The organism is Mannheimia glucosida (assembly GCF_046267875.1).
GTDB classification, from domain to species: domain Bacteria; phylum Pseudomonadota; class Gammaproteobacteria; order Enterobacterales; family Pasteurellaceae; genus Mannheimia; species Mannheimia glucosida.
In genome coordinates, this window is the sequence record NZ_CP176502.1 from 1,900,755 (window position 1) to 2,013,644 (window position 112,890).

A 112,890-nucleotide genomic window follows, 5' to 3' on the forward strand; every position below is an offset into this window, starting at 1 on the left:
GCCACCACGTTCGCTACTTGGCGTAATGGGGTGGCAGAGCCGTAATATTCTACTTGAATGCCGTCTAACAAAGAAGGTTGAGCTCGACCTGTACGAATTTTCGCAATATGCCCTTTTAAAGCCTCAAGGCTTTTTTCCATACGATCTTGTGTATCTTTCTTGATTTCGTTAATCATTGATTTTTTATCCTTTTATTTAGTAACTGAGAGTTAAACAGAGAAAATTAATTATTCAGAAATGGTTGTACCTTCTTCAGTACCGAATACCACGTTGCGTAACGCCCCCGGTTTGCCCATATTAAAGACACGAATTGGCATTCCGTGGTCACGAGCAAGCGTGAATGCAGCTAAGTCCATTACTTGTAATTCTTGCTCAATAACTTGTGCATATGTTAATTTATTGTACAGTTTTGCATCTGTGTGTTTGGCTGGGTCTTTATCATAAACGCCATCTACTTTAGTTGCTTTTAAAACCACATCAGCTTCAATTTCAATACCACGCAAGCAAGCGGCTGAATCGGTGGTAAAGAACGGGCTACCAGTACCGGCAGAGAAAATCACCACACGTTTTTCACGCAACATTTTAATTGCTTCAGACCAGTTGTAAGTGTCACAAATGCCGTTTAATTGAAACGCAGACATTAATTTAGCATTCACCTCTGCACGGTGTAAGGCATCACGCATAGCCAAGCCGTTCATTACAGTGGCAAGCATACCCATATGGTCGCCCACTACACGGTTCATTCCTGCTTTGGCTAATTTAGCTCCACGGAATAAGTTACCGCCGCCAAGTACCACACCAACCTCAACGCCTTCAGCAAGTAATTCTTTAATCTCTAACGCCATACGATCCAAAATAGACGGGTCGATACCAAAACCTTCACTGCCTTGTAGGGCTTCACCACTTAATTTGAGAAGAATTCGCTTATAAATAGGTTTGCTCATTTTAATTGCCTCTTAACTGTATGGACTAAACACAAAATTACGTTATTATAGAACAATCCAATATAACGATAAACTAAAAATATTCACTACAATGAAATCCAAACAACTTTTCGGCATTCTTGTCGCTATTTCGCTGGCAACTGCTGCTAGCTGTTTAATGCTAATCGGATCAGGCTTTTTTCCAAATCCGAGTATCTTTGAAGTCATTTTGGGCGTATTCCTCATCATCGCTCTCGCCAGTTCTAAATGGACTTATTATTTACTCTTGCTACCAATCAGCATCGCTTATGCAATTTATACCCCGGTTGGGATAAAATTCGGTAAACCGACTTACGAGTATATCGCCTCTATTTTTGCTACCGATATGATGGAAAGCAAAGAGTTTATTGCTCAACTGCCGATTTTAAATATTGCGGCGGGCATTGCGATTGTGCTAGCGGTCATTTTTTATCGAAAAATTACCAATCGCTATCAAATCCGTTTTTTACGCAATAAAACATTCGTGATTTCGGCTTTTGTATTAATGCTGTTTTCCCTTGCACCGTTTAAATTTTTTCAGGAGTTCTACAATTCAAGCCTAAAGGTAAAGAAAGAATTGGAAGTGCTGAACAATTTAACGCTAGATTCGCAGTGGGGTCAATCAACCCTCAGCTCAACTTCAAACTACGATGATTATGTACTAATTATGGGCGAAAGTGCGAGAAAGGATTATCACCACGCCTATGGCTATCCGGCTGCCAATACGCCTTTTATGAGTTCGGCAAAAGGAACACTGATTGACGGTTTGACCTCCGGCGGCACTAATACTATCGCCTCATTACGCTTAATGCTGACCAAGCCAGATACGGAAAAGTGGGAAGCAAATTATGGGCTGACCTTAATTGATTTAATCAAATCTGCTGGTATTAAGACCTATTGGATCTCAAATCAAGGCTATTTGGGCAATTACGATACGCCGATTTCTTCTATCGGCAATAAAAGCGATGTAAAAATCTTCACAAAATCTGGCGATTCATTAAATACCAATGTGAGCGATTTTGAATTGTTACCGCACTTTGCTAAAGTGATTGAAAAACCGGCTCAAGGTAAGCGGTTCATCTTCCTACATTTATATGGCTCGCATCCTATTACCTGCGATCGCCTCACCGATTACCCGAAAATGTTTGACGATAACAAACTGCCCAAACGCTACTTTAATGTAAATTGCTATGTTTCATCTATCAAGAAAACCGATGAGCTGCTAAAACGGGTATATGATTTGTTAGTAAAAAACCAAGAAAATCACCGGCGTACATTCTCAATGGTTTATTTATCTGATCACGGTTTATCGCACGAGGTTTCAAAAGAGAACATTGTTATCCACAATGGAAAGGATAGAAGTAAATTACACTACGATATTCCGCTGTTTAAAATTTCAAGCGATGATACTCAACGCAATGTCTATAAAGCCTTTAAATCGGGCTTAAACTTCACTAATGGTATTGCGAATTGGATTGGTATCGAAAATCCGTTATTAGATAAAGAAATTAATCTTTTTAACGAACAAAACGATAAAAGTGATTATGGGCTAAAGAAAATCATTGAAACGCTGTCTACTGTAGAAGATCCAGCTGTTCCTATTCCTGAAAGCTACTTATATAAAGCGACTAATTAGCAAAAGTAAGTAACAAAAAAGCAGGCTTTAAGCCTGCTTTTTTAGTTTTTAGTATCAGAAAAATTAAGCGTTACCGCCAGTGATTTTCGCTACTTCTGCTGCGAAATCTTCTTCTACTTTCTCAATACCTTCACCCACTTCTAAACGGATAAAGTTAGAAACTGAAGTGTTTACTGATTTTAAGTATTGACCTACAGATTGAGATGGATCCATTACAAACGGCTGACCGGTTAACGAAACTTCACCGGTGAATTTAGCCATACGACCTTCAACCATTTTTTCTGCGATTTCTTTTGGTTTACCAGAGTTCATCGCAATTTCAATTTGGATTTCACGCTCTTTAGCAACTACATCAGCAGAAACATCTTCCGGATTTACGAATTCAGGTTTGCTTGCAGCAACGTGCATTGCAACTTTCTTAAGTTCATCTTCAGAACCGTTACCTGCTACTAATACACCGATTTTCGCACCGTGTAAGTATTGAGCAATCACTTCGCCTTCTAAGTATTGAACACGGCGAATGTTCATATTCTCACCGATTTTCGCAACTAATGCCGCACGTTTTTCTTCAAATTGTGCTTGTAATGCTTCGATGGTTGTACCTTTATTTGCAACTGCGTAGTCAGCAACTTCGTTTGCTAATTCTAAGAAACCGGCATCTTTTGCAACGAAGTCAGTTTCACAGTTCATTTCAACTAATACGCCAAAACCTGAAGCTACGCGAGCAAGGATTACACCTTCAGCTGCAACACGACCTGCTTTTTTAGCCGCTTTTGCTTGACCAGATTTACGCATATTGTCGATTGCCAATTCAATATCACCGTTCGCTTCAACTAATGCTTTTTTACATTCCATCATACCTGCACCGGTACGTTCACGAAGTTCTTTAACTAATGATGCTGTGATTTCAGCCATTTTAAATTCCCCTTATTTGATATAGTAAAACAGGCTCTCACCTGCCTAGAAATTTCATTGTTTAGGGCAGGTTAAAACCTGCCCCCTAAACTGAATTATTCCGCAGAAGCTTCTTCTGCTACTTCAACAGTTTCAACACCGCGACCTTCTTTGATTGCAGCAACTGCTGAATCTAAGTAAAGTTGGATAGCACGTGTTGCATCATCGTTACCAGGAATGATGTAGTTAACGCCATCTGGAGTTGAGTTAGTATCAACAATCGCAAATACAGGAATACCTAAGTTGTTTGCTTCTTTGATTGCGATATGCTCGTGATCAGCACCGATAACAAAAATTGCATCCGGTAAACCGTTCATATCTTTGATACCGCCTAAGCTTAACTCTAATTTTTCTAACTCACGGGTACGCATTAACGCTTCTTTTTTAGTGATTTTGTCAAAAGTACCGTCTTGAGTTTGAGTTTCTAAATCTTTTAAGCGTTTGATTGATTGACGAACTGTTTTCCAGTTAGTCAGCATACCACCTAACCAACGGTGGTTTACGTAGAATTGTTGGCTCTCTACTGCCGCTGCTTTAACAGCATCACTTGCCGCACGTTTTGTACCAACGAATAATACTTTACCGTTGTTGCTGGCAATGCGGGTTAATTCTGCTAATGCTTCGTTGAATAAAGGTAAAGTTTTTTCTAAGTTGATTACGTGAACACCATTACGAGCACCAAAGATGAATGGTTTCATTTTTGGGTTCCAGTAACGTGTTTGGTGACCATAGTGAACGCCTGCGTTAAGCATATCGCGCATAGAAACTTGTGCCATAAGAATTTTCCTTCAAAGTTGTTTGTTTTGCCACTTATGAACGGCAAAACGGGGTTTAGCCTCCACATATCCTAGAAAATCAATCTGTTAAAGACACCCCAATTCCTAGCTTGTGATATGTGTGTGTTTTAGTGTTAAAAAAATAAATGTGTACGTTTTGCCTGAATAGACAAAAACGGGGCGTATTATGCCAAAAAACAAACAATTTGCCAATTATTTTATTACTCTATTCGCATTGCTCTCTTAAATCTAAATCAAGCTCAAAAATAAAAACCGTTCTCATTATTGACTAAAATCTCAACAGCGTTTAGAATTTTGCCACTTTAATAAAAAAATAAAAGGAGAACTCATGAAAAAAGCCCTTTCAACACTAGCTCTAGCTGTATCTGCTTTTACTTCAATGTCTGCATTTGCAGGAAACGAAGTAAATGTTTATTCCTATCGCCAACCTTACTTAATCGAACCGATGCTGAAAAACTTTGAAAAAGACACCGGTATTAAAGTAAACGTGATCTTTGCTGATAAAGGCTTGGTAGATCGTGTGAAACAAGAAGGCGAGTTAAGCCCTGCCGATGTGCTTTTAACCGTGGACATCGCCCGTGTGATGGAAATCGTTAACGCAGGTTTAGCACAAAAAGTGGACTCAAAAGTGTTAGAGCAAAACATTCCGGCACAATTCCGTGACTCTAACGACCAATGGTTCGGTTTAACTACCCGTGCCCGTGTAATTTACACCTCTAAAGATCGTGTAGGTAAACTGCCTGCCGGTTTTGATTACTTAGATTTAGCCAAACCGGAATACAAAGGCAAAGTGTGCGTACGTTCAGGTAAAAACTCTTACAACGCGTCACTCTTTGCGGCGATGATTGAACACTATGGCGTGGAAAAAACCAAAGCGTTCTTAGAAGGCTTAAAAGCAAACTTAGCACAAAAACCGCAAGGCGGCGACCGTGACCAAGTAAAAGCCATCAAAGAAGGCATCTGCGATTACGCACTGGGTAACAGCTACTACTACGGCAAAATGTTAGACGATGAAAGACAAAGAGCCTGGGCAGAATCAGCAATCCTCAACTTCCCAAGTGGTCAATACGGTACGCACAAAAATATCAGTGGCGTAGTGATTGCGAAATATGCACCGAACAAAGAAAATGCGGTGAAACTGATCGAATACCTCAGTGGTGAAAAAGCCCAAGGTTTATATGCAGAACTTAACCACGAATATCCGGTGAAAGAAGGGATTGAGCCGTCTAAACTGGTTAAAGGTTGGGGAACTTTCACTGCCGATACTATCAAACTGGAAGACATTGCGAAAAACTATGAAGCCGCATTGAAACTGGTTGATGAAGTGAAATTTGATGACTTCGAGCAGAAAAAATAATCGGCTGACAAGCGGTTAATTTTAGCCAAAAATTTACAAATTTTTGCTAAACTATGACCGCTTGCAAAAGGACGCTGCGGCGTCCTTTTTGTATTTTAGAAAAATATTAAACTCTGCAGATTTGGCAACAATGAAAACGGAGTCATTCAAAAAATGAAACAATATCTTAGCTGGAAAACCCTCGCTATTCTGATTACGCTGATTGTGCTTCTGCCCTTGCTTGCCATTGCCTACCACGCATTCGGCGGCGAGTCTGAGAATTTAGCACATCTTTGGCATACGATGTTGCCGACCTATATTCAAAATTCCGCTCTGTTAGTGTTGGGAACTATTATCCTTGCCCTCTTGTTTGCTCTACCGACCGCTTGGATAGTAGCAAATTACCAATTTTGCGGGCAAAAAACCTTACAATGGCTACTTTGCCTACCACTGGCAATGCCGGCGTATCTGATTGCTTACCTTTATACCGATTTGCTGGATTATTCGGGCAGTTTTCAAGAAATGCTACGCCATCTTTTCGGCTGGCAAACACCGCAAGATTACTGGTTTCCGCAAATACGCACCCTCTACGGTGCTTGCTTTGTATTGGCGTTAGTGCTTTACCCTTACATTTTCCTGCTGGTACGAGTCGCGTTATTAGAACAATCTGAAAACCTCACCCACAGTGCGAAAATGCTCGGAGCAAGCCCGATGCAGATTTTCCGCCGTATTACCTTTCCGCTGATCCGCCCTGCGATTGCCGTCGGCATTGCACTGGTGGCAATGGAAACGCTCGGCGACTTCGGTACCGTTGCTTATTTTGCCGTTCCCACACTCACCACCGCCATCTACGACTCGTGGCTTGGCTATCACGATCTTGGCACAGCAAGCCAAATTGCGATTTTTATGCTACTGATGATCTTCCTGTTTTTAAGCCTAGAACAATACAGCCGCCGCAAACAAAAAAGCTATCAGCGTGGTTATGAGAAAAAATCGGCATTTAAAACATTACACGGCTGGAAATTAGCTCTTGCTCTTGCTTGGTGCTGGGGCTTACTCGCCCTTGCTTTTTTTATTCCGTTCGGGCGTTTACTCTACTGGGCGTATGACTATTTCGAGCAGTCGTGGAATTTAGACTTTGTGCAATTTGCCCTCAATAGTCTGAAAGTGTCAATCATCGCTTCTATCATAACGGTCATTTTCGCCTTAATTTTGCATTTTGCCAATCGTCTCTCGTTTGGTAAATTTTCAGCAAAATCGACCCGCTTGTCGTTGCAACTTTCCTCGCTTGGCTATGCTATACCCGGCACAGTGCTTGCCATCGGTTTGCTCTCGCCCTTAACTTTTGCCGATCACCAACTGCACGCGTTGCTCAAAAGCCTTGAACTTTCCCCTGTCGGTTTAATTTTCTCCGGTTCGCTGTTCGCGCTTGTGCTTGCTTATACCGTTCGCTTTTTAGCAATGGCGATTGGTAGCCTTGAAACCTCGCTTGCCAAAGTCTCTCCATCACTCGATATGGCAAGCCAAACGCTAGGCAAAAGCGGCTTCACGATGTTTAGCAAAATCCATATCCCTCTGATTTATAAAGGGATTTTAACCGCTGGTTTAATGGTCTTTATCGAAAGTATGAAAGAGCTGAACGCGTCGCTCTTACTGCGTCCGTTTAACTTTGATACGCTCGCTACTCACGTTTTTACTTTCACTTCTGACGAACAATTAGAACGTGCCGCACTGCCGGCGATTGTACTGGTACTTGTTGGGTTACTGCCGGTGATTTGGCTAACGCGATCGCTTATTTCGCAATCGGAAAAGGAAAGATAAAGGAATTTTATGTCTGTTTTAACTATTAATAATCTGAATCTTAATTTTGGCAATACTGCAGTGTTACAAAATCTTCACCTTGCGGTAAACCAAAATGAAATTATCTGCCTGCTTGGAGCGAGCGGTTGCGGCAAAACCACGCTGTTAAAAGCGATAGCAGGATTGCTGCCGATTGAGCAAGGCGATATTCATTTGAACGGCAAATGCCTGAAAAGCAAGGCGGTGGAAGATCGCCAAATCGGGCTGATTTTCCAAGATTACGCTCTCTTCCCACATTTAACGGTGGCGGAAAATATTCAATTCGGTTTAGCGAAATTGCCTAAAGAAGAGCAAAAAAACGTCACTGAACAGATGCTTTCAGTGGTACATCTGCAAGGCTTTGAAGCCCGTTTTCCGCATGAACTCTCGGGCGGTCAGCAACAACGGGTAGCGATTGCCCGTGCTTTGGCGTGTAAGCCTCAACTGCTGTTGCTAGACGAACCTTTTTCCAACATCGACAGCCAAACCCGCTATGCGATGATCCAAGAGATCAAACAAATTTTGAAAAGCCAGCAAGTGCCGGCAATTTTTGTGACTCACAGCAAGGAAGAAGCCTTTGCCTTTGCGGATAAAATTGCGGTAATGGATAAAGGCAAAATCGTGCAATTCGGCAAGCCGAATGAGCTGTATCACGCCCCGGTGAATCCTTTTGTGGCGGATTTTTTAGGCGGCACAAATTATCTCAGCTGTAATATAACCGAAGACAAAGTGCTGTTCAGCCCGATCGGTGAGTTCCGCCTGTTTCCGGAAATGGAAATCAGCAAAGGACGCTACCAGTGGTTGCTCCGCCCTGAACAGCTGATTTTAAAACCAAACGAATTAGGGTTAGGAAAAGTGGTCGGCAAACTGTTTTTAGGTTTATTCTACCGCTACCAAATTGCCATCAACGGCATTGAAATTACCGCTTATCAAAATCAGGAACTGAAAATTGGAGACCAAGTTGAAGTGGGCTTCCAAGTCAGGGAATTTATCTTATTTTAAATCGGAGAAATGATGAAAATAGAAGTTTGGTCAGATTTTGCTTGCCCGTTTTGCTATATTGGCAAACGCCATTTAGAACAAGCCTTAGCCCAATTTGATGGCGAGGTTGAGGTTATTTTCCGAGCCTTCGAGCTTGATCCTCACGCCAATGGCGAACCGGAGGCTGATATTCAGCAACGCTTAATGCAGAAATATCAAAAAACTGCCGAGCAAGCAAATGAAATGATTGATTATGTGGAAGAAGCCGGAAAAAAAGCCGGAATTGATCTGCGTTACCGTACCACACAATATACTCGCACCTTTGAAGCTCATCGTCTGGCGAAATTTGCTGAAAGCAAAGGCTTGGGCGAAGCAATGACTGAGCGGCTGTTTAAAGCCTATTTTACCGATAATGTCATTTTGGCAAAACGTACCCAACTTATTGAGTTGGCGTTGGAGATCGGTTTAGATCGTGATGAAGTGGCTAAATTACTGACCGGTGATGATTTTGGGCACGAAGTACGGGAAGATGAACGAATGGCTCACCGCTATGGCATTAATAGCGTGCCGTTTTTTGTGATTGATGAAAAACTTGGAGTGTCGGGGGCTCAACCGCCGGCAGTGTTGCTTGATGCAATTAAGCAGGCATTGCAAAAATAATCCAAAAAAAGACCGCTTGTAAATAAACAAGCGGTCTCATTCTTCTTAAAATTTACCAATTACTTTTTCGTAATCGCCCCTAGAATGCCACGCATAATTTGTTTGGTTACTTGGTTACGTAGATTTCTGCCCACCGATTGAGCCACTTGGCTCACTACTTGTTCGGTAATGGATTGATCTTTTTTCTTTTTCGAGCCAAAAATCGAAGAAAGGATGCCACCAAAGAAATCGTTACTTTCTTCCTCTGCCGCCGCTTGCTCTGCTTTTACCGCTTCCGCTTTGGCATTCAGCATTTCAAAGGCTGATTCATTATCCACATATTGGCTATAGTGGTGATATAAATCATCTTGTTTAACTAAGCCCTCACGCTCAGCTGTTGCTAATGGTGTTAATTGACTTTTTGGTGGATAGATATAAGCAATCTCAACCGGTGTCGGCATACCTTTTTCATCAAGCACAGAAACCAATGCTTGCCCAACTCCAAGCTGGGTAATGGCTTCCACTACATTGACCTCTTTGTTGGCTCGGAACGTTTCCGCTGCTGCTTTTACTGCTTTTTGATCACGAGGTGTAAACGCTCGTAACGCGTGTTGAATTCGGTTACCTAGCTGCCCTAACACAGAATCCGGTAAGTCCAATGGGTTTTGGGTTACAAAATAGACCCCTACACCTTTTGAACGAATTAAGCGAACCACTTGTTCAATTTTATCGACCAACACTTTTGGTGCATCATCAAACAGTAAATGGGCTTCATCAAAGAATAATACGAACTTCGGTTTTTCAGGATCGCCTACCTCAGGCAAATTCTCAAACAACTCTGCCATAAACCAAAGTAAGAATGCCCCATACATTCTTGGTGAATTAATCAATTTTTCCGAATTTAAGATATTGATAACACCACGGCCGTTACGGGTTTGGATCCAATCGTGTAAATCTAATGCTGGCTCACCAAATAAGTTACTTGCTCCTTCATTTTCAAGGGCTAATAAAGCTCGCTGAATTGCTCCGACACTTGCGGCGGAAACATTGCCGTATTCCACTTGAAATGCTTTCGCATTGTCGGCAACAAATTTTAATAACGCACGCAAGTCTTTTAAATCAATCAGCATTAAGCCTTTATCATCTGCCACACGGAAAACAAGGTTTAATAGACCTTCTTGAGTATCGTTTAAGTTAAGTAAACGGGAAAGCAACATCGGACCCATTTCGGAAATGGTAGTGCGTAGCGGAATGCCTGACTCGCCAAACACGTCCCAAAACGAAACCGGATAACCGTTTAAGTAATCTTCTCCGCCTAAATTAAATTGTTCAATCCGTTCTGCAATTTTTCCGGAAAAACTACCCGCTTGTACTAAACCTGAAAGGTCGCCTTTTACATCCACTAAAAATACCGGCACGCCGTCATCACTGAAGGCTTCCGCTAATTTTCGTAACGTAACGGTTTTACCTGTCCCCGTCGCCCCAGCTACTAAACCGTGTCGGTTAGCCATTTTTGAGTTAAGTGAAATCACTTCACCTGATTCAGTTTGAGCAATATTATATAAACTCATATTTGATTCTCTTTTGTCTAAAATTAACTTTTAATGCCAATGCGGAAACCTCTTTCCCAGTTGTGATAATAATGGGAAGGTAGATCTTTTACATTATAGCCACAATATTGGCTACGTTGTTGCAACATTTGGTTTTTCTGTGTACGGAAAGACTTCCCGACACGGTAGCCATCTAAATACCAATCATCACTGTCTTTACAAGCGGTCGTATTTATTCGCTTATTTACAACTGTTTGATTAACGATTTTTGTTTTATTTTGTGCTGCTTCGATACTTGGTTTCATTCTTACAGCTTGTTCTTTTTTAGCCGTAATCTTAACTGATGAATGGCGATTAGCCGATTCTGCCGAAGAGAACCAATCCTCTTCAAATTGCTCTAAGCTCTTACAGCCGGTCAGTAATACCAAACAACATAGGTATTTCAAAAATTTCATTTTATTTATTAAAACCATTACGATTATTTTTCTTCGCTACAAAAGGGCTTTTCGTTCTTGGTCGGTTTACTTTAGGTAAATCAAGTAAGGACTCTTTATCATATTGACTGACCGGAATTTGGTGTCCGATATACTCTTCAATCGCTGGTAAATTGACCGCGTAACGCTCACAAGCAAAGCTGATTGAATGCCCACTCTCACCTGCTCGACCTGTTCTACCAATACGGTGAACGTAATCTTCTTTATCGTCCGGTAAATCATAATTAAACACGTGCGTGACATCCGGAATATGCAAACCACGAGCCGCAACATCTGTTACCACTAAAATATCCAAATTGCCCTTGGTGAAATTATCCAGCAAAGAAAGGCGTTTTTTCTGAGGAATATCGCCGGTTAGCATTCCAACCCGATGTCCGTCTGCCGATAAATATTGCCAAATCTCTTCACATTTATGCTTGGTATTGGCAAAAATCATACAACGCTCCGGCCACTCTTCCTCAAGCAATGTCAGCAACAATGCCATTTTGTCTTCATTAGAAGGGTAAAATAGCTCTTCTTTAATACGATGTCCGGTTTTTTGTAGCGGCTCAATTTCAATATATTCGGCATTATTCATATCTTCATAAGCAAGCTCCCGCACTTTTGCCGAAAGCGTTGCCGAAAAGAGCAAGGTCAAACGCTGTTTCGGTGAAGGGGACTTACGCATCAGATAACGAATATCTTTAATAAAACCAAGATCAAACATTCGATCTGCTTCATCTAGCACAATCACTTGAATTTTATCTAAATTGATAATGCCTTGTTTCACATAGTCGATCACTCGACCTGTTGTACCGACTAGGATATCTACCCCTTTTTCAATTTCTTGAACTTGTTTGTCGTAACCATCACCACCGTATGCCAACGCCAGTTTTAAATCAGAATGTTTTAAAAACAGCTCGGCATCAGCCCCAATTTGCACCGCCAATTCACGGGTAGGGGCAAGAATTAATGCTCTCGGCTGGTTCTTCGCCGTTTCTGTTTCATTGTTTAATAAATGGTGGAAAGTTGCCACCAAAAAAGCCAATGTTTTGCCTGTACCAGTTTGAGCTTGGCCTGCAATGTCATTTCCTTTTAAAGTAATCGGGAGGGTTTTCGCTTGAATTGGAGTACAGAACTCAAAGCCTTTGCTATCAAGAGCATTTAACACATTAGCGTGAATCGGGAAGTCAATAAAACGGTGTTCGGTAAGGTGATTAGACATAGTATTTCCTTGATAATTATTGTGTTACAAGCGGTCTTTTTTACACATTTTTTTGCAAAATAGCATATTGGGCATTTTTTCTCAAATTTAACCGCTTTTGAGTTTATTCGGCAAAATGGATTGGAAAAGCTCTCGGCTTTTCAACGGTTGTGAACCTAAATAGGGCTTTAATGCAATTCGGGTAAAACGTTTTGCCGCTTGCTGAGTCGCTTTTTCTGAAAAATCCAACTGAGCAAATGCCAACAAATCGCTGCCTAAAAAGGTCTGGTTATTCTGTAATAATGAGGCGATAAATCCTTGATTTTCCTGAAATTGATAGGTCATTTTCGGATCAACCGGCAAACCGGTTGCCGCACAGTGCGTAAAATCCACCCCATAACCTAATGCTTTTAACGTATGAAATTCAAAGGTGCGTAAAATCGGCTCAATCTGTTTTTGTGCGGCAAGCTCGGTGATGCAACGTAAATAATGCTGAAATAATTCAGGGTAAGCAGTCTGATTTTCCAATACTCTTGCAAGTACTTCGTTAATATAAAACCCACTATAAAGCGAAAGGGTTTCCATCGGCAATGTTAATGCTGCCGGTTCTGCTTTGGTTAAGGTTTTAAGCTCCCCTTTACCCGACCAACGCAACAACAACGGCGTGAACGGCTGCAACACCGCTTTCAACGGCGAACGTGGACGCTTCGCCCCTTTTGCCAGCAAGGTAATCCGCCCGTGATATTCGGTAAAAAACTCCACCAGCAAACTACTTTCGCTGTATTCTCTGCGGTGGAGTACAAAGGCTCGTTGCCATTGATCTGTGGTCATAATTAATCCCGACTATATGTCACTTTCTTTGCTTCGCCAAAGAAAGTAACCAAAGAAAGGCGACCCTACTTCACCGCTGTCTTCGCTTGGTTTGAATTTGCTTAACGAAAAAATTCCAAACTCGCCGCTTCGCTGCTCAAACAAGGAATTTTTCCTACAAATTCAAAGTCGCTCAGGCGGTTCAGAAGGGAACCCGGCAGAGCATCATTTTGCAAAATTTTTCAAAAAAATCACCGCTTGTATGGTCGGATCGGGTTCCCTTCTGAGTTGCCCGAACGACTTGAAATTTTTAGGAAAATAACCCGAGCGAGAACGAAGCGAACATCAGGGTTATTTTTCGTTAAGAAAATTTCAACCAAGTGAGGATAGCAACGAAGCAGGGTGTGCTTTCTTTTGGTTACTTTTCTTTGCACAAGTAAAGAAAAGTGACAAAAAAACTACTCATCCATATACCCTAAACTTCTCAAGGCTCTTTCGTCATCTGCCCAACCGGCTTTGACTTTCACCCAGAGTTCAAGGTGGACTTGGTTATCGAATAAACGCTCCATATCTTTACGGGCTTCAATGCCGATGGTCTTAATTTTCTGACCGCCGGCACCGATCACCATTTTTTTCTGTCCGTCTCGTTCCACTAAAATTAAGCCGTTGATTTCATAAACACCACGTTCGTTCATTTTGAATTGCTCGATTTCTACCGTCACGGAATAAGGCAATTCCTCGCCGGTGAAACGCATTAATTTTTCACGGATAATCTCCGATGCCATAAAGCGTTGAGAGCGGTCTGTTACATACTCTTCCGGGAAATGATGAACGCCTTCACGCAACGATTTACGCACAAATTTCTGTAAAATATGCACGTTTTTACCACGTTGTGCCGAAATCGGTAGGATTTCCGCAAAATCAAACTTTTGTGAAAGCTCGGTAATATGTGGCAGTAGTTCTTCCTTTTCTTTGATGTTATCGACTTTATTGATCGCCAATAAAACCGGAGCTTTTGCAGAACGGAGCTTATTTAGCACCATTTCATCATCTTCTGTCCATTTAGTACCTTCCACCACAAAGATAATTAAATCCACATCGCCAATCGCCGAGCTTGCAGCACGGTTCATTAATCGGTTAATGGCTCGCTTTTCTTCAATATGTAACCCCGGAGTGTCCACATAAATTGCTTGGTATTGATCTTCGGTGTGAATCCCCACAATACGGTGGCGGGTTGTTTGTGCTTTGCGTGAAGTAATCGAGATTTTCTGTCCTAAAATTTTATTTAAAAGGGTCGATTTACCCACATTCGGGCGACCTACAATCGCAATAAAACCACAATAGGTTTTAGCAGGAGTTTGAGTTTGTTCTGTCATTTTGTTTTCCTTTCATTCTGCGGAATGAATTTGATGGTGCAAGCGTCCACGCTTGTACCATTTAATTAAATCTTTAGCACAAGCGAGGACGCTTGCGCTATCGTTACTTTTTCGTTTTAACCACGGCTAATGCCTTTTCTGCGGCATTTTGCTCGGCTTTTCGGCGGCTGGTACCAATGCCGATAAACACATCCTCGATGTTAATCACTTTGCAGGTCACGCGGAAGGTTTGGTTATGGGCTTCGCCTTTAATATCTAACACATTATATTCAGGCAAAGGTAATTTTCTGCCTTGTAAAAATTCTTGCAGGCGTGTTTTCGGATCTTTTTGGGCATCACCCGGGCTGATTTCCGCCAGTAAATCAGCATACCAATCCGCTACTTTTTCCATTGCTTTTGCCATATCTTGGTCAAGATAAATCGCTGCAATAATGGCTTCTACACAATCGGAAAGAATCGATTCTCGGCGAAAACCGCCACTTTTTAGTTCACCGGGCCCTAATTTCAGGTAGTCACCTAAGTCAAATTGACGGGCAATAATGGCTAAGGTTTGCTCACGCACAAGGGTCGCACGCATACGGCTTAGCTCGCCTTCATTTGCTTTTGGGAATTTGTCGTATAAAGCTTTGCCGATGGTAAAATTTAAAATGGAATCACCTAAAAATTCAAGGCGTTCGTTATTTTTTGAAGCGGCACTGCGGTGCGTTAAGGCTTGTGTGAGGTAATCAAGGTTATGAAATTGATAACCTAATTTTTTCTGTAATCGTTCTAATTGCATAAATTCTTTTATTTATTAATGACTGAGGGGCGAATTACCATTCGCCCCCTACACTACATTATTCAATAGTGGTAAACATTCTGGAAAAACGCAATCCGGTTGGAAACTCGTTTGCTTTTTTATCTAAACTTAGCCAGATAAATGTCGCTTTGCCCACAATATTTTTTTCCGGCACGAAGCCCCAAAAACGGCTGTCTTCACTGTTGTCACGGTTGTCACCCATCACAAAATAGTGTCCTTGCGGGACAACCCACTCACCGTCTATTTGCCCTTCTTGTTTATAGAAGTAAGGTGCATAATTAAACGCCATTGGGTGATTTAAAATTTGGTGGGTTACATCACCTTTTTCGGTACGCTCAAGTTGCATTTCGCCGTGGTAGAAAAACTCAGGGTTTGGTTTGCTTTCGCTGTATTCAAATGTCTTGGTTTCGCCATTTGCATTAGTAACCGTTAATTGTTGGGTAGCAAAATCGTATTTCACTTTATCGCCGCCTACCGCAATCACACGTTTAATGTAATCCACGTGAGGTTGAGCCGGTGCTTTGAAAACAATAATATCTCCACGCTCCGGCTTGCCGGTTTCGATTAAAGTATTCTGCCAAATCGGATCTTTAATCCCATAACTGAATTTATTTACTATCAAAAAATCGCCAACACGCAAGGTCGGTTCCATTGAACCACTTGGAATTTGAAACGGCTCAAATAAAAACGAACGCAATACGGTAACAAAGAATAAAATTCCGAACAGGGAGGCAAAAAATTCTCCAACTGCCGATTTCGGTTGAATCTCTGCCATTTCTTCTTCGGTTAATGCTCTACCTAAGCGTTTTTGTTGCTGGGCGATTGCCAGTTTACGTCTTGGGTCGGCACTAAATTTATAGAACGCCCAAAATCCGCCACAGATGATCACTAACGCCACTAAAATAATTGAAATTGTATTTGGCAGTTGCATTGAATCCAACCATTTCCAAATACCGTAAATAATGCCTAGAAAAATAATCGGCATAAGTTGTGCCATTTAACTCTCCCTTTTATCTTTTACCGTGTGGGCGAATGATGATTCGCCCCTACATTTTTGCAAAATTTTTTCAAAATACGACCGCTTGCAAGCGGTTTAATTCCGCATTTATTTTGCAAATTATTCTTTGCCAACGTGTAAAATCGCTAAGAATGCCTCTTGCGGAACTTCTACGTTACCGAGAGATTTCATTCGTTTTTTACCCTCTTTTTGTTTTTGTAGTAGTTTTTTCTTACGACTCACGTCACCACCGTAACATTTCGCCAGTACGTTTTTGCGTAGCTGTTTTACCGTAGAACGAGCAATAACGTGGTTGCCGATAGCCGCTTGAATCGCAATATCAAATTGCTGGCGAGGAATCAGCTCACGCATTTTTTCCACTAATTCACGTCCGCGATAAGCTGCATTCGCACGGTGAACGATAATTGCCAACGCATCTACACGCTCGCCGTTGATCATAATATCAACACGCACCATATCTGCATTTTGGAAGCGTTTGAAACCATAATCTAATGAGGCATAACCACGAGAGGTTGATTTTAAGCGATCGAAGAAATCCAACACTACTTCACCCATCGGGATTTCGTAAGTTAATGCAATTTGGTTGCCGTGATACACCATATTGGTTTGCACGCCACGTTTTTCCACACATAAGGTAATCACGTTACCTAAAAACTCTTGTGGCACAAGCATATTACACTCTGCAATCGGCTCACGAATTTCTGCAATATTATTGATAGCAGGCAGTTTTGAGGGGCTGTCCACATAAATGGTTTCGCCACTGGTTTGCACCACTTCATACACTACCGTTGGGGCAGTGGTAATCAGGTCTAGATCATATTCACGCTCTAATCGCTCTTGAATGATCTCCATATGTAGCAAGCCTAAGAAACCGCAACGGAAACCAAAACCTAATGCACTCGAAGTTTCAGGTTCGTAGAATAACGAGGCATCGTTTAGGCTCAATTTACCTAAAGCATCACGGAAGGCTTCGTAATCGTCTGAACTAATCGGGAACAAACCTGCATATACCTGCGGTTTCACTTTTTTAAAGCCGGGTAGCACATTGGTTGCCGGATTGTGATGATGCGTTAAGGTATCGCCCACCGGCGCACCTAAAATATCTTTAATCGCACACACTACCCAGCCTACTTCGCCGGTTTTAAGTTCAGTAGTATCTACTTGTTTTGGTGTGAAGATACCTAAACGATCCACATTGTAAGATTGTCCGGTACTCATCACTTTAATTTTATCGCCTTTTTTCAGCACGCCGTTTTTCACTCGCACTAAAGAAACCACGCCTAAATAGTTATCGAACCAAGAGTCAATAATCAAGGCTTGTAATGGTGCTTCCGGATCACCTTCCGGTGCAGGGATTTTCTTCACGATTTCTTCTAAAACATCTTCAATCCCTAAACCGGTTTTCGCAGAACAACGCACCGCATCAATCGCATCAATACCAACAATATCTTCAATCTCTTCTGCTACACGCTCCGGTTCAGCTGCAGGCAAGTCAATTTTATTTAAAATCGGCACGACTTCTAAGTCCATTTCAATCGCGGTATAACAGTTTGCCAACGTTTGAGCCTCAACCCCCTGCCCTGCATCTACCACCAATAATGCTCCTTCACAGGCAGCCAGTGAGCGAGACACTTCATAAGAGAAATCCACGTGCCCTGGCGTGTCGATAAAGTTAAGCTGATAAGTTTCACCATCTTTCGCTTTATAATTTAAGGTAACACTTTGTGCTTTAATGGTAATACCACGCTCACGCTCCAGATCCATTGAGTCTAATACTTGGGCTTCCATTTCACGGTCTGATAAACCACCGCAAGTTTGAATTAAACGGTCTGATAAAGTCGATTTACCGTGGTCGATATGGGCGATAATCGAAAAGTTACGAATATTTTGCATTTTCATCGGGCAGTTAATGTCCTGTTTTGTTATTTGTTTATCGAAAAATTAATCGGGGAATTGTACTTGAAATACAAGGTTTTGCAAAGGAAAAGAAGAACAAACAAGCGGTTGTTTTTGCTTAAAAATTTGCAAATTTCTTTGTAAAAACACCCGCTTGTTAATAATAGGTAAGATCAAACTATTTCTGCCAGTTCTAGCACAGCCTGTTGCAGCACACGAATACCGGCTTCAATATCTGTCCATTCGGTAAATTCAAGTGGATTATGACTAATGCCTAAATGAGAAGGTACGAATAACATACCTGTCGGACAAAGCGTTGCCATATGCATTGCATCGTGTCCTGCACCGCTTGGCATAATGTCATAACTATAGCCTAATTTCTCCGTAACTTGAGTTAAATGAGTTACCATTTCTTCAGCCAATACAATCGGTTTGTCTTTTGAAATCAGCTGCAATTCAATGGTTAAACCTCGTTTTTCTGCCACTTCCTTGATTTTATCTTGTAATGCGATAAAGACAGATTCTCTCGCTTCAAAATGTGTACCTCGAATATCCACTAATAATTCCGCATAACCAGGAACTACATTCATTACACCCGGTTTGGCGGTTAAATTACCTGCGGTTGCGACAGTTGAATGCCCAGCTTGAATTGCCGCATTTTCTAGCTCTAATGCTAATTCTGCTGCCCCCAGTAAAGCGTCGTGGCGATAATGCATTGCCGTTGCCCCTGAATGGTCGGCTTGACCTTGAATTTTCACAATAGCCCGAATCGGAGCAGCAATGCCGGTCACAATCCCGATGGTTTTCTGTTCGTTTTCCAATCTTGGACCTTGCTCAATATGCAATTCTAAAAAGCATTTAAATTCTTCTGGCTGGCGTTTTGATTGATTAACACGATTGAAATCCAACCCGATTGTATCCAGTGCCTGAGCCAAGCTTAAACCTTGTTTATCGCTTAATTTACTTAATGTTTCTTGAGTTGCAATACCGCACATCACTTTGCTGCCCAGTGTGGCATAATTAAAACGGCTGGATTCTTCACAAGCAAAGATGATTAATTCAAGGGGATAACGAGTTTGTTGTTTGTTTTCACAAAGTTGGAAAAGGGTTTCCAGCCCTGCAATAGTGCCTAGTGTGCCATCAAATTTTCCGGCATTGACTACCGTATCAATATGCGAACCAAAGGCAACCGCAGGAAGGCTGTTATCAATGCCTTGTTTTCGGATAAATACGTTGCCGATTGGGTCTATTTTGACCGAAAGATCGTACTGTTTGCACAAATTGATCACATAATCTCGGGCGTTGATATCCTGTTCAGAAAAGGCAAGTCGGGTTACTTCCCCATCAACTGATGTAAATGTTGCCAAATCTGAAAAAATCTGTTGAATTCTTTGCATATTTATTGACATAGGTCACCTCTTTTCTTAACCTGAAATAGGTAAAATTATATACAATCCTAAAAGAAGTAATAGCTGTTTTGATCAAAGAATATCTTATTAAGGAGACAACTATGAAAAATATGCTGTTAATGAGTGGTTCTAAGTATAAAAATACAGAGTATTTAGCTCATACGATTAAATGGCTAAAAGAGTTCCTAGCTGATTATAAGGGTAAGAAAATCGCCTTTTTGCCTTATGCAGGAGTAAGCCGAAGCTATGATGAATATGAACAAGTCGTGCAAGATAAATTCGCAGAGCTGGAATTAGAGATTGTATCTGTTCATCGAGCGAAAAAACACACCGAAATTCTCGAGCAAGCAGATGTAATTGCAGTTGGCGGAGGCAATACGTTTTGTTTGTTAAATCAGATGTATGAAAACAAGGTGCTGGATTGTATTCGTGAAAAAGTTGAAAACGGCACACCTTATTTTGGTTGGAGTGCCGGGGCGAATGTTGCCGGTGCATCAATTATGACCACCAACGATATGCCGATTACTTACCCTCCTTCATTTAACGCCTTAAATTTATTTCCTCATCAAATTAATCCACATTTTATTGCCGGCAAAATTCAGGGGCATAATGGCGAGAGCCGAGAAGAACGCTTGAAAGAATTTCTGATTGTAAACCCTAATTCGATTGTTTACGCCTTGCCGGAAGGAACTGCATTACATATTCAAGGCAATCAAGCAAAAGTGTTAGGAGAAACGGCGGTGCTACAATTTAGCCAAGATATGCAATTAAAAACCTTTGAGCCTAATACTATATTCACTTACTGAGGAGAACGATATGGAGAATTTTAACTTAATCATTGCAATAGTGGGAATTATTGCCACCATCTATTTACTGATAAAAAAATACGAAACCAGAACGGTATTAATTGCAATCGGCTTGGGAATGGCGTTACTGACCTTACAACCAATGGCAGCCCTTGATGCTTTTGCCAAAAGTATGACGTCAAGCGGTCTGATTATGGCAATTTGTTCCAGTATGGGTTTTGCTTATGTGATGAAATCAACAGGTTGCGATAATCACTTAGTCCAACTTTTAACCAAACCGTTAAGCGGATTGAAGTTTTTCCTGATTCCGATTGCAACTATTATCACCTTCTTTATCAATATTGCGATTCCATCGGCAGCAGGTTGTGCTGCTGCGGTAGGGGCAACTTTAATTCCTGTCTTGAAATCATCGGGAGTTCGTCCGGCTATGGCTGGAGCGGCTATTCTTGCCGGCACATTTGGTTCGATGATGAGTCCGGGTTCTTCGCACTCTGCAATGATTAGTGAAATGTCTGGCTTAACTGTTACGCAGGTAAACCTGTCGCACGCTCCTTACACCATCATTGCCGGAGCGATTGGAGCTGTTACCTTAACCATTCTTGCACTTGTTTTTAAAGACTACGGCAAAGAGCATCGTGATGCCTATTTACAAACTGCGGAAAATAGACAAAGTGAAACAAGCAGTACAAATATTCTCTATGCGATTGCACCTTTAGTGCCGTTAGTGATTTTAGTTATTGGTGGAACATCATTGCAAGAAATCTCTTGGCTGAATTGGACAAAAATGGGCGTACCACAAGCTATGTTAATCGGTGCTATTTACGGATTATTGGTTACCCGCACATCGCCAGCTAAAATCACCAATGAATTCTTTAACGGAATGGGCAACGCCTATGCAAATGTGTTAGGAATTATCATTGCAGCAGGTGTATTTGTGGCAGGTTTAAAAGCAACAGGAGCGATTGATTCCGCCATTGAATTTTTAAAACACTCAAACGAATTTGTACGTTGGGGAGCAACCATCGGTCCGTTCTTAATGGGAATGGTCACAGGCTCAGGCGATGCTGCCGCCATTGCCTTTAATACTGCTGTAACCCCACACGCAGCGGAGTTAGGCTACACCCACGTTAATTTAGGTATGGCAGCCGCTATTGCAGGCGCTATCGGGCGAACAGCTTCACCTATTGCCGGTGTCGTGATTGTATGTGCCGGCATTGCCGGAGTGAATCCGGTTGAGATGATTAAACGCACTGCCCCCGGTATGGTGCTTGCCACCTTATTCTTAGCCCTCTTTATGCTATAACCCTATTGCCCTTTATCAATAAAGGGCAATTTTTTAGAAGGAGAACAGTATGACAATTTCATTACCGCAATTAATTGAATGGCGACGTGAGTTTCATCAATTCCCTGAAACAGGCTGGAGCGAATTTTGGACTACTGCAAAAATTGCCGATTACTTAGAACCACTTGGCTTTGAAATCTTGCTGGGTAAGCAAATCATTAACCCCGATTTTGTGCGTGGCAGAAACCTTGCGATTGTAGAAAAAGGGATAGCACGAGCCAAAGCCTATGGAGCAAACTCAAAATGGCTTGAAAAAATGGAAGGCTACACCGGCTGTGTAGCGGTGTTTGATTCAGGTAAACCGGGCAAAACCATTGCTCTACGCTTTGATATTGATTGTGTCGATGTAGCTGAAACTAAAGATCCTAATCATCGAGCCAATCAACTTGGTTTTGCTTCTCGAAACGAAGGCGAAATGCACGCCTGTGGTCATGATGGGCATATTACCATCGGCTTAGGTGTGGCTCATTTTCTAATGGCAAACAAAGACAAGCTCACAGGCAAAGTTAAAATCGTCTTCCAGCCTGCCGAAGAAGGTGTGCGAGGTGCGGCAGCCATCGCTGCAAGCGGTATTATTGATGATGCAGATTACTTCGCAGGCTCGCACATCAGCTTCTGTGCGAATAGTGGAACAGTATTAGCCGATCCGAAAAATTTTCTTTCCACAACCAAGATTGATATTCGCTACAAAGGCAAACCGGCACACGCAGGGGCTACACCCCATTTAGGGCATAATGCCTTACTTGCTGCTGCTCACGCAGTTACTCAGCTACACGGTATTTCTCGCCACGGCGAAGGAATGAGCCGCATTAATGTTGGTATATTTAAAGGTGGTTCAGGGCGAAATGTGATTCCATCCGATGCCGAAATTAAACTTGAGGTACGAGGTGAAAATAAAGCGATCAATCAATATATGGTTGATCAGGTAATGCAAATCGCCAAAGGGATTGCCACCGGTTTTGCAGTGGAATATGAAACCGAAATTATGGGCGAAGCGGTGGATATGGTTAATGATGCTGAATTAGTCAAATTAATTAAAGAAATTGCGATGGCCCAGCCTCAAGTTCACAGTAGCGATCAAGATTATTCTTTTAATGCTAGCGAAGATGCGACTATTCTTGGGCGACGTGTGCAAGACAACGGCGGCAAAGCAATTTACTTTATCATCGGAGCCGATCGCACCGCCGAACATCATCAAGCCGAATTTGATTTTGATGAAGCACAGTTATTAACCGGGGTAAATATCTATACTACTCTGATTGAAAAATTATTAGCTTAATACCAAAGCCCTGAATGTATTCGGGGTTTATTCCCTTTGCTTGTAAATTTTTTAAAAAATTTGACCGCTTGTCATTATTTATTACAAACAACTTCACTCAATATAAAAAGTATTGAGTATCAACAAATTTTTATTGTAGAATCGATAAGTTTTTTTAATTTAATTAAATAGGAAATGTTATGCAATTCAGAGAAATTAACCCTTCCCCACGTTTATTAATGTGTCCCGGCCCAACAGATGCCGATCCTCGAGTTTTGCGTGCAATGTCAGCACCGATTTTAGGGCAATTCGACCCAGAATTTACGTCCCTGATGAATGAAACAATGGAAATGGAGCGTCGTCTTTTCCAAACTAAAAATGAACAGACTTATGTGGTCAATTCAACGTCTCGTGGTGGTTTAGAAACAATCTTAACCGCAGCTATTTGCCCTGGCGATAAAGTGTTAATTCCTGCATTTGGTCGTTTCGGCTATTTATTAAATGAAATTCTCGCTCGTAGTGGTGCAGAGATCACTATTATTGAAAGAGAATGGGGAACAGTATTCGAGCCGGAAGAAATTGAGGCAGAATTGAAAAAAGGTGGCTATAAAGCTGTTGCCATCATTCACGGTGAAACCTCAACCTCAATGATGCAACCCTTAGAAGAAATCGGCAAAATTTGTAAACAATACGATGCGATGTTGATTGTTGATACTGTTGCTACCTTAGGTGGCGTGGATATTCGTGTTGATGAATGGGGAATTGATGCCTGTATCGGCGGCACACAAAAATGTATTTCTGCTCCTTCAGGTACAGCCTTAATTACTTACAATAAACGCATTGAAGAGATTATCGCTAAACGTAAACGTGTAGAGAAAGGCATTCGTATCGAGTCCGATATTGACGGCATACTCCCGCCTATTCCAAGTAACTATTTAGATTTAGCACAGCTGCAAGATTACTGGAGTCCCCGCCGTTTAAACCACCATACTGAAGCAACCTCTGCACAATATGGTGTTCACGAGGCATTACGTATTATTTTGCAAGAGGGATTAGAAGCTCGCTTTAAACGTCATATTTTAAATGATAAAGCTTTATGTGCTGGTTTGGAGGCAATGGGACTGAAAATTTTTGGTGATCGTAAACACAAAGCCCCTGTAGTTACTGCATTCCATATTCCGGAGGGAATTACCGGCCCGGCATTGCGTAGCGATATTCTGAATCATTTTGGTATCGAACTGGCAACGTCATTCGGCCCATTAGACGGTAAAGTTATCCGTGTTGGTAATATGGGTTTTTCTAGCCAAAAACGCAATATTTTATTGACATTAGGTGCATTAGAAGCGGTACTTTTAAGCCACAAAGTCAAAGTGCCATCAGGAGATGCGGTAGCTGCTGCACTTGCTGTCTATAAAGAAGCTGAGAAATAATTTTTCTCTTTCATAATTATCAATAAAAGCCTTATTTATCAATAAAATAAGGCTTTTATTTTTTATCACCATAAAGAAATTTTCCCACTTTTGAAAATTTTTTGTCAGAAATTACCGCTTGCTCTGTCTAATTCTCAGTTTTTAGTTTAAGGAGCATTTTATGTCATCTTGTTCAATTCAATACTCTTCCCAATGTTGTGTGAAAAAAGCGATGATGACCGGTTTCGGTCTGCTGGTATTACGTCTATTCCTTGCTTACGAATTTATCGAGGCGGGGTTGGAAAAACTGAATGGTGAAAACTGGTTTGCCTCTATTCAAGAGAGTTTCCCATTCCCGTTTAATGTATTGCCTGCCGACCTCAACTGGGTAGTCGCAACCGGTGCGGAAATCATTCTGCCGATTTTATTGGTGCTGGGCCTGTTTACCCGTTTTAGTGCCATCGGCTTAATGATTTTAACCGCTGTGGCGTGGTACGCCGTTCACGCTGGTAACGGTTACAATGTGTGTGACAATGGTTACAAAATGGCGTTGATTTATTTGGTAATGCTTGTACCGGTGCTGATGCAAGGTGCAGGTGCGTTATCTCTCGATTTTCTGTTACAGAAAAAACACCCAACCAAAACGTGGTTGAAATTCCTTTAATCTTTTAATCTTAATTCTTTGGAGAATTTTTAATGAAAAAAGCAACTTTAATGGCATTAGCCGGCGCATTAACTATGGCAACTGCAACCGTAAACGCACAAACAGAGGCTGTGAAAGCAGACGCTTGTGTAGAAATGAAAGACGGTAAATGCGTAAAAACCAAAGCCGCTGAAGGTAAATGTGGCGAAGGTAAATGTGGCGCAACCTCTGCAGCACCAAAAGCAGCAGAAGGTAAATGCGGCGAAGGCAAATGTGGCGCAACTGCACCAAAACAAAGCGCACCGAAAGCCGCTGAAGGCAAATGCGGTGAAGGTAAATGCGGCGCTTCAAAATAAGACTGGTAGGGTGCGTTTGCTAACGCACCTGATCTGAACTTGTAAAAGGTGCGTTGGCAAACGCACCCTACAAGCGGTCAATTTTCCCCAACTTTTTACATCTCATTAAAGGAACCACAAATGCTGAAATTTACAGGCGCCGGTTTAGGCTACCGCCGTGATTTAGCGGACGGATTTTTATCTCTAACAGACAACAGTATTATTAACTTTATGGAAGTTTCGCCGGAGAACTGGCTCAAAATGGGCGGTCAGGCACGTTACAATTTCGATAAAGTAGCGGAAAAAATTCCGCTGATTATTCACGGTTTATCGCTCTCACTTGGCGGTCAAGCGCCATTAGATATGGAACTGCTCAAAGGCATTAAAACCATGCAGCAGCAGTATAATTCTCACTTTTTCTCCGACCATCTTAGCTACTGCGAGTGCGAAGGGCATTTGTACGACCTACTGCCAATGCCGTTCACCGATGAGGCGGTAATGCACGTTGCCAATCGGATTAAACAGGTGCAGGATTATCTTGGAATGCAGATTTCACTCGAAAACACCTCTTACTATCTGCACTCGCCAACCAGTACAATGAACGAAGTTGAGTTCTTAAATGCGATTGCACAAGAGGCGGATTGCGGTATTCATTTAGACGTAAACAACATTTATGTAAACGGCGTGAACCACGGCTTGCTCGATCCGTTTGTGTTTGTAGATAAAGTGGATAAAGCCCGTGTGAACTACATTCATATTGCCGGCCACGATGAAGATCACGGCGCAGCGGAAGAGGTGAAAATCACTGAGGGTGAGTCGTTCAATATGGTCAAAGGCGAATTACGCCACTTGCCGACTTTACTGGTGGACACGCACGGCGAAGCGGTGCAGAAAACCGTGTGGGATCTGCTTGAATACACCTACGAACGTTTACCGCATATTCCACCAACGTTACTCGAACGTGATTTCAACTTCCCTTCGTTCCAAGAGCTGATCGAGGAAGTGCAACACATCGCAAGTTTACAGAAAAAATATGCAAAAACGGGGCTGAAAAATGCCGCTTAAACTGGTTGAAAATACAAAACCGAGCTTGAAAGAGACCCAAGCCGAGTTTGCCAATGCGATTCGCCACAACGATGTCAGCCTGATGAGCGGTAATGTATCGCCACAACGCTTAGGCGTGTATGCACGCTTAGTGCGTAACAATACGTTGGGCTTTATCGACCGCTGTTATGTGGAGCTACCGCAACATATTTCGAGCGAACAGTGGCGTGAGGTGAAAGAAAAATTTGTGCGGGAAGGCAAGGCACATTCGCCGTTTTTCCAAGACATCGCTGGCGAGTTTTTAACTTTCTGCCAACAAAACGCCTGTTTTGAACCGTACTTACTTGCCCTGATGGACTTTGAAAACGCACAACTGCTGGCAGAAGTCTCAATGGCAAATGTGCCGGCAGAATTTGAGTGGGATAACGACACCGTAATGCAACTTTCAGGGGCTGCCGAACTGCGTCAATATGCGGTAAACTTTATCCGTAGCGAGTTCAAACAGTTTGAGGATGAACCAACCAACGTGCTGATTTGGCGAGATGCCGAATTTGGGATTTATTACAACCGTTTGGAAGAGCTGGACTTCTTGCTGCTTAGCTCGTTGCAAGAGGGGGCAAATTCCCTCAACGGATTGCTGGCGGAACTCAGCGAGTTTACCGAGCAAAATCCGGATCTAAAAGCCGTGTTACGCCAACTCTGGGAAAAATGGGTTGAGGCTGAGGTGCTTTATCCACTCTAAACGTTACTTTTCTTTGCTTCGCCAAAGACAACGCTTGCGTTGAATGTTGCCGAAGGCAACAACCCGAAGGGCGAACGCAGAGAGTAAAAGTAACCAAAAGAAAGGCGACCCAAACTTCGCTTTGTTGCGATTTCCTTTACGGAAAATTTGTAAACTCGCTACGCTCAAACAGTACAAATTTTCCTAGAAATCGCAAGTCGCTCAGACGGGATAAGAGATGCATTATTTAAGATTTTTCGCAAAATTTTAGTTTTAACTCCCTGCTTGTTGAATCACAAGAGGCAATTTTTATAGAAAAATCAATTACAAGCGGTCAGTTTCGCTAAATTTTTTACCAAAGGATCATTCAATGAGCCAACCGGCTTTACGGCAAATTTCCCCCTCGCAGTTGGAAGATATTCGCCTGCAAATGGTGAAATTTGCCTTTTTACAGTTAAAAAATAACGAACTTGCCGAAGATGTGGTGCAAGAGGCGTTTGTCAGCGCTTATAAATATGCCGACAGCTTCAAAGGTGAGAGTGCGTTAAAAACGTGGATTTTTGCAATTTTAAAAAACAAGATCGTAGATTTGGTGAAAGCCAAAGGCAAATTGGTGGCAGTATCTGAGCTGATGGAAGAAGACGATCACGATCTTGCCGATAAATTGTTTAATGAAAATGGCGGTTGGGATAAAGACGCTTATCAATCCAATGAGTGGAAGAACACCGAAAGCCATACCTATTCCGCTCAATTCTGGCAAGTATTTGAATTTTGCCTAAATAATCTGCCGGCAAATCAAGCAAGGGTGTTTATGATGCGTTCCCATTTGGAAATGGAAACCGAAGAAATTTGCGCAGAATGTGAAATTTCACCGGCAAATGTGCATACCTTACTGTATCGGGCAAGATTGCAGTTACAGGTCTGTTTAAGTCAAAAATGGTTTGGAGGTTAAATGTTAAAATGTAAGCAAATTACCGAATTAGTTTCTCTGTCCCAAGAACAAAAACTGACATTAAAACAACGTGTTAATGTGCAAGTTCATTTAATGCTTTGTTCTCGTTGCCGAGCCTTTAGCCAAAACTGCAAAACCGTAGATAAGCTAATGAAAGAATTTAATTCTTAGCGTAAAAGCAAGCGGTAAAATTTTTAATAAATTTTACCGCTTGTCATCTTATTGATGTTCCAACACCGTCCCTTTGCGGAAAGATTCCGCACTTTTTAGCACTTTCATCAAAATATAGTAGCTCAAGCCTGATGGAATTAAGCTGACATACCAAGAGAGATCCACCACAATCAGTGAGCAAAGCGAACCGATAGCAATCGCAATAATTGCTGCCCAGTTAACGCCCTTGAAAATCCCCTCTTTGCTATAAAGGTCATTCACGTTTAAAGTTTGCTGTCTTAAGATGTAGTAATCAACCACCATTACCGCAAAAATCGGGCCTAAGAAAGCGGAATAAATCTTGATAAATAGAGAAAGCCCTTCTGCTGACTCTGCCGTGACAAGTTTCCAAGGCATCACACACATCGAAAGAATACCGACTAAAATCGTGGCGTGTGACCATTTCATTTTAAAGGAATCCATTAAAATATAGGCAGGAGGCACAATATTATTTAGCACGTTAGTCGTAATCTGTGCAAAGGCAATAAATAATAATGTAATGACTGTAAGCACTTTATTATCCATTGCCGTGGCGAATACTTCGATAGGGTCACTATTTCCCGTAGCCGCAGTCACCAATAAGCCGATTAGCCCCATAAATAAGGTGACAGGTAGAATGGATAATACATAAATCACACCTGTTGTGGTTGCACCTGTGCCTGTTTTAACGTGGCGTGAATAGTCTGAGGCATTGAGAATCATCGTTGAATAGATCCCCAAGAAGGCTGTAGTCGCTGCCCAAAACGGCATTCCCCAAGAGCCTTCAATATTAGAGAAACGATCGCCTATCTGCACCGAGAATTTAGTGTTCACGACATACAGCATATAAGCCAAAATACCGATTAAGAACACCACCGATACATTTTCCAACCATTTAATGCCTTTAAAGCCATTAATGGATAGCCCAACTTGTAAGGCGGTAAATAGCACATAGACTATTGGTAGATTATCAAAGCCAAACAGGAGCTTTAAACACATATTAATCGCTCCTGCGCCCACCCAACTTTGGAAACCGAACCAAACAATCGCCGGCACACCACGCAAAATTCCCGGAATTTTCACACCCGTTGTACCAAAAGAACTACGCAGTTGGATTGGGAACGGAATGCCATATTTATGGCCGCCATTACCGATTAGCACTAAACCGATGGCAATGACAATACAACCGATTGACATTGCCAAAATAGCTTGTGTGACAGTCAATGCACCAATCAAGCTTGCTCCCATTGAGAATGTACCAATAGAGACACAACCACCTAAAAAGCTAGCCCAGTAGGAAAAATTATCCATAATCCGTTCTTTGGTCGGCTGAAGATCAACATTAACATTTTTAGCTAACTCAGGGCTGAGTTCTTTGTTATCCAACATAGCTATGCTCCTTCTGTTTTACGAATGAATTTACCAAAACCTTTGCTATCAGTCAGCTTTCCATCTTGTGCGATTACTTTACCTCGCACAATGGTACAAACCGGTAAACCTTTACCTTTCTTGCCGACATAGGCAGACAGTTTATTTACATATTGCAGAGCTTCGGCTTTAATTTCCCACTCTTTATTTGGGTCAATAATGGTAAAATCGGCATCAAAGCCAACTTGAATATCGCCTTTTTGCCCGTAAATACCAAAGGCTTTTGCCGGTAATTTTGCCATTGCATTCGCCAGCACTCTCGGAGAGATCCCCCGTTTTACACAGCCCTCATAGAAAGCAACCTGTACACAGCTTTGAATACCACTAATACCGCCCCAGACATCAAATACCGTTTCAATTTTTTGACCTAAAATTTGATTGTGCTTTTCATCATAGGAGCAAGGTGAATGGTCACTGGCAATGCCACTAAATGTGCCATCAACTACATAATCCCATAAGCGATCTACATCGGCTTTTGAACGTAGTGGTGGCGCGCATTTAAAGAGCGCACCTTTTTCGATTACATCATCTTCACTAAAGCAGAGATAATGCGCACAGGTTTCAGCGGTTATATCGTAACCTTCTTGTTGAGCTTCTTTGATTTTTTGGGCAACATCAGGGTGGCTAACGTGGCAGATGTGGGCTTTACAGCCGGTGGATTTGGCAATTTCGATAATATTAATGGTTGCGAGCATTTCTGCAATCAGCGGGCGGGAGTCTAAAAAGGCTTTCCAGTCTAAACGACCTTCATTTTTCATTCGTTGTTCTTGCCATTTGATGGTGGAAAAATCTTCGCAGTGGAAACCGGCTCGTCCGCCAAATTTTTGGATAATTTGCATTGCCTCAAAGGTTTGCCCATAATTCAGCGAGGCATAATCAGGCGAAACCGGCCCAATAAAGGATTTTAACGCAACACAACCTTTATCATTTAATTCGCTTAAATGGTCAAAGTTAGTTGGAACTAATCCGCCCCAGAAACAATAATCCACATAAGCATTTGGCGATACTTTCGCTATTTTGGCATCAAAAATCTTAGCGTCCGTTAATGCCGGCTCATTTTGCAACGGCATATCAATAATAGTGGTATAACCGCCTACTGCCGCTGCTGCTGTCCCGTGAGCATAATCTTCACGCCATTCATACCCCGGATCATTTAAGTGAGCGTGGGTATCTATCGCCCCCGGGAAAACGTAATTGCCTTTTACATCAATCACTTCCCTTGCTTCAGGCTCCAAGCCCTCTGCTAAAACAGCGGCAATTTTTCCTGCATTCACGGCAATATTACCGTTGAAAATGGCATCGGATAAGACTATCTTCCCATTTTTAATGACGAGATCATACATAGCCAAATACTCCTTATGTTATGTTTGTAGTTAATTTTTGTTAATGGAGGAATGTGCAAGCGGTCAAATTTTTCTAACAATTTGCAAATTCCCCGATTGCAATTTATTCGTCTAATAATTGTTCTGCCAACTCCTGTTGTAACACCGCCGCTTTTGCGAAATAGTGATATTCCGTAAATTCGACCGGTGTGTGGCTTCTGCCGTCTTTACTTGGCACAAAAATCATTACCGTTGGAATTTTCTGCCCGATTTCTAATGAATCGTGTCCTGCTCCGCTCGGTAAGCGTTTATAGCTAAACTGATGTTTTTGGGCTGAATTTTCCAAAATATCGAGCATTTTTTCGGATAACGCCACCGGTTGAATAATCAACTTTGTTTCTTTTTCAAAAGTTGAACCGATTTTTGCCGTTTCTTCTGCAAGAGCTTGCTCAATTTTAGCGGTAATTTCTTCCACATTTGCCATATTTAGTGAGCGGATATCAACACTAAACACGACTTTTTCCGCCACAATATTAATCCCACCCGGTAGCACATTCATATAGCCAACCGTTGCCACCGTGCCGTCATTTTTCTCTCTTGCCCAGTCTGCAATTTGAGCAATCACTTTGGTTGCAACATCTACGGCATCTAAACGCATATCCATTGGGGTCGTACCTGCGTGATCGGCTCGCCCATGAACAGTGAACATATGGCGATGCAAACCAACAATACCTGTTACCAAACCAATTTCAATACCTTGAGTATCTAACACCGGCCCTTGTTCAATATGGGTTTCGATAAAATGCCCAATCGCCCCCTCAGCCCATTTTGCATTTTCAATTTTTTCAGGATCTAATCCGTAGCCTTGCATCGCCTCATAATAAGAAATTCCGTCTTTGTCTTTATATTGGCGACAATAGTCTGGAGTACGCAAACCGAGCATTGCCCCTGAGCCAAAATACCCTGTGCCAAAACGCATTCCTTCTTCATCATTAAAGCCTACAACCACAAAATTACGCTTAAATTTTTTACCGCTTGCTTTTAATAAACGGGCGGTTTCTAATGCGGTAATCACTCCTGCGATACCATCATAATTTCCGCCGTGAAGTACACTGTCATAGTGAGAACCGGACATCACACAAGGTAATTCAGGTTGTTCACCTGCTAAAATACCGAAAATATTGCCCGCTTCGTCTTCCTTCACTTGCAGCCCGGCATAGATCATTAAATCTCTTAAATAATTAACCGCACTTCTCGCCTCTTGAGAAAAAGGTAAACGGGTACAACCATTGCCCGGTGTGGCAGTGAATTGTTTTAGATGTTCTAAATTTTGCGTAATACGCTGGGTAATCTGTTCCATTTTGTGTCCTATTTCTTTCTATTTAAGATAAATACATCAATCGGTGAATATAACATTGCGCCAACCATCAACCCAAAGCCGATATGGATAGCTGTATTATTAGCTTGTGCAATGCCTAGCATAATTAGCGCAAAGGCTAGCATAATCACGATAAAAGCTAAGGTCATTTTGCCTGCTTTAGTTTTAAAAAAGTCCATTCATCTTATCCTCTGGTTCTTAGCCTATAGTTAAAGCGAGGCAAAATATGCCACAACGCCGATGAATAACGTAGGTAATAACGTAATCCAAATGATAGTTTTCATTACATCACCTTCTTTACCGAGAATATTGGCGGTGGTGGTGCCTAAAATAATTTTACTTGGGCTGATTGCACTACCTATCGCTCCACCGGTAGTTTGCGCCCCTAAAATTGCCGCAGAATTTGCATTTAACAGTTTCGCGGTGGTCATTTGGAAATCTCCAAATAGAATATTAGAACTCATATTGCTACCGGTCATAAAGGTGCCTAATAAGCCGATAAATGGCGATAAAATAACATAAGATTTCCCTAATACAGCTGCCATTCCCTGCGCTAGAACTGCCGTTTGCCCGGTTCCACCCATAATTTTTGACATAATCACCAAACCAACTACGGCAATACCTGATGGCATCGTCATTGAAACCGATTTTGCAAAAATGGTTTTCGTGCCACCTTTACCAATCCAGCCTTTATGTTGATAATAAATTAAGCCGATAATAGAAGATACAAACAGGAACATACTGGCGTGCGTAAAAATCGCAATCGGCGAATAAGCAGTATAAGCCTTATTCACAAAGCCATAACCTGTGACGGTTTCTGGGAAAGCAAAACCAAACTTAAATTGGGATAAAAACTGATTAACCGGCGTAATAACCAAAATTGCCAATGTCATCACAGAAAGGACAATATAGGGAATAAAAGCCTGTAATAAATTCATATTTGGCAAGGCTTCTTCATTTTCTGTGGTTTTACTCCTATCCATAATCGGGCTCTCTTCCACACGCCAAACTGCTTTATACATCGGTATTTTGCTGATAAGCACAATCGCTAAAATGGATAAACAGGCAGGAATAAAAGCAGAAATGGTGGTATTGACTTGGCTCAGTAACAATTCACCACCGCCTTGAATAGTTGCGATAATTAAGGTGGCGACTAACCCTTTTTTCAGTGCTTTACCTCTGCCGTAAAACCACGAAATTGCCAAGCCTGTAATCACAATCCAAAACCATAAAAATGCAGCAGACCAAAGTGCGGTGAGGAAATAGTCATCACTGCCGATATCCAGCCCTGCAGAAACAGCTAATGCGTCCCACGCAGCAGCCAGAGTACCAAAAGTATTCCCCCACGCTTGCCCTAATAGCGGTAGCACCACTGCCCATAACGGGCGAACACCAATTCCAATTAAAAGAGGGGCGCCAACCGCCACAGGTACGCCAAAGCCGGTAATGCCTTGTAAGAAACTTTCAAAGATCCAACCCATTGTCATGACCAGCAAGAGTTCATTCGGGAACAACTTACTCATTCCGACTCGAATCACTAAAAAGGCTTTTGCGCCATCACTGACTTGGTACATCAACACTGCCGTCCACACAATCAGCAAAATCACTAAGGCATTCCAAATACCTTTGGCGGACTCAATCGCAATTAATGAAACATCTGCTTGATAGAGAAAAACCCCTGTAAAAATCGTAATCAAAAGCCCAATAGGTGCAGCTTCTGTTGCGCCCCATTGGAATTTCACCATTAAAATAACTAATGTGATAATCGGCAATAACGCCATAAACCACATAAAAAAATTCACCGGAATATCCATTTGTTATTGAAACCTAATTGTAAAAAAATGTAGAAAAATGACCGCTTGTTGTGTTCACCATACGAGCCGTATGGTGCTAAATTAACTGAGCCACGCTGTGGCTCAACGCTCATACAAGTCACAAAGCGACTTGGCTTACCTATCCTAGCACGGCTCGTGCTAGGATAGAAAAGTACGGTCAATTTTACGAATAAATCACCGTTCCTGTTTCGCCTGCAATACCCTGTGCAGCCTTATCCAGTAAGGTAATTAACGCTCTGCGGCCTGTGCCACTTTCGGCAAATTGTAAAGCAGCTTCCACTTTGGGTAGCATTGAACCTTTGGCAAATTGTTCTTCCGCAATATATTGGCGTGCTTGTGCTGTGCTTAATTCAGAAAGCCATTCCTGATTTGGCTTGCCCCAGTTAATCGCCACTTTTTCCACCGCCGTTAGAATAACCAAATAATCGGCATTCAGCTTTTGTGCTAACAACGAGCTGGCGTTATCTTTATCAATCACCGCGTTCACGCCCACTAAACGCCCTTGTTCATCGCTCACCACCGGAATACCACCACCGCCACAGGTGATGACAATATGTCCGGCATTCAGTAGGGTTTTAATGGTTTCTAACTCACGAATGCGTTGTGGTTTCGGTGAAGGCACAACAATGCGATAACCTCGCCCGGCATCTTCCATTGTACGAATGCCTTTTGCCTCTAGCTCATCAGCTTCCTCTTTGGTTAAGAATCTGCCAATCGGTTTATCCGGATTTTGGAATGCAGGGTCTGTCGGGTTCACCTCAATTTGAGACAAAATCGTACTGACTTTCTGCTCAATACCACGGTTAAGTAGCTCATATTTAATCGCATTTTGTAAATCGATCCCGATATAACCTTGGCTCATTGCGACACTGGTCGGTAGCGGAATTTCATCTCCGGAATGCTTGGCAAAATCGTCCATTGCCCGCTGAATCATTCCCACTTGAGGGCCGTTACCGTGCGTAATCACAATATTTTTACCTTGCTGTAATATATCAACAATTACTTTTGCGGTTTTTGCCACTGCTTCACGCTGTTCTTTCAAATTGTTCCCTAACGCATTACCGCCTAGGGCTAACACGATGGTTTGTTTTGACATTCTCTTTCCTTTTAAATCGTAGATACAATGGGCGAATTATAATTCGCCCCTACAGAATTATTCTGTAAACCCTAATTTTCTTGCATAGGCTAACACTGCTTTTTCAAAGCAAGCCAATGGAGGGCGAACCGTACCTGCACCAATTTGCCCAAAGCCTGCAACTTTGTGGGCGATGCCTGTGTTGATCACAGGCGTAATGCCTTTTTCCACGACTAATCTGGCATCAATACCTAAACAAGCCCCTTGGAAATTCCAGTTCGGCACAATGTAATTTGGGTTGCGGTCAATACAAATTTCCATCATATCGTTACTGGTACGAAGTGCATCTTCATAGCCTCCTGCACCAACAAATCGGGTAACTGCTGGAGCCGCAATCATCGCCATACCACCTACACCAAGGGTTTCAGTAATAGCCGAATCGCCAATATCTGGGCAAGCATCTTCACCGTCATAACCGGTGAAATATAAGCCTTGTGGCGTATTCACTGGCCCAACGAACCATTCATCACCCATACCGGCAATACGGATACCAAAATGCACGCCATTGCGACACATGGCTGTCACCACCGTGCCTTCAGTGAGTGTTCTCGCCCCATCCATAACCGCTTTACAGGTTGCCATCATAATATTGAGGAAGAATTGATCCGTATCCGCTAAGAATTTAATGACGTCATATTTATCCTGTTCGGCAAGATCGCTCATCGCAGTAATACGAGGAGCTACTTCCTTGAAGAAAGACATTGAGGCAGCAATATTGCGTTGGTGGAACTCATCGCCCATCGCAATCGCTTTTGCCACGAGAGGATTTACCGCCAAGCCGTTTTCCATTGAACGAATAGCTTTACCGAGCGTAGGGCCTAATACATCACGCATCCACTCTAAGCGTTTTACTACTTCCTCTGAATAAGCACCAAAACGCAACACTTTGCCAATACCCTCGTTCATTGTGCAATAGGCAACATTGCCATCGGTTGCATTTTCCACCACCCACACCGGCATATTGGCAGTGGTAATGCCGCCCATCGGTCCAACTGCATTCACGTGGTGGCACGGCATAAATTTAATTTCACCACTTTCCAATAAAGCACGGGCTGAAGTCTCGTCCGTTGCCCATTTTTCAAATAATACAGCCCCCACACAAGAGCCTTGCACGGTATTTGGCATATCTTGATATTGAATTGGCGGACCGGCGTGTAAAATCACTTTACCGTCGTTTAATTCTTTGATGACAGTTTTCGCTAATACGTTATCCCGAATAATGGGAGCAGCCGCAACCACTTTGGCAATCACTTTGCGGTTTGCCTCATCAATATCCACCGTCTGAGATTCGTTTAAGAAATTCAAGGCTTTAATTAATTGAATGTTGCCACCTGCCGGTGGTTGCCAGTTAAATTGCACCACTTGGCAGCCAAATTTTTCCGCCACATCGGCAAAACTTTTCAGCCCGATGTTAATAATTTTCGGTTTTTCCGATAATAATCGTAATAACGATTCAGAGGCAGGAGTATTTTCACCTTGCACCACAGTTTTAGCTTGGATCGGTTTTACCGGCTCATCAAAATGCAAGCCTAATAAAGCGAGAGATTTTTCCACCGCACTTTTATTGGTTTCACAAACTTCAACGCCCGCTTCAACCAATTTACGCACTGTTTCATCATAACCTTGATAGTCACTACGAGTGCCACATACCGTCGCGACAAATGCCACCTCTCGATGTTGAGCTTTAGCTTTTTGTTGGAGTTCTTGAATGGTTGGAATCAATGCCGTTGCCATATCTTCGTGTGAGCCATAGCCTAACACGATGTCAAATAAAATCACGCCTGTGGTCGCATCATCGACGGCTTCACGCATCGATTCAATCCGTTTGGCAGGGTCGATCATCGGGTGTGGTTTGCCTTGGGTGTAAACATCATCGCCTAAATCCACCACAATATGCCCGTCTTGCTTAAACATAAAGCCATCGGCTTTTGCCCCACTGCCCTCAATATTTAACGCATCTTTGAGCAACATTGCCGCCTCACCGGCAAGCGTACCGCCTGAATAATAGGCTTTTAGGGTTTTACCGCAAGCGGTCGAATTTGCCTGATTTTTTGCAAATGTCGGTATCGGCTCCTTACGCACAAGTGCAACCGCTAAACGAGCTGCTTCATCTAGCGTATAAGCGTGGTAGAAATTCTCTTCGTGGAAAGTCGGTTTTTCGCCAAGGAACAACGTAATCACAGGCTTGGTGTAACGGCTTAAGCGAGCAGAAATTTTCTCACGCACCGCTTTTGCCGGAGGTTTTGAGATCACAATCAGCACTTTGACTTTTTCGTTTTGCTCCATTACCTCAATCGCATCGAGCATCGTAATACCGCCAATCTCTTCATACAGATCACGCCCGCCTGTACCGATAGCATTTTCAACCCCTTCACCTAAACGGTCGATAATGGTAGTCAGCTCTTGAATCCCCGTGCCTGATGCGCCGATAATCCCGATAGAACCCGGTGTAACACTGTTAGTAAAGGCAATCGGCACACCTTGAATAATACCCGTGCCGCAGTCCGGCCCCATGACCACCAAGCCTTTGTTGTGTGCTTTTTGTTTTAATGCTTTTTCATCTTCCACACTCACGTTATCGCTGAACATAAAGACATTCAAACCTTCATCTAAGGCTCGATTTGCCTCTAAAGCTGCATAAGCACCCGGAATAGAAATAACGGCAAGATTAGCATCAGGCAATTTAGCCGTTGCTTTATCCCAAGACTTCACAATTTCAGTGCCACTTTGTACCGCACTTGCTTGGGATTTTTGTTTTAAAAATTCCTCTACTTTCTCCATCACGATATGGATTATCTCTTCACGCTCCACATCTGCTACCACCACCATATCATTCGGGGTCGCCTCTTGTAATTCCGGAGTATCTAACCCACTTTGGGCGAAAATATCTTTATTTGCCGGCGTTGCCATCATTACCGATACTTTGTTTACGCCTTCCAAACCGGAAATGGCATTTGTCAGCAACATTAACACCACCGAATCGTGGTAACTACCTTTCTTTACAACGGTTTTTAACATCTTTTATCCTTCCTGTCAGCCACCCCATACGCGCCGTATGGGGTTCTATTATCTTAGCCGCTCTGCGGCTCTAGAAGTCCCAGAGGGACTTGGATTATTTAGCCTAGCACGGCTCGTGCTAGGTCATCAAATCAATCCGCAAAACGGTTTTTATGATCGTAGCGGTCAAAATGAATATCATCGCTGATTAAATATTCATAGACTTTATCTACAATTTCAATACCACCATTTGCGTAATACTTATCACGACGCATTTCGGCACGTTGCCCCGGATAATAGACTTTATCATTGCCCGGTGCCGGTGGCATTTCGTTAAGCTCATTGATAGATTGTGCCATATTCTCACGGAATTGTTCTGCACCACAGAAACGAGCCGGATCAATCACAATGTGCATTTGTCCTAAACGGCGACCTTCGGATAAATCGTGATACATTGAAGAAACGTGTTTACCAAACGGCACACCTAATAAAATACCCGAGAAAATATCCACCATCATCATTAACCCGTAGCCTTTTGCGCCTGAGATCGGCACTAAAGCGTTCACTTTGTTAGGATCTGTCACCGGGTTGCCATCAACATCTACTGCCCAATCCGGTGGGATAGATTCTCCACGAGAACGCTTATCTAAAATTTTCCCCCAAGCCTGCACGGTGGTTGCCATATCAAACACCACATTTCTGCCTTCATCAGCCGGTGCGGCAAAAGAAATCGGGTTTGTGCCGTAGTAAGGCTCTGAACCACCATAAGGCACTGCCATTGGGTCTGATTGACAGAATGAAATAGAGAGTAATCCTTCTTTCGCAGCCATTTCAGTATAGTAGCCAATCGCACCGCTATGGGAAATATTACGGATACCCACAATCGCAATGCCCGATTTTTTTGCCATTTCAATCGCTTTTTCCATTGCAAAGGTAGCTGCTACATAGCCACAGCCATTATCCCCTTCAAAAATCGCCGACGCCGGGCCGGTTTCTTTCCATTCAAATTTTGGATCGTGGGTAATACCACCTTTAAAGATACGCTCACAGTAATATTCCATTCGTACTGCACCGTGAGAGTGATAACCTCGTTCGTCTGACCAAGTTAGGATTTCAGCGGTAATATCTGCGTGCTGATCATTTAAACCGGCTTTCATTAACTTCGCTTTCATTAAGCCTTTTAATTCTTCTCTAGATAATTTCATAGTCAATTCCTCAAGGTTAAATTACAGTTCTACATCACGGTTGCACTCTTTTGAGTAAATATAGACGAAATCTTCGTCCCCCACCGCATAACAGGCTTGCGGACAATAGGAATCCATAAAGACATAGTCATCTTTTTTCACCGGAATCCATTCATCGTCTAAACGGTACATTCCTTTGCCTGAAAGGAATAACATTCCGTGTTCTTGGAAATGAGTTTCGATATAACCGTGCGATGCCCCCGGCTTGAATAATAAAATGTGCATATTCATATCAAAGCCAAAATCGGTAGCAGATGGCAATAAGTCCTTAATCAGGCAGGTTTTCATTCCTTCATATTCGGTGTATTCGATTTGGTTCACATTGCCAACATAGGTTTTGGCTTGATGCCCCTCTAACAGCGTATAACGGCGGCGGTGAATATAAATTTTGGTAGGATTTTCTGATGGATTGATAAAACTCAATACTTGGTCGGCAGGCGAGAAAACATAGCCTCCGGTTTCAAGGATGGCTTGGGTGTCGCTATTTTTTACCGATAATTGACCGCTTACACAGTACACAAACACCTCTATCCCGTTTCCGCCTAGCTGAGTGCAGCCGCCGTTTGGGTGAACCGTGGCAATGTAATCGGCAAAAGAGGCTCCTAATGCGGGGGAAGATAAAATACTAATATCGCAATGATGATAGTTTGGAATACTGTTTTTTACCAAACCATCAGTTTCCAAAATCACAAAGTTATTCTTGCGAATGACTGAACGTGTTTCAAGCAACCCTTGGCGATAACCTGTTTGACCATTCAAATATCCCATAGCATTCTCCTTTACTTTAAGTGAATTTGATAACGTAACTTTATCTTGTACTATAATGCGGTACAAAACTGTTGAGGATCATTATGCTAAAAACGACACAAATCTCCCTAAATTCGATTGAAATTCAACACAGCCTGTTGCCTATTCAAGCAACGCTTTACCAAGATGATGAAATTACACCGAAAGCAACGCTAATTTACCTACACGGTGGGGGCTTACTTTACGGCTCTAAAGCGGACTTGCCCAACTTTCATCTTGACCAATTTACCCAAGCCGGTTTGCAAATTTTTGCGATAAATTACCCGCTTGCACCTTATGCTCAAATTGAGGAAATTCTGCGTTCTGTACTTTCCTCAATAAAAGCATTACAAAACCAACCGCACTTTTCTGCAATGCCCTATTTTTTATTCGGGCGTTCTGCCGGCGCTTATTTGGCATTACTCGCTGCAAGCAAACTCAGCCAACAAACCGATATTCCTCAGCCCAAAGGGATCATTTCATATTATGGCTACGGTTTTCTCACCGATGGTTGGTTTGATAGCCCAAGCGAGTATTATTTAAAATTGCCATTAGTCAGTGAAAGCACCTTTCAATCACTAATCACAATGCCGTTAGTAGAGGCAGAATTAAACACCCATTTCAGTGCCTATATTTATGCCCGCCAAAGCGGTAAGTGGAAATCATTGATTTATCAAGGCAGAGATAAATTTTTCTATCTTGATTACAGCTTACGCCTAGCAGAATTTAAGTCCCCTGTTTTTGCTGCACACGCCACCGGTGATCCTGATGTCCCTTTTAGCGAGTTTCTGGCACTTTGTGAAAAATGTAATCCGACTCGTTTTGTGATTTCTGCCGATTTACACGATTTTGATCGTGATACTGAATCGAAACATACACAGGAACTCATTCAGGCAACCATTCAATTTATCCAAAATACCCAGCACGAGCCGTGCTAGGTTAAATAACCCAAGTCCCTCCGGGACTTTTATAGAGCCACAACGTGGCTCAGATTATCTAACCCCATACGGCTCGTATGGGGTTATTACCCATTATTTCTCTAAAATCGTTCCCTTTCTGAAACGGGCGCTTGATGCCATATATTTCATACCGAAGTAATAAACTAAGGCAGTTGGAATAGTTGCGGTTAAGAATGAAATATCTGCATTGAATAAGCCAATCACTGCTCCCACAGAAATTGCCAAAATCGCTGCCCAGTTCACACCTTTACGGCTACCGTTTTCATCATAGAGTTCGGCAATGTCAATTTTGCGTTTATGGAGAATATAGTAATCAACCAATAGCACAGAGAAAATCGGGCCGAAGAATACAGTGTAAGTTAAAACGAAAATATCCACTCCTTTTGATGACGCATCGGAGGTAATTAACCAAGGGCAAGTTGCAATCGCTAATAAACCGATAAGCACCACTGAGGTTTTATGTTTAATTTTAAAGGCATCCATTAACGCATAGGCAGGTGGCACAACATTACTTGCTAGGTTGGTGGTCATTTGAGCAAATAAAATAAAGACTAAGGTAATAATCACTAAGAATTTATTATCTGCCGCTTGAGCAAACGCATTGATTGGGTTAGCAATACCGGTTGCAGAGGAAATCATTAAACCAATTACGCCCATAAATACGGTAGTTGGCACCATTGCTAAGAAATACACCACACCACGTTTTGCCGTTGAATACCCCGGTTTTAGTTCACGCACATAGTCACCTACATTCAGCATAACCAATACATTCACGCCAAAGAAAGCCACAATAGCACTGACAAAAGGTAAGCCCCAAGTGCCTTCTTTATTAATCAAATTCTCTTCAATACGTCCACCGAATTTAGTCATACAGATATAGAACATATAGGTAAGCGAGGCGATAATTACAACCGCACCAATATTTTCTAACCATTTCAAGCCGTGGAAACCGGTGGTAGAAATCCAAATTTGTAAGGCTTGGAATAAGAGGAAATAAAGCACTAGATTATCATAACCAAATAATAAAATTGAAATTTGGTTAATTGCCGAACCGCCTAACCAGCTTTGTACGCCATACCACACGATGGCAGGCACACCCCGCAACATTGCAGGTAAAATCCCACCTTTAGTCCCAAATGCACTTTTTAATTGAACCGCATAAGGAACACCACTTTTATAGCTCATTTGGTCATTTAAACATAAACAGACAATCAGCAATAACGAGCCAATTAACATTGCCACAAAAGCTTGGGTTAAATTTAACCCTTTCTCTAATTGCCCGGAGCCGAGTGCGAATGTACCGATAGATACACAGCCGCCAAGCCATAAGAAAAGGTAAGACAGTAAATCCATAATCCGTTTATTTTCCGGAATCGGTTGTAAGTTGGTTTTTTCAGACATGTTGTCTCTCCTGTAATCGCATTTTTAATGTATTATTTTTATATAATAAAAAGTGCGGTCATTTCCCAAAAGTTTTGAAAAATCAACCGCACTTCGCATTAGCTTTTCACCGGGCGAATAAATTCGCCATAACCCATAGCATCTTGTTTATACATACCGTTTTCCGCCACTAAACGACCACGAATAAAGGTATGGGTTGCTGCACCTTTGCCTTCTAAACCATCAAAACAAGTAACATGTCCTTTGGTAAACAGTTTCTCTTGTTCTACTTTCCACGGTTTTTCCGGATCTACAATCACAATATCCGCATCAAACCCAAGTTCAAACGCCCCTTTACGCCCATATAAACCAAACAATTTTGCCGGATTGACGCCCATCACTTTCGCAATCAGGCTCGGGCTTAGTTTACGTTGATGAACCACCATATCGAACATCATCGGCAAAAAGAACTGGATACCATTTAAGCCTCCCCAAGCCTCCCAAATATCGTGAGTGTCATTATTTTTCTCTTCATCGGCAGCCGGAGAATGATCACTTCCCACACAAGACAATGTGCCATCAATCACATAATCCCAAAGTTTTTCCATATCCTCTTTTTTACGCAAAGGAGGAGTACATTTTGCCGGTCCGCCTTTTTCAAAGACGAAATCTTCGGTAAATCCTAAATAGTGGGGGCAAGTCTCGCCTGAAACAGGTAAACCTTCATAAACTGCATCTTTAACCAGTTGAGCGACCATTGGGTGTGTAACATGGCAAATATGCACCCTGCCGCCGGTGGCCCGAGACATATCAATAATATTTTTAGTCGCTACATATTCCACCCAAACATCGTGAGCATCTAAAAACTCACGAATTTTTTCTTGATTTGTTAAACCTGTTTTCGCTTTTGCCTCTTTCACTCGCTCTTTAACTTGCCCAAACTCTTCACAATGGAATCCGGACAACGCATTAAAAGGTTTTAAGATTTCCAAGGCTTTACGCACATTGCCTAAGTTTACGGTTGGGAATAAATCCCCGTTCGGGCAAGTGAAACCTTTAAAGGCAGCAACGCCACAGGCCTCTAGTTCAACAAGATCGGCAGAATTGCTTTTTATGGAATTTGGAGTGTCGTCATAATCACCGACAATCCCACCCCAAAGGGCGAAGTCGATAAAGGAATGTTTACTTACGTTGGCGTGTTTTAATTTAAAGACATCTTTATTGATGAGAGAAGGATCATTATTGAGAGGCATATCAATGAGCGTGGTACAACCGGCAGCTACCGCGGCACGGGATCCGGTTTCAAAATCCTCACGATAATCAAAGCCCGGTTCATTTAAATGGGCGTGGCAGTCAATTATCCCCGGATAAACCAAATTGCCTTTTGCATCGACAATTTCTTTCGCATCAACCTCAATATCAGGGGCAAGAAAACCGGCAAATTTCCCGTCTTTTACCGCAATAGTGGCAGGATAAATTCTATCCGGCGTGACTAATTGTCCGTTTTTAACGATTAAATCATACATAATGAACCTTCTTTTTATTGACTTTTAATGGTTTGAAAGGAAAATAAAAAATATGAAATCGTATTTCAACTTTGCAAGTATACTAATCAATAAAGTTACTACAAATCAATAGGTATTTTACAGAATGACAATAAAAGAGCAAATAATAAACATCCCTATTTTAAAAACCACTCTGTACGCTCAAAATGCAATAGAAGCTGCACCTATTGTAATGCTTCACTCTCGTTACAATAAAACTATTAATTTATTGATTAATAATCAGATTTTTACATTACAGCCGAAAGAAAGTGAGCTTTCACCGATCAGTCTAATCACAGATTTCTCAATAACAAAATTTCAACAACTCTCATTCCAACCTAACCAACCTTATCGGCTCAATTTACATTATTCAAATGATGCAATTTTTTCTTCAAAATTAACCGCTTGCACTTCTTTTTCACCAAACAATGTGGTTTGGTATGCAAATCTTGCGCAAAAAATCTTGCAAAAGTCGAATGCCAAAGGACTGAATTTATTATTACAAAATAGTATTAACGATATACTACTCCGTGCATTCAAGCAATATTTAGTTCAAGCTGAGGATCTTTATCAACTAGGCGAATTAGAAAAATCAGCGGAATATTTCACAAAACTTATTGGGCTTGGTATTGGTCTCACGCCAAGTGGCGATGATTTTCTATGCGGTTTTATTGCCACATTTCAGTATTTTACTCAAACTCAGACAGCATTTTACCAAACACTAACCCAAAAACTCCGACAACATTTAGATAATACTAATACGATCAGTCGCCGTTTTTTAGATTGTGCATTGCAACAACAATTTTCCGCCCCTATTTTGAGCTTCTTTAATCACACACAACAACGTCAAGAGGATTTCTGCCTATTAGCACAACGTTTTGAAAATATAGGGCATTCTTCTGGAATGGATACACTTTTCGGTATATACCATGCTTGTCAATGGCTATTAAAAAAAAATCCATCATCACCTGAATGTGTTTGGCTTTTTGACGTAATAAAGCAGTTGAATTTAAAAATGTGACGAGTAAATTAGCGTTATTTAGGCAGAAAAATACCGCTTGTGGTAATATGCAAGCGGTTGAATTTAGGGAAAAATTTGCAAAATACTTTTTCTATATAGGTTTTCCTGAGTTTAAGGATTAATTCTAAGTAGTTCTATCCGATATAATGCAGCTTTCTTAGCTCTACTACCCTCTTCTTGATAACCTAGGTGAGCCGGAATATTAAACTCATATACAGAGCCTACCGGCATAAGCAATAATCCTTGCTGTAAGCCGGAAAACATTTCTCTGATAGGCAAAATTACTGGCACTTGATTAAACGTCCCTTCAAACACTTCCCCTTTATCATTATAAGAAGTAAAACGCACCTCCACTTCATCATTTAGTGTTGGTTTTTTGCCGCTGCCTGCTTTAAGCTCCTTATATTGCAAGCCTTGCTTAGTAGTTTGATACGCTTGATTTGCCTGTACTTTAGTAGATAATAAACTTACACTAGCGACAATGAATGCCAAACCTAAAGCATAAATCTGCTTCATTCTATTTCCCCCATTTTCTATAAAAGATTTCATATTATCCCTACCATAGACAGCTATTTTTTGCGTTTTATCATTTAATTCAAAAATTAAATTAAATCTATTTGCTATTTTCAGCGATTTTCGGCATATTTAGACCTAATTTAATTTATGTTTACCATAGGAATTTTTTATGAACCAGCAATATTCAACAATTCAGCATAATATCCATATGTTAGGTGAATTTTTGGGAGAAACGATTCGTGATGCGCAAGGAGATTACATTCTAGAACTCATCGAAAGCATTCGTGTGTTATCTCGCAATTCTCGTGCCGGCGATGAAAACGCCCGTGAACAGCTATTAGATAAATTAGCCAATATTTCTAACGATGATGTCTTACCCGTTGCACGTGCATTTAGCCATTTTCTAAATCTAACAAATATTGCTGAACAACATCAAACTGTTTCTCGCCATCATATTGATGAATCACTTGGTAGTCGCTCATTAGACTCTCTGTTCCTTCGTCTAAAATCACAAAATATCCCCGTTGAAAAAGTGATTAAAACCGTGGAAAGCCTAATGATTGATTTAGTGCTAACCGCTCACCCAACGGAAGTAACCCGCCGTTCGCTGGGACATAAACACGTTGAAATAAATAAATGTTTGAATTTGTTGGAACATGATGATTTAACTGAGGCAGAAAGCTATAAAATCAAACGCCGTTTAATGCAACTGATTGCTCTTGCTTGGCATACTAATGAAATCAGAACCCAACGCCCAACCCCTGTTGATGAAGCCAAAGGCGGTATGGCAGTCATTGAAAATAGTTTATGGAAAGCTGTGCCGGAATTTTGTCGTCAGCTTAACTTCTATTTAGAAAAACACTTTGGTGTGCAATATCCGGTAAATTTAGCCCCTGTCCGTTTTTCTTCTTGGATGGGCGGAGACCGTGACGGTAACCCGTTCGTCACGGCAGAAACAACTCGCCGTGTATTAAGAATGAACCGTTGGAAAGCCGCGGAATTGTTCTTACAAGATATTAAAAATCTTGCTGAAGAATTATCGATTACACAGTGTACCCCTGCATTTCGTGCTAAATATGGTGACTATTTAGAGCCATATCGCGTATTACTAAAAGTATTACGCCAGAAATTAATTAATACCGGAATTTACTATGCGGAATTATTGGAAGGCAAAATTTCAACTATTGATGAAAGTGACATTTTAACTTCAGATCAGCAATTGTGGGAACCGCTTTTTGATTGCTATGAGTCATTACAAGCCTGTGGTATGCGAATTATTGCAAATGGTGCATTACTAGATTGCTTACGTCGTATAAACTGTTTTGGTTTAGGGTTATCACGCCTTGATATTCGCCAAGAAAGTACCCGCCACGAAATGGCGATTGCAGAAATTACCCGCTATATCGGCTTAGGCGATTATGCTCATTGGACAGAAGATGATAAACAGGCGTTCTTAGTGCGTGAACTTAGTTCTCGCCGCCCATTGATTCCAACCAACTGGACTCCAAGCCCTGAAACTAAAGAAGTGTTAGACACTTGTAAAATTGTTGCCGAGCAACCTGAAGGCGTCATTTCAGCCTATGTCATTTCAATGGCAAGAGAGGCCTCTGATGTACTTGCGGTTCACCTTTTACTCAAAGAGGCAGGGTGCAAATTTACTATTCCGGTCGCCCCATTATTTGAAACGCTAGGCGATTTAGACCACAGTGAAAAAGTGATGACCGATTTATTTAATATCGGCTGGTATCGTGGCGTCATCAACAATTACCAAATGATTATGATCGGCTACTCTGATTCCGCCAAAGATGCCGGAATGCTTGCTGCCGGCTGGGCGCAATATCGGGCGCAAGAAGCTCTGGTCAATTTATGTGAAAAATATAATATTGAATTAACCTTATTCCACGGTCGTGGCGGCACTATCGGGCGTGGTGGTGCACCGGCTCATGCAGCCTTACTCTCTCAACCCCCTCGTTCACTCAAAAACGGCTTACGAGTGACAGAGCAAGGAGAGATGATCCGCTTTAAATTAGGCTTACCTGCCGTGGCAGTTGAAAGTTTAGAACTCTATGCCAGTGCGATTTTAGAAGCGAATATTTTCCCACCACCGGAGCCAAAGCAGCAATGGCGAGATGTGCTAGCGAAAGCCTCCGATATTTCTTGCCAAATTTACCGTGATATGGTGCGTGGCGAGCCAGACTTCGTACCGTATTTCCGCTCTGCTACACCAGAGCAAGAACTTTCCCGTCTGCCGCTTGGCTCACGCCCTGCAAAACGTAATCCAAAAGGCGGAGTGGAGAGTTTGCGTGCAATTCCTTGGATTTTCGCTTGGATGCAAAACCGCTTAATGCTACCTGCTTGGTTAGGTGCAGGGCAAGCATTACAACAGTTGATTGATGAAGGTAATGAAACCTTACTAAAAGAAATGTGTAACGAATGGCCGTTTTTCTCGACCCGTATCGGAATGCTGGAAATGGTATTTAGTAAAGCTGATATTTGGCTGGCTGAATATTACGACCAACGCCTAGTCGAGCCAAAACTACACCGTTTAGGCAATATGCTGCGTACGCAATTACAGGCTGATCTTAAAACCGTACTTGCACTGGCTCACGATGGACAATTAATGGCCGATTTACCTTGGATCGCAGAATCGATTGCACTACGCAATATTTATACCGATCCGCTCAATCTACTTCAGGTAGAATTGTTAGATCGGATTCGCAAACAAGGTGAAAATGCCGATCCTGTACTGGAGCAAGCATTGATGATCACCATCACAGGTATTGCCGCAGGTATGCGAAATACAGGTTAAGTTTCGATGGCAAGCGGTTGAATTTAGCGGAAGATTTGCAAAATTCCAACAGAATTTAACCGCTTATCAGCCAAATATAAAAAAATCGGGGCAAATATTTTTCGCCCCGATTTTTATTTTTACTTATTTGTTTTTACTTTGTTAATTAATGCCATACGGCTCGGTGTAAGGAATAATACCTCGTTTTAGCATACGGGTTACACCATTGCTGTAGTTTGTGCCAAAGCGTAGCTCAAAGTTAATGCCGAATTTATTGTCATAGTAGAAATCATTGATCGTATCAGATGAACCTACCGGCGTTGAAACTAAACGGCGAGCCACATACACATTTGCCGCCCAACAGCAAGTGTTGTAGTTAAGCGAAATTTGCCCTTCCACCGGTTTTTTCAATGCAAGGTCGTGGTAATAACTGGTCATTACCGATACTTTATCGGTTAATTCCCAACCTAGTACACCGCCCACTTGTTTAATTGATTGCCCGTATTTATTCGTATTCAAGTTTTGATTGATATAATCTTTACTTGCATAACGGTAATTGAGCTGAATCAATTTGTCTGACTGTGGCTTGTATTGTAATGACATATTCGCTAACGCTGTTTGGTTTAAACGAGTATCATATTGATAGCTGCCGTGCCAGTTCCATTTTTTATGGAATTTCCAGTTAGATTCCGCCGCCCATGAAGTCGTATGACCTTTAGTGCTGTTATCTGAGGTATCATCAATTTTAGACGGGCTTATATAATAAGTTTGTCCTAAGCTGAAATTAAACACCTCTTCACCGGTTGCCTCTTTAAAGAAACGGGTTGTGCCACCTGCGGTGACTAAATTTGCTGACGAAATACGATCTAAACCGCTATAGCGTCTGTCGTTAAACAGCGAGAAATAGTCGTTTTGCAATAATGCAGAGTCATAGCCTAAGCTCACACTTCGATGTGCTTTCGAGCCAATATCGCTTTGATCCTTATATGGGCGATAAATATATTGCACCCGAGGCTCAAGCGTTTGAGTATAGCCAGAGAAAAGCTGTTTATCGGATTCCAACACGGTTTTAAAATCGAGCTTAATCTGTGGCAGTACACGACTTACACTTTTCTTAATTTCTTCCGTACTCTCACTACCTTTCGTTTGTTGATAGTGGGTTGCATAGAGCTTGGTTTCTAAATTTAAGCTACCATAGCGATTCGCTAATGGGAAATTCAGTGTTGGCTCAGCGTGGAAACGCCACGCTTTTGGCATTAATTTACTATCATTTTCAAAACGGGCTGCTTGGGCAAAGAATTTGAAATCTCCGCCTTTAATTAGATCGTTTTTATAATAGTTAAAATCAATTTGTGGCAGAACGCGATAAGGCCCGATATCCAACTCATCGAAGGTTTGGAATTTTTTACCTGAAATTGAGATATTATAATTCGGCTGATAGTAGCCTAATTTAAAATTCTGCGTCGCATAGCCATCAGTACTGCTACCATAATCCGAATCAAAATCAGAGAAATAACGTCTGTCACTCACTTTGGTGTAATCGACCGAGAAACGCCAATCGGTTAAAAAACTCATTGCGTGACGCCAGTGGAATAAATAGCGTTTACGATCATCATTTTCCGGTTGGTATTCGCTTAAACGATCTTTCGCCATATATTCGGTTGCCACTAAGCCTTGCCCAATTTTCGTTAAATAACGAAATTCTGGGCTGATTTGCCAACCACGGCGTGAGTAGTAGGTTGGGGTGATGGTCGCGTCCATATTCGGTGCGATATTCCAATAAAACGGTTGGGAGTATGTCCAGCCGTTTTTGCTTGAACGCTCAAAACTTGGAATTAATAACCCGCTACGGCGACGGTCGCCAATCGGAAATTGTAAGTAAGGCGAATAAAATACCGGCATTCCCAGCACCTTAAAACGGGCGTGCCACATTTCAGCATATTCCTCATCAACGTGCTGAATCATTTCATTCGCTTCAATTTGCCACGAATTATCATTCGGTAGGCACGAAGTGAAACTGGCATTTTTCAGCGTACGTTTGCTGTTGCCAAACTCGCCAGATTCTGCAGTGCCACGCCCTTGTCTGCCAATTAATTGGTAATTAGCATTAGCTAAGTTCGCATCTTTGGAAAGCAGATTGATGGTCGCATCTGAACCGGTTGCCTGAATCAAATTATCTTGGTAGTTAAAATTACCCTGCAAATACGCCATACGGGCATTTTCGCCATCTTGCTCAACCCGCACCTGCTCCGCCCAAATCGAACGGTTACCTTGTTTGATCGTTACATCACCGGTGTAGGTGGCATCACGAGGCTGGTTAATGACCGCTCTGTCAGACTCAATGGTAACAGGCATTCTAAGTTGATCGCCCTCTACCACTTCGCCCTGAAAATGCGGCACGCCAAGTAAACATTGTTGCTTTAAATCGGCTGCGGCACTGTTGCTATAACAAGCTGCCATCACAGCAAGAGAAAGTAAGCTATAACGCTGTTTCATCATTTTTCCTTTATAAGCCGGGAACAAGCGGTCTGTTTTTGCAAAATTTTTACCAAAATCGACCGCTTACTCATTAAATAATACGGGAAAACTGCTGTCTTCTCGCTAATTGTCTTGAATAGACATCAAAACATAAGCAAATATTACGGATCAATAAACGCCCTCGTGGGGAAACCACAATGCTGTCGTCATTCATCGTTAATAATTCATCTTCCGCCAACGGAGCCAATAAAGCTAAATCTTCGGCAAAATAGCGTTTAAAATCAATACCATATTGCTTTTCAATGGTGGCAAAATCTAATTTGAAATTACAAATCAAGGCTTTTATCACATCACGGCGAATGCAATCATCTTGGGTTAACGCAATGCCTTTATGCAACGCAATACCGTTGGTTTCAACATCAGCATAGTATTGTTGTAATTCTTTGCGGTTTTGGGCGTAAGTATCGCCGAGTAGGCTGATTGCTGACACACCCATTCCCAATAAATCGCACTCTTCTTGAGTGGTATAGCCTTGGAAGTTACGGTGTAAAATGCCTTTTTCTTGTGCAATGGCTAACTCGTCATCAGGTTTGGCAAAGTGATCCATACCAATAAACTTATAGCCATTTTTGCCTAAAAATTCGATGGAATTTTGCAAAATGGTCAATTTAGTTTCCGGAGCCGGCAACAATTCTTCTTTAATTTTCACTTGTGCGGCAAAACGGCTTGGCAAGTGGGCATAGTTGAATACGCTCATACGATCAGGGTTTAGCTCTACCACACGTTGTAAAGTGTACATAAAGCTTTCCACATTCTGTTTTGGCAAGCCGTAAATCAAATCCACGTTGGTTGAAACAAAGCCAAGTTCTTTTGCCCGTTTCATCAAGGCAAAAATAAAGTCCTCATCTTGCTCACGATTCACCAGACGTTGCACTTCTTTGTCAAAATCTTGAATCCCCATACTCAGACGGTTAAAACCGATAGCTCGCAGGTGATCCAACATACTTAGTTCGATTTCACGCGGATCCATTTCAATGCTGATTTCCGCATCATCACTCACATCAAAATTGGCTCGTAGCATTTGCATTAAACGTGCCGATTGATCTTCGTCTAAATAGGTCGGGGTACCGCCACCCCAGTGGATTTGGGTCACTAAACGATTTTGAAACAGAGGTGCACGAGTTTTAATTTCACGCTCTAAATAATCCAAATAAATTTCAACTTTATGGCGATGACGGGTAATCACTTTATTACAGCCACAAAAGTAGCAAAGCTTGTGACAAAACGGAATATGCACATAAAGAGAAAGCGGACGCTCAGGGTAACGAGCGGCAGCACGAATAAAATCTTCATTGGTGTAATTTTCGTTAAACTCCAACGCTGTTGGGTAAGAGGTATAACGAGGCCCTGAATGGTTATATTTTTGAATAAGGGCTAAATCCCAAATAATTTCTGACATTAGATTGCCTTTCTCATTTCTTCAATATCTTTTAATAATTGGTAACACTCATTTTTGATGTCTGATTCAAGCTCTGCTTCTTTGGCTTCACGCTCTAAATCCAACTTCATTCTTTCGTTACGTTTTAAATTTTTTCGTTCATCTAAAATCGGCATATTTTCCACCACGCCATACAACGCCCACATCGCCGTATAGTCGCTTAATTTTCTGCCGAGAACATCTAATAGCGGTTTTAAACGTAAAACACCTTCCGACAAATCGCACTGTTCGGAAATCATTGCCCGAGCAATAACATCAATGCTGTCTAAAATCCGAATATAGCGATCTTTTTGAGCTTGTTTTGCCTGTTCAATCAGTGCTTGCTCGTGCTTTTTTTGAGCTCGCACTTTCAACATTAAGTGCAGTGCATAACCGCCCAGCGAAATTAAAATCAGAGCGGCAAGCACCATCAGGAACATTTTTAGCATCATCATCGGCTACCTAGCGGAATTTATTAATATCCATCGTCTCGAATTGGCGTAATAACGCATCACCATTATCGCCCTCTTCATCTTCATATTCGATGCCAAGCTCAGTCATTAATTCATCAATGCGATCTAAACACTCATTCATAAATTTCTGATCTTCTGCGGATAAGGTTTTGCCCGCTTCCAAATCATCTAACAACTGATTTAAACATTCGTTATTTTCTAACTGCTCCAGCTCTTGTTCCGGTGAAATCGTTGGTTTGATTGGCTCAACCGGCACAGGCTTAATCGTCCGCCCTTTTTCCGGCTGGTTCACAAATTCCACCATTAACGGCACTTTTTTACGGCTACCGATACGCGGATCTTTCACCTCTTTCACCACTGCTTTTTTCTGCTCTGCCGGATCAGCATTGCGTGAACCTGTCGGCAAACCTTTATGTTTACGCTTACGTTTTTCCTCACGGGCTTGAGCATCTAACTCATAACGGGTGGGTTTGCGATTTTTCCCCCCACCTAATTTAGGCGTGGGCTGTTTAGGTTTATCGGTTTTTCTTGCCGGCATAATGTCGGTAATACGACGTGTTTTTTTAGTACGACTCATAAATTTAATATCTTAAAATTGCTATAAACGGCTATTCTACAAGGAATTAGTATCCCTTAATAGCTTTGGTTTCAATTAATCATTTCAATCAATGATAAGTTTGCACAAAATGTTGGTAGGCTTTCAAAAATTTCTCAAAATCATCTAAACCACAAAATGCGATGCTCTCTTCATTATAAAATTGAAAGCCTTCTTCCATTTCCTCATCATCAAAAGCAGCATCTAAATTATTTGCCTTTGCCATTACTTCATCATAATCAAAATAGAGACTGTACTCCCGCCCTTCAAACACACATTCATAATGATTCGGAAATGCAGCTCGACACTTCTCTATTTCAGCAAAAATAGGGGCTAACTGGCTAGGATTTTCCGTTATTTCGGCATTCAACCAACGAGCAAACGCCTCGTGATCCATCGAACATTTTGCCACCACCCCGTGAATACTATGGGTAAATTGATATTCCATACACCTTCTCCTCTATTACGGCTATTATAGCCTAACAAGCGGTCTTTTTTTGGAAAATTTTGCGATTTAGTTTAATAAACTCTGCCACATTTCCTTCACAAATGCTCGCTCAGTGGTAAATTCAGTTGCCTCCACTACGCTATCTTTGCGTAATAAGTTTAGGTGGTGGATTTTGTTACGCAATGCGGTGTAGCAGTGTTGTAGCTGTTCGCTTTGTTCGGAACTTAAAATACCACATTCTACCGCACTGTCGAAAATGCGGACATTATCCGACCATACTGCCATTTTCGGGTGTTGGTGGCTGTGGGCTAATACCAAATATTGGGCGATAAATTCAATATCGGTGATGCCACCTTGATCTTGTTTAATATGAAATTGCTCGGCTGAATGCGAGCTTAAGTGTTGGTACATTTTCTGTCGCATTTCGCAAATTTCTTGGCGTAATTGACCGCTTGCACGCGGCTGAGCAAGCGTGCTTTGGCGGATTTGTTCAAAGGCTTGTTTGAGGTTTTCAGCCCCAAACACACATCTTGCCCTCACTAGTGCTTGGCTTTCCCACGTCCACGCCTCGTTTTTTTGGTAATAGTCGTATGCTTTAAAGGTGCTAACCAAAAGCCCTGCCTCACCGGAAGGGCGAAGTCGCATATCAACTTCATACAATACACCGGCACTGGTGTTTAGATTAAAAATCGAATTAATTTTTTGGGCGAGCTTGAGGTAAAATTGGTGGCTGGAAATCGTTTTTTTTCCCCCAACCGTTTCACCATCATCTGGAGCATTGTGCAAAAATACCAGATCTAAATCCGAGTTATAACCAAGTTCGATACCACCTAATTTGCCATAACCAATCACCGCAAAGCCTTGCTCACTGGCTTCTAAATGTGCAGGAACGCCAAAACGCTGAGTGAGCGGTTTCCAAGCCATATTCACCACTGCATTAATAATCGCTTCTGCTAAATAAGTGAGGTGATCACTGATTTTCATTACCGGCAGCACGCCTAAAATATCCGCCGCAGCAATGCGTAAAATGTGGGTTTGCTTGAATTGGCGTAATCCATCAATTAAGGCTTCTTCATCTTCTTCCGGAATGCGGATTAAATAATCTTGCAACGCCGATTGATATTGCTCAAAAGGCAGCACATCGGTTAATCCTCGATTGCCAATCAGTTCATCAAGCAACATTGGGTAACGGGCAATTTGCTCCGCAATCATCACCGACTTACTACACAATGCTAAAAGTTGAGGCAGAATCTGCTCTTTTTCGAGCATTAATTCCAAATAGGTAGTTCGGGTGGTGATTTTATCCACAATATTCAACACACGAGGCAATAACAATAAATGATCTTCACCTTTAAAAATGCTGTCGGCAATTCTAGGCATTAAATTGCGTAATACCTCTCGCCCTCTTACCCCGATCGGGCGTTTTATCCAATCTTGAAAGGTGGTGGAAAAGTGACGGAAAATTTCCGCATAATCATTTTCTGCAACCTTTGGGTAACCTTTTAGCACTGCGGATAAATCTTCAACGCTAATGTTATAGTGCAGAATATCTTTCCATTCGGCTAATTTTTCATTAACCGGATTGCTGTCGGCTTGTGTTTCCTCTTCACCGATAATTTCATTAAAAATCTGCCGTACCGCTTGTTGATATTGGCTCAATACTGCCATAAATTGTTGCCAATCGTTAAAGGAATGCTCCACCCAATGCGTGTTTTCGCTATATAAATCTTGCTGGTAATAGCTTTGGCAAGCAAACACAAGGCGGGCTTGAGAGGCTTCATCGCTGGGTAGGGTTTGAGTTTGTTTATCGTCAATCGCTTGCAATACATTTTCAATTTGACGGTAAAAAATATAGGCATTGTGGAGCGTTTCCACCTGCGTTCGGGTTAATAAATTTAATTCTGCCAAGCGTGGTAGCACTTTTAACAGGCTACGTTCTTGTAAAATTTTATCTCGCCCGCCACGGATCATTTGGAAAGTTTGGGCGATAAACTCCACCTCCCGAATTCCACCTGCTCCAAGTTTGATATTGTCAGTTAAATTACGGCGAACCACTTCACGGCTGATTTTTTCTTTCATTTCACGCAACGATTGGATTGCACTGAAATCCAGATAACGGCGGTAAACAAAAGGGCGGAGCATTTGCTTTAAATAGCGATGATTTAAATTTTGGCTATCCTCGCCTAAAATTTTTGTCTTAATCATCGCATAGCGTTCCCAATCACGTCCTTGCTCTTGGTAATAATCTTCCATTGCGGTAAAACTCAGCACCAAGGCTCCGCTATCGCCAAAGGGGCGAAGTCGCATATCGGTACGATACACAAAACCATCAGCGGTGATCTCATCTAATACTTTAATTAACCGCTGCCCCATTCGGGTGAAAAATTTGCTGTTTTCAATCGGCTTGCGTCCTCCTTCAGTTTCACCCGCATCAGGATAGGTAAAAATTAAGTCAATATCGGAAGAAAAATTAAGCTCTCGCCCGCCCAATTTACCCATACCTAAAATCAGCAGTTCTTGTGTTTCGCCAAGAGTGTTCTTGGGCGTGCCATATTCGGCACAGCAACGCTGAAACAACCAATCTCGAGCGGCTAGAATCAGACTCTCGGCTAAATCTGACAAACGCTGAAACACAAACTCCACCGTCGCTAATTTATTTGACTGAATAAAACTCAGACGAGCCAATTCACGGTGGCGAAATTGCCGCAAAACCTGCCCCAATGTGTCTTCATTTTCCACACTTTCCAATGCTTTCGCTAAACGCTCGGCATAATTATTGCAATCATCAGGCGTAGGAAACTTGACAAGCCATTCTGCCAGTAGTTCCGGCTGTTTTTGCAAGGTTTGGTTAACAAAGGTAGAAACCGAAATTGCAGTAATAAGCGGTTGAATTTGCTCAGAATTTTGCAAATCGGGCGGTAAATTGAGTTGGGGTTGGGAGGTTAGGGTAATAAGCATAAATTTGGGCTCAAAATTGGGAATGAATAGGTATTTTACGCTTGATCCAATTCCCCTCTTTAGCAAAGAGGGGTTAGGGGAGATTTGGCAGAGGTAATTTTACACTCATAGGAAATTTTAACATCGTAATCAAATCTCCCCCTACCCATCTTTTCTAAAGAGGGGAGAAAAAATTAAAATACACGTTTAAACGGTTTAATAATCACATCGCCATACACACCGGCTTCAACATAAGGATCTTGGCTTGCCCATTGTTGGGCTTCTTCAAGTGAATTGAACTCGGCAATGACGCTTGAACCGGTCACACTTGAGCCATCTTCGGTCGGGTTAGGTCCTGCGATTAATAATCGCCCTTCCGCTTGTAATTTTTCCAAACGGGCCAAATGGGCCGGACGAACTTCTAAACGTTTCTCCAGCATATTTGGGTTATCTTGGGCAAAGATCACATAATACATACTATTCTCCTTGTTTTTCAGGGGTTAAATCAATTAGCGATAATGCTTCCTCTAATTCGGGGTTATTTTCTCTCGGCACGGCACGAGGTTTGCCTTCTTTATCAATCGCCACATAGGTAAATAATGCTTCGGTTACCAGATAACGTTCCCGATTTCCCTCATAAACTTGTTTAATAAACACTTCGACTTTCACTTGCATTGAAGAGCGTCCTAGGTGCATTAGTTTGCCGTAACAGCAGACAACATCACCGACTGAAATCGGGCGGTGGAAAATCATTTTATCCACCGTTACCGTCACCACTCTGCCTTTTGCCAGCTCTTTGGCTAAAATTGCACCACCTAAATCCATCTGCGACATAATCCAACCGCCGAAAATATCGCCGTTAGCGTTGGTGTCTGATGGCATTGCCAAAGTTCTTAAAATCAGTTTCCCTTCCGGGGCTTTTCCATAAGGTTTATCTTTCATTTTGTTGTTCCTGCTTTTCAGCCTCTTTTAAATGGGGGTAAAGGACGAAACCGGTAATAACCGTTGCGACTAAGGTTAAGCCAATAATGCCGAAAGATTTGAAATCAACCCAAATCTCTTCCGATAAATATTGACTGATATAAATATTCAGCAACATACAAATCAGAAAGAATGCTGCCCAACCGAGGTTTATTTTATTCCACACCGCTTCAGGCAACTGAATTTCTTTGCCTAATAATTTTTTGATTAATGGTGTTTTGAACACAAATTGGCTCACTAATAGCACCAATGCAAACAGAGCGTAAACAATAGTTACTTTCCATTGTAAATATTTGATTTCATTAAAATAGGCACTCAGTAAGCCGAAAAAGACCACCGAACCGCCCATAATAATTTGCTGTTTTTCAATTTTGCCGTAGAGCATTTTTAAGGCGATCATTTGCACGATTGTAGCGATAACCAATGCGATAGACGCCATCTGAATACCGCTCATTTTATACACGACAAAAAACAGAATCAGCGGAATAAATTCAAGTAATTGTTTCATTGATACTCCTAACGCACTGCCGGCATTTGGCGGTAAACTTGGTAAAAGCGGAAGCTGAAAATCGCCATAAAGACGTTAATTGCCGCACTTAAAACAATGGTAATGAATATGCCAATAAAGTCATTACCAAACACCGTGAACAAACGAGATAACATCCCCGGTAATAAATAAGAAATCACACAAAATAAAATCAGCGGTAGCATTTTTCCACGTGATAATTGAAGCGTGAATTTAATACTTTCCGATAAACCTTTCTGTGGTTTTTCTAACAAATAAGCATAAATCACTAACGATAATTTGATAAAAAAATAAAAACCGACTACCAACACCGGCAATGCAATAATCACTGTTTCAGGCGATGCCATTGCAAAAGATGCACCGAGAGAAAGCGGTAACACCATCACAAATTGTAACAACAGCACAGGTAGGAAGTGCTTTAATGCGTTTCCTGAATTTTGGAAAAATTGACGATAATTGCCATCGTTAATCGATTGAATATTGAAAATCATTAAGACATTGATCAAAAGATTGACAACACCTAATAAAATAGTTGGCAATAGTATAGACACCATTTTAGAGGCATCAATTTGAAGTTGCTGCGGTTGCGACTCCGCCATTAGCTCAGGCGAATTTGGCGACACTAAAATAAAAACCAACTGCACAACCACAATGGTGATAATGGCAAACAGTGAAAATGCTTGTTGATTACGCATAAAGTTCCAGCTTTGTTGCAGTAAATCCGGAAATTTAATTGACATAAAATACCCTTCAATAGATTGTAAATATTTTGTTGTGAAGTATAGCAAGGCTTGAGCCAAACTGCATTAACCTATTGTAGATTTTAATCAGTTAGCTAAAATAAAAGAAAAATTTGAAAGAGATAATCCTATGTTAAGCTTATTTGATGCAGGACAGCGTTACCTCAACACTCTGCCGAATCAGAAAAAATTAGCCAATTTTATGCCAGATTACCACATTATTCGCTTGGTAAAATTTTCCTCTAAAGTAATGCCTGCTTTTGCTTGCTTTGCATTAGTTTGGCAATATTGCTTTACCGATCCGACTCAATCTATTTTAGCCAATTCCGTGCTGACTGCGGTATTTGCTGTCTCTATACCGTTTCAAGGGCTTTATTGGCTTGGGAAACGTGCAAAATCGCCACTGTCACTTTCCTTACTGGAATGGTACGAGTCGCTAAAGCAAAAACTCATTACGGCACAGGTAAAAATTGAGGAAGAACAAGCGGTGCCTTCTTTTCAAGATTTTGCAAATTTGCTGAAATTAGCGCAAGATACTTGGGGAGATAACTATTTCGATGAACTTTAATCAGATTCAAAATAAAAAAAGCCCCACTTTTGAGTGGGGCAAAAACTTTTGTTCTAATTCTGGAGGTATGAATTACTGTTTTATAAAAGGAGACAAATAAAACAAGAACAAAAGAAAAATATTGGCTCCTCCTGCGGGACTCGAACCTGCGACATATGGATTAACAGTCCACCGTTCTACCGACTGAACTAAGGAGGAATTATCGGAGAAAATGATAAGCTAAAACGTTTTAGCCGTCAAACAAAATAGGCAACCCTTGCTCTTCATTTACATTTCTTGAAACTTTTTTACTTTTCTATTTTCAGTTGTACTCACAATGAGGTACAAACAGAGCAATTTATTTGCTTAGGTAATATCATTTCTCTTACTGAAAAATGCAAACCATCAATCATCAATAATTTTCCGGAGAGTGTTGTACCAATATTAAGCAACACTTTAATCACTTCCAAGGCTTGAATGCTGCCCACAATGCCGACAATCGGGGCAATCACACCCGCTTCAACACAGCTTAATGTGCCATCGCCAAACAATCTGCTTAAACATTCATAGCAAGGTTCCTGCTCTTGATAGCAAAATACGCTCACCTGCCCTTCAAACCGAATTGCCGAACCGGATACAAGCGGTCGTTTTTGCTTAAAACATTGCAAATTTAACTGATTACGAACGGCGACATTATCGGTGCAATCCAGCACTAAATCTGTATTGGCAATCAGTTCTGCTAACTGCTCATCGGAACATTGCCGATGGATAGCTTCAATCTGAATATTCGGATTAATCGCCGCTAATCGTGCTTTGGCAGATTCCACCTTTGGCTGCCCGATAGTAGCATCGGTATGTAAAATTTGGCGTTGTAGGTTAGAAAGCGAGACCAGATCAAAATCCACCAAAGTCAAATGCCCAACGCCGGCAGAGGCTAAATATTGCGATGCCGCACAGCCCAAACCGCCTAAGCCGACAATCAACACTCGGCTGGCTTTTAACTTTTCCTGCCCGTCAAAATCCACGCTTTTTAGGATAATCTGGCGATTATAACGTAGCATTTCGTGATCGGTAAGTTCCATTTTTACACCTAAATAGTAAACGATGGCTCAAGCGTCCACGCTTGTGCCTATATTTTTATTGCTAGCACAAGCGTGGACGCTTGCGCTATCTTAATTCATCAATGTAGCAGCGAATTAAACGGCTGAATGATGACCTTTTCCCCTGCTTCAACATTACCACGTTCAGCTTCCAACACAATAAAACAGTTGCTTTCATTGAAAGCACTGAAAATATGTGAGCCTTGTGTACCAACTGCACGCACCTCTAATTCCCCTTTTTCATTGGCATAGTAATAGCCCCGTTGGAAATCTTGGCGACCGACCGCTTTTTTCAATTTTCCGGCACTGCAAGCGGTAAAATTTTGGGTTAATTTTGCAATTTTATCTGTCGATAAGCCCGAAAGTTTGGCCAACGCCGGTTGCACTAATTGGTAGAAAGTCACTAATGCCGAAACCGGATTGCCCGGCAGCCCGAAAAACCAAGCCTGTTCTAATTCACCGAATGCAAAAGGCTTGCCTGGCTTCATCGCAATTTTCCAGAAGCCGATTTCGCCCAATTTTTCCAGCACCTCTTTGGTAAAATCAGCCTCGCCCACAGATACACCGCCACTGGTAATCAGCACATCAGCTTGCTGTTGGGCTTGTCTGAAAGTTTGCTCAAACAGAATTGGGTCATCAGGTAAAATTCCAAAATCCAAAATCTCACAATTTAATTTTTCTAGCATCAACCGCACGGCAAAACGGTTAGTATCGTAAATTTTGCCGTCTGTCAAAGGCTCACCGACACTGGTTAATTCATCGCCGGTAGAAAGAATCGCTACCTTTAATTTGGCAAAAACAGGTACTGATGCAACACCAAGTGACGCTAACAACGGCAAAGTTGCAACATTCAATAATGAGCCTTTTTCCAGCACCAAAGCCCCTTGTTGTACATCTTCTCCAACACGGCGGATATTGCTGCCTAATTTTGGTACGCTGTTAAAAGTTACACTACCATCATCATTGAGCATCGTTTCTTCTTGCATTACAACGGCATCAACGCCTTGTGGCACTAATGCTCCCGTCATAATCCGCACACATTCACCTGCCTTTATTTCACCGTTAAACGGATTACCGGCAAAGGCTTTACCTGCCACTTTCAAGGTTAAATTTTGTGCTAAATCTGAAATACGAACCGCATAGCCGTCCATTGCCGAATTATCAAAATTCGGCACATTGATCGGGGAAAAAATATCCTCTGCCAATACTCGATTCGCACATTCATTTAATGGAAGTCGTTCCACCATTTTAGGTGCAGGTAAACGAGCAAGCATATTGTCTAACGCATCACTCAAGGCTAAAAGTGCCATAAATTGTCCTACCTATTCAACGTTTAGCTAATTTGTACAAAGAAATCCCGTACACCAATTAATAAATTATTCACCGCAATCGCCGCGAGAATTAAACCCATCACTCGGCTGATAATCGCAGCACCTGCATTACCAATAAGGTGCTGAATGCGATTTGCCACTAAAAAGAGCAAATAGGTAATAAACAGCACCAAAAGCATAATGCCGGCGGTAATAACTTGATCGCCAATATTAAAACGGTGATTGTCAGTTAATAGTACGATTGCCATCATCGCCCCCGGTGAAGCAATTGAGGGCACTGCTAGCGGATAAACCGCCAATTCACTGAGGTTGCTACTGATCCGCATTTCTTGCTCCGGCTTGCTTTCACCAAAAATCATCGTTAAAGCAAATAACAACAGCACTAAGCCACCTGCCGCTTGGAATGCAGGTAACGGAATCTGCATTGATTCTAACAGCACTTGTCCACCGATAAGGAAGAAAATCAAAATACCGGCGGCAATCAAGACCGCATTTAGTGCAATTTTACGCCGTGCTTCAATCGGCAAACCAATGGTTTTTGCCAAATAAACAGGAACAGAACCAATCGGGTCGATCACCGCCCATAAAACCACAAATTGTACCGCTAATGAATCAAACATATTCTCTCCTGTTATTTTAAATTTTTAACTTGTCATATTTTAACATAAAGTCACCGCTTATAGAGATGTCATATAGTGTAAATATTTACACAATATCATAGCTAAATGAGAAATAAACATTACCGATTTTAAATCACCCTAAAAAATCAATAACAAGACTATTTTTAATACGTTTTTCATCAAAATTAAGTTTAATTCAATATGGTATGTTGAATTAAACTTAATTTTGACCTTAAACATTATGCTAGCTTAAAAACTTCCTATGCTAAAATACGCAAAATTTTTAACAAAATAGACCGCTTGCAATGATCTTTTTTACAGACTTAATTTTAAAACGAGGGCATTCCGTCCTGATTGAGAACAGTTCCGCCACTATTCATACTGGGCAGAAAGTCGGTTTGGTGGGCAAAAATGGCTGTGGTAAATCCTCTCTTTTTGCCTTACTGAAAAATGAATTACAACCTGAAGGCGGGGACGTGTCGTTGCCGAAAAACTGGGCGATTTCGTGGGTGAATCAAGAAACGCCTGCGTTAGCTATTTCAGCGTTAAACTATGTGATTCAAGGGGATCGGGAATATACTCATTTAATGGCTGAACTGGATACCGCAAATGAGAAAAATGATGGTAACCGCATTGCGATTATCCATACTCAACTTGATACCATTGATGCTTGGACAATTCAATCCCGTGCCGCTACCCTGCTTAACGGCTTGGGGTTTAGCACTGAACAACTGCAACTGCCGGTGAAATCCTTCTCCGGTGGCTGGCGTATGCGGTTAAATTTGGCCCAAGCCCTGATTTGCCGTTCCGATCTATTGTTGCTTGACGAACCAACCAACCACTTAGACTTAGATGCCGTCATTTGGCTCGAGCGTTGGCTAAGCAACTATCGTGGCACTTTATTGCTGATTTCGCACGACCGTGATTTTCTCGACCCAATTATCGATCGTGTCATTCATATTGAACATCAAAAGCTTAATGAATACACCGGCAATTACACCTCATTTGAGATTCAACGTGCGACCAAAATCGCCCAACAGAATGCCGCTTATCAGCAACAGCAACGTAAAGTTGCTCATTTGCAGAGTTTTATTGATCGCTTTAAAGCCAAAGCGACTAAAGCAAAACAGGCACAAAGCCGAATTAAAGCGTTAGAAAAAATGGAGCTTATTGCCCCAGCCTATGCTGATTCGCCGTTTGAATTTGAATTTCGCCCACCACTTGCCCTGCCTAGCCCGTTATTAATGATGGAAAAAGTCAGTGCCGGCTATGCAGAAAAAACAGTATTGGAATCGGTCAAACTGAATTTGGTTCCCGGTTCTCGCATTGGTTTACTCGGGCGAAACGGTGCAGGGAAATCCACGCTGATTAAATTATTGGCAGGTGAACTTCCACCCCAAAACGGCTCAATTCAACTGGCAAAAGGCGTACAGCTAGGCTACTTCGCTCAACATCAGGTGGATACCCTACGTTTTGATGAAAGCCCACTTTGGCATTTGCAGAAACTCGCACCGGAAAAAACCGAGCAGGAATTACGCAATTATTTAGGCGGTTTTGATTTTAAAGGCGATAAAGTAGTACAAGCGGTACAATCATTCTCCGGCGGAGAAAAAGCCCGTTTAGTGCTTGCCTTAATTGTATGGCAACGCCCGAATTTACTGCTATTGGACGAACCGACCAACCATTTAGATTTGGAAATGCGACAAGCCTTGGTTGATGCTCTTACCTACTATGAAGGCTCGCTAGTGGTGGTTTCGCACGACCGCCATTTATTGCGTAGTACCGTGAATGAATTTTATTTGGTACACGACCGCAAAGTAGAAGAATTTAAAGGTGATTTAGACGATTACCAAAAATGGCTCAATGAGCAAAATGCCTTAGCTAACGAGCCAAAATCCGTACTTGCAAAAGATTCGGCAAATTCGACCGCTTGCTCAACCACCAACGAAAATAGTGCAGCTCAACGCAAAGAGCAAAAACGCTTAGAAGCAGAACGCCGCCAACAAACCGCCCCATTGCGGAAGAAAATTACTCAACTGGAAAAAGAGTTAGAAAAAGCAACCGAAACATTGAATAAACTCGAGGCAATGCTTGCCGAAAGTGATATTTACGAAGCCGAAAATAAAGCAAAACTAACTGACACACTTGCAAAACAGTTAGAGGCTAAAAGGCTGGTTGAAGACATTGAAATGCAGTGGTTGGAGGCTCAGGAGGAGTTTGAGACCATGTTACGCTAGGGTTCTACAAGATAGCGCAAGCGTCCACGCTTGTGCCATTTAAGGGAACTATACACCTCAAAAAAACAATGATCATTAAGCTAGCTTTTTTATAAATTTAAAAACCTATAGATTAAATAAATAATGATATTAATAGTAAAATCACGAGTGCAACTACACTGACGATAATAAAATCAGGCATACTTATTCTCCCTATAAAATGTGGTAATGTAACTACAAATTAATTATATAATGAACCTAAAAAAGGTTCAACATTATTTGTACCTAATATAGGTGCAATGAAAAATCTTAGATTATCAATACATTCCAGCGAGCATATTTGGTTAAGAGAACTATTCTTAAAACGTCGTTTGGAACTAGGGCTAACACAACGCACATTAGGAGAAAAAATGGGCGTTCTTTACTCATTTATCGGAAAAGTAGAAACAGGAGATCGCAGATTAGATATTTTTGAATTTATCGCTTATTGCAAAGGGTTAGATTTAGATCCTTTATCTGTATTGCAAGAAATTGAACAACAATTTCCTCATAAATAAAGGCATTGAGTTATAACTCAATGCCTTTATTTTCTATGTCAAATCTCTACATGCTCGGCTTAGTCTCTGCCAAAATGGCGTATTTATTATTCATTTCCTCTGCCCAAGCGGTTAAATTCGGGTGATGTTTTGCAAGATCGTAGCCAAGCTTATCTAAGCGGAATGCCCACCAGTCAATTAATGCTACTGCGGTTAATGTGCCTAAATTCAGCTCTGTGCCAAACTCTTGCAATGCGTCTTCTAATTGTCTGAACGAACGGATATTGCGTTCCATTAATTGCTCGTGGCGGCTGATCCACCATTCATTCTCAGGGCGAGCCATACGTTCTTGTAATAAAGTTGGCATCGTATTTTCCATAATGCCATCCGCTAAATTATGTAACGCCAACACCGCCCAACGAGGTTTACCCTCTTTAGGTAACAAAGGCGTGTTGTTGCCTTTTTGGTCAAGATATTCGCTGATCAACAAACTGCCGAAAAGCCAGCGGCCACAGTTGCGTTGTAGTGCCGGAATACGTCCTAACGGGTTATCTTGATTATGTGGCGAATTTGGATCCATTGCTTTTGTCACCCGCAACATTTCGACTTTATCGTCTAATTGGTGGTGTTTAATCACCGCAAGGGCTTTGCGGGCGAAAGGGCTGGTGGTTGAGTACCAAAGTTTCATACTATTCTCCGTGTTTGATGTGATTGGATTTGCAAATTTTTTGCCAAAAATGACCGCTTGTCGGCAAGGCTTGTACTGAGATTTTCTCATTTTCGTATTCAAAATCAAGCTGATAAGCGTGCAAATAAACACGATCAGCTTGGCTACCTGAATAGAGTTTATCACCTAAAATCGGGCTGCCCAAACTTTTCATTGCCACTCTTAATTGGTGAGTTTTGCCGGTTTTGGGTTGCAAAATAAAATGCCTGAGCGAGTCTTCAACAGAATGAGAAATAAATTGCGTTACTGCTGGGTTTTCTTTGCTGTGGCATAATTTCCACGTTCCATTTCTGCTTTTTTGCATATCGCCAACAATTCTACCCTGCTTTTTCTTCGGCTTTTTATCGCTTAACGCCCAATAGGTTTTGTGGATTTTATGTTGTTCAAATAAATGATAAAACCTTGCTGCCGCCTCTTTATTTAACGCTAAAATCAGTAAGCCTGATGTAATTTTATCCAAACGGTGAACCAACCAAACCTGTTTAACATTCAGTTGGCGAGCCACTAATTCCGTTAAGCCGATATCAGCCTCATCTTTATGCACACTCAAGCCTTCCGGCTTATTGATAATAATAAAATCACGATGTTGATAACAAATAGGCAATGTTAAGGTCATTTTGCTATAATCCTTCCAATTTTTGACTATTTTAGCAAGGAAATTACAATGGCTGTTACCATTTATTTAGTACGACACGGCAGAACCGTGTGGAATTTGGAAGGCAGATTACAAGGCTCGGGCGATTCCGCTTTAGTAGAAGAAGGTATTATCGGAGCGAAGAAAACCGGCATTGCGTTAAAACATATTCCGTTTACCGCCGCCTATTCCAGTATGCAGAAACGGGCTCAAGATACCGCCAGCTATATTTTAGCGGAAAATGAACGCAGTAATATTCCGCATTTTCATCATAAAGGCTTGAATGAATTTGATTTTGGCAGCTGGGAAGGAATGAAATCTGTCGATTTGCAAGAAAATGATGAATATTGGGTGATGAAACGTACACCGGCAGAATATCTGGCAAAAGCAAACGGCGGCGAGCGATTTGAGCAACTTTATCAACGGGTGACTCAGGCGTTCCATCAAATCGCCGAGCTACACAAAAATGACGGCAAAGTGCTGATTGTTTCACATGGTATGACCTTAACCTTACTCACGGCTGTGTTAAAAGGCATTGCGTGGCAAGATTTTCGTAACGAAGAAAAACACAGTTTTGTGTTCAATACTGCGATTACCCAAGTGGAAGTGGAAAATGGAGAGGTGAAAGTGATCGATTTTAACAATGTCGAACACTTAAATCATTAGCACATTGATAAAGCCCCAAACGGGGCTTTATTGATTTTGGAATGCTTTTTCCTTGCTCTCCGTTTTAAAAAATACCGTGTCTTTCACTGAGGTTAACAGCTCTTGGCGAATAGCGGAAATTTTTGGGCGTTCGTTAGCTTGGAACGCAATCGGGCGGCAAAATTCCATCGCTTTAATGCCAAGGCGAGCAGTGAGTAAACCCACACCAATACCTTGTGCGGCGCGGAGCGATAATTTCGCCGTAAGGTTTTGCGAGAAGAAATCCATTCCGACATCAGTAGCGATTTCGGTTGCACCGGCGAACACCATATTTTTCAGCACCATTTTGAACAGTTTTAAGCGGCTGATATAACCCAATTCCATTCCATAGGCTTTAGTGATTTTATTCACTAACGCAATATTTCTGGCTGCCATTAACAGCACATCAACCACCGCAAGTGGGCTAACTGCCACAATCACCGCATTTTCTGCCGCATTTTTGGAGATCATTTGCTTCACTTGTTTATCAATCGGCTTCAGTACGTTCTCGCTGAATAGATATAGCACCTCTTTGGCATTGTAAGCCTCATTTAATTGATTTTTCCAACGCTGTTCGGCTTGAGCAATGCTCGGCAAATGATTCAGCTGATTTGCAATATTTTCGCAAAATTTGACCGCTTGTTCGCCATCATTGGAAGGCAGCTGTTCCAGCAATAATTGATTACTCATGTGCTGATTTTTCTGATGATTTCGCAAATACACCAATTTTTGCCATTCGGAAATAATCGCCCCAACGCCTAACAAGCTGACAATAAAAAAGACTATCGAGAACGCAAAATAAATCCATTCTCTTTGTTGGAAAGTATCTATCAGCCATTGCACACTTTGGGCAATCACCGCTACGCCAAACAAAGCAAGTGTGGCAAGTAGTACTCGAATCCAAAAACGAGACGGTTTGAGGCTTTCTTCAATAATCAGTTCTGCTTCCACCGCTTTAGCCTCTTCTTCAATAATCGCATTTTCAAGATCAAACTCTTGTTTAGGCTCAAAATGCTCGGTTGTTTTTATCTCTTCTTCATTAAAAATTTGCTTAGTCATTATTGCTCCACTGCCTTTTCAATATGTGCTTTTAGACCATCATAACCGTGTTCGGTTTTCAAGATATCAAATAATTCTACCGCTTGAGGATATTCTTTATCCAAATAACGTAGCCATTGTTTGATGCGAGCAACGTGGTAAAAACCGGTATCAAACTGATTTTCCATCTGAACGTACTTAAACAATAGCTGTAGCACTTCATTCCACGCCATTTTCGGAACATTATATTTCACTACCTTGCTTAAATTCGGTGTGTTTAACGCCCCACGCCCAATCATTAATGCCTTGCAAGCGGTTATTTTTTGGCAATTTTTTGCCGATTCAAAATCCCAAATTTCGCCGTTGGCGATAACAGGAATAGACAGCCGTTGTTGAATTTCGCCAATCGCCTGCCAATTAATTCTTTCTGCTCGATAACCATCTACTTTGGTTCGCCCGTGAACGGTAATTTCATTCGCTCCACCCTGTTCTACCGCATCGGCAATTTCAAAACATTGGCTAACGGAATCCCAACCTAATCGCACTTTTACGGAAACGATTTTATCGCTTGGCACAGCTTCACGCATCGCTTTGGTTGCACGATAAATCAGTTCCGGATCTTTTAATAACGAAGCCCCACCATTGCTGCCATTTACCGTTTTAGAGGGGCAGCCACAGTTGAGATCTACCCCGTGTGAACCAAGCTCAATGGCAAGAGCTGCATTTTCTGCCAGCCACTGTGGGTGTTGCCCTAAAAGCTGTACCCGCACTGGTGTGCCGGAATCGGTTAATCCGCCTTGATATAGCTCAGGGGCTAGGCGATAAAAGGTTTTCTTCGGTAAACGTTGATCGACCACACGCACAAATTCGGAAATGCAGAGATCGTAGTCATTCACTGAAGTTAAAAGGTTGCGGACAAAAGGGTCTAGAACCCCTTGCATCGGGGCAAGAATAACGTTAGGAATTGGATTCATTGGTAAACTAAAAAATACAAGCGGTTATTTTTTCTCAACATTTTGCAAAAAATTGGCAAGAAACAACCGCTTGAAGGTTAAAAATGTCTATCGTGAATGCGTAAATCGGGGCGAGCAATCAGGTAAATCATCAGTGCGGTTAATGCCCCAAGAGTATCCGCAAGCATATCTTTTTGAGCGTCCCAAATATCCCCTTGCGAGCCTAGAAATTCCACGCCGGCATTGCCACCTTCAATCACGGCATACTGCCATTCAATAATTTCGTAAGCTGCTGCTACCGACATAATGAAAAACAGTGAGAAGAAGAATGCCACGCCCATTCCACATTTGCGTTTACGCAGTAACCATTCTGCCATCGGGAAGCTGTAAAAACCGATAATGTAATGTGCTACTCGGTCAAAATGGTTACGCTCTTCACCTAAAATCGGGGTTAGAAATTGATTTGCCCAATCAAACGGCACATTAGCAAACGTATATTTTGCTCCGATTAAGTGCATAATCAGCCAAAGTGACATCAAAAAATAGGCTAAACCGCTAAACTGAAATTTAGGGTATGTCACAATTAAAAGGGCAAAAACGATAAAAATCGGTATTACTTCCGCATACCAAACCGCTCGGTCTGCCGGGTTTAACCCCGACCAAACCGCAATCACGGTAATCACAATCGCTAAAAATAGAGGAATGATATGCGAACGTGAATCCATTATTTCCACCCTTTTACTTTACAAATTAAATCGTATGCCGCTTGGATTTGTTGGGCTTTCTCTTTTGCTAACTCCATCATCTCATCAGGCAAGCCTTTAGCAGCCAATTTATCTGGGTGATGCTCGTTCATTAACTTACGATAGGCCCGTTTCACCGTATTTTGATCGTCTTGTGCAGTTACACCTAATACGGTATAGGCTGCCTCAATACTTGGTTGTGCTGGCTGTTGATAACTGCCTTGATAGCTACCTTGAGATTGCTGATGATAACTACCGCTTTGCTGATAATAACCACCATTTCGAAATTGTTGAGCTGCCATAATCATTGCGATCATCTGCTCAAATTGGAAGCGAGACATTCCCATTGTCTCCGCAATCGTAAACAGAATTTGTTGCTCATTCACATCAAGTTGCCCATCTTGCAAGGCTGCTTGCATTTGCACTTCCACAAAGAAGCGTAATAAGTCAGTTCTTGCCCCACAGGCTTCTCTGAACTCTTGAATGACTTGGCGTAACGGGAAGTCAGGCTCTTTACCTAAGGTAAAAGCATTTTGCGCTAATTGCTGGGCTGCACTATCTAATTTTAAGCGAGCCATTAACGCTCGGGCTAATTCAATATCCGCTTCAGTAACACGCCCTTTTGCTTTCGCAATATGTCCCAACACCGCAAAAGTGGTTTGGGTGAAAAGCGATTGGCGAGTTAAATTTTTGCCGAAAAGACTTGAACGAACTGAGCCTAATTCATAGAGTTTTTTATCGGCTAAATGCCCGATAAAAGCGCCAAGTATCCCACCAAATAAACCGTGAAAAAGCTGATAACCCAAGAAAAAACCTACTATTTTTCCGATAAATTGCATTTTTTATCCTTTTATAGAAATGAATAAACGTTATTCTAACAAAATTTTACTTTGATTGCTTTTTAGTTAACACAAACATAAACCAGCTTGAGACAAAAATAATCGCGTAACCTACCCAACTCCAGATATCCGGATATTGTTCAAAGAAGAACAGCCCTAAAATTGCACTAAATAATACAGAGGCATAACTATAAATTGAGATGTCTTTTGCCGCGGCATATTTATAGGCGGTAGTAACACAAAACTGCCCAATCGCAGAGGTTATTCCTGCTAACACTAAATAAACAACTTGTAAATTCGTTAGCACAACATAATCAATGGCGACAAAGGGTAATAATATCAAGGTTGAAAAGGCAGAAAAAAAGAAAACAATAGTATTTGGCGATTCTACTTTTTCGGTTTTTGACAATAATCTTAGGCATAAATAGGCAATAGCAGCAAAAACAGAGCCGACAATACCAATTAAATAAGGGATAAATCGAACATCAAGTGCAGGCTTAATAATAAAAAGAGCACCAATGAAAGCAACAATACATAAGAGCCATTGTGTTATAGAAGCTTTTTCTTTTAAAAAGATAGCGGACAGAATAATCAAAATAAAAGAAGTGAGCTTACCTATCATATCTACATCACTTAAAACAAGATGATCAATGATGTAAACCCCAACTAAAATACCAATTAACCCACTAATCGAACGGCAAAGCAACAAAAGATGATTTTCTTTATGACCAAAGAACAATTGGTGATTTTTCCAAACAATATAACCGCTTATTAATGCCGTAATGCCATTACGAAAGATGGCTTTTTCCGCCACAGGTAAATCACCTGATAAGAGAAGAAATACAGCCATAGTAGCAAAACTTAATGCCGACAAAAGCACACAAAAAATGGCTTTAAATAACGGTGAAAGCGAATTCCAAAAATCCATAGTATAAAGCTTTTAATAAAAATAAAGCCCTGATCATTCAGGGCTTTCATTTAGAATAAACTAAGAATTAGTATTCTAATACTGCACGACGGTTTTTCGCGTAGTCAGCTTCAGTGTGACCTAACACAGCTGGTTTTTCTTCACCGTAAGAAACAGTTGAAGTGTTGTTAGCACCTTTAGCTGATAAGTAGCTTTTCACTGCATCTGCACGACGTTGACCTAATGCGATGTTGTACTCTGGAGTACCACGCTCATCAGCGTGACCAGCGATAGTTACGTTACCTTCAGTTTTTGCTAATAATTGAGCGTGAGCGTCTAATAATTGACGGTATTCACCTTCAACTGCATAGCTGTCAAAGCCGAAGTAAACTGTGTTGTATTGTGCTTTTAATTGTTCAGCAGTTAAACCACCGAATTCGCCTGCTGCATTTGCTGCTGCGTTTGCTGCTGCATTTGCCGCTGCGTCATCTGATGAGCTGCTACATGCTGCTAATGCGAAAGCTGGTACTGCTACCATTAATACTTTAGCAAATTTTTTCATTTGTTGCTCCTAATAGAGAAATATTATTATTTAGTTAAGTATGGTGACCATGCAGGGAATTTATAATGTCCACCTGCGCCAGGCAAATTAGCTTTAAAACGCCCATCTGCAGACACCAATTGTAGCACTTTACTCGTACCTTTGGTAGAGCTATAAATAACCATAATGCCATTCGGTGAAATACTTGGACTTTCGTCTAAGAAAGTTGAACTCAGTACTTCTGTGCCACCTGAAGCGAGATCGCGTTTCACAACTCTATCACCGGCAATCATGATTAAATTCTTACCATCAGATGATACTTTCGCATTGTAGCTACCGCTACCGCCCATTGGGCTAGCACCACCACCTGATGAACTCATTCTATAAACTTGTGGCGAACCTGCACGGTCAGAAGTGAAGTAGATTGTACTTCCGTCCGGAGACCAGCTCGGCTCTGTATTATTACCTGCATTTGCAGTTAATTTACTTGGTGTACCGCCACCGCTACCAACAACATAAATATTTAACTCACCATCTTGGTTTGAGGCAAACGCAATGCGAGAACCGTCTGGAGAGAATGCAGGCGCACCATTATGGCCTTTTAATGCTGCCACGACACGACGAGCGCCTGAACGAATATCGTGTACAACAACCTGCGCTTTTTTATTTTCAAATGTCACATAAGCTAATCTACTGCCATCTGGAGCCCATTCCGGCGACATTAATGGCTCTTTACTGGTTGTAATAGTAAAAGCATTAAAACCATCATAATCAGATACTCGTAATTCATACGATGATACGCCACGTTGAACCACATACGCAATTTTAGTTCTAAATGCACCGCGAATTTGGGTTAATTTTTCAAATACCTCATCACTTACTGTATGCGCACCTTGACGAATTTGGGCTGCTGGCACAATAAATGAACCTTGGGCAATGACACCACCCACTGTACCCGATGTACCAAGAGTATCAATTAATTGATAAGCGACATTATAACCGCCACCTGTGCTACTCACTTGGCCAACTACAATATTATCAATACCGATAGCACTCCATTGATCTGCCACCACTTCCGCTGCTGATCCCGGTTGAGCAGGCATTTGAGAGCGTTCAAGCGGTGTAAATTTACCACTATTTCGCAAATCATCAGAAATAATTTGTGCAACATCTGCCGGCACACCGCTGGCTTTAAATGGCACAACCGCAATCGGCTGAGCTATACTTACACCTTCATCAATAGAAATTCGCACATCAGAATCAGCAACCACCTGAGTTGTCAATAATGCTGAAAAGATGCCTATTACACCCGATATACGAGAGAATAATTTCATTTGTAGTCCTCTAAATTATTTAACTTTTAAACTAAAATCAAGTGTTGGTGATTTAAACATATTATATACCGCATCTGATGGTGCAGGTGGTACTTTTCTAGTTGCCACTATTGCACTTACCGCTGCATCACATACTGCTTTATCGCCACTGATAACTTGATAGTTAGTAATTGTGCCATCTCGACTTAAGAATATCTTAACATCACATTGTTTTCCGGCAAAACTTGGATCAACCCGATATCGAGATTGAATTAATTTCTTAATTCGTTGACCATATGCATTACCATCTACATTAGTACCTTGCCCTAAGCCACTTGTACCACCAGAACCTTGTGATCCTGCTGAATTTTTGTTACCACCTTTACTTGAACCACCACCGATGTCTCCACTATTGAGGAAATCATCAAGTGCTTTATTGTTTTTCGCTTGGGCGGCTTTTGCCTCAGCAGCTGCCTTCGCTTTAGCTTCTTTTTCAGCCTTTTCTTTAGCAGCTTTCTCAGCTTTCGCTTTAGCTTCTTTCTCGGCTTTCTCTTTGGCTTCTTTTTCTGCTTTTGCTTTGGCTTCTTTCTCAGCCTTTTCTTTTGCTTCTTTTGCTTCTTTTTCTGCCTTGGCTTTAGCTTCTTTTTCTGCTTTTTCCTTCGCTTCTTTTGCCTGCTGTTCCTTCAGTTCTTTTTGCTCTTTTAACTTTTTCTCGGCTTCCGCTTTCTTCTGCTGTTCAAGTTTCTTTTCAAGAGCTTCTTTAGCTTTTTTCTCTTCTTCAGCTTGTTTAGCAGCAGCCTCTAAACGCTTAGCTTCTGCATCTGCTTTCAGTTTTGCTGCTTCAGCTGCTTTTTTACGAGTTGCTTCTTCTGCTTGCTGCTTTTTAAGCTCTTCTTGCTTAGCTTGTTCTTGCTTTTGCTGTTCTTGTAGTTTTTGCTGACGCTCAATTTCTTGCTGACGCTGTTTCTCTTGAATCGCCGCTAACTCAGCTTGTTTCTGTTTTTGGATCTCTTCCGGAATCGGTTTATCTTCCACATCTTCTTCAACAGCTTCCTCTTTAGGCTCTACCTTTGGCTTCGATGCTTTTGAGCCTTTTTTCTCTGCCAATAACTGCCCATATTCAGCAGCCACTTGCCCGGTATCTACCATCACAGCTTCAAAGCTATCGCTATCGCCACCACTGCCACCAGCCGCAGCGAGTTCCGTCTTAGTGAAAAGAGACCCGAGCAATAACAACCCGATTAACAATATATGCAATAAGATCGAAACAATAACCGCTAGCTCTAGTCTATCTTGTTGAGATTTCACACGTTATCCTTGGCTATTTACCTTCTGTCATTAAACCTACCGATTTCACTCCGGCATCTTTAAGTAGTGTAATACCTTTCATAATTTCTTCATAAGGTACTACTTTATCACCGGCAACTAAAAATAAGGTATTGTTATCTTTTTGAAATTGTTCCCCTGCATAGGCAACAACTTCTGATTCATTAATATTCTCTTGCCCATTACTTTGCACATAGTTACCGTCAATTTTCAATTTATATTCACCAACACCTGCCACCTCCAAAATCACTGGAGTTTTATCTTCATTAGAAACTGATTGGCTATGCGTATCTTCCGGTAAATTCACTTCTACACTTTGACTGATAATTGGGGCCGTTGCCATAAAAATCAGCAATAATACCAACAATACATCAAGAAATGGAACAATGTTGATTTCTGATTTAATGTCATTACGTTTTAAACGACGAGACATATATTCCTCTTTACAGGTGCTTAGCACCTTAATTGATCTGAAATAACCGGCACAGTGTCCCGGTCTCGAATAATGCGGTTACAAGCGGTCTTTTTTACGCAAAACTTTACAAATTTTCATTAAAAATCAACCGCTTGTAGATTATCTTTTTGAAAAAGCCTGACGGTGTAATAAGGTCGTGAACTCATCAATGAAATTCACATACCCTTGCTCAACTTTACCTAAACGTAAATTCAAACGGTTATATGCCATTACTGCAGGAATCGCCGCAAATAAACCGATAGCCGTTGCAATTAATGCTTCTGCAATACCCGGTGCGACTGATTGTAAAGTTGCTTGCTTAACTGCACTTAATCCCATAAAGGAGTGCATAATTCCCCAAACCGTTCCGAATAAACCAATATATGGGCTGATTGAACCCACTGTGCCTAAAAACGGAATGTAGTTTTCTAAACTTTCCATTTCACGGTTTAATGCTAAGTTCATCGCTCGGGTAGAACCTTGAATAATCGATTCTGGCGCATCTGGGTTCGCTTGTTGTAAACGGGTAAATTCTTTAAACCCAACATAAAAGATTTGCTCTGAACCATTTAATGCATCACGACGATTCTCTAAACCTTGGTGTAAACGGTTTAGATCTTCCCCTGACCAGAATCGATCTTCAAAAGCAAGGGAATCTTTTTTGGCTTTAGTTAAAATTTTGCTGCGCTGAATAATCACCGCCCAAGACAAAATTGAGAATACAATAAGGATCAGCATCACGATCTTTACCACAATACTTGCTTCTAAAAATAACGAAAGAAGACTAAATTCAGTTTGCATTAATAAAACTCCGAATAGTTTTTAAATAGAAAAATAACTTTTTTGTAATGCTTGACGAATATCATCAGGAATTGCAACCGGCTTCATTTTGATTAAATCAACACAAGCGACCGTAACATTTGCCTCACTCAGACAATCGCCATCTTTCCACAATCGTTGTTTAAAGATAAGGGTTGCTTTCTTCAATTCTGAGAGTGTTGTTTCCACATTTAATAAATCATCTAAACGAGCAGGGAGCTTATAATCTATTTCAATCCTCTTAACCACAAAAGCAAGGGATTGGCTAAAAAGTTCCTGCTGTGAGAAATGCTGCTGTCTCAAAAATTCCGTTCTTGCCCGCTCAAAAAAATTCAGATAGTTGGAATGATAAACTACTCCGCCGGCATCAGTATCTTCATAATAAACACGAATCGGGAAATCCATAAGCATTATTTCTCTCATTCAAAATGAAAAAACGCCCAAAATTTAGGCGCAAATTGTGAGATATTTTAGAATCAGAAATATTGTTATGCAAGTATATTTTTTGGTAAATTGCAAAAATATTTTTTATCTATCAAAAATAAAAATAGAGACATAAAAATGCCTCTATTTAACAAGTAAAATCCATAATGCCGAAATAACAATAAGGTAACCTAGAAGTGGTAAAAAAATCACTTTCCAAAGAGCAGCTCGGATTTCAAATCCAATTCCATGTACCCATAAAATAGCCATACCATAAAATACCAACATTGCTAAATACGGCGTTTTTCCACCAAAAGAAAGAGCGAAAGCGGTCGAATTTACCCAAATAGTTGCAAATAATACAGTCGCTAAAATAAAAGAAAGGGCTTTTAACAAGCCCTTTGCTGTTAAGTTATAGAGTTTATGAATCATTACTCGTCAAACTTACCTGTTTTTTCAATGCTGATCGTGATGACTGTTGCAAAGAAGATTGCAAGCAATACACCTAAGACCCAAGTTACATAAAACATATTGTGTCTCCTTATTAGTAAGCTGCTTTATTTTCTTCTAAATAACTAGCATCTAAACGACCATACATTTTGATATATGACCAAATAGTATATGCTAATACTAACGGTACAAAGATACCAGCAACAAATAACATTACAGTTAATGTTGTGTGGCTAGCAGTAGCGTCCCAAACCGTTAAACTCATTTCTGGGTGAGTAATTGACGGCATAATGAATGGGAACATTGATACTGCGGCAGTTAAAATGACCCCAACAATCATCAATGATGATGAGAAGAATGCTAAACCTGAACGATTTGCTTTAGAGGCAATAATAGTCAGTAATGCACCTACTACAACTAATGCAGGAACAACCCATAATACAGGCATTTCAGCATAATTTCTAAACCATGCACCAGCTTGAACCGCTACAGTTTTATTCGTCAATAGAGATTGCGCATTATGATCTAACTCGCTTGTGATCACAAAACCATCTTTAAAATATAACCATACACCTGCAAGAATAAATGCCACTAATACAATAGAAGCTGTCACTTGTGCCACTTTTCTTGAGTTGTTATGTAGCTCATCAGTAGTTTTCATTTGTAACCAAGTTGCACCCTGTGTGGTTAACATCATTAAGCTGATAATACCGCACACTAATGCAAATGGATTTAATAAACCAAAGAATGAACCCGTATATTGTGATTGGTTAATATTATTAAATTCAAATGGTACACCTTGTAATAAGTTACCAAATGCAACACCGAATACTAATGATGGAACGAAACCACCAATAAATAATCCCCAATCCCAAGCACTACGCCATTTCGGATTATCAATTTTTGCACGATACTCAAAACCTACAGGGCGGAAAAATAATGCCGCAAGAACAAGTACCATTGCAATATAGAAACCCGAGAACGAAGTTGCATAGACTGTTGGCCATGCAGCGAAGATCGCACCGCCAGCAGTCAATAACCATACTTGGTTACCATCCCAGTGAGGCGCAATTGTGTTGATCATAATACGACGTTCAACATTACTTTTACCAATGATAGGTAAAAGGTTTAATACGCCCATATCAAAGCCATCGGTGATCGCAAAGCCAATTAACAATACCGCAATTAAGATCCACCAAATAAAGCGGAGAATTTCATAATCGATCATTTCTAACTCCTATTATTTAGTTGATTGCTCAAAGTAATAACGACCTGTTTTTAATGCACTTGGGCCAAGACGACCATATTTAAACATTAAATACATTTCTACAACTAAGAATAGTGTATATAAACCACACAGTAAGCCGATTGTGAACCATAAATCACCTGTTGTTAATGCCGAGTTTGACACTCCAACAGGCAACATTTCATAGATAGCCCAAGGCTGGCGACCATATTCGGCAAGGAACCAACCAGATTCAATCGCAATCCAAGGTAATGGAAGACCTAATAATAATCCTCTTAGTAAGAAGCGACTACTTTCTACCTTACCGCGCATATTTTGAATAAACGCTGTTGTAATTAAGATAAGCATCAAGAAGCCAGATAACATCATTACACGGAATGCCCAGAATGTAGGGCCTACATTTGGAATTGTATTATCTGCTGCTTTTTGAATTTGCTCTTCAGTTGCATCGACAACATTAGGCGTATATTGCTTTAATAATAATCCGAAACCTAAATCTTTTTGTACGGCTTTAAATGCTTCTTTATCTGCTTCTGTATAATTGCCAGAACGTAATTTTTCTAATAACCCGTAGGCTACCATACCGGTACGAACACGTTGTTCATTAATCACGCGAATATCTTTTAAGCCTTTAATTTCAGTATCTAAAGAACGGGTTGCAATAATACCTGCTGCATAAGGAATATGGATTGAGAATTCATTTTTCATTTCTGCAGTATTTGGAATCACAAAAGCATTCCAAGCAGCTGGAGCAGGTTGAGTTTCAAATTCACCTTCCATTGCCGCTAATTTAGTTGGCTGAGCTTTACCAATTTCATAACCGGATTCATCACCCATAATAAGTACAGAAATAATCGCAATTAAACCAAAACTTGCGCCTACCGAGAATGAACGTTTTGCAAAGCCTAAGTCACGACCTTTTAAGATATAGTATGAACTAATACCTAATACAAAAATAGCACCACAAACATAGCCTGCGGTTACAGTATGTAAGAATTTAGATTGTGTAACTGGGTTTAATACAAGTTCAGAGAAGCTTGAAAGCTCCATTCGCATGGTTTCAAAGTTGAATTCAGAAGCAATCGGGTTTTGCATCCAACCATTAGCAACTAAAATCCATAGTGCAGAGAAGTTAGAACCAAACGCAACACAGTAAGTTGCTAATAAATGTTTCGCTTTCGATAAACGTTCCCAGCCAAAGAAGAACAAGCCCACAAAGGTAGATTCTAAGAAGAACGCCATTAAACCTTCAATCGCTAATGGAGCGCCAAAAATATCACCTACATAATGAGAATAATATGACCAGTTCATACCAAACTGGAATTCCATTGTAATACCAGTTGTTACCCCTAGGGCAAAGTTAATACCGAATAATTTACCCCAGAATTTAGTCATATCTTTATATACTTCTTTACCCGTAGTTACATACAGGGTTTCCATCACCACAAGGACGAAAGAAAGACCTAATGTAAGCGGTACGAATAAGAAGTGATAGAGTGCAGTTAGAGCAAACTGCAAACGTGAGAGTTCAACTACATCTAACATCTCAAACCTCTTATATTAATATACTAATTTGACAATTAGATTACTGTAAAAGTAATCACCCACAAATTCACTCAATTCTAATAAATAACCCAAATTGGTTAATTTTATAATAAAGTGTCGGCGAGTATTCTACCTGTAAATAGCTAATTAAAAAATAGTAATTTTGTTATATTCGTCACAAAATTGGTTTATTTATGTAATAATTGCTATTTAACCTACTAAATAACACGGTTATACTTAACAAATAAGTAACAATTTATTTACTATTTTTTATACTAACGATCTTGAAAATTTATTCTTGGCAAAAAGATCTTAGTTTTAGATGACTTTAAATTAAAGTTCTGATAACATCAGAAAGCTTTATTAATTAACATATTAGATTTTTAATTTTAAACACTTAATGTGTGGAGAACGCATGCTAAAAAGAATTTTAGGAATAACACTTTGTACCATATTGGTTTCCAGTAATGCTATAGCAAGTGTTAAAACCTCATCACTTACAGTTGCAAAACCTACTTTAAGTAAAAATTTGCCAACTGAATGTGAGAAAATGTTTAACACGGCAAATAAATTGGTCTCTGATGCAGAAAGACAGCCTGGTACTCATACTCAAGTGCTAAAAATGAAAAATAAACTTTCTTTAACAAAGCAACAAATCCTAAAAATGGATTCTGAATTACAACAAAAAAGTTGCGAGAAAGGTTTAACAGCACTAAACAGCCTTAAACAAAAACATCAATAAACGCTAAAACCAAGCTTACTTGCTTGGTTTTTTATTTGCAAAAAATAGCATAAATTTAACCACTTGTTACCAACAAAAAAGCTACTGAATTAATTTCAGTAGCTTTTGTTCACTCAATGGGCAATTACATCATTCCGCCCATTCCACCCATACCGCCCATTGCAGCCGGATCTAATTTTTCTTCTTTTGGCAGATCAGTAATCATACATTCTGTTGTGATCATTAAACCTGCAATAGAAGCCGCGAATTGAAGTGCTGAACGAGTCACTTTAGTTGGGTCTAAAATCCCCATTTCAAGCATATCACCGTACTGCTCTGTACCGGCATTGTAACCATAGTTACCAGAACCTTCTTTCACGTTGCGAGCCACTACTGAGGCTTCTTCACCGGCATTGGCAACGATTTGACGTAAAGGTGCTTCCATTGCACGTAATGCAAGTTTGATACCCACATTTTGCTCTTCGTTATCGCCTTTTAACGTACCAGCCACTTTGTTAGCTGCACGCACTAAAGCCACACCGCCTCCTGGAACAATACCTTCTTCCACCGCAGCACGGGTTGCGTGAAGAGCATCATCAACACGGTCTTTTTTCTCTTTCATTGCGACTTCGGTTGCCGCACCTACTTTAATAACTGCAACACCGCCGGCTAATTTTGCCACACGCTCTTGGAGTTTTTCTTTATCGTAATCTGAGGTTGAATCTTCGATCTGTTGGCGAATTTGTGCTACACGACCTTTAATTTGAGTTTCATCGCCAATACCATCAATAATCGTGGTGTTATCTTTACTGATAACCACACGTTTTGCTTGGCCAAGCTCCTCTAACGTTGCTTTTTCAAGCTCCATACCGATCTCTTCAGAAATCACAGTACCTGCAGTTAAGATCGCAATATCTTGTAACATTTCTTTACGGCGATCACCAAAGCCAGGTGCTTTCACTGCCGCCACTTTCACGATACCACGCATAGTGTTCACCACTAAGGTAGCTAACGCCTCGCCTTCAATATCTTCGGCAATAATTAATAATGGTTTACCTGCTTTTGCAACACCTTCTAACACTGGTAATAATTCACGAATGTTAGACACTTTTTTATCCACTAAAAGAATATATGGGTTTTCTAACTCAACCGTACCGGCTTCCGGTTTATTGATAAAGTATGGCGATAAGTAACCACGCTCAAATTGCATACCCTCAACCACGTCTAATGCATCTTCTAAACCTGTACCGTCTTCAACAGTAATCACGCCCTCTTTGCCCACTTTTTCCATTGCTTGAGCAATTAATTGACCGACTGTTGAATCTGAGTTTGCAGAAATCGTCCCTACTTGCTCAATTTCTTTTGAGGTTTCGCACGGTTTTGAAATCGCTTTTAACTCTTCAACCACTGCTGCAACCGCTTTATCGATACCACGTTTTAAATCCATTGGGTTCATACCCGCAGCCACTGCTTTTAAGCCCTCGTTTACAATCGCTTGAGCTAATACAGTTGCGGTAGTTGTACCGTCACCGGCGGCATCATTGGCTTTAGAGGCAACCTCTTTCACCATTTGAGCCCCCATATTTTCAAATTTATCTTCTAATTCGATTTCACGGGCAACCGACACACCGTCTTTTGTAATCGTTGGTGCACCATAAGCACGATCTAACACCACATTACGACCTTTAGGGCCTAAAGTTACTTTTACCGCATCGGCTAAAATATTCACGCCTTTTAACATTTTTACGCGTGCATCGTTACCAAATTTCACGTCTTTTGCTGCCATTTTCTAAATCCTTTGTTTTGAAATGTGTAAAAAATTTTGCTTTTTTAACCGCTTGTATAGAATAAAATTATTCTACAATCGCTAAAATATCGTGTTCTGCTAAAATCAGCACTTCTTCGCCGTCAATTTTTTCGGTTTTTACGCCGTAGCCTTCGTTAAAAATCACTACATCGCCCACTTTAACTGCTAAAGGCTGAACAGAACCATTGTCTAAAATGCGACCTGTTCCCACTGCAATCACTTTGCCACAGGTTGATTTTGTTGCTGCCGAACCGGTTAAAACAATACCGCCTGCCGATTTTGTTTCAACTTCTTCACGTTTTAAAATAACTTTATCGTGTAATGGACGAAGTGCCATAATATGTTCCTTTTCTTAAAAATGAATAAATAAAACTTCACGCAAAATGCGTAACGCCTAACAATATAAAGGCAGATTTTAGAGTTTCAAGTGCAAGCGGTCAAATTTGTAAAATTTTTTACAAATTTGACCATTTTTGATAAAACTATATACCTAAGAAATCTGTTTCTGCTTAGAAAAACTCCAATTCTCTTATACCATTTAAACTATTAATTTCAAGATAGGATAATAAAATGAAAAAATACTTAATGCTCTGCTCACTATGGTTTCTCTCCGCATGCTTTAACGAAAGTTATGATTTTAGAGGAAAAGAATTTGAAGAACCTGTACAAGCAATTTTGCTTGAATCAGATAAAATTTATTTCATTGGTTCCACAATTGATGCGATATTTGATAAAACGCTGACAGATAATACAAAAGCTTCAGATGTTATTTATTTTTTGAATAAACTTCTTCAAAGTCCGTATGGAAGGAAGATCAGTAATCACCGAATTACTTTAGCTATTTATGATGAAAATATTCAAATTCAGTACAGTCCGCAATTTATTGCAAAAAATCTCACCATGAGCGATATTCAAGCTCTACAAAAGTTAGGTTTTGAATTTAGCCATTCAAAAGAATATCTATGGAAAAGCTATGCAGGTCTTGGTGGTAAAATCACACAGTTTAAAAATCGCAAGGAAATACTAGAAAAGTATAAATTTAAGCAACCTATAATCGCTAAAGCGAAAAGTTATCAGAAAAGCATAGAATTTAGCTTTGATGACACCATTTCGGTCATTGCAGCACCAATTACGATTCCCGCATCTATTATTTTATTACCATTTTTTAATGACGCTCCTCAATAATATAAGTTGTGCTAAATCCGATACAATCATTATTTATTAGGTATACCAAACGGTCATTTTTACTAAAACTCTGCAAAAAAGAAAGGGCGAATAGTAATTCGCCCCCACATCAGCTTTATAAATGTCTCAATAGCGTATCCAATAAAAAACCGCAGCTAAATTACTTTAGATACAGTTCTCAATACAAATTATGCGTGTTCTTTTAAGCGTTTAATTAATTGGGCATTTGCCGGTGGGAAAGCTCCCTCATCTAAATCCGATTGTGCGATCCAAAAACCTTCTTGCCCTTCTCTTCCGTAAGGTTCATTTACCCACTCTTCCACCAAATAAAAGAAAAATTCAATGATTTTGGTTGGATATTCAAAGCAAAAATTTTCATACGGAAAAGCACTTAACACTTGAATACCAATTTCTTCTTCTAATTCTCGTTTTAGTGCTTCTTCAGGGGTTTCATTAGGATCGACTTTCCCCCCGGGAAATTCAAGAGACTGAGCAAAATCTTGCCCCTCTAAACGTTGGGTTAAGTAAATTTGCCCAAATTCGTTACGAATAATCCCTGCTGAGACTTGAATAATCGGTTTTGACATAGTTTCCTTCTCTCTTCTATAAACTCAAGCGGTCATATTAAGCAGAAAATTTGCAAATTCCTGACTGAATATGACCGCTTGTTAATTACGAATATCTCGCTTTGTTACCGTGGCAATGCTTATATTTTTTGCCTGAACCACAAGGGCAAGGGTCGTTTCGACCGATATTTAAGTTCGCCAACTCTTCTTCAGTTAGGCTCTCAGCACTATTTTCTTCGCTACTTTCAGCAACAGAATCGCTAGCTTGTGTAGCTGGCTTACTTGCAACTTCCATTTCAGCTTGCTGGCGTTGAGCCTCTTCTATCTCTTCTTGGCTACGCACTTGAATACGGCTTAAGATGCTAATTACATTCAATTTTAAGGTATCAAGCATATTGGTAAACATCGCAAAAGATTCCTTTTTATATTCTTGCTTAGGATCTTTTTGCGCATAACCACGCAAGTGAATACCTTTGCGTAAATAATCCATTGCACCTAAATGCTCTTTCCAAAGCTCATCTAAGTTTTGGAGCATCACGCCTTTTTCAAAATTACGCATTACCTCTGAGCCTACTTTTTCTTCCTTCGCTTTGTAATCTGCAATCGCAATATTTAAAATACGTTCACGCAAAGTCTCTTCATGCAAGTCTTTTTCAGTTTCAAGCCAGTGAGCAATCGGTAAATCTAAACCAAATTCACGGCGTAAACGCTCTTCCAAGCCCGGTACATTCCACATTTCCTCGATAGATTGAGGCGGAATGTATTCGCTAATAGTATTGTCAAATACATCTTGGCGAATAGTTTCAATCATTGATGAAATATCATCGGTATCCAATAAATGATTACGTTGTTCATAAATCACTTTACGTTGTTCATTAGCAACATCGTCATACTGTAACAAGCTCTTACGACCATCAAAGTTATGGGCTTCTACTTTCGCCTGAGCAGAGGCAATCACTTTGGTTAATAGTTTAGACTCCATCGCCTCACCGTGTTCGGTAAAGGCTTTACGCATCATATTTAATTTACCTTCGTTGAGGTAAATTCGCATTAAGGCATCATCTAAAGAGAGATAGAAACGTGACGAACCCGGGTCACCTTGACGACCGGAACGACCACGCAACTGGTTATCGATACGGCGGGATTCGTGACGTTCCGTACCGATAATATGTAAACCACCGGCTTTCATCACCGTTTCATAACGCTCTTGCCACTCAGCTTTAATCGCATCAATTTGTTCCTGTGTCGGGTTCTCAAGCTTAGCAACTTCCATTTTCCAGTTACCGCCAAGCACAATATCAGTACCACGACCAGCCATATTGGTGGCAATAGTAACCGCCCCCGGTGCACCGGCTTCTGCTACAATTTCCGCTTCTTGAGCGTGGAATTTGGCATTTAATACGTTGTGAGCAATACCGGCTTTAGTAAGTTCCGCCGATAATAACTCCGATTTTTCCACCGATGCCGTTCCCACTAATACCGGCTGTTTGCGTTCGATACAATCTCTAATTTCAGTAATGATCGCTGCAAATTTCTCTGCTTCGCTTTTAAACATTAGGTCAGTACGGTCATCACGAATTACCGGTTTATTGGTTGGAATTACCACTGTGTTTAAGCCATAAATTTGTTGGAATTCAAAGGCTTCAGTATCTGCTGTACCAGTCATACCGGCTAATTTTTCGTATAAACGGAAATAGTTTTGGTAAGTAATTGAGGCAACAGTTTGGTTTTCGCCTTGAATAGTTACACGCTCTTTGGCTTCAATCGCTTGGTGTAAGCCATCAGACCAACGACGTCCAGCCATTGTACGCCCTGTGTGTTCATCAATAATCACAATTTCACCATCTTTAACGATATAATCCACATTGCGTTCAAATAATTTGTGGGCACGCAATGCTGCACTTACATGGTGTAAAAGCGAAATACGAGCTGGGTGATATAAACTTTCGCCCTCTTCCATTAGCCCCATTTGAGTTAAGAAATCTTCCACTTTCACCATACCACGCTCGGTTAAGTGAGCCTGCTTGTTTTTCAGATCTAAGGTGAAATCCCCCTCACCTGTGTACTCTTCACTGTCTTCTTTATCTTGAGCAATCAAATGCGGAATGATTTGATCTACCGCTTGATAAATTTGGGTCGCATCTTCCGCAGGCCCTGAAATAATTAACGGCGTACGAGCTTCATCAATTAAAATAGAGTCCACTTCATCAACTAATGCGTAGTGTAACTCACGTTGGAAACGTTCGTTTTTATCGTGAGCTAAGTTATCACGCAAGTAATCAAAACCTAATTCGCTGTTAGTTGAATAGGTAATATCTGCCTGATAAGCAGCACGTTTCATTTCCGGCGGTAAACCTGGAATATTCACTCCAACGGTTAAGCCTAAAAACTCAAATAACGGGCGGTTGGTTTCCGCATCACGGCGAGCGAGGTAGTCATTCACCGTAACAACGTGAACACCTTTACCGGTTAAAGCATTCAAATAACAAGATAAAGTTGCAGTTAGGGTTTTACCTTCTCCAGTACGCATTTCTGCAATATTACGCCCAGTTAGCACCATACCGCCAATCAGTTGTACATCAAATGGTCGCATACCTAATACTCGTTTGCTTGCTTCTCTCACTGTCGCAAAAGCTTCAGGTAACAGGCTATCTAGCGATGCACCATCTGCAAGGCGTTGTTTAAACTCCGCTGTTTTATCCTTTAACGCTTCATCAGATAATTGTTCGAAGGTTGGTTCAAGCTTATTAATTTGTGCCACTCGCTTTCTTAAACGTTTTAAAGTGCGATCGTTGCTTGAGCCAAAAATAGAAGTCAGTAATTTTGAAATCATTGTGTTATTCCTAAATATAAAAATGGGTTAATCAATTAATGGTAAAATTAAATTATATTTAGGTTTGTGGCCCGGCTCGAATGGGGTAAGCATTTTGTCTATCCAAGCGGTAGGAGTTTGCAAAAAATTCGCAAAAATGCACCGTTTGTGGTTTAATTTCCACAATTTTATGGATTAACTCTGCAATAAAAAGCGATTGTTGCTCAATATCATTAGCCGATTGAGCATATTGAAGAAAAGATTGATTAAGAACGGTTTCCTGTTCACTTTCATTAGCGTACGCAACCTGAATTTCAGGTAAGGCAAGTATCGCAACCATTCCCAAAAAGAGTTGCGACCAAAAAGGCGTTCGATGAAAGTGTTTTAAAAATAAGCTCATTAAATTAAGATAAACGAAAAAATTGGGCTAATTATACGCTAAATTCAAGCCGAATGAGTAAATTATTGGGTCAAGTATCGTAAAATCAAGCCTAAAATAAGACGAAATGTAAAGAAACAGATGAAAAATTCAGCACCTAAAAAGATTAATGACATTTTACAGAACTCAAGCTTAAGCCGTATTGTCGAAAAAGCAAACTTCATTAACGATTTAAACCAAAAAATTCAGAAAAGATGGCCAGAATCTTATCGTGGGCTTTACCGAGTAGTGAATTTAGTTGATAATCAGCTTATTGTGAGCGTTAAGAATGCAACCGTACGGCAAGGTTTAATCTTGCAACAAAATATGTTACTAAAACAGATACAAACCGATTTACCTGAAATAACCCAACTTGAATTTAGAGTAAATCCGAGTGTTATATAATTTAATTTTAAAGAGGAAAATAGTATGAAAAAAATCGCACTAATTGGATTTACCACTGCAATGCTAGGGGCTTGTTCATTACTACCACAAAAAAGCGTTACCGGTACTTATGCAGGCGAATTACCTTGTGCTGATTGTGAGAAAATCCAAGCCCAGCTAACCTTAAATGCAGATAAAACCTACCAATATGATACGGTATATTTTAAAGATAAAAAAGAATACGCTTACCGAGACAAAGGCATATATAGCTTTGAACCCAATAAGCCAAATGTGATTCGTTTGGAAAAAGCATCAGGCAATCTTGCCTTCCAAGTGTCTGAACAACACGTTGAACTTTGCGACCCAAATGGCAATACGGTGAAAAACAGCAATAACTATAAACTAGGTAAAGTTCGTTAAAAGGGCATAACAAAGGATTCTTCGGAATCCTTTTTATTTGCAATCAATTAAAACTAGCATAAAAAAATCCCCAAGCAATGTTTGCTCGGGGATAACCTAAAAATGAAAAAGTATTATCTACTTTAACTTAACCAAGGAAATATCTATGAAAACAGTAAGGAATCTTTCAGTATGAATGGCGGTGAGAGGGGGATTCGAACCCCCGATACAGTTTCCCATATACACGCTTTCCAGGCGTGCTCCTTCAACCACTCGGACATCTCACCGAATCAACAAAAAGATGGCGTAAATATAGCAATTTTACACGGCTCTTTCAAGTATTTTCTTCACAAAATAAAATAAATCATTTTTGACCAGATTATTGTCCAACACCTAAACAATTTGGCGATTTAGGTACAAGTCCGCCAGTCGCATCCCATTCACCTTGGGTATATAGGTGCAAAGCAAGTGCGTGAACGCCATTAGCTAATTCCTCAGCTAAGCACGCATAAACAGCACGATGACGAGCAACCGTTCTCTGCCCTTCAAATTTATCTGACACCAAGGTTAATTTAAAATGCGATTCTGCTCCTCTACCTGAGCTGTGCATATAACTTTCGTTTTCGACATTAAAGAAAATCGGCTGAAATTCTGCCTTAATTTTTTGAATAATTGTCTGTTCTACCCACATTTTTTGCTCTCTTTCATTGAAAATCAAAACAAAATAATACTATACTAAGCAGAAATTTTCTCGAAATTTATTCAATATAGAAGGATTTACTATGAAACTCTCTAAAAAGACATTAGTGTTAGCCACTACTTTTGCTGCGGCATTACTGGCAGGCTGCCAAAGCCAATCCAACACATTAACATTCTCTACCCCAACGCCAACTGCCGTATTTAACACAAACAATCAAACGGCTGCGGTGAATGTAATGACACAAGATTTACGCACCTCGCGTGAAATCGCAAGCTACACTAAAAACGGAGAAGTGATTCGTTTAACCGCAGTGCCTGAAGTTGCTGCAATGTTCCAACAAGCCGTCCAACAAGACCTGAATGCAAAAGGTTTCCAAATTGTACAAGGTGCAGCGAATGCCAATGTGGTAGTGAATATTCGTAAATTCTTTGCCACAGTAGAACAAGGAAACTTACGCTACAAAGCTGATGCACAAGTGAGCGTGGAAGTGGCGGTTCAAGGTTCTAAAGGCAACTTTAGCAAAAACTTCAACGCCACCCGTGGTTACGAAGGTGCATTTGGTGCAAGCAATGATGAAATCAAGAAAGTGTTAGACCAAGCCTATTCTGATGTGGTGAAAGCAATTTACAACGATAATGAAATCGCCAATGCAATTCACCAGTTCAAATAATTGATTTTCTCTGACAAGCGGTCACCTTTCTTCGATTTTTTGCAAAAAAGTGTGGAAAAATGACCGCTTGTTGTTTTCTCGTTTTGTGATGTAGCTCGAAAAATAGAGCAAATTAACTTGATAAAATGATCAGTAAAGCTCACAATGTAAAAATAGAAAGAGGAGAAAAATATGAATAATCCTTATCATAATGTCAGCCAAGAGTATCTTGATTATCTTGCTAAAAAAGTAAAGCAAGGAAAGGAAGATATTAAAAACGGTCGGATTTATTCACCCGAAGAGGTCAGAAAAAGAGTTATTGCTGCCGCTTTTAGAGGTGCTGAAAATGCCAAAAAAGTTGCATAATATTTATTATACTGAAGAGCCTTAATAGATTTAGAGAATATTGCCATTTCTGTTAGCGAATTTACCGGTTATGCTAGTAGCGGAATTAGGATACTAGAAGAATTGGAAAATAGTATTAATAATTTAGCCATTTTTCCTACAATGGGTGTAAAAGGTGCAATTATTAATACGAGAGAACTATATCATAACGGCTATAAATAGTGTATAAAGTTAAAGAGAATGAAATTTCAATTATTACTATTTTGCATTGTTCAAGACTTTATCCTTAACCTATTTTAACTTACCTATGGCAGACAATCGTCTGCCTTTAATTTATAACTAGATAATTATGAGAATCCCAAGAATTTACCACCCACAGCCGTTAGCCAATTTACAAAGTTGCGTGTTAAGTGAAGATGCCGCTAACCACGTTGGGCGAGTGCTAAGAATGAAACAAGGAGAGCAAATCATTTTATTTGATGGCTCAAACCACGTTTTCCACGCTACGTTACAAGCGGTCGAAAAAAAGCAAATTATTGCAAAAATTGATTCAAGTGAATTAGATGACCGAGAATCCAACCTGCCGATCCATTTAGGGCAAGTGATTTCCCGAGGTGATCGAATGGAATTTACTATTCAAAAATCGGTGGAGCTCGGGGTGAAAACCATTACTCCACTTTGGTCGGAGCGTTGTGGCGTAAAGCTCAATGATGAACGGCAAGATAAAAAATTACAGCAATGGCAGAAAATTGCGATTGCCGCCTGTGAACAATGTGGTCGGAATGAAATCCCTGAAATTCGCCCGATTATGAAACTCACCGACTGGTGCAAAGAGCAAGACGATATGTTGAAACTAAATTTGCACCCAAGAGCCAAATATACCATTCGTGAGCTACCGAATGTGCCGAAAGCCGGAGTTCGTTTACTGATTGGCTCAGAGGGAGGATTATCCGCAGAAGAGATCGCAATGACTGAGAATGAAGGATTTACTGAGGTCTTACTGGGTAAACGTGTATTACGCACAGAAACCGCCTCACTTGCGGCAATTACTGCGTTACAAGTTTGTTTTGGAGATATTTAATGTTAGAGAATTTACAAGGTAAATTTTTAATTGCCACGCCGGAAATGGACGATGACTATTTCGAGCGGACGGTGGTCTATATTTGCGAACATAATCCGCAAGGTGCAATGGGAGTAGTAATTAACACTCCTACCGATCTGTCGGTTCTAGAGCTGATTACCCGAATGGATTTCCAAATGGCGAACCAGCGTGATTACAAAAAAGACCAAATGGTGTTAAGCGGTGGGCCGGTAAATCAAGATCGTGGCTTTATTATTCACACCAAAACCGCCAATGATTTTATTCACACTTATCCGATCACCGATAAAATTACGCTCACTACCTCCGGTGATGTGTTAGACTCCTTTGGCACACTGGCTTCACCTGAAAAATTTATTGTGTGTTTAGGTTGTTCCACTTGGCGTGGCAGCCAGCTTGAGCAAGAAATTGCTCAAAATTATTGGATTGTGTCTGATGCGAATGAAAAAACGCTGTTTGAAACCGGTTATTTAGAGCGTTGGGCAGAAGCCTATGAAATGATGGGGCTTTCAAGCATACCGTCAAGAGCTGGGAGAGCTTAATGACAGAAACCACAACAAAAACCGTGATTGCCTTTGATTTTGGCACAAATAGCATCGGCTGTGCAGTTGGACAAAGTATTACCGGCACAGCTCAAGGTTTAACTACATTTAAAGCCCAAGACGGTATTCCAAACTGGGAAGAGATCGGAAAACTCTTGCAAGATTGGAAACCTGATATGCTGGTTGTTGGGCTACCCTTGAATATGGACGGCACAGGGCAGCCTTTAACTCAGCGTGCCAGAAAATTTGCCAATCGCTTAAACGGACGTTTTAATCTGCCGGTTGAGCTACAAGATGAACGCCTCACTACTGTTGAAGCAAAAGCGGAAATTTTTTCTCGTGGTGGTTACAAAGCATTAAAAAAGGATAAAGTGGATTCCATTTCCGCTTGTTTAATTTTAGAAAGTTGGTTTGAGAATCACTAATTTGTAAAAATTTGCCGATTCTTAACCGCTTGTAAAAGGAAAAATTATGACACATTCCACCAAAACTCTCGTGGCGATAGCCTCCATTATCATTATTCTGGCAGGGATTAAATTATCCAATGAAATTGTTGTGCCATTTTTACTTTCGCTATTTATTGCCATTATTTGTTCACCAATGATCAAATTTATGACTAAGCGTAAAGTGCCATTATGGTTAGCTATTACCATCTTACTGATTGTCTTTATTTTGGGTTTTACCTTCTTGGCCGGCATTATCAATAGTACCTTGCAAGAATTTACTAATGCTATTCCGCAATACAAAATCCAACTTTCGTCTAGAATCCAGGTGATTCTAGAACTCGCTCATAGATGGCATATTCCACTTACCCTCTCACAAGAAGAGATTATGAGCAAATTTGACCCAAGCTCAATAATGAATTTGGTCAGCAAACTGCTAATGGGGCTATCCGGTGCATTATCGAATATTTTTGTGATTTTCTTAGTCGTCATTTTTATGCTATTGGAAATGCCGGTTGCCAAATATAAATTAGCCCTCGCACTTAGCCCAGATGATGATTTAAGCAACGAAAAAGAGTATATCAACCAAGTGCTTGAAGGCGTGATTGGCTACCTTGGGGTAAAAACCTTTGTGAGCCTACTCACCGGTGGATTAGTCTGGACTTTGCTTGAAATCCTAGGCGTAGAATATGCAATATTATGGGCAATTCTGACCTTCCTGCTTAACTACGTCCCGAATATCGGCTCTATTTTGGCGGGAATTCCAATTGTGATTCAAGCCTTGGTACTAAATGGCTTTTCTATAGGATTAGGCACTTTAATCGGCATTGTCGTGATTAATATGGTCGTAGGTAATGCACTCGAGCCTAAATTAATGGGCAAGAAACTTGGGCTTTCTACCCTTGTAGTGTTCCTCTCACTTCTATTTTGGGGTTGGTTACTCGGCACAGTAGGAATGTTACTTTCCGTTCCACTCACGATGGCGTGTAAAGTGGCATTAGAATCCAATAAAGCCACCCAAAAATATGCCGTATTATTTAGCGATTTAGAAGAAGTACCGAAAGAACAAAAATATCGTTAAATTCACTTGACGGAAGCAAAAGAGTTGCTAGAATTTGGCAACTCTTTTTTATTTTACATTATAAAATAAATTAGATTGTTCGGATGAAGGTAGCTGGAGAGAAATGAATTAACATTTCACCGACGAGGTAAACTCTTTCAGGTGCAGTGCAAACTGCGGGGACTGTTACTGGACGAACCCTTGGAGAGAGCGGATAAAAATCCGCCGCCGAAGGCGAAAATGCAGCAATGCGTGAAACGCTCAGGCAAAAGGACAGGGGAGAAAAGTTATACGATACAAGCGGTGATTTTTTGCTAATTCTTTGCAAAAAATCTCCGTTTTTTAACCGCTTGTCTCTTGCATTCCTTTTCTTTCCTTGTAAGCAATTTTTACGAGGAACACCAAATGTCTATCGACACTATTCTTAATCAAATCAACAATTTTGTTTGGGGTCCCCCACTCCTGCTTTTAATTTCAGGTGTAGGGTTATATTTAACCTTTTCACTCAAAGGTATTCAATTAAGCCAACTCGGACGAGCCTTTCGCTATATGTTCAAGCCGGAAAAAGGCAAAGGGCAATCGGGCGATATTTCGGCTTTTGCCGCCCTTTCCACTGCCCTAGCAGCTACTATCGGCACGGGGAATATTGTCGGCGTGGCAACCGCCATTCATTCGGGCGGACCGGGAGCATTATTTTGGATGTGGCTCATTGCCCTATTTGGTATGGCAACAAAATATGCCGAAGGCTTATTGGCAATTAAATATCGTACTAAAGATAGAGCCGGATTTGTGGCTGGCGGTCCGATGTACTATATCGAACTGGGAATGGGCAAAAAATGGCGTTGGCTCGCTAAAGCTTTTGCGTTTTTTGGCGTATTGGTTGCATTGTTTGGCATCGGCACATTCCCCCAAGTGAATGGCATTACCCACGCCCTAGAAAGCACCTTTGATGTACCGATTATCTTCAGTGCGATTATTTTAACCCTCGTTGTCACTGCAATTATTTTAGGGGGAGTCAGACGAATTTCTAAAATTGCAACCGTTGTTGTACCATTTATGGCTATTGGGTATGTCATCGCAGCTTTATCCGTCATTCTACTGAATATGGAAAAAGTCCCACAAGCAATTGTTACCATTGTACATGCAGCTTTTAACCCACAAGCGGCATTAGGCGGGGCGGTTGGTTTCACCGTCATGCAAGCGATTCAATTAGGGGTTGCACGTGGTATTTTCTCAAATGAATCAGGATTAGGCTCTGCCCCCATCGCCGCCGCTGCCGCTCAAACCAAAGAGCCGGTACGCCAAGGCTTAATTTCAATGACCGGTACGTTCTTAGACACCATTATCGTCTGCACTATGACCGGCTTAGTGATTGTTATTTCTGGAGCTTGGGCAGGTGATGTCAAAGGAGCAGAACTCACCACTACCGCCTTTACTCAAGGTTTAAACAGCTCATTCGGTGCGGTGATTGTTACAGTTGGTTTAGTCTTCTTCGCCTTTACCACCATTTTAGGCTGGTGCTACTATGGCGAACGCTGTTTTGTCTATCTCACTCGAGGTCGCACCCAATACATTAAATTGTACCGCTTGCTGTTTATTGCACTCATCGCCTCTGCTCCATTTTTACAACTCGATACAATTTGGACGCTGGCAGACATCGTGAACGGCTTAATGGCATTCCCGAATTTAATCGCATTGATTGCCTTACGCAAAGTGATTATTAGGGAAACAAAAGATTTCTTCGCCCGCCTTAAAACAGGCGAAACCGAATAAAAAATGATAGAATGAGGGCTAATTAGCCCTCTCTTTTTTGATAAATGAAATACCTTTATACCTTAATTTTTAGCTTATTTTTCTCATCGGTATATGCCGCCGAACGCCAGTTACAATGCAAAGTCGTTGGCATTAGCGATGGCGACACCCTCACTTGTTTGGTCAATAAAACACCACTAAAAATAAGGCTACAACATATTGATGCCCCCGAACAAGCGCAGCCTTACGGCAACAAAGCCAAACAAGCTCTGGCTCAATTCGTGTTTCAACAAAACATTACTGCCATAGTTTCAGGCTATGATCGTTACCAGCGACTACTTGCCACCCTCTATTTAAACGGCAAAAACATCAACTTAGCCTTAGTGGAAAACGGTATGGCATGGGCTTACACCACAAAGCGGGAATATATCGAAGCACAAGATCAAGCACAGCAAGCTAAAATCGGCTTATGGCAGGACAAATTCCCGATTAACCCGAGCCAATGGCGAAAAACACACGCCTCAACCTTACCACAAGCGGTCAAAAAATCGGAAAATATTACAATTCCGCCACCAACGATTGATTGCCAAGTTAAATTAAGTTGTAACCAAATCAGCAATTACGCACAGGCAAAACACTACTTTCAACAATGTGGCTGGAAAGAGCTAGACGGCAACAACGACGGCATTCCGTGCAATAAACTTTATCGGCAAGAACAGAAAAATAGGAATTAATTTATGCCTAACACCCAATTTCGCACCCATTTCCCTTTTTTTGAAAAATCTGACGGCTGGACGTATTTAGATTCTGCCGCTACAACGCTGAAACCTGATGTGCTGATTCAAACAACAAACGAATTTTATGCCTCTGCCGGTTCGGTGCATCGCAGTCAGTATGATTTACCACAAACCGAGCAATATGAATTAGCTCGTGATTTGGTCATGAAACGCTTTAATGTGGAAACTCGTGAGGCGGTAATTTGGACCAGCGGCACAACCCAAAGCATTAACACCGTGGCTTATGGCTTGGAGCATCAAATTGCAGAAGGTGATGAAATTGTGATTTCAGTAGCGGAACATCACGCTAATTTTATTCCTTGGCAGCAGTTGGCACAGCGTACAGGAGCGAAACTCGTGGTGTTGCCACTTAATGATAAGTATGAAATTGAGCTGGAAACCCTTAAAAATGCGTTATCGGAAAAAACCAAAATTGTTGCATTTAATTTAGTTTCTAACGTAACAGGAGTTCGCCAGCCAGCGGAACAAATAATCCCGCTTATCCGCCAATCTTGCTCTGCTAAAATTGTGTTAGATATTGCTCAAGCAGTTTGCTCAGAGCAAGTGGATGTTCAGAAATTAGATGCAGATTTCTACGCTTTCTCCGCCCATAAAATGTATGGTCCAAACGGTGTGGGTGTGCTAACCGGCAAATTGCAAAGTTTGGAGCAAATTCGACCGCTTGTATTTGGCGGTAAAATGCTGAAAAACATTACGGAAAGTGAATTAACTGTGGCAGAGTTACCTTATCGCTTGGAAGCCGGCACGCCGAATATCGCCGGCATTATCGGCTTTGGGCAAGTGCTAGCTTGGCTCGAAAAATGGGATTTTGTAGATCTTAATCGTCAGCTTTATGACTTGGCTGAATACACCCGCAAGCGGTTAAATTCTTATCAAAATTTGCAAATTATCGGGCAACAAAATGCACCGACTATTAGCTTTGTGGTGAAAAATCAGCACCCTGCCGATATTGCCGCTTTCTTAACCCAAAGTAAAATTGCGATCCGCCAAGGGGAGCATTGTGCCAAGCCTTATTTACGCCATTTAGAAGAGGTCGGAACAGTCCGACTTTCACTTGCCCATTACAATAATCAACAAGATGTTGAGCATTTTTTCAACGCTCTAGATTTTACCCTTGAAATTTTGCAAGAAAGCTAAGCTAAATCAAAAAAATACGTATTTTTTAGTAGAACGAAAAGGCTGAATATTGTAACCTTGCACCAGTTTCCAATTTAACTTTAATTTATCAACAAGGTGTTTTTAAATGAGTAAAAAAATCAAAAAAATTGCAGTATTAACCAGTGGTGGTGATGCACCAGGAATGAACGCGGCAATCCGTGGTGTGGTTCGTACCGCACTTAATGAAGGTTTAGAGGTTTGTGGTATTCAAGACGGCTACTATGGGCTTTACCACGATAAAGTGATCCCACTTGACCGCCGTTCCGTGTCTGAAACCATCAACCGAGGCGGTACATTCTTAGGTTCTGCCCGCTTCCCTGATTTTAAAAGACCAGAAGTTCGCAAACATTGTGTTGAAACCTTAAAAAAATACAGCATTGATGCATTAGTGGTTATTGGTGGCGATGGTTCTTATATGGGGGCTAAATTATTAACCGAAGAATTTGGCTACCCTTGTATCGGTATTCCGGGTACGATTGACAATGATATTGTGGGAACAGACTACACCATCGGCTATCAAACTGCCCTTGAAACCGCATTAGATGCGATTGACCGCCTGCGTGATACTTCAAGTTCACACCAACGTATTTCGATTGTGGAAATTATGGGTCGCCACTGTGGTGATTTAACCCTAAGTGCTGCCCTCGCCGGTGGTTGCGAATATGTGATCGTACCGGAAAAAGGCCTAGATAAAGATGCATTAATGCGAAGCATTGAAGAAGGTTTCCACAAAGGTAAACGCCATTCAATTATTGCAATTACAGAATTGATGACCGATGTTCACGCATTAGCGAAAGAAATTGAAGCCCGTTTTGGCAATGAAACCCGTGCAACCGTATTAGGTCATATTCAACGTGGTGGTTCGCCTTGTGCCTTCGACCGTATTTTGGCCTCCCGTATGGGCGTCTATGCGGTGGAATTATTACTGCAAGGCTTTGGCGGTCACTGTGTCGGTATTCAAAACGAGCAGCTGGTTCACCACGATATTATTGATGCGATCAATAATATGCGTCGTCCATTCAAAGAAGAATTATTTGAAGCCTCTAGAAAATTATTCTAACTTTTCTTACAATTTAAAGGCGGCTGTTTAGTCGCCTTTTTATTTGCCACATTAAGAGGGAAATTGAATGTTCAAAGAAAAACCCGTTATATCCAACCAACACGGTGCATTAGCAATGGCAATGTTGCCGTTTCTCTACGCCGTTATTGAAAGTGGTTTTACCGCTTTGCATATTTTCTTTGGGCTGTCGTGGCTATTTCTCTACTTCTTTTCCTACCCTTTTCTCTCGCTTTTTAGTAAAAAGCCAACTGAACGCAATAAAAAATGGGCGAAAATCTACTTTAGCTTAAGCCTGCTGTTTGCCTTACCGGTGATCTACGCTCAGCCTTCGATTTTGCAATTTTTACCGATAATTCTACCGCTTGGGTTAGTACAAGTTCACTACGCCAAACAAAAGGATGAACGCAATTTATGGAATGATATTGCCGGCATTCTAACCTTTGGCATAATGGGAATGGCAGCTTATTATCTGGTGACAACACAATATCAGTTTGAGATTCTGCTCCACCCAACCCTATTTTTTATTGCCACCACTTTCTATATAAAGAGTATAGTGCGAGAGCGAAGAAACCCAATTTATATGGAAATCAGCATTGCAATACACTTGGTTTTGGCAATGTTTTACATTCTCTGCTCTCTACAAGCGGTCTTTTTTGCTTATTTAATTGCAACTGTTCGAGCCATTATTGTGCCAAGCTTTGGCTGGAATGTTAAACAAGTTGGCATGCTTGAATTTCCTGTTATCCTACTCTTTTTAGCAAGCCTCATTTGGTAACAAATTGCACCTTAATCAATCATTAAGGTGCAATCAAAACCATTATTTCACTCGAAACACTTTTACATTGCTGTAGCCATTCTCTTTCAAATAAAGAGCCTGTAGTTTACTCATTACCCCACGTTGGCAATAGAGCAAGTAGGTTTTGCTTTGGTCAAGTGTGCTAAACTGGCTGGAAAGTTTATAAAACGGGAGTTCTTTCACTTGTACTCCCTCCAAACGGAATGGAGCTTCATCCACTTCTTCAGGGCTGCGAATATCCAGCACAACATCGTTTTCGCTCAATTCTGTTGTGGTTTCAACCGAAACAACCTCTTTTTCTGTTTGTTGAGCAATCTCACGAATATCTAAATAACTTGCTGTTTGAACTGCTTGTTCCAGTACCTCAAAATTAAAGTTGCCTTCTTCTTCCAAGATTTTTGCTTCGATCGCTTTAACCGTTGGATTTTTAGAAATTACTCCACAGAACTCCGGCATTGATTTAGCAATATCGTCAGTGCCAATCGCTTTTGCCATTGCAATAATCTGCTCTTTATCGTGAGTGATGAGCGGACGTAATACCAGCGTATCTGATGCCTTATCAATTAAACGTAAATTAGTCAGTGTTTGACTCGAGACCTGTCCTAACGCCTCACCGGTCACAATCGCTTGAATATCAAAACGCTCGGCAATACGGCTTGCCGCCCGTACCATCATACGTTTTAATACCACGCCCATTTGTCCGTTATCGACTTTTTCTAAAATCTCACCCACTACATTTTCAAAATTAATGGCGACAAAACGGACTTTATGTGAGGTACTATAACGGCTCCAAATATGATATGCCATCTGTTTCACGCCAATTTCGTGTGCAGCTCCGCCTAAATTGAAGAAACAGTAATGCACACGAGAACCACGACGGATTAACATATAGCTCGATACACCCGAATCAAAACCACCCGAAATCAATGACAACACATCTTCTTGTGTGCCGATTGGATACCCACCTAACCCTTCGTGGCGAGCTTTAATCAGCAACATTTTATCGTGTTCAATATCAATTCTGACCGTCACATCAGGGTTGGTTAATTTCACTTTCGCTGTTTCAATCCGCTGATTCAACCCACCACCGACATAACGTTCTACATCAAGCGAACGGAAATCGTGCTTTCCTTTACGGCGAACACGCACGCTAAACGTTTTACCTTCAAGATCGGCTTTAACCGCAGCATAAGTCTGCTCAAAAATATCGTGCATATCCGTAAAAGGGGTTTCCTCCACTTCTAAAATATGGTGAATACCCGGCGTGCGTTTAAGCAAATCCAACACTAAGGCTGTTTCTTCCTCCACTTTCGCCCGTACTTCAATAAAGTCCCAATGGCGAACCACAGACACATTTTCGGTCTCTTTTAATAATACGTTGCGAATATTTGAGGTTAAAATTTTGATAAAGCGTTTTCGAACAGAATCGCTTTTAATCATAATTTCAGGGAAAAGTTTGATGATAAATTTCATATTTAAATAAGAATAGTGTGACAAAAATGGCGAGTATTTTAGCCTTTTCTGCTGAAAAAGCCCAGAAAAAGAAATCCTCGACTAATGCCGAGGATTTGCAAAATACCTGTCAAATTAGACCGCTTGTAAATGGTTTTCATACGCCAGCAAGGTATTTTGCATTAACATTGCCACCGTCATCGGGCCGACTCCACCGGGAACAGGGGTAATAAATGCCGCTTTTTGTGAGGCAACTGAATACTCTACATCACCTTTTAGTTTGCCGTCTGCTCCACGGTTAATCCCTACATCAATCACGATAGCACCGTCTTTAACCCACTCCCCGGGAATAAATTCAGGCTTGCCGACTGCCACAACTAAAATATCTGCTTGGCGAACGTGATGCTCTAAATCTTTGGTAAAGCGATGAGTAACTGTGACTGTACAACCACCAAGCAACAGTTCTAACGCCATCGGGCGACCAACAATATTAGACGCACCTACAATCACTGCGTGTTGACCATATAAATCTACCCCAGTTGTTTCAAGCAACTTCATCACACCGTATGGAGTGCAAGGGCGTAAAGTGGGAATACGCTGAGATAAACGCCCAACATTATAAGGGTGGAATCCATCAACATCTTTATGTGGTAAGATGGCTTCAATCACTTTAGTCGAATCGATCTGTTTAGGTAACGGTAATTGGACTAAAATCCCATCGACCGAATCATCTTGATTCAACTTTTCAATCAGTGCTAATAATTCAGCCTCTGTGGTTTCTTCGGGTAAATCATAAGATTTCGACGCAATCCCAATTTCGGCACAGCTTTTGCGTTTACTCCCCACATACACTTGAGAGGCTGGGTCATTCCCCACTAAAATGACCGCAAGACCAGGGTTACGTTTACCCTGTTCAAGATAATGAGCGATTTTCTCACTCACCTTTTTTTTAATTTGTGAAGAAACCTCACTCCCCGAAATAATTTGTGCAGTCATTACTACCTCCCGAAATATCACTTGGCAAAACATTCGTCATTCTCTCAAAAAATAGCCTTTTTGATAAGCTAATTTTGAATAACGGATAAACTTCAATCATTTAAGCCGACATTCACAAAAAAAGATTGACTGTTGTGCAAAGAAATCTATAATCAACAACATCTTATGTCGGCGAGTAGCGCAGCTTGGTAGCGCAACTGGTTTGGGACCAGTGGGTCGTAGGTTCAAATCCTATCTCGCCGACCACTTCTTTTTATATTATCTTCATCTGCGCCCTTAGCTCAGCTGGATAGAGCAACGCCCTTCTAAGGCGTGGGTCAAAGGTTCGAATCCTTTAGGGCGTGCCATTAATTACCCTTATATTTCAAATAGTTACATTTAAATATCAGTTATTAATTTTCTATGTCAAAAATACTTTGTGACTAATTTGTGACTAGAATTTAACTGAGTTAGCGTGGTTGAGTAAATGGTCTGCATTAAGATGGGCATATTTCTTTACCATCTCTAATGTTTCCCAGCCACCCAATTCTTTTAAGGTAAATAATGGTGTGCCGGCCTGAACGTGCCAACTGGCCCAAGTATGCCTTAAATCATGGAAATGGAAATCAACCAATAAACATTTTTCAGTCGCTTTGTTAAATATTTTGCGGTTAATATCTTGTAATGCCTGCCCTTTGCTTCCTACAAAAACATATTTAGGATTTTTCCCTCTCTGCTTTTGTAATAATTCAATTGCATCATCATTAAGTAAAAGCGATCTCGCTTTTTCAGATTTGGCAATATCATTCGAAACAATCGCTACTTTACGGATAAAATCTATTTTATCCCAAGTCATAGAAAGTATTTCTGTTCGCCTTGCTCCTGTTAATAAAGCAAAAGAGCAGATAGTTTTCATCCAATCAGTACTAATATTATTAATAAACTGCTTGGCTTGTTCTTTGGTAATCCAACGAACCCGGATAGGTGGCTCTTTCTTTTTAGGGATAAACGGCATTTTATCAATATATCCTGCCTGATAAGCTAATTTTAAAATTCGCATTATAGAGGTTCTATATTTATTCTTAGTAGAATTTGTCAATGGCGTGTCTTTTAACATATGCTTTTCTGGAATCGCCCCCAGTATTTCATCGCTTGTTAAAGAACTTAATATTCGACCAGCAAAAATATTTCGATAATAAATTGCGTGCCGTTTTTTGGTTGCTGTATCCTCTTTTCCTTCCGCATCTTTTAGAAATAAAACCAATGCATTTTCAAAGAGATAATCAGGTTTTTGATCTAGCTTATCAATTTGCCACAACTGAGCTTTTAATTTATCGTGGTATTGCTGAGCTTCTTTTTTTACAGTTGTTTTAATAGTGCGTCTAATTCTTTCTCCACTAGGGGTGTAGAGGTCAATGTAATAGACGTCACCTCTTTTTCTGATCGGCATAATTTTTCCTCTCCGACCGATAGAGCAAGCCCACGGTCATTATTAGATCGTTTTTTCAACAAATCAAGATTTGATTTATCAACTCGCCATAACCGGGAGCCATCCATTTGGTAAAATCCCCATCGATGTCGATTATTGAACACAGTCCAATAGGATACATTAAGAATATTTGCCACCTGTTTAATGCTTAATGTTTCCACATTATTCTCCAATAAAAATCCCTCGTTTAGAGGGATTGAATTAAATAATTATTTAGCCGTAGCCCTATCCAACGCATACAAAGTACAGCCATACTATTGCCAATGGCTTTATAGCGTGGACTATCAGGGCATTCATCGGCGGATTTGTTGCGGTAGGGGATTTTCGTCCAATCATCAGGAAACCCTTGTAACCGTTCGCATTCTCTTGGGGTTAGTTTTCGTATAGCCGTACCTGTAGATACAGCGTGAACATCAGTTCGGGTCAAGGTGTAGCTTACGCCACTTTCGTCAAAGCCGTTGCCATTCCCACCGTTCTCGGGTTGTCTGCCGATTGTATTGCACTTGCCGGCAATACAAGGCACATTTCCACCACCAGTTCCCATTCTTGCTTTCAATGTTGGCGTTTTGTCCTGAATTTCGCTAATTCGTACAGCTTCAGCACCTTTTACTTCAAATAAGACATTCTCTTGCCCGTTGTTTCGACCTAAACAATGAGCTTTGTTTTGGCTGATAATTGGATCTTGCGTACCGTGAACAACTAGCGTCTCACTCCCGCCACTCAAAGCCCTCCCCTGATGCTTTAACTGTGCCGCCTTTGTCGGATTGGCGATACGTTCCAAAGCTGCTTTCAATAAAGCCGGTAACACTTTGCCCCTTGTTTCTGCTCGCCTCAATATCCCCTCGCACGCTTTTTGGCTCAATGAGTATTTGGGCGATACTTCGTTTTCTAGCACTTGCCACAAGGAACACTCTTTTACGGCGTTGGGCGACACCGAAGTATTGAGCATCGAGGACTCGCCAAGCGATAGTTCGGGCTGAATGCACATAACCAGCGTTTGTCCATTTTTCCCCTGCCGGTTGTAATGGCTCACGCTCTTGAACCAGTCCAGCCAAAAAGTGTCCGAATGCGTTGTCCTTGGTGGATAGCACACCGGGTACGTTTTCCCACACGAGGACGCAGGGTGGTTGTCCGTTTTGTTGTCTGACATAATCAATAGCCTCTAAAATATGGATTAAAGTAAGGGTTAAATTCCCTCTGTCATCATCTAAACTCTCACGCTTGCCCGCTATGCTGAATGCTTGGCAAGGGGTTCCCCCAACCAATACATCAGGAACAGGGATTTCGCCGTTTACGATTTTTTCGGGTAGAGCGGTCATATCGCCTAGATTTGGCACATTGGGGAAACGGTGAGCTAATACCGCACAGGGGAATGGCTCAATTTCGGAGAACCATAAAGGCTCGCCTAAACCGTGCCACGCTACGCTTGCGGCTTCGATACCGCTACAAATTGAGCCGTAGGTGAATTGCATTTTTTCTCCAAAAAATAACCGCTTGCGGAACAAGCGGTTATCCATCATAATCATTGTAGATAACGTGAGCTTTTGGTTTGATATGTTTGGCAGTATGAGCTAATAACCCACTACCACCAAATACATCTATGATTGTCCAACCTTGGCCGTCATCAGGAATATTCTCATTTAAAATTTGAGAAACCTGAGCTAGAAACATTCGTTTCTGACCTACAAACGGAAGTGGGGCTTGTTTAAAGATTTGCTTTGCCATAGTTCTCCTATGGCGTTCAGGCGTTCTTAACGCTAAGACACTCAATTCAGTTAAATTTATTGATTGATTTACAACGTACACATTTAATTTCTAAATGTTGTACATCTTTCGCTTTTGCCAATAATTTTTGGCAATACTTACAGCGGAACTCAATTAATCTTAATGATTGCATATAAATACACTTTTACTTCATTTTTTGATAAAATTCCGCCTACCTAGCTAGGTGGCGGCGTATGGCTATATGCAAGCGTGCTTTGCGTAGCTGGCATCATAAGTGTTGCTGCACTTATAATGTCGCCGTTTTTTAAAAAGATGTTCGCCATTCACCTTTTGGCATTTCGTCCGTTACATCAGATTTTGCCCACTTGAGAAACTGAGCAACGCTCACCTTAGGATAATGACTACCTGCTCTAACAGTTGGGCTGTCATATTGAATAACCTCTTGATATTCATTCTTATAAAATTCTTTTCCAATCCATAATATTTGGCGGTCGTTAATTTCTCGGCAAAAATTTGTTTGCTTTTTCTTTGCTTCATAAACGTGACCGACAATTAAATCTTGGCGGGTTAATTCAAACTCTTGTCTTGTTCCCATTATTTATTTTCCTCATACATCAAAAATCCATTTTGGATTTTTGTCAAAGGTAATCGATATGCTCCCCATTCATCTTCAATGATATATTCATCATTTCGGAATGCTGATTGACCAACGATTCGTCTTGGGTCTTCCGTGTGTTTAACTTTCACTAATGCACCATTCAATGCTTTAGTGAGATCAAAAGGTTTACTCATAGAACACCTCTTTAACTAATTTTTTGTAGCCATTGAATGTAATCTCCATTGGCGGTAGATAATTTCAATGGCGAGTTTTTTCATACATTCTGGCAGATAAAAATATTCCTACCATCGATATAAGGATTCCCATTCTATCTACCTGTTCGATGTTGATCACCAAAAAAGCCGTATTCATCATAAGCAAAGACAGCCAAAGAGTAGATGAATTTATAATTTTCTCAAACATATTCACCTCAAGTATTACCTTTCAAGGCCTCCAACACAGCAACCGCCTCTTCTTTGGTATTAAACTCCAAGTCAAGCCGCCAAATAGAGCCTTTATCAAGGTGGGATTCAGGATAAATGCTATCAGTTAATGGCTTAGGCAAACCTTTGGCATTGTCCGATGATTGAGGTGTGTAAATTCCACCACCTAAAAGGGCATATCCTGCAATATCTTGCCAGCTATCTTGGTGATTCTGTCCGCCATTGAGTATTCGTGCGATTTTAACTGCAATCATTTCAAGGGCTTCTTTTTGAGTTAAGTGTAAACCTTTGTCGTAATACTTAATAAGGCGTTTGATTTCTTGAGACGCTTCAGCACAGGTTGTAAAACTACCGTGGGTTGATTGGCGTTCATCTAAAATATCTTGGGTTGTTTTCATGGTTAATTTTCCTTAAAAAATAACCGCCTATCATTGACAGGCGGAGGTGGGGTGTAAAGATTATTTCATTCCTAAATTTAACCCGTGTTCGGCTAATGCACTCTCAACATCCATCAGCGTTTTTTTACCTGATAATGGCAATTTAATAACATCTACAACGGTCATCTTAACTAAATCACCGACATAAAAAATGCTTGCACCAATTAGGATGTTACGCGTTCTGGATTTAAGGTTTAAAAAACCTATTGGCTTAGATAGTATCTCTGGGCTTTTTTTATCTCCATCTTGTGGAATATCGGGGTATTTATGCCAACCGTCTTTGAGACTGTACAGATGCCACAATGTCCCGTCATCACATAGAGCGGATATGTTGAACATGTCGCCCAAACTATCGCAAGCCATTGAGCTTTCGCAGATTTGAATAATTTTTCTCATATTTTTTTACCTACTAAAAAGCCCCTTGCGGGGCCGTATCTCAGAACGGAATATCATCATCAAAATCTCGTGATTCTGAATCTGTCATTACGTGGTTATATGGATTGGTTGGCGGTGGGTTTCCTGCCGGTTCGGTTGCCCAATTATTATTGCTGTTTCCGTTATTTGAGCTACCGAGCATTTGTAACTGGTCGGCGATGATTTCGGTTGTCCAGCGGTCTGTGCCGTCTTGGGCTTGCCATTTGCGAGTGCGTAGTTTGCCCTCAACATAGACTTGTGAGCCTTTTTTCAGGTATTTGCCAATAATGTCAGCTAAATTCCGAAAGGCGATAATGCTATGCCATTCTGTGGCTTGTTTTTTATCGCCTGATACTTTATCCGTCCATTCGGTCGAAGTTGCCACACTGATTTTGGCGACCGGGTCGCCGTTTGGCATTGTTCGTAATTCCGGGTCGTTACCTAGGCGACCGACAATAATCACTTTGTTAATTCCTGCCATTGTTATGTCCTTTTATCGTTTTACTAATCTAATATGTTCGGTTATCTTGAACTCGCACTTTTCCGGCTTGCAGTTGCCGGTTGGTATGATTTCTTCGTTCTCACTGCATTGCATTAGTAGGCTAATAGCAATTAAAACAAGCAACGCAGCTAATCCGTATCGGATATGCTTAATCATTTAACACTCCATTCTTTTTTGCTTTTGAGTAAACATCAACTTGTTAAACTCAACAAAAGCAGATGGCGGTAACTCGCTCTTTTGGCGGTATTCTGCTTTCAAAGCTTCATATTGATGTTCAGAAAGTAGGTAATAAGGCTTTTCTTTCGCCTCCTTGATAAACTTCAAAACTGCTTTTTTGTCCCATTGATGGATTAATCTCCTGTCACCGCAGGTAGCACGCCTCACCATTTGAGACTTAGGAAAAAATGGTCTCCGTTTCCGGCGGTCATCACTGCCCCAACCGTAGAGATGCGGAAGTGACACACCTAATAACTTTGCTACTTCCGCCGAGCCGATAAATTCTGTTTTAGCCATTTTTACCTCCGCAGTATTGGTTGCCGTTGCTTTCCACTTGCCAAACTCCTTGATTTCGTTCGCATTTGTAACGTTGCATTTTTATGTGGTCGTCATAATCCATTCGCCCGACAATGCCTAGTAGCAAAATTAGCAAGGCAAATGGGGCAAGTTGTTTCATTTTGTTCATAGGATTGTCCTTTCGGGTAAAAAAGCCCACGTTTTACGGTGGGCAAATGGAGCGACTTGCGTCTAGTTGTGGGTATTCCGAAACACACTTGGTGAAATATGCTTTGGAATAAATGCGTGTCTGCCCACGCCGTCGCCCGTCCGGCTTTCGCCATTCCGTCGGGTGCTGCTTGTATCCGTACTTACTCAAACTTGAGATAAGCGTGATTGCTTAGGACAGATACCAGTGTTGCCTTTTCAGCTCTCCACACCTTGCGAGTGTGTTGCCTAAACCTTGCCACCTCTGTTTGGCAAGTCGTTCAAATTTGTATGTCAGGGTCTAACCAACCTTGCCGAACTATCAACTTTAAATTGACAGTTGCTCGAGGTTGTTAATATCGTCCGCACAAGCATCTAATTGTTAAAGAGCGTTGAGCCGTAGCTCGTTTGATGGAAATATTTTAAGAAAACTTAAATTTTAAGTCAATACAAACTTAAGTTTGTTTAATAAAAATTTTAAGACTTCTTAAAAAATCAATTGGTTACGAGTTTTTACTTGATTGTTTTTTAAACTAAAAAATCTGATTATTGAGATTGTGATATTGCTCACAGACTAGAAAATCAGTTTTTGGGAGAATAGGGACATTGATTATGGAGGTTGTATGAAAAAACTACTGATGACTTTATGTTGCTTACCTGCTTTTTCTTTTGCCAATGAAACTGGGGAAAATTGTTCTAAGGTTGAAGATAATTCAAAACGCTTGGAATGTTACGATAGTGTCTTTATAAAAAAAGATGCCGGCAAAGATGAGGCTACCGTTGAAAAATCTAAGTGGGAATATGAGCAAGAGAAAGATGAACTGCGTAATGCCACAACTTATCTTGCTAGAGTGAGATCGACTAATACAATAGATTTTGGTTTTCCTTATGATTCATCCGGACTGAATTTAATGCTACGCAAAGACCCTAAATATGGCAATGATGTCATTTTCAGTATTCATGGGCAGTTTAATGGCTGTATGATTGATAGTTGTAAAATTACGGTGAAGTTTGATGATGGTAAATTGGAAAGTTATCGAATGGTAGGGGCAGATGGCGGCAGCAATGATACGCTTTTCATCGAAAATGCAAAAGCAATGAAAACTTTTGTAGATAAGCTGAAAAAGTCGAAAAAATTAATTGTAGAAGCGAGCTTTTATAATTATGGCAAAGGGCAATTTACCTTTGATACACAAGGTTTAGAATGGAAACATTTTTAATCGGGAAAAAGCTACGTAGATGCGTAGCTTTTTTGATTAGATATGTTGGGGCAAAATAACTATTTCAGCCTCAAAAATTTGTTGGTCGAAGAAAATTTGGCGTTGCCAAATAAGTGCTTGTGAAAGCTGACGAAACACAAATCGTTCAGGTGCTATTTTTTGTAGTGCTAACTCAAATTGCTTGTAAGTTTTTTCTAAATTCTCTAGTGCGTGCGTTGGTTTCTTAGCAATTCGCTTATTCCAAACCACTTCTTGATGATACAGCCGATTTCTAAAACGCATAATTTGCTTTAATGTATTGTATAAATCCTTAAAATTACTAAATCTATGTCCAAAAATAGGCTTTAATACACTTTGCCAGTAGGCAACATGTTGATTACGCTTTATATCATAATTAAACAGATTTACCCAAAATCCAAAAGAAATGTGAGAAATGATGTCATTTTCATTGTAGTTACGCCCACATTCACTAATGGCTTTTTGTAGCTGGCGTTTAGATTCTGCATTAAGAGGAGCATTACTATCATTCGCTAGAAAATGAAAGAATTCGTATAAATTATGATTAGGTGCAGCAAGGCGTAACAACTGACTGACTTCATTTCTTAGTGCCACCTCTATTTCTTGAATCAATGAAAAATAAATTCCTGTTCGATGTTGCAAGGCAGTATAAATTGCAATCGCTTCTTTCTGTTTTGTGGGATCATTTCGGAAAAAGCAAAATAAATATGTACTCAGCCGACTTTCTGAAATGCTTATCACTTGTTTGGACAACATATTTTCCTTTACTCAAGTTTAGTTTAATGTAATAATGCTTGTACTGGCAACGGACCCGAAGCCCCAGACGTAGGAGCTGGATCGCTTTGTAAAGTGTGAGAATCGCTTGTTTGCGGTTCAGAAAAGGTAGGTTTTTTAAACCTACCTTTTCTTTATCTACACTGTTCTTCCAACCATTTCTTAAATGTTTCTTTTTTCCAACGAGCTTTCCCCAAAATATATAAATCAGGTTTAGGAAATGAAATATTCTTTTCTAATTCTTGATGGACTAACTCAATATGAGTCTCATACATTCTTCTTGTATTATACACAGTAGCACCTAGCCCTCCATTTATACGCAAATGATGGTTAGGCAAATTAACCAACTCTTGAAACTCATCTGCCCCAATACCTAACCTTTGGATAATATCATTTGCGGAAAGTAATTCGGCAGAACCTTTCATTATACTGTTGATCATTTTATCCTTTGGTGTTGATGCAAGTTGTGCCTCAACGATAGCCTGTTTTACATCTTTAAATTCTGTCATATTTATTTCCCCTTATCTCTTTCTACGATAAATACGATGCTCTACCATTGTGCCGATAATTCGGATTTCTTGCTTTAGCGTTGATAATTTATGGTAATCGGGATTAAGAGCGATCAGCTCGAAATGTTGTCTTCCGTGTTCGTCTAAGTCTTCTAACGGGCGGTATTTTTTGAAAGTAGCCTCATAATCACCATTAATAGCTGCCACAAACTCACCGGCGTGAGGTTGTTCTGTTGGGTCAATAATAACAACATCACCTTCAATAAAATCAGGGTTCATTGAATCGCCTTTGATTTCTAAAGCAAACGCATTTTCAGATACATCAAGATCAGTAAGGATATATTCATAATCCCCACAGGTTTCACGAAAATCTTCAATTCCCGTCCATTGTCCGGCTTGAATATAGCTAATTAATGGGACTTTAGTCATACCGAGGCTAGCAGGTAGAACATTAGACTCTCCATTACCACGCAAGAGCCAACTAATATCGCATTGCAATACTGTAGATAAATCCAAAATATTCTCTGAATTTGGCTTAGTCGTACTACTTTCCCATTGAGATACTGCAACGTGTGAGACCCCTTTTAACGCAGTAGCAAGATCTTTCTGTGTCAATTTTAATTCTTTTCTACGGCTTTTAATTCTATCGCCCAAGGTCTGAGTATTCATAGTATCCCCTTAAAGGTAAAAACAAAGTTGCTGTTAAGTTATCTTAACATTTATTGACTTAAGTTTCCTTTAATTGTATATTTAAGAGGTCTTAAATAAAATTCAAGAAAGGAATTAAGAAAATATGAAAAAAGATGATGTGCTCGAACATTTCGGAACTCTAGAAAAAGTGGCGGCAACTTTAGGGATTAGTGTATCTGCTGTTTCTCAATGGGGCGAGATTATTCCTGAGAAAAATGCGTACAGATTACAAGAGATCACTGCCGGCAAGTTAAAGGTCAAACACTCACTTTATAGAAATAGAAGCAAATAAAAAACCACCGCTGTAACGGTGGCTTTCATACATAATTAAACACGAAAGGTATTTTCGATGAATCAATTATTAAACATTTCGGCACCAAAAGCAAGCATTACGATGAGTAGTCGTGAGATTGCTGAGTTGTGCGAAAAAGAACATCGACACGTTACTCGTGATATAGAAGCGATGTTTAGTCAATTAGATATTCCTGCCGAGGGGTATGCCCATTTTTGGACACACCCTCAAAATGGGCAAACATACCGGGAATTTCGATTGCCTTACGATTTAACCCTTACCCTAATTTCCGGCTATAGCGTGATACTTCGCAAGAAAATTATCGACCGTTGGCAAGAGCTAGAAAGCAGACAAGGTATTCCACAATCTTTCTCTCAAGCTCTACGGTTGGCGGCAGAACAGCAAGAAGTGATTGAGCAGCAGAATCATCAATTAGCCATTCAAGCCCCGAAAGTCGCATTTGTGGAGCATTATGTTGAGGTGGGAACGACTAAATCATTGCGAGAAACCGCCAAAATCCTCAATTTTCCAGAAAAGCGGTTGATTGAGTGCTTAGAACGGGATCGGGTGCTATACCGCCAATCCGGCAACTTACTCCCCTACCAAGACAAACAGGCTAAACAGCTTTTTGCAGTAAAAACCGGCACGGCAGAACACGGTCATAATTTTACCCAAACGAGAGTAACCGCCAAAGGGATTGAATGGATCGCTCAACGTTACGCATCGGAGTTAGGACAATGAGATTTACATCAACCATAAACAACGTCCGCTTAGTAGAGTGGGAAATCAACATCACTCAGGGGGCATTGGTCGATTTAATCAATCAAGCCTCCAGTTGGGCAAAAGCGGTGGTTATTGACGGCATAACCTATTACTGGATGTCATTTAGCAAAGTATGCGAAGAGTTGCCTGCTGTATTTAGCAAAGAAGATACTGTTTACCGCCAATATAAGGTGTTGAAAGAAAAAGGCATTATCGACCACTTCAAAATGGACGGTAAAGATTATGTCCGTTTAACTGAAAAAGGATGTGAATGGAATAAATTCGAGCCGATCCGAGAGTCGGAAAAAAATCCGAGTGTCGGAAATCAATCCGAACAAACTCGGAAAAATTTCCGAGAAAGCTCGGAAAAAAATCCGACAGATAATAATACTAATTATAAAAACAATAATGATCATACTACCCCCCTTAATCCCCCAACGGGGGAGCCTGCCCCGGCTGAAGTTGTGTTGAATTATCTCAATTCGGCTTTGGTAACCTTGGCGGTACAGCTTGGCGAGCGTAAGCCAGTAGGTTATTCACTCAAGCCGTGGGAGAAAAACATCGCAGCACGGATTCGGGAAAGTTCGGTGGCGGACTGTTGCCAAGTGGTGGACTACCTTGTTGCCAAGTGGGGGCGAGACGGCAAAATGCGTGAATACCTCTGCCCGAAAACGATTTTCCGCCAATCCAATTTTGCGGATTATTTGCCAAAATCGACCGCTTGGGCGAGCAATGGCAAGCCGGTTTGTGTAAATGGCAAGTGGGTTGCACCAGCAGAGCTAGAAAAACGCTTGATTATGCCAACGGTAGAGGAAGTAAAAGCCTTGTTTCAGAAATCAC

General features: G+C 40.9%; 116 protein-coding genes, 4 tRNA genes, 2 pseudogenes and 1 riboswitch (2 of these 123 running past the window's edge). Of the genes and pseudogenes, 43 read left to right on the forward strand and 79 right to left on the reverse strand.

Going from position 1 to position 112,890, the window contains the following annotated elements; translation table 11 throughout:
- Both frr and pyrH read right to left on the reverse strand, forming a co-directional pair.
- On the reverse strand, positions 1 to 176 hold the 5' end (the start) of the coding sequence (gene frr, locus ACJ7Z2_RS09060) for a ribosome recycling factor (protein ID WP_006248085.1). Its footprint begins 382 nt before the window's first position; the window shows 176 of its 558 coding nt (coding positions 1-176); it begins with the start codon at positions 174 to 176; its stop codon lies off the left edge, out of view.
- Positions 177 to 227: 51 nt separating this feature from the next.
- Entirely contained in the window at positions 228 to 944 is a 717-nt protein-coding gene (pyrH, locus tag ACJ7Z2_RS09065) for a UMP kinase (protein WP_409500077.1), read from the reverse strand.
- Positions 945 to 1,035: 91 nt separating this feature from the next.
- Between pyrH and ACJ7Z2_RS09070 the strand changes: the two genes are divergently transcribed.
- Entirely contained in the window at positions 1,036 to 2,598 is a 1,563-nt protein-coding gene (locus tag ACJ7Z2_RS09070) for a phosphoethanolamine transferase (protein ID WP_409500078.1), read from the forward strand.
- A 63-nt stretch (positions 2,599 to 2,661) separates the two neighbouring features.
- Here the strand turns inward: ACJ7Z2_RS09070 and tsf are convergent, their stop codons facing one another.
- A complete protein-coding gene (gene tsf, locus ACJ7Z2_RS09075; protein ID WP_154704458.1) occupies positions 2,662 to 3,513 on the reverse strand; it encodes a translation elongation factor Ts in 852 nt (283 codons plus the stop codon).
- Between the two features lie 95 nt (positions 3,514 to 3,608).
- On the reverse strand, positions 3,609 to 4,328 hold the full coding sequence (rpsB, locus tag ACJ7Z2_RS09080; protein WP_006253501.1) for a 30S ribosomal protein S2: 720 nt from the start codon (positions 4,326 to 4,328) through the stop codon (positions 3,609 to 3,611).
- A gap of 349 nt (positions 4,329 to 4,677) precedes the next feature.
- Here rpsB and ACJ7Z2_RS09085 point away from each other — a divergent pair, with 349 nt between their 5' ends.
- The 4 genes from ACJ7Z2_RS09085 to ACJ7Z2_RS09100 all read left to right on the forward strand — a co-directional run bounded on the left by ACJ7Z2_RS09085 (position 4,678) and on the right by ACJ7Z2_RS09100 (position 9,165).
- The gene (locus ACJ7Z2_RS09085; RefSeq protein WP_409500079.1) at positions 4,678 to 5,706 is read left to right on the forward strand and encodes a Fe(3+) ABC transporter substrate-binding protein; all 1,029 of its coding nucleotides are present in this window, start codon (positions 4,678 to 4,680) and stop codon (positions 5,704 to 5,706) included.
- Between the two features lie 153 nt (positions 5,707 to 5,859).
- Positions 5,860 to 7,506: an ABC transporter permease gene (locus ACJ7Z2_RS09090; RefSeq protein WP_409500080.1), complete on the forward strand. Its 1,647-nt coding sequence runs from the start codon at positions 5,860 to 5,862 to the stop codon at positions 7,504 to 7,506.
- Between the two features lie 9 nt (positions 7,507 to 7,515).
- Positions 7,516 to 8,526, forward strand: coding sequence for an ABC transporter ATP-binding protein (locus tag ACJ7Z2_RS09095; protein ID WP_409500081.1), 1,011 nt, complete (start codon positions 7,516 to 7,518; stop codon positions 8,524 to 8,526).
- A 9-nt stretch (positions 8,527 to 8,535) separates the two neighbouring features.
- Positions 8,536 to 9,165 carry a DsbA family protein gene (locus ACJ7Z2_RS09100; protein WP_409500082.1) on the forward strand — a complete coding sequence of 210 codons (630 nt, stop codon included), beginning with the start codon at positions 8,536 to 8,538 and terminating at the stop codon, positions 9,163 to 9,165.
- A 59-nt stretch (positions 9,166 to 9,224) separates the two neighbouring features.
- Here ACJ7Z2_RS09100 and ACJ7Z2_RS09105 read toward each other — a convergent pair whose 3' ends face one another.
- The 9 genes from ACJ7Z2_RS09105 to ACJ7Z2_RS09145 all read right to left on the reverse strand — a co-directional run bounded on the left by ACJ7Z2_RS09105 (position 9,225) and on the right by ACJ7Z2_RS09145 (position 19,679).
- On the reverse strand, positions 9,225 to 10,715 hold the full coding sequence (locus ACJ7Z2_RS09105) for a helicase HerA-like C-terminal domain-containing protein (protein WP_409500083.1): 1,491 nt from the start codon (positions 10,713 to 10,715) through the stop codon (positions 9,225 to 9,227).
- A 23-nt stretch (positions 10,716 to 10,738) separates the two neighbouring features.
- Positions 10,739 to 11,149: a hypothetical protein gene (locus ACJ7Z2_RS09110; RefSeq protein ID WP_230311445.1), complete on the reverse strand. Its 411-nt coding sequence runs from the start codon at positions 11,147 to 11,149 to the stop codon at positions 10,739 to 10,741.
- A gap of 1 nt (position 11,150) precedes the next feature.
- Positions 11,151 to 12,392 (reverse strand): ATP-dependent RNA helicase RhlB, encoded by a 1,242-nt coding sequence (gene rhlB, locus ACJ7Z2_RS09115; protein WP_409500084.1) that lies wholly within the window; start codon positions 12,390 to 12,392, stop codon positions 11,151 to 11,153.
- Between the two features lie 87 nt (positions 12,393 to 12,479).
- Complete coding sequence (recO, locus tag ACJ7Z2_RS09120; protein WP_409500085.1) at positions 12,480 to 13,202, reverse strand: DNA repair protein RecO; 723 nt, start codon at positions 13,200 to 13,202, stop codon at positions 12,480 to 12,482.
- Positions 13,203 to 13,639: 437 nt separating this feature from the next.
- Positions 13,640 to 14,557, reverse strand: coding sequence for a GTPase Era (era, locus tag ACJ7Z2_RS09125; RefSeq protein ID WP_154704465.1), 918 nt, complete (start codon positions 14,555 to 14,557; stop codon positions 13,640 to 13,642).
- A gap of 103 nt (positions 14,558 to 14,660) precedes the next feature.
- Positions 14,661 to 15,335 (reverse strand): ribonuclease III, encoded by a 675-nt coding sequence (rnc, locus tag ACJ7Z2_RS09130; RefSeq protein WP_154704466.1) that lies wholly within the window; start codon positions 15,333 to 15,335, stop codon positions 14,661 to 14,663.
- Positions 15,336 to 15,393: 58 nt separating this feature from the next.
- Positions 15,394 to 16,353 carry a signal peptidase I gene (lepB, locus tag ACJ7Z2_RS09135; RefSeq protein WP_409500086.1) on the reverse strand — a complete coding sequence of 320 codons (960 nt, stop codon included), beginning with the start codon at positions 16,351 to 16,353 and terminating at the stop codon, positions 15,394 to 15,396.
- A gap of 120 nt (positions 16,354 to 16,473) precedes the next feature.
- Positions 16,474 to 18,267: a translation elongation factor 4 gene (gene lepA, locus ACJ7Z2_RS09140; RefSeq protein WP_126302723.1), complete on the reverse strand. Its 1,794-nt coding sequence runs from the start codon at positions 18,265 to 18,267 to the stop codon at positions 16,474 to 16,476.
- Between the two features lie 176 nt (positions 18,268 to 18,443).
- Positions 18,444 to 19,679: a Zn-dependent hydrolase gene (locus ACJ7Z2_RS09145; RefSeq protein ID WP_409500087.1), complete on the reverse strand. Its 1,236-nt coding sequence runs from the start codon at positions 19,677 to 19,679 to the stop codon at positions 18,444 to 18,446.
- A gap of 101 nt (positions 19,680 to 19,780) precedes the next feature.
- On the opposite strand from ACJ7Z2_RS09145, the gene pepE reads away from it, so the two are divergent.
- The 10 genes from pepE (at position 19,781) to ACJ7Z2_RS09195 (ending at position 28,360) form a co-directional block, all read left to right on the forward strand.
- A complete protein-coding gene (gene pepE, locus ACJ7Z2_RS09150; protein WP_409500088.1) occupies positions 19,781 to 20,485 on the forward strand; it encodes a dipeptidase PepE in 705 nt (234 codons plus the stop codon).
- Positions 20,486 to 20,495: 10 nt separating this feature from the next.
- Positions 20,496 to 21,788, forward strand: a complete 1,293-nt coding sequence (gene dcuC / locus ACJ7Z2_RS09155) for a C4-dicarboxylate transporter DcuC (RefSeq protein ID WP_409500089.1) — start codon at positions 20,496 to 20,498, stop codon at positions 21,786 to 21,788.
- Positions 21,789 to 21,837: 49 nt separating this feature from the next.
- Positions 21,838 to 23,106: an amidohydrolase gene (locus ACJ7Z2_RS09160; RefSeq protein WP_409500090.1), complete on the forward strand. Its 1,269-nt coding sequence runs from the start codon at positions 21,838 to 21,840 to the stop codon at positions 23,104 to 23,106.
- A gap of 179 nt (positions 23,107 to 23,285) precedes the next feature.
- On the forward strand, positions 23,286 to 24,515 hold the full coding sequence (locus tag ACJ7Z2_RS09165) for a pyridoxal-phosphate-dependent aminotransferase family protein (protein ID WP_409500091.1): 1,230 nt from the start codon (positions 23,286 to 23,288) through the stop codon (positions 24,513 to 24,515).
- A gap of 160 nt (positions 24,516 to 24,675) precedes the next feature.
- Positions 24,676 to 25,158, forward strand: a complete 483-nt coding sequence (locus ACJ7Z2_RS09170) for a DoxX family protein (protein ID WP_409500092.1) — start codon at positions 24,676 to 24,678, stop codon at positions 25,156 to 25,158.
- 32 nt (positions 25,159 to 25,190) lie between these two features.
- On the forward strand, positions 25,191 to 25,493 hold the full coding sequence (locus tag ACJ7Z2_RS09175) for a hypothetical protein (protein ID WP_409500093.1): 303 nt from the start codon (positions 25,191 to 25,193) through the stop codon (positions 25,491 to 25,493).
- Positions 25,494 to 25,613: 120 nt separating this feature from the next.
- Entirely contained in the window at positions 25,614 to 26,537 is a 924-nt protein-coding gene (locus ACJ7Z2_RS09180) for a DUF692 domain-containing protein (RefSeq protein ID WP_409500094.1), read from the forward strand.
- Positions 26,527 to 27,258 (forward strand): DUF2063 domain-containing protein, encoded by a 732-nt coding sequence (locus ACJ7Z2_RS09185; RefSeq protein WP_409500095.1) that lies wholly within the window; start codon positions 26,527 to 26,529, stop codon positions 27,256 to 27,258. The genes ACJ7Z2_RS09180 and ACJ7Z2_RS09185 overlap by 11 nt, the downstream gene beginning before the upstream one ends.
- Positions 27,259 to 27,607: 349 nt before the next feature.
- A complete protein-coding gene (locus tag ACJ7Z2_RS09190; RefSeq protein WP_006252416.1) occupies positions 27,608 to 28,189 on the forward strand; it encodes a sigma-70 family RNA polymerase sigma factor in 582 nt (193 codons plus the stop codon).
- On the forward strand, positions 28,190 to 28,360 hold the full coding sequence (locus ACJ7Z2_RS09195; protein WP_006248062.1) for a zf-HC2 domain-containing protein: 171 nt from the start codon (positions 28,190 to 28,192) through the stop codon (positions 28,358 to 28,360).
- Between the two features lie 48 nt (positions 28,361 to 28,408).
- Here the strand turns inward: ACJ7Z2_RS09195 and ACJ7Z2_RS09200 are convergent, their stop codons facing one another.
- The 9 genes from ACJ7Z2_RS09200 to allE form a co-directional block, all read right to left on the reverse strand.
- On the reverse strand, positions 28,409 to 29,767 hold the full coding sequence (locus ACJ7Z2_RS09200; protein ID WP_409500096.1) for an NCS1 family transporter: 1,359 nt from the start codon (positions 29,765 to 29,767) through the stop codon (positions 28,409 to 28,411).
- 2 nt (positions 29,768 to 29,769) lie between these two features.
- The gene (gene allB, locus ACJ7Z2_RS09205) at positions 29,770 to 31,149 is read right to left on the reverse strand and encodes an allantoinase AllB (protein WP_409500097.1); all 1,380 of its coding nucleotides are present in this window, start codon (positions 31,147 to 31,149) and stop codon (positions 29,770 to 29,772) included.
- A gap of 103 nt (positions 31,150 to 31,252) precedes the next feature.
- Complete coding sequence (locus ACJ7Z2_RS09210) at positions 31,253 to 32,488, reverse strand: M20 family metallo-hydrolase (RefSeq protein ID WP_409500098.1); 1,236 nt, start codon at positions 32,486 to 32,488, stop codon at positions 31,253 to 31,255.
- Between the two features lie 8 nt (positions 32,489 to 32,496).
- On the reverse strand, positions 32,497 to 32,685 hold the full coding sequence (locus ACJ7Z2_RS09215) for a hypothetical protein (RefSeq protein WP_409500099.1): 189 nt from the start codon (positions 32,683 to 32,685) through the stop codon (positions 32,497 to 32,499).
- A 30-nt stretch (positions 32,686 to 32,715) separates the two neighbouring features.
- The gene (locus ACJ7Z2_RS09220; RefSeq protein WP_409500100.1) at positions 32,716 to 34,320 is read right to left on the reverse strand and encodes an L-lactate permease; all 1,605 of its coding nucleotides are present in this window, start codon (positions 34,318 to 34,320) and stop codon (positions 32,716 to 32,718) included.
- Between the two features lie 184 nt (positions 34,321 to 34,504).
- Complete coding sequence (gene arcC / locus ACJ7Z2_RS09225) at positions 34,505 to 35,437, reverse strand: carbamate kinase (RefSeq protein ID WP_409500101.1); 933 nt, start codon at positions 35,435 to 35,437, stop codon at positions 34,505 to 34,507.
- Positions 35,438 to 35,494: 57 nt separating this feature from the next.
- Positions 35,495 to 38,494: an acyl-CoA synthetase FdrA gene (gene fdrA / locus ACJ7Z2_RS09230; RefSeq protein ID WP_409500102.1), complete on the reverse strand. Its 3,000-nt coding sequence runs from the start codon at positions 38,492 to 38,494 to the stop codon at positions 35,495 to 35,497.
- A 131-nt stretch (positions 38,495 to 38,625) separates the two neighbouring features.
- On the reverse strand, positions 38,626 to 39,678 hold the full coding sequence (allD, locus tag ACJ7Z2_RS09235; RefSeq protein WP_409500103.1) for an ureidoglycolate dehydrogenase: 1,053 nt from the start codon (positions 39,676 to 39,678) through the stop codon (positions 38,626 to 38,628).
- A gap of 21 nt (positions 39,679 to 39,699) precedes the next feature.
- Entirely contained in the window at positions 39,700 to 40,485 is a 786-nt protein-coding gene (allE, locus tag ACJ7Z2_RS09240; RefSeq protein ID WP_409500104.1) for a (S)-ureidoglycine aminohydrolase, read from the reverse strand.
- A gap of 83 nt (positions 40,486 to 40,568) precedes the next feature.
- Between allE and ACJ7Z2_RS09245 the strand changes: the two genes are divergently transcribed.
- Complete coding sequence (locus ACJ7Z2_RS09245) at positions 40,569 to 41,441, forward strand: alpha/beta hydrolase fold domain-containing protein (RefSeq protein ID WP_409500105.1); 873 nt, start codon at positions 40,569 to 40,571, stop codon at positions 41,439 to 41,441.
- Positions 41,442 to 41,534: 93 nt separating this feature from the next.
- Here the strand turns inward: ACJ7Z2_RS09245 and ACJ7Z2_RS09250 are convergent, their stop codons facing one another.
- Positions 41,535 to 42,863 (reverse strand): NCS1 family transporter, encoded by a 1,329-nt coding sequence (locus tag ACJ7Z2_RS09250; RefSeq protein WP_409500106.1) that lies wholly within the window; start codon positions 42,861 to 42,863, stop codon positions 41,535 to 41,537.
- A gap of 98 nt (positions 42,864 to 42,961) precedes the next feature.
- Positions 42,962 to 44,368 (reverse strand): allantoinase AllB, encoded by a 1,407-nt coding sequence (gene allB, locus ACJ7Z2_RS09255; RefSeq protein ID WP_409500107.1) that lies wholly within the window; start codon positions 44,366 to 44,368, stop codon positions 42,962 to 42,964.
- Between the two features lie 124 nt (positions 44,369 to 44,492).
- Between allB (ACJ7Z2_RS09255) and ACJ7Z2_RS09260 the strand changes: the two genes are divergently transcribed.
- Positions 44,493 to 45,407 (forward strand): DUF2877 domain-containing protein, encoded by a 915-nt coding sequence (locus ACJ7Z2_RS09260; protein ID WP_409500108.1) that lies wholly within the window; start codon positions 44,493 to 44,495, stop codon positions 45,405 to 45,407.
- Positions 45,408 to 45,518: 111 nt separating this feature from the next.
- Here the strand turns inward: ACJ7Z2_RS09260 and ACJ7Z2_RS09265 are convergent, their stop codons facing one another.
- Complete coding sequence (locus ACJ7Z2_RS09265) at positions 45,519 to 45,923, reverse strand: FKBP-type peptidyl-prolyl cis-trans isomerase (RefSeq protein ID WP_020824148.1); 405 nt, start codon at positions 45,921 to 45,923, stop codon at positions 45,519 to 45,521.
- A gap of 169 nt (positions 45,924 to 46,092) precedes the next feature.
- Between ACJ7Z2_RS09265 and ppc the strand changes: the two genes are divergently transcribed.
- Positions 46,093 to 48,732 (forward strand): phosphoenolpyruvate carboxylase, encoded by a 2,640-nt coding sequence (gene ppc / locus ACJ7Z2_RS09270; RefSeq protein ID WP_409500109.1) that lies wholly within the window; start codon positions 46,093 to 46,095, stop codon positions 48,730 to 48,732.
- A 141-nt stretch (positions 48,733 to 48,873) separates the two neighbouring features.
- On the opposite strand, the gene lptD is transcribed toward ppc, so the two are convergent.
- The 10 genes from lptD to ACJ7Z2_RS09320 form a co-directional block, all read right to left on the reverse strand.
- Positions 48,874 to 51,207, reverse strand: coding sequence for an LPS assembly protein LptD (gene lptD, locus ACJ7Z2_RS09275; protein ID WP_409501133.1), 2,334 nt, complete (start codon positions 51,205 to 51,207; stop codon positions 48,874 to 48,876).
- Positions 51,208 to 51,280: 73 nt separating this feature from the next.
- Positions 51,281 to 52,648, reverse strand: coding sequence for an oxygen-independent coproporphyrinogen III oxidase (gene hemN, locus ACJ7Z2_RS09280; RefSeq protein WP_409500110.1), 1,368 nt, complete (start codon positions 52,646 to 52,648; stop codon positions 51,281 to 51,283).
- Positions 52,648 to 53,115, reverse strand: a complete 468-nt coding sequence (locus ACJ7Z2_RS09285) for a DUF2489 domain-containing protein (RefSeq protein WP_409501134.1) — start codon at positions 53,113 to 53,115, stop codon at positions 52,648 to 52,650. Before ACJ7Z2_RS09285 ends, hemN begins: the two co-directional genes overlap by 1 nt.
- Positions 53,116 to 53,128: 13 nt before the next feature.
- Positions 53,129 to 53,716 carry a Der GTPase-activating protein YihI gene (gene yihI, locus ACJ7Z2_RS09290; protein ID WP_409500111.1) on the reverse strand — a complete coding sequence of 196 codons (588 nt, stop codon included), beginning with the start codon at positions 53,714 to 53,716 and terminating at the stop codon, positions 53,129 to 53,131.
- 88 nt (positions 53,717 to 53,804) lie between these two features.
- Positions 53,805 to 54,182 (reverse strand): YacL family protein, encoded by a 378-nt coding sequence (locus ACJ7Z2_RS09295; RefSeq protein WP_006248055.1) that lies wholly within the window; start codon positions 54,180 to 54,182, stop codon positions 53,805 to 53,807.
- Between the two features lie 66 nt (positions 54,183 to 54,248).
- Positions 54,249 to 57,140 carry a bifunctional [glutamate--ammonia ligase]-adenylyl-L-tyrosine phosphorylase/[glutamate--ammonia-ligase] adenylyltransferase gene (gene glnE / locus ACJ7Z2_RS09300; RefSeq protein ID WP_409500112.1) on the reverse strand — a complete coding sequence of 964 codons (2,892 nt, stop codon included), beginning with the start codon at positions 57,138 to 57,140 and terminating at the stop codon, positions 54,249 to 54,251.
- Between the two features lie 173 nt (positions 57,141 to 57,313).
- Complete coding sequence (locus tag ACJ7Z2_RS09305; protein WP_409500113.1) at positions 57,314 to 57,595, reverse strand: YciI family protein; 282 nt, start codon at positions 57,593 to 57,595, stop codon at positions 57,314 to 57,316.
- 1 nt (position 57,596) lies between these two features.
- On the reverse strand, positions 57,597 to 58,061 hold the full coding sequence (gene yciA, locus ACJ7Z2_RS09310; protein WP_126301856.1) for an acyl-CoA thioester hydrolase YciA: 465 nt from the start codon (positions 58,059 to 58,061) through the stop codon (positions 57,597 to 57,599).
- Positions 58,051 to 58,608: a septation protein A gene (locus ACJ7Z2_RS09315; protein WP_154704496.1), complete on the reverse strand. Its 558-nt coding sequence runs from the start codon at positions 58,606 to 58,608 to the stop codon at positions 58,051 to 58,053. Before ACJ7Z2_RS09315 ends, yciA begins: the two co-directional genes overlap by 11 nt.
- 8 nt (positions 58,609 to 58,616) lie before the next feature.
- Positions 58,617 to 59,366 (reverse strand): ABC transporter permease, encoded by a 750-nt coding sequence (locus ACJ7Z2_RS09320; protein ID WP_230311449.1) that lies wholly within the window; start codon positions 59,364 to 59,366, stop codon positions 58,617 to 58,619.
- A gap of 130 nt (positions 59,367 to 59,496) precedes the next feature.
- Between ACJ7Z2_RS09320 and yfbV the strand changes: the two genes are divergently transcribed.
- The gene (gene yfbV, locus ACJ7Z2_RS09325) at positions 59,497 to 59,934 is read left to right on the forward strand and encodes a terminus macrodomain insulation protein YfbV (protein ID WP_154704498.1); all 438 of its coding nucleotides are present in this window, start codon (positions 59,497 to 59,499) and stop codon (positions 59,932 to 59,934) included.
- A gap of 122 nt (positions 59,935 to 60,056) precedes the next feature.
- Here the strand turns inward: yfbV and ACJ7Z2_RS09330 are convergent.
- The 4 genes from ACJ7Z2_RS09330 to ACJ7Z2_RS09345 all read right to left on the reverse strand — a co-directional run bounded on the left by ACJ7Z2_RS09330 (position 60,057) and on the right by ACJ7Z2_RS09345 (position 62,964).
- Positions 60,057 to 60,132 (reverse strand) — tRNA-Asn (locus ACJ7Z2_RS09330).
- Between the two features lie 113 nt (positions 60,133 to 60,245).
- Entirely contained in the window at positions 60,246 to 60,995 is a 750-nt protein-coding gene (gene moeB, locus ACJ7Z2_RS09335; protein WP_409500114.1) for a molybdopterin-synthase adenylyltransferase MoeB, read from the reverse strand.
- Between the two features lie 98 nt (positions 60,996 to 61,093).
- On the reverse strand, positions 61,094 to 62,323 hold the full coding sequence (moeA, locus tag ACJ7Z2_RS09340; RefSeq protein ID WP_409500115.1) for a molybdopterin molybdotransferase MoeA: 1,230 nt from the start codon (positions 62,321 to 62,323) through the stop codon (positions 61,094 to 61,096).
- 23 nt (positions 62,324 to 62,346) lie between these two features.
- On the reverse strand, positions 62,347 to 62,964 hold the full coding sequence (locus ACJ7Z2_RS09345) for a MarC family protein (protein ID WP_409500116.1): 618 nt from the start codon (positions 62,962 to 62,964) through the stop codon (positions 62,347 to 62,349).
- A 305-nt stretch (positions 62,965 to 63,269) separates the two neighbouring features.
- Between ACJ7Z2_RS09345 and ACJ7Z2_RS09350 the strand changes: the two genes are divergently transcribed.
- Both ACJ7Z2_RS09350 and ACJ7Z2_RS09355 read left to right on the forward strand, forming a co-directional pair.
- Positions 63,270 to 65,201 carry an ABC transporter ATP-binding protein gene (locus ACJ7Z2_RS09350; RefSeq protein WP_409500117.1) on the forward strand — a complete coding sequence of 644 codons (1,932 nt, stop codon included), beginning with the start codon at positions 63,270 to 63,272 and terminating at the stop codon, positions 65,199 to 65,201.
- Positions 65,202 to 65,479: 278 nt separating this feature from the next.
- A complete protein-coding gene (locus ACJ7Z2_RS09355; RefSeq protein WP_006248040.1) occupies positions 65,480 to 65,737 on the forward strand; it encodes a helix-turn-helix domain-containing protein in 258 nt (85 codons plus the stop codon).
- 46 nt (positions 65,738 to 65,783) lie between these two features.
- Here the strand turns inward: ACJ7Z2_RS09355 and ACJ7Z2_RS09360 are convergent, their stop codons facing one another.
- A complete protein-coding gene (locus tag ACJ7Z2_RS09360; protein ID WP_409500118.1) occupies positions 65,784 to 66,404 on the reverse strand; it encodes a glutathione S-transferase in 621 nt (206 codons plus the stop codon).
- A 1-nt stretch (position 66,405) separates the two neighbouring features.
- Positions 66,406 to 67,059: a TIGR01621 family pseudouridine synthase gene (locus ACJ7Z2_RS09365; RefSeq protein ID WP_409500119.1), complete on the reverse strand. Its 654-nt coding sequence runs from the start codon at positions 67,057 to 67,059 to the stop codon at positions 66,406 to 66,408.
- Positions 67,060 to 67,107: 48 nt separating this feature from the next.
- On the opposite strand from ACJ7Z2_RS09365, the gene ACJ7Z2_RS09370 reads away from it, so the two are divergent.
- Positions 67,108 to 67,743, forward strand: a complete 636-nt coding sequence (locus ACJ7Z2_RS09370; protein ID WP_409500120.1) for a histidine phosphatase family protein — start codon at positions 67,108 to 67,110, stop codon at positions 67,741 to 67,743.
- 27 nt (positions 67,744 to 67,770) lie between these two features.
- Here the strand turns inward: ACJ7Z2_RS09370 and ACJ7Z2_RS09375 are convergent, their stop codons facing one another.
- From ACJ7Z2_RS09375 to ACJ7Z2_RS09445, 15 genes are all read right to left on the reverse strand, one after another.
- Positions 67,771 to 68,820 (reverse strand): YcjF family protein, encoded by a 1,050-nt coding sequence (locus ACJ7Z2_RS09375; protein ID WP_409500121.1) that lies wholly within the window; start codon positions 68,818 to 68,820, stop codon positions 67,771 to 67,773.
- A complete protein-coding gene (gene dusC / locus ACJ7Z2_RS09380) occupies positions 68,820 to 69,773 on the reverse strand; it encodes a tRNA dihydrouridine(16) synthase DusC (RefSeq protein WP_409500122.1) in 954 nt (317 codons plus the stop codon). Before dusC ends, ACJ7Z2_RS09375 begins: the two co-directional genes overlap by 1 nt.
- Before the next feature lie 77 nt (positions 69,774 to 69,850).
- Complete coding sequence (locus ACJ7Z2_RS09385; protein ID WP_409500123.1) at positions 69,851 to 70,477, reverse strand: DUF2238 domain-containing protein; 627 nt, start codon at positions 70,475 to 70,477, stop codon at positions 69,851 to 69,853.
- A complete protein-coding gene (gene djlA, locus ACJ7Z2_RS09390; protein ID WP_409500124.1) occupies positions 70,477 to 71,334 on the reverse strand; it encodes a co-chaperone DjlA in 858 nt (285 codons plus the stop codon). Before djlA ends, ACJ7Z2_RS09385 begins: the two co-directional genes overlap by 1 nt.
- Before the next feature lie 46 nt (positions 71,335 to 71,380).
- Entirely contained in the window at positions 71,381 to 72,262 is an 882-nt protein-coding gene (locus ACJ7Z2_RS09395; RefSeq protein WP_154704510.1) for a DMT family transporter, read from the reverse strand.
- A 67-nt stretch (positions 72,263 to 72,329) separates the two neighbouring features.
- The gene (gene pal, locus ACJ7Z2_RS09400) at positions 72,330 to 72,803 is read right to left on the reverse strand and encodes a peptidoglycan-associated lipoprotein Pal (protein ID WP_154704511.1); all 474 of its coding nucleotides are present in this window, start codon (positions 72,801 to 72,803) and stop codon (positions 72,330 to 72,332) included.
- A gap of 26 nt (positions 72,804 to 72,829) precedes the next feature.
- Positions 72,830 to 74,116, reverse strand: coding sequence for a Tol-Pal system beta propeller repeat protein TolB (gene tolB / locus ACJ7Z2_RS09405; protein ID WP_409500125.1), 1,287 nt, complete (start codon positions 74,114 to 74,116; stop codon positions 72,830 to 72,832).
- Between the two features lie 15 nt (positions 74,117 to 74,131).
- The gene (gene tolA, locus ACJ7Z2_RS09410) at positions 74,132 to 75,403 is read right to left on the reverse strand and encodes a cell envelope integrity protein TolA (protein WP_154704513.1); all 1,272 of its coding nucleotides are present in this window, start codon (positions 75,401 to 75,403) and stop codon (positions 74,132 to 74,134) included.
- Between the two features lie 13 nt (positions 75,404 to 75,416).
- The gene (gene tolR, locus ACJ7Z2_RS09415; RefSeq protein WP_006249842.1) at positions 75,417 to 75,854 is read right to left on the reverse strand and encodes a colicin uptake protein TolR; all 438 of its coding nucleotides are present in this window, start codon (positions 75,852 to 75,854) and stop codon (positions 75,417 to 75,419) included.
- A gap of 141 nt (positions 75,855 to 75,995) precedes the next feature.
- Positions 75,996 to 76,676, reverse strand: coding sequence for a protein TolQ (gene tolQ / locus ACJ7Z2_RS09420; protein WP_006249841.1), 681 nt, complete (start codon positions 76,674 to 76,676; stop codon positions 75,996 to 75,998).
- Between the two features lie 21 nt (positions 76,677 to 76,697).
- Entirely contained in the window at positions 76,698 to 77,099 is a 402-nt protein-coding gene (ybgC, locus tag ACJ7Z2_RS09425; protein ID WP_015484150.1) for a tol-pal system-associated acyl-CoA thioesterase, read from the reverse strand.
- Between the two features lie 162 nt (positions 77,100 to 77,261).
- The gene (ybgE, locus tag ACJ7Z2_RS09430) at positions 77,262 to 77,549 is read right to left on the reverse strand and encodes a cyd operon protein YbgE (RefSeq protein ID WP_154704514.1); all 288 of its coding nucleotides are present in this window, start codon (positions 77,547 to 77,549) and stop codon (positions 77,262 to 77,264) included.
- Positions 77,549 to 77,647 carry a CydX/CbdX family cytochrome bd oxidase small subunit gene (locus ACJ7Z2_RS09435; RefSeq protein WP_006249838.1) on the reverse strand — a complete coding sequence of 33 codons (99 nt, stop codon included), beginning with the start codon at positions 77,645 to 77,647 and terminating at the stop codon, positions 77,549 to 77,551. The genes ybgE and ACJ7Z2_RS09435 overlap by 1 nt, the downstream gene beginning before the upstream one ends.
- Positions 77,648 to 77,661: 14 nt before the next feature.
- Positions 77,662 to 78,795, reverse strand: coding sequence for a cytochrome d ubiquinol oxidase subunit II (gene cydB / locus ACJ7Z2_RS09440; protein ID WP_006249837.1), 1,134 nt, complete (start codon positions 78,793 to 78,795; stop codon positions 77,662 to 77,664).
- A gap of 12 nt (positions 78,796 to 78,807) precedes the next feature.
- The gene (locus ACJ7Z2_RS09445) at positions 78,808 to 80,358 is read right to left on the reverse strand and encodes a cytochrome ubiquinol oxidase subunit I (protein WP_409500126.1); all 1,551 of its coding nucleotides are present in this window, start codon (positions 80,356 to 80,358) and stop codon (positions 78,808 to 78,810) included.
- Between the two features lie 415 nt (positions 80,359 to 80,773).
- Here ACJ7Z2_RS09445 and ACJ7Z2_RS09450 point away from each other — a divergent pair, with 415 nt between their 5' ends.
- The gene (locus ACJ7Z2_RS09450) at positions 80,774 to 81,100 is read left to right on the forward strand and encodes a DUF5339 domain-containing protein (RefSeq protein WP_006249310.1); all 327 of its coding nucleotides are present in this window, start codon (positions 80,774 to 80,776) and stop codon (positions 81,098 to 81,100) included.
- Between the two features lie 124 nt (positions 81,101 to 81,224).
- On the opposite strand, the gene groL is transcribed toward ACJ7Z2_RS09450, so the two are convergent.
- On the reverse strand, positions 81,225 to 82,865 hold the full coding sequence (gene groL, locus ACJ7Z2_RS09455; protein WP_126301836.1) for a chaperonin GroEL: 1,641 nt from the start codon (positions 82,863 to 82,865) through the stop codon (positions 81,225 to 81,227).
- A gap of 67 nt (positions 82,866 to 82,932) precedes the next feature.
- Positions 82,933 to 83,223: a co-chaperone GroES gene (locus tag ACJ7Z2_RS09460; protein WP_409500127.1), complete on the reverse strand. Its 291-nt coding sequence runs from the start codon at positions 83,221 to 83,223 to the stop codon at positions 82,933 to 82,935.
- A 233-nt stretch (positions 83,224 to 83,456) separates the two neighbouring features.
- On the opposite strand from ACJ7Z2_RS09460, the gene ACJ7Z2_RS09465 reads away from it, so the two are divergent.
- Positions 83,457 to 84,071, forward strand: coding sequence for a hypothetical protein (locus tag ACJ7Z2_RS09465; protein WP_126301835.1), 615 nt, complete (start codon positions 83,457 to 83,459; stop codon positions 84,069 to 84,071).
- A gap of 188 nt (positions 84,072 to 84,259) precedes the next feature.
- Here the strand turns inward: ACJ7Z2_RS09465 and mutT are convergent, their stop codons facing one another.
- From mutT to secM, 3 genes are all read right to left on the reverse strand, one after another.
- The gene (gene mutT, locus ACJ7Z2_RS09470; protein ID WP_006250724.1) at positions 84,260 to 84,658 is read right to left on the reverse strand and encodes an 8-oxo-dGTP diphosphatase MutT; all 399 of its coding nucleotides are present in this window, start codon (positions 84,656 to 84,658) and stop codon (positions 84,260 to 84,262) included.
- Between the two features lie 85 nt (positions 84,659 to 84,743).
- A complete protein-coding gene (gene secA, locus ACJ7Z2_RS09475) occupies positions 84,744 to 87,470 on the reverse strand; it encodes a preprotein translocase subunit SecA (RefSeq protein WP_409500128.1) in 2,727 nt (908 codons plus the stop codon).
- 58 nt (positions 87,471 to 87,528) lie between these two features.
- Complete coding sequence (secM, locus tag ACJ7Z2_RS09480) at positions 87,529 to 87,849, reverse strand: secA translation cis-regulator SecM (RefSeq protein WP_409500129.1); 321 nt, start codon at positions 87,847 to 87,849, stop codon at positions 87,529 to 87,531.
- Between the two features lie 120 nt (positions 87,850 to 87,969).
- Here secM and ACJ7Z2_RS09485 point away from each other — a divergent pair, with 120 nt between their 5' ends.
- Together ACJ7Z2_RS09485 and ACJ7Z2_RS09490 are read left to right on the forward strand one after the other, a co-directional pair.
- Positions 87,970 to 88,272: a DciA family protein gene (locus ACJ7Z2_RS09485; RefSeq protein WP_154704518.1), complete on the forward strand. Its 303-nt coding sequence runs from the start codon at positions 87,970 to 87,972 to the stop codon at positions 88,270 to 88,272.
- 24 nt (positions 88,273 to 88,296) lie between these two features.
- The gene (locus tag ACJ7Z2_RS09490) at positions 88,297 to 88,671 is read left to right on the forward strand and encodes a copper resistance protein NlpE (protein WP_409500130.1); all 375 of its coding nucleotides are present in this window, start codon (positions 88,297 to 88,299) and stop codon (positions 88,669 to 88,671) included.
- Between the two features lie 176 nt (positions 88,672 to 88,847).
- On the opposite strand, the gene ACJ7Z2_RS09495 is transcribed toward ACJ7Z2_RS09490, so the two are convergent.
- Both ACJ7Z2_RS09495 and ACJ7Z2_RS09500 read right to left on the reverse strand, forming a co-directional pair.
- A tRNA-Ser gene (locus ACJ7Z2_RS09495) sits at positions 88,848 to 88,937 on the reverse strand.
- Positions 88,938 to 89,029: 92 nt separating this feature from the next.
- Positions 89,030 to 89,341, reverse strand: a complete 312-nt coding sequence (locus tag ACJ7Z2_RS09500; protein ID WP_409500131.1) for a BolA family protein — start codon at positions 89,339 to 89,341, stop codon at positions 89,030 to 89,032.
- 91 nt (positions 89,342 to 89,432) lie between these two features.
- Between ACJ7Z2_RS09500 and ACJ7Z2_RS09505 the strand changes: the two genes are divergently transcribed.
- The 11 genes from ACJ7Z2_RS09505 (at position 89,433) to ACJ7Z2_RS09555 (ending at position 99,030) form a co-directional block, all read left to right on the forward strand.
- Complete coding sequence (locus tag ACJ7Z2_RS09505) at positions 89,433 to 90,020, forward strand: YajG family lipoprotein (protein WP_409500132.1); 588 nt, start codon at positions 89,433 to 89,435, stop codon at positions 90,018 to 90,020.
- Positions 90,021 to 90,191: 171 nt separating this feature from the next.
- Positions 90,192 to 90,365 carry a hypothetical protein gene (locus ACJ7Z2_RS09510; RefSeq protein ID WP_006247903.1) on the forward strand — a complete coding sequence of 58 codons (174 nt, stop codon included), beginning with the start codon at positions 90,192 to 90,194 and terminating at the stop codon, positions 90,363 to 90,365.
- A gap of 328 nt (positions 90,366 to 90,693) precedes the next feature.
- Positions 90,694 to 91,425, forward strand: coding sequence for a 16S rRNA (uracil(1498)-N(3))-methyltransferase (gene rsmE / locus ACJ7Z2_RS09515; protein WP_409500133.1), 732 nt, complete (start codon positions 90,694 to 90,696; stop codon positions 91,423 to 91,425).
- On the forward strand, positions 91,425 to 91,985 hold the full coding sequence (locus ACJ7Z2_RS09520; protein WP_006247900.1) for a YqgE/AlgH family protein: 561 nt from the start codon (positions 91,425 to 91,427) through the stop codon (positions 91,983 to 91,985). The genes rsmE and ACJ7Z2_RS09520 overlap by 1 nt, the downstream gene beginning before the upstream one ends.
- Positions 91,985 to 92,410, forward strand: coding sequence for a Holliday junction resolvase RuvX (gene ruvX, locus ACJ7Z2_RS09525; RefSeq protein ID WP_409500134.1), 426 nt, complete (start codon positions 91,985 to 91,987; stop codon positions 92,408 to 92,410). The genes ACJ7Z2_RS09520 and ruvX overlap by 1 nt, the downstream gene beginning before the upstream one ends.
- Before the next feature lie 46 nt (positions 92,411 to 92,456).
- A complete protein-coding gene (locus ACJ7Z2_RS09530) occupies positions 92,457 to 93,509 on the forward strand; it encodes an AI-2E family transporter (RefSeq protein WP_126301832.1) in 1,053 nt (350 codons plus the stop codon).
- Between the two features lie 170 nt (positions 93,510 to 93,679).
- A riboswitch (glycine riboswitch) is annotated at positions 93,680 to 93,775 on the forward strand.
- Positions 93,776 to 93,893: 118 nt separating this feature from the next.
- The gene (locus ACJ7Z2_RS09535) at positions 93,894 to 95,261 is read left to right on the forward strand and encodes an alanine/glycine:cation symporter family protein (RefSeq protein WP_154704524.1); all 1,368 of its coding nucleotides are present in this window, start codon (positions 93,894 to 93,896) and stop codon (positions 95,259 to 95,261) included.
- 44 nt (positions 95,262 to 95,305) lie between these two features.
- Positions 95,306 to 95,974 (forward strand): thermonuclease family protein, encoded by a 669-nt coding sequence (locus tag ACJ7Z2_RS09540; protein WP_409500135.1) that lies wholly within the window; start codon positions 95,306 to 95,308, stop codon positions 95,972 to 95,974.
- A gap of 3 nt (positions 95,975 to 95,977) precedes the next feature.
- Complete coding sequence (locus ACJ7Z2_RS09545) at positions 95,978 to 97,174, forward strand: aminotransferase class V-fold PLP-dependent enzyme (RefSeq protein WP_409500136.1); 1,197 nt, start codon at positions 95,978 to 95,980, stop codon at positions 97,172 to 97,174.
- A 106-nt stretch (positions 97,175 to 97,280) separates the two neighbouring features.
- On the forward strand, positions 97,281 to 98,255 hold the full coding sequence (gene pfkA, locus ACJ7Z2_RS09550) for a 6-phosphofructokinase (RefSeq protein ID WP_006251855.1): 975 nt from the start codon (positions 97,281 to 97,283) through the stop codon (positions 98,253 to 98,255).
- Between the two features lie 67 nt (positions 98,256 to 98,322).
- Entirely contained in the window at positions 98,323 to 99,030 is a 708-nt protein-coding gene (locus tag ACJ7Z2_RS09555; protein ID WP_409500137.1) for a YwiC-like family protein, read from the forward strand.
- 42 nt (positions 99,031 to 99,072) lie between these two features.
- Here the strand turns inward: ACJ7Z2_RS09555 and thiI are convergent, their stop codons facing one another.
- Complete coding sequence (gene thiI / locus ACJ7Z2_RS09560) at positions 99,073 to 100,524, reverse strand: tRNA uracil 4-sulfurtransferase ThiI (protein ID WP_409500138.1); 1,452 nt, start codon at positions 100,522 to 100,524, stop codon at positions 99,073 to 99,075.
- Positions 100,525 to 100,638: 114 nt separating this feature from the next.
- Complete coding sequence (gene folD / locus ACJ7Z2_RS09565) at positions 100,639 to 101,499, reverse strand: bifunctional methylenetetrahydrofolate dehydrogenase/methenyltetrahydrofolate cyclohydrolase FolD (RefSeq protein ID WP_409500139.1); 861 nt, start codon at positions 101,497 to 101,499, stop codon at positions 100,639 to 100,641.
- 169 nt (positions 101,500 to 101,668) lie between these two features.
- On the opposite strand from folD, the gene ACJ7Z2_RS09570 reads away from it, so the two are divergent.
- Both ACJ7Z2_RS09570 and ACJ7Z2_RS09575 read left to right on the forward strand, forming a co-directional pair.
- Positions 101,669 to 101,745 (forward strand) — tRNA-Pro (locus ACJ7Z2_RS09570).
- Positions 101,746 to 101,769: 24 nt separating this feature from the next.
- A tRNA-Arg gene (locus tag ACJ7Z2_RS09575) sits at positions 101,770 to 101,846 on the forward strand.
- A gap of 86 nt (positions 101,847 to 101,932) precedes the next feature.
- Here ACJ7Z2_RS09575 and ACJ7Z2_RS09580 read toward each other — a convergent pair.
- The 11 genes and pseudogenes from ACJ7Z2_RS09580 to ACJ7Z2_RS09630 form a co-directional block, all read right to left on the reverse strand.
- On the reverse strand, positions 101,933 to 102,928 hold the full coding sequence (locus tag ACJ7Z2_RS09580; RefSeq protein ID WP_134916721.1) for a site-specific integrase: 996 nt from the start codon (positions 102,926 to 102,928) through the stop codon (positions 101,933 to 101,935).
- A gap of 226 nt (positions 102,929 to 103,154) precedes the next feature.
- Positions 103,155 to 104,439: pseudogene (locus tag ACJ7Z2_RS09585) on the reverse strand (DNA cytosine methyltransferase).
- A gap of 40 nt (positions 104,440 to 104,479) precedes the next feature.
- A pseudogene (locus ACJ7Z2_RS09590) lies at positions 104,480 to 104,692 on the reverse strand (hypothetical protein); the annotation flags it as partial.
- A gap of 46 nt (positions 104,693 to 104,738) precedes the next feature.
- A complete protein-coding gene (locus ACJ7Z2_RS09595) occupies positions 104,739 to 104,864 on the reverse strand; it encodes a Com family DNA-binding transcriptional regulator (RefSeq protein ID WP_409500140.1) in 126 nt (41 codons plus the stop codon).
- Positions 104,865 to 104,996: 132 nt separating this feature from the next.
- Complete coding sequence (locus ACJ7Z2_RS09600; protein ID WP_409500141.1) at positions 104,997 to 105,287, reverse strand: hypothetical protein; 291 nt, start codon at positions 105,285 to 105,287, stop codon at positions 104,997 to 104,999.
- Complete coding sequence (locus ACJ7Z2_RS09605) at positions 105,287 to 105,484, reverse strand: hypothetical protein (protein ID WP_409500142.1); 198 nt, start codon at positions 105,482 to 105,484, stop codon at positions 105,287 to 105,289. The genes ACJ7Z2_RS09600 and ACJ7Z2_RS09605 overlap by 1 nt, the downstream gene beginning before the upstream one ends.
- A 236-nt stretch (positions 105,485 to 105,720) precedes the next feature.
- On the reverse strand, positions 105,721 to 106,131 hold the full coding sequence (locus tag ACJ7Z2_RS09610; protein ID WP_409500143.1) for a DUF6378 domain-containing protein: 411 nt from the start codon (positions 106,129 to 106,131) through the stop codon (positions 105,721 to 105,723).
- A 60-nt stretch (positions 106,132 to 106,191) separates the two neighbouring features.
- Complete coding sequence (locus tag ACJ7Z2_RS09615; protein WP_409500144.1) at positions 106,192 to 106,566, reverse strand: DNA-directed RNA polymerase subunit alpha C-terminal domain-containing protein; 375 nt, start codon at positions 106,564 to 106,566, stop codon at positions 106,192 to 106,194.
- Between the two features lie 40 nt (positions 106,567 to 106,606).
- Positions 106,607 to 107,065 carry a single-stranded DNA-binding protein gene (ssb, locus tag ACJ7Z2_RS09620; protein ID WP_409500145.1) on the reverse strand — a complete coding sequence of 153 codons (459 nt, stop codon included), beginning with the start codon at positions 107,063 to 107,065 and terminating at the stop codon, positions 106,607 to 106,609.
- Between the two features lie 177 nt (positions 107,066 to 107,242).
- Positions 107,243 to 107,599, reverse strand: a complete 357-nt coding sequence (locus ACJ7Z2_RS09625; protein WP_409500146.1) for a hypothetical protein — start codon at positions 107,597 to 107,599, stop codon at positions 107,243 to 107,245.
- Positions 107,592 to 107,768 carry a hypothetical protein gene (locus tag ACJ7Z2_RS09630; protein WP_409500147.1) on the reverse strand — a complete coding sequence of 59 codons (177 nt, stop codon included), beginning with the start codon at positions 107,766 to 107,768 and terminating at the stop codon, positions 107,592 to 107,594. Before ACJ7Z2_RS09630 ends, ACJ7Z2_RS09625 begins: the two co-directional genes overlap by 8 nt.
- A gap of 640 nt (positions 107,769 to 108,408) precedes the next feature.
- On the opposite strand from ACJ7Z2_RS09630, the gene ACJ7Z2_RS09635 reads away from it, so the two are divergent.
- Positions 108,409 to 109,005 carry a hypothetical protein gene (locus ACJ7Z2_RS09635; RefSeq protein ID WP_409500148.1) on the forward strand — a complete coding sequence of 199 codons (597 nt, stop codon included), beginning with the start codon at positions 108,409 to 108,411 and terminating at the stop codon, positions 109,003 to 109,005.
- Between the two features lie 36 nt (positions 109,006 to 109,041).
- Here the strand turns inward: ACJ7Z2_RS09635 and ACJ7Z2_RS09640 are convergent, their stop codons facing one another.
- The 3 genes from ACJ7Z2_RS09640 to ACJ7Z2_RS09650 form a co-directional block, all read right to left on the reverse strand.
- Positions 109,042 to 109,779: an Abi family protein gene (locus ACJ7Z2_RS09640; protein ID WP_094945954.1), complete on the reverse strand. Its 738-nt coding sequence runs from the start codon at positions 109,777 to 109,779 to the stop codon at positions 109,042 to 109,044.
- Positions 109,780 to 109,931: 152 nt separating this feature from the next.
- On the reverse strand, positions 109,932 to 110,306 hold the full coding sequence (locus ACJ7Z2_RS09645; RefSeq protein ID WP_094945953.1) for a hypothetical protein: 375 nt from the start codon (positions 110,304 to 110,306) through the stop codon (positions 109,932 to 109,934).
- A gap of 12 nt (positions 110,307 to 110,318) precedes the next feature.
- Entirely contained in the window at positions 110,319 to 110,975 is a 657-nt protein-coding gene (locus tag ACJ7Z2_RS09650) for a LexA family protein (RefSeq protein WP_409500149.1), read from the reverse strand.
- 124 nt (positions 110,976 to 111,099) lie between these two features.
- Here ACJ7Z2_RS09650 and ACJ7Z2_RS09655 point away from each other — a divergent pair, with 124 nt between their 5' ends.
- The 3 genes in view from ACJ7Z2_RS09655 to ACJ7Z2_RS09665 are tightly spaced (at most 57 nt apart) and all read left to right on the forward strand, a layout consistent with a single transcriptional unit that may run on beyond the window.
- Positions 111,100 to 111,288, forward strand: coding sequence for a Cro/CI family transcriptional regulator (locus ACJ7Z2_RS09655; protein WP_006247792.1), 189 nt, complete (start codon positions 111,100 to 111,102; stop codon positions 111,286 to 111,288).
- A gap of 57 nt (positions 111,289 to 111,345) precedes the next feature.
- The gene (locus ACJ7Z2_RS09660; protein WP_226318296.1) at positions 111,346 to 112,029 is read left to right on the forward strand and encodes a phage regulatory protein/antirepressor Ant; all 684 of its coding nucleotides are present in this window, start codon (positions 111,346 to 111,348) and stop codon (positions 112,027 to 112,029) included.
- Positions 112,026 to 112,890, forward strand: the 5' portion of a protein-coding gene (locus tag ACJ7Z2_RS09665) for a conserved phage C-terminal domain-containing protein (protein ID WP_409500150.1). The gene runs 182 nt beyond the window's last position; only the first 865 of its 1,047 coding nucleotides appear in the window; the start codon lies at positions 112,026 to 112,028; its stop codon lies off the right edge, out of view. Before ACJ7Z2_RS09660 ends, ACJ7Z2_RS09665 begins: the two co-directional genes overlap by 4 nt.

Excerpts from the sequence above, each read along its gene's own strand:
- pyrH (WP_409500077.1), bottom strand. The coding sequence starts at position 944 with ATGAGCAAACCTATTTATAAGCGAATTCTTCTCAAATTAAGTGGTGAA.
- ACJ7Z2_RS09070 (WP_409500078.1), top strand. The coding sequence starts at position 1,036 with ATGAAATCCAAACAACTTTTCGGCATTCTTGTCGCTATTTCGCTGGCA.
- tsf (WP_154704458.1), bottom strand. The coding sequence starts at position 3,513 with ATGGCTGAAATCACAGCATCATTAGTTAAAGAACTTCGTGAACGTACC.
- rpsB (WP_006253501.1), bottom strand. The coding sequence starts at position 4,328 with ATGGCACAAGTTTCTATGCGCGATATGCTTAACGCAGGCGTTCACTAT.
- ACJ7Z2_RS09085 (WP_409500079.1), top strand. The coding sequence starts at position 4,678 with ATGAAAAAAGCCCTTTCAACACTAGCTCTAGCTGTATCTGCTTTTACT.
- ACJ7Z2_RS09090 (WP_409500080.1), top strand. The coding sequence starts at position 5,860 with ATGAAACAATATCTTAGCTGGAAAACCCTCGCTATTCTGATTACGCTG.
- ACJ7Z2_RS09095 (WP_409500081.1), top strand. The coding sequence starts at position 7,516 with ATGTCTGTTTTAACTATTAATAATCTGAATCTTAATTTTGGCAATACT.
- ACJ7Z2_RS09100 (WP_409500082.1), top strand. The coding sequence starts at position 8,536 with ATGATGAAAATAGAAGTTTGGTCAGATTTTGCTTGCCCGTTTTGCTAT.
- ACJ7Z2_RS09105 (WP_409500083.1), bottom strand. The coding sequence starts at position 10,715 with ATGAGTTTATATAATATTGCTCAAACTGAATCAGGTGAAGTGATTTCA.
- ACJ7Z2_RS09110 (WP_230311445.1), bottom strand. The coding sequence starts at position 11,149 with ATGAAATTTTTGAAATACCTATGTTGTTTGGTATTACTGACCGGCTGT.
- rhlB (WP_409500084.1), bottom strand. The coding sequence starts at position 12,392 with ATGTCTAATCACCTTACCGAACACCGTTTTATTGACTTCCCGATTCAC.
- recO (WP_409500085.1), bottom strand. The coding sequence starts at position 13,202 with ATGACCACAGATCAATGGCAACGAGCCTTTGTACTCCACCGCAGAGAA.
- era (WP_154704465.1), bottom strand. The coding sequence starts at position 14,557 with ATGACAGAACAAACTCAAACTCCTGCTAAAACCTATTGTGGTTTTATT.
- rnc (WP_154704466.1), bottom strand. The coding sequence starts at position 15,335 with ATGCAATTAGAACGATTACAGAAAAAATTAGGTTATCAATTTCATAAC.
- lepB (WP_409500086.1), bottom strand. The coding sequence starts at position 16,353 with ATGGCACAACTTATGCCGATTATTTTTCTAGGCATTATTTACGGTATT.
- lepA (WP_126302723.1), bottom strand. The coding sequence starts at position 18,267 with ATGCAAAATATTCGTAACTTTTCGATTATCGCCCATATCGACCACGGT.
- ACJ7Z2_RS09145 (WP_409500087.1), bottom strand. The coding sequence starts at position 19,679 with ATGTCAATAAATATGCAAAGAATTCAACAGATTTTTTCAGATTTGGCA.
- pepE (WP_409500088.1), top strand. The coding sequence starts at position 19,781 with ATGAAAAATATGCTGTTAATGAGTGGTTCTAAGTATAAAAATACAGAG.
- dcuC (WP_409500089.1), top strand. The coding sequence starts at position 20,496 with ATGGAGAATTTTAACTTAATCATTGCAATAGTGGGAATTATTGCCACC.
- ACJ7Z2_RS09160 (WP_409500090.1), top strand. The coding sequence starts at position 21,838 with ATGACAATTTCATTACCGCAATTAATTGAATGGCGACGTGAGTTTCAT.
- ACJ7Z2_RS09165 (WP_409500091.1), top strand. The coding sequence starts at position 23,286 with ATGCAATTCAGAGAAATTAACCCTTCCCCACGTTTATTAATGTGTCCC.
- ACJ7Z2_RS09170 (WP_409500092.1), top strand. The coding sequence starts at position 24,676 with ATGTCATCTTGTTCAATTCAATACTCTTCCCAATGTTGTGTGAAAAAA.
- ACJ7Z2_RS09175 (WP_409500093.1), top strand. The coding sequence starts at position 25,191 with ATGAAAAAAGCAACTTTAATGGCATTAGCCGGCGCATTAACTATGGCA.
- ACJ7Z2_RS09180 (WP_409500094.1), top strand. The coding sequence starts at position 25,614 with ATGCTGAAATTTACAGGCGCCGGTTTAGGCTACCGCCGTGATTTAGCG.
- ACJ7Z2_RS09185 (WP_409500095.1), top strand. The coding sequence starts at position 26,527 with ATGCCGCTTAAACTGGTTGAAAATACAAAACCGAGCTTGAAAGAGACC.
- ACJ7Z2_RS09190 (WP_006252416.1), top strand. The coding sequence starts at position 27,608 with ATGAGCCAACCGGCTTTACGGCAAATTTCCCCCTCGCAGTTGGAAGAT.
- ACJ7Z2_RS09195 (WP_006248062.1), top strand. The coding sequence starts at position 28,190 with ATGTTAAAATGTAAGCAAATTACCGAATTAGTTTCTCTGTCCCAAGAA.
- ACJ7Z2_RS09200 (WP_409500096.1), bottom strand. The coding sequence starts at position 29,767 with ATGTTGGATAACAAAGAACTCAGCCCTGAGTTAGCTAAAAATGTTAAT.
- allB (WP_409500097.1), bottom strand. The coding sequence starts at position 31,149 with ATGTATGATCTCGTCATTAAAAATGGGAAGATAGTCTTATCCGATGCC.
- ACJ7Z2_RS09210 (WP_409500098.1), bottom strand. The coding sequence starts at position 32,488 with ATGGAACAGATTACCCAGCGTATTACGCAAAATTTAGAACATCTAAAA.
- ACJ7Z2_RS09215 (WP_409500099.1), bottom strand. The coding sequence starts at position 32,685 with ATGGACTTTTTTAAAACTAAAGCAGGCAAAATGACCTTAGCTTTTATC.
- ACJ7Z2_RS09220 (WP_409500100.1), bottom strand. The coding sequence starts at position 34,320 with ATGGATATTCCGGTGAATTTTTTTATGTGGTTTATGGCGTTATTGCCG.
- arcC (WP_409500101.1), bottom strand. The coding sequence starts at position 35,437 with ATGTCAAAACAAACCATCGTGTTAGCCCTAGGCGGTAATGCGTTAGGG.
- fdrA (WP_409500102.1), bottom strand. The coding sequence starts at position 38,494 with ATGTTAAAAACCGTTGTAAAGAAAGGTAGTTACCACGATTCGGTGGTG.
- allD (WP_409500103.1), bottom strand. The coding sequence starts at position 39,678 with ATGAAATTATCTAGAGAAGAATTAAAAGGCTTAATGAAAGCGAAGTTA.
- allE (WP_409500104.1), bottom strand. The coding sequence starts at position 40,485 with ATGGGATATTTGAATGGTCAAACAGGTTATCGCCAAGGGTTGCTTGAA.
- ACJ7Z2_RS09245 (WP_409500105.1), top strand. The coding sequence starts at position 40,569 with ATGCTAAAAACGACACAAATCTCCCTAAATTCGATTGAAATTCAACAC.
- ACJ7Z2_RS09250 (WP_409500106.1), bottom strand. The coding sequence starts at position 42,863 with ATGTCTGAAAAAACCAACTTACAACCGATTCCGGAAAATAAACGGATT.
- allB (WP_409500107.1), bottom strand. The coding sequence starts at position 44,368 with ATGTATGATTTAATCGTTAAAAACGGACAATTAGTCACGCCGGATAGA.
- ACJ7Z2_RS09260 (WP_409500108.1), top strand. The coding sequence starts at position 44,493 with ATGACAATAAAAGAGCAAATAATAAACATCCCTATTTTAAAAACCACT.
- ACJ7Z2_RS09265 (WP_020824148.1), bottom strand. The coding sequence starts at position 45,923 with ATGAAGCAGATTTATGCTTTAGGTTTGGCATTCATTGTCGCTAGTGTA.
- ppc (WP_409500109.1), top strand. The coding sequence starts at position 46,093 with ATGAACCAGCAATATTCAACAATTCAGCATAATATCCATATGTTAGGT.
- lptD (WP_409501133.1), bottom strand. The coding sequence starts at position 51,207 with ATGAAACAGCGTTATAGCTTACTTTCTCTTGCTGTGATGGCAGCTTGT.
- hemN (WP_409500110.1), bottom strand. The coding sequence starts at position 52,648 with ATGTCAGAAATTATTTGGGATTTAGCCCTTATTCAAAAATATAACCAT.
- ACJ7Z2_RS09285 (WP_409501134.1), bottom strand. The coding sequence starts at position 53,115 with ATGCTAAAAATGTTCCTGATGGTGCTTGCCGCTCTGATTTTAATTTCG.
- yihI (WP_409500111.1), bottom strand. The coding sequence starts at position 53,716 with ATGAGTCGTACTAAAAAAACACGTCGTATTACCGACATTATGCCGGCA.
- ACJ7Z2_RS09295 (WP_006248055.1), bottom strand. The coding sequence starts at position 54,182 with ATGGAATATCAATTTACCCATAGTATTCACGGGGTGGTGGCAAAATGT.
- glnE (WP_409500112.1), bottom strand. The coding sequence starts at position 57,140 with ATGCTTATTACCCTAACCTCCCAACCCCAACTCAATTTACCGCCCGAT.
- ACJ7Z2_RS09305 (WP_409500113.1), bottom strand. The coding sequence starts at position 57,595 with ATGTATTATGTGATCTTTGCCCAAGATAACCCAAATATGCTGGAGAAA.
- yciA (WP_126301856.1), bottom strand. The coding sequence starts at position 58,061 with ATGAAAGATAAACCTTATGGAAAAGCCCCGGAAGGGAAACTGATTTTA.
- ACJ7Z2_RS09315 (WP_154704496.1), bottom strand. The coding sequence starts at position 58,608 with ATGAAACAATTACTTGAATTTATTCCGCTGATTCTGTTTTTTGTCGTG.
- ACJ7Z2_RS09320 (WP_230311449.1), bottom strand. The coding sequence starts at position 59,366 with ATGTCAATTAAATTTCCGGATTTACTGCAACAAAGCTGGAACTTTATG.
- yfbV (WP_154704498.1), top strand. The coding sequence starts at position 59,497 with ATGTTAAGCTTATTTGATGCAGGACAGCGTTACCTCAACACTCTGCCG.
- moeB (WP_409500114.1), bottom strand. The coding sequence starts at position 60,995 with ATGGAACTTACCGATCACGAAATGCTACGTTATAATCGCCAGATTATC.
- moeA (WP_409500115.1), bottom strand. The coding sequence starts at position 62,323 with ATGGCACTTTTAGCCTTGAGTGATGCGTTAGACAATATGCTTGCTCGT.
- ACJ7Z2_RS09345 (WP_409500116.1), bottom strand. The coding sequence starts at position 62,964 with ATGTTTGATTCATTAGCGGTACAATTTGTGGTTTTATGGGCGGTGATC.
- ACJ7Z2_RS09350 (WP_409500117.1), top strand. The coding sequence starts at position 63,270 with ATGATCTTTTTTACAGACTTAATTTTAAAACGAGGGCATTCCGTCCTG.
- ACJ7Z2_RS09355 (WP_006248040.1), top strand. The coding sequence starts at position 65,480 with ATGAAAAATCTTAGATTATCAATACATTCCAGCGAGCATATTTGGTTA.
- ACJ7Z2_RS09360 (WP_409500118.1), bottom strand. The coding sequence starts at position 66,404 with ATGAAACTTTGGTACTCAACCACCAGCCCTTTCGCCCGCAAAGCCCTT.
- ACJ7Z2_RS09365 (WP_409500119.1), bottom strand. The coding sequence starts at position 67,059 with ATGACCTTAACATTGCCTATTTGTTATCAACATCGTGATTTTATTATT.
- ACJ7Z2_RS09370 (WP_409500120.1), top strand. The coding sequence starts at position 67,108 with ATGGCTGTTACCATTTATTTAGTACGACACGGCAGAACCGTGTGGAAT.
- ACJ7Z2_RS09375 (WP_409500121.1), bottom strand. The coding sequence starts at position 68,820 with ATGACTAAGCAAATTTTTAATGAAGAAGAGATAAAAACAACCGAGCAT.
- dusC (WP_409500122.1), bottom strand. The coding sequence starts at position 69,773 with ATGAATCCAATTCCTAACGTTATTCTTGCCCCGATGCAAGGGGTTCTA.
- ACJ7Z2_RS09385 (WP_409500123.1), bottom strand. The coding sequence starts at position 70,477 with ATGGATTCACGTTCGCATATCATTCCTCTATTTTTAGCGATTGTGATT.
- djlA (WP_409500124.1), bottom strand. The coding sequence starts at position 71,334 with ATGCAATTTATCGGAAAAATAGTAGGTTTTTTCTTGGGTTATCAGCTT.
- ACJ7Z2_RS09395 (WP_154704510.1), bottom strand. The coding sequence starts at position 72,262 with ATGGATTTTTGGAATTCGCTTTCACCGTTATTTAAAGCCATTTTTTGT.
- pal (WP_154704511.1), bottom strand. The coding sequence starts at position 72,803 with ATGAAAAAATTTGCTAAAGTATTAATGGTAGCAGTACCAGCTTTCGCA.
- tolB (WP_409500125.1), bottom strand. The coding sequence starts at position 74,116 with ATGAAATTATTCTCTCGTATATCGGGTGTAATAGGCATCTTTTCAGCA.
- tolR (WP_006249842.1), bottom strand. The coding sequence starts at position 75,854 with ATGTCTCGTCGTTTAAAACGTAATGACATTAAATCAGAAATCAACATT.
- tolQ (WP_006249841.1), bottom strand. The coding sequence starts at position 76,676 with ATGCAAACTGAATTTAGTCTTCTTTCGTTATTTTTAGAAGCAAGTATT.
- ybgC (WP_015484150.1), bottom strand. The coding sequence starts at position 77,099 with ATGGATTTCCCGATTCGTGTTTATTATGAAGATACTGATGCCGGCGGA.
- ybgE (WP_154704514.1), bottom strand. The coding sequence starts at position 77,549 with ATGATTCATAAACTCTATAACTTAACAGCAAAGGGCTTGTTAAAAGCC.
- ACJ7Z2_RS09435 (WP_006249838.1), bottom strand. The coding sequence starts at position 77,647 with ATGTTTTATGTAACTTGGGTCTTAGGTGTATTGCTTGCAATCTTCTTT.
- cydB (WP_006249837.1), bottom strand. The coding sequence starts at position 78,795 with ATGATCGATTATGAAATTCTCCGCTTTATTTGGTGGATCTTAATTGCG.
- ACJ7Z2_RS09445 (WP_409500126.1), bottom strand. The coding sequence starts at position 80,358 with ATGTTAGATGTAGTTGAACTCTCACGTTTGCAGTTTGCTCTAACTGCA.
- ACJ7Z2_RS09450 (WP_006249310.1), top strand. The coding sequence starts at position 80,774 with ATGCTAAAAAGAATTTTAGGAATAACACTTTGTACCATATTGGTTTCC.
- groL (WP_126301836.1), bottom strand. The coding sequence starts at position 82,865 with ATGGCAGCAAAAGACGTGAAATTTGGTAACGATGCACGCGTAAAAATG.
- ACJ7Z2_RS09460 (WP_409500127.1), bottom strand. The coding sequence starts at position 83,223 with ATGGCACTTCGTCCATTACACGATAAAGTTATTTTAAAACGTGAAGAA.
- ACJ7Z2_RS09465 (WP_126301835.1), top strand. The coding sequence starts at position 83,457 with ATGAAAAAATACTTAATGCTCTGCTCACTATGGTTTCTCTCCGCATGC.
- mutT (WP_006250724.1), bottom strand. The coding sequence starts at position 84,658 with ATGTCAAAACCGATTATTCAAGTCTCAGCAGGGATTATTCGTAACGAA.
- secA (WP_409500128.1), bottom strand. The coding sequence starts at position 87,470 with ATGATTTCAAAATTACTGACTTCTATTTTTGGCTCAAGCAACGATCGC.
- secM (WP_409500129.1), bottom strand. The coding sequence starts at position 87,849 with ATGAGCTTATTTTTAAAACACTTTCATCGAACGCCTTTTTGGTCGCAA.
- ACJ7Z2_RS09485 (WP_154704518.1), top strand. The coding sequence starts at position 87,970 with ATGAAAAATTCAGCACCTAAAAAGATTAATGACATTTTACAGAACTCA.
- ACJ7Z2_RS09490 (WP_409500130.1), top strand. The coding sequence starts at position 88,297 with ATGAAAAAAATCGCACTAATTGGATTTACCACTGCAATGCTAGGGGCT.
- ACJ7Z2_RS09500 (WP_409500131.1), bottom strand. The coding sequence starts at position 89,341 with ATGTGGGTAGAACAGACAATTATTCAAAAAATTAAGGCAGAATTTCAG.
- ACJ7Z2_RS09505 (WP_409500132.1), top strand. The coding sequence starts at position 89,433 with ATGAAACTCTCTAAAAAGACATTAGTGTTAGCCACTACTTTTGCTGCG.
- ACJ7Z2_RS09510 (WP_006247903.1), top strand. The coding sequence starts at position 90,192 with ATGAATAATCCTTATCATAATGTCAGCCAAGAGTATCTTGATTATCTT.
- rsmE (WP_409500133.1), top strand. The coding sequence starts at position 90,694 with ATGAGAATCCCAAGAATTTACCACCCACAGCCGTTAGCCAATTTACAA.
- ACJ7Z2_RS09520 (WP_006247900.1), top strand. The coding sequence starts at position 91,425 with ATGTTAGAGAATTTACAAGGTAAATTTTTAATTGCCACGCCGGAAATG.
- ruvX (WP_409500134.1), top strand. The coding sequence starts at position 91,985 with ATGACAGAAACCACAACAAAAACCGTGATTGCCTTTGATTTTGGCACA.
- ACJ7Z2_RS09530 (WP_126301832.1), top strand. The coding sequence starts at position 92,457 with ATGACACATTCCACCAAAACTCTCGTGGCGATAGCCTCCATTATCATT.
- ACJ7Z2_RS09535 (WP_154704524.1), top strand. The coding sequence starts at position 93,894 with ATGTCTATCGACACTATTCTTAATCAAATCAACAATTTTGTTTGGGGT.
- ACJ7Z2_RS09540 (WP_409500135.1), top strand. The coding sequence starts at position 95,306 with ATGAAATACCTTTATACCTTAATTTTTAGCTTATTTTTCTCATCGGTA.
- ACJ7Z2_RS09545 (WP_409500136.1), top strand. The coding sequence starts at position 95,978 with ATGCCTAACACCCAATTTCGCACCCATTTCCCTTTTTTTGAAAAATCT.
- pfkA (WP_006251855.1), top strand. The coding sequence starts at position 97,281 with ATGAGTAAAAAAATCAAAAAAATTGCAGTATTAACCAGTGGTGGTGAT.
- ACJ7Z2_RS09555 (WP_409500137.1), top strand. The coding sequence starts at position 98,323 with ATGTTCAAAGAAAAACCCGTTATATCCAACCAACACGGTGCATTAGCA.
- thiI (WP_409500138.1), bottom strand. The coding sequence starts at position 100,524 with ATGAAATTTATCATCAAACTTTTCCCTGAAATTATGATTAAAAGCGAT.
- folD (WP_409500139.1), bottom strand. The coding sequence starts at position 101,499 with ATGACTGCACAAATTATTTCGGGGAGTGAGGTTTCTTCACAAATTAAA.
- ACJ7Z2_RS09580 (WP_134916721.1), bottom strand. The coding sequence starts at position 102,928 with ATGCCGATCAGAAAAAGAGGTGACGTCTATTACATTGACCTCTACACC.
- ACJ7Z2_RS09595 (WP_409500140.1), bottom strand. The coding sequence starts at position 104,864 with ATGCAATCATTAAGATTAATTGAGTTCCGCTGTAAGTATTGCCAAAAA.
- ACJ7Z2_RS09600 (WP_409500141.1), bottom strand. The coding sequence starts at position 105,287 with ATGGGAACAAGACAAGAGTTTGAATTAACCCGCCAAGATTTAATTGTC.
- ACJ7Z2_RS09605 (WP_409500142.1), bottom strand. The coding sequence starts at position 105,484 with ATGAGTAAACCTTTTGATCTCACTAAAGCATTGAATGGTGCATTAGTG.
- ACJ7Z2_RS09610 (WP_409500143.1), bottom strand. The coding sequence starts at position 106,131 with ATGAAAACAACCCAAGATATTTTAGATGAACGCCAATCAACCCACGGT.
- ACJ7Z2_RS09615 (WP_409500144.1), bottom strand. The coding sequence starts at position 106,566 with ATGAGAAAAATTATTCAAATCTGCGAAAGCTCAATGGCTTGCGATAGT.
- ssb (WP_409500145.1), bottom strand. The coding sequence starts at position 107,065 with ATGGCAGGAATTAACAAAGTGATTATTGTCGGTCGCCTAGGTAACGAC.
- ACJ7Z2_RS09625 (WP_409500146.1), bottom strand. The coding sequence starts at position 107,599 with ATGGCTAAAACAGAATTTATCGGCTCGGCGGAAGTAGCAAAGTTATTA.
- ACJ7Z2_RS09630 (WP_409500147.1), bottom strand. The coding sequence starts at position 107,768 with ATGAACAAAATGAAACAACTTGCCCCATTTGCCTTGCTAATTTTGCTA.
- ACJ7Z2_RS09635 (WP_409500148.1), top strand. The coding sequence starts at position 108,409 with ATGAAAAAACTACTGATGACTTTATGTTGCTTACCTGCTTTTTCTTTT.
- ACJ7Z2_RS09640 (WP_094945954.1), bottom strand. The coding sequence starts at position 109,779 with ATGTTGTCCAAACAAGTGATAAGCATTTCAGAAAGTCGGCTGAGTACA.
- ACJ7Z2_RS09645 (WP_094945953.1), bottom strand. The coding sequence starts at position 110,306 with ATGACAGAATTTAAAGATGTAAAACAGGCTATCGTTGAGGCACAACTT.
- ACJ7Z2_RS09650 (WP_409500149.1), bottom strand. The coding sequence starts at position 110,975 with ATGAATACTCAGACCTTGGGCGATAGAATTAAAAGCCGTAGAAAAGAA.
- ACJ7Z2_RS09655 (WP_006247792.1), top strand. The coding sequence starts at position 111,100 with ATGAAAAAAGATGATGTGCTCGAACATTTCGGAACTCTAGAAAAAGTG.
- ACJ7Z2_RS09660 (WP_226318296.1), top strand. The coding sequence starts at position 111,346 with ATGAATCAATTATTAAACATTTCGGCACCAAAAGCAAGCATTACGATG.